This is a genomic window from Cytophaga sp. FL35, assembly GCF_014349235.1.
Taxonomy (GTDB): Bacteria; Bacteroidota; Bacteroidia; order Flavobacteriales; family Flavobacteriaceae; genus Euzebyella.
The window spans coordinates 1-115,343 of sequence record NZ_JACSOH010000006.1 but is presented as its reverse complement, the minus strand read 5'-3'; the positions used below and the strand labels follow the sequence as shown (position 1 = coordinate 115,343).

At 39.9% G+C, this 115,343-nt stretch carries 108 protein-coding genes and 1 other RNA gene (1 of these 109 running past the window's edge); 57 read left to right on the top strand and 52 right to left on the bottom strand.

Annotated features, from left to right (window positions below; all coding sequences use genetic code 11):
* Positions 1-1,687: the 5' portion of a TonB-dependent receptor domain-containing protein gene (locus tag BIZ36_RS06670; protein WP_222937288.1), read on the bottom strand. The gene continues 86 nt to the left of window position 1, outside the view; 1,687 of the gene's 1,773 nt are visible here — the first part of the coding sequence; it begins with the start codon at positions 1,685-1,687; its stop codon lies beyond the left edge, outside the window.
* A gap of 58 nt (positions 1,688-1,745) precedes the next feature.
* Positions 1,746-4,769: a tetratricopeptide repeat protein gene (locus BIZ36_RS06665; RefSeq protein ID WP_187457101.1), complete on the bottom strand. Its 3,024-nt coding sequence runs from the start codon at positions 4,767-4,769 to the stop codon at positions 1,746-1,748.
* 234 nt (positions 4,770-5,003) lie between these two features.
* Here BIZ36_RS06665 and BIZ36_RS06660 point away from each other — a divergent pair, with 234 nt between their 5' ends.
* The 4 genes from BIZ36_RS06660 to ppgK all read left to right on the top strand — a co-directional run bounded on the left by BIZ36_RS06660 (position 5,004) and on the right by ppgK (position 8,854).
* Complete coding sequence (locus tag BIZ36_RS06660; protein WP_187457100.1) at positions 5,004-5,687, top strand: cell division ATP-binding protein FtsE; 684 nt, start codon at positions 5,004-5,006, stop codon at positions 5,685-5,687.
* Positions 5,688-5,696: 9 nt separating this feature from the next.
* Entirely contained in the window at positions 5,697-6,512 is an 816-nt protein-coding gene (locus tag BIZ36_RS21110; RefSeq protein ID WP_286174635.1) for an NUDIX hydrolase, read from the top strand.
* 41 nt (positions 6,513-6,553) lie between these two features.
* Positions 6,554-8,029 carry a sulfatase gene (locus tag BIZ36_RS06650; RefSeq protein ID WP_187457099.1) on the top strand — a complete coding sequence of 492 codons (1,476 nt, stop codon included), beginning with the start codon at positions 6,554-6,556 and terminating at the stop codon, positions 8,027-8,029.
* A 75-nt stretch (positions 8,030-8,104) separates the two neighbouring features.
* On the top strand, positions 8,105-8,854 hold the full coding sequence (gene ppgK / locus BIZ36_RS06645; protein WP_187457098.1) for a polyphosphate--glucose phosphotransferase: 750 nt from the start codon (positions 8,105-8,107) through the stop codon (positions 8,852-8,854).
* Here ppgK and BIZ36_RS06640 read toward each other — a convergent pair.
* From BIZ36_RS06640 to BIZ36_RS06625, 4 genes are all read right to left on the bottom strand, one after another.
* Positions 8,851-9,750: a LolA-like protein gene (locus tag BIZ36_RS06640; protein ID WP_187457097.1), complete on the bottom strand. Its 900-nt coding sequence runs from the start codon at positions 9,748-9,750 to the stop codon at positions 8,851-8,853. The two genes, ppgK and BIZ36_RS06640, sit on opposite strands and share 4 nt — an antisense overlap.
* A gap of 40 nt (positions 9,751-9,790) precedes the next feature.
* Positions 9,791-10,579, bottom strand: a complete 789-nt coding sequence (locus BIZ36_RS06635; protein ID WP_187457096.1) for an SDR family NAD(P)-dependent oxidoreductase — start codon at positions 10,577-10,579, stop codon at positions 9,791-9,793.
* A gap of 188 nt (positions 10,580-10,767) precedes the next feature.
* Positions 10,768-12,567, bottom strand: a complete 1,800-nt coding sequence (gene typA / locus BIZ36_RS06630) for a translational GTPase TypA (protein ID WP_187457095.1) — start codon at positions 12,565-12,567, stop codon at positions 10,768-10,770.
* Positions 12,568-12,681: 114 nt separating this feature from the next.
* Positions 12,682-13,224 (bottom strand): hypothetical protein, encoded by a 543-nt coding sequence (locus BIZ36_RS06625; RefSeq protein WP_187457094.1) that lies wholly within the window; start codon positions 13,222-13,224, stop codon positions 12,682-12,684.
* Between the two features lie 139 nt (positions 13,225-13,363).
* On the opposite strand from BIZ36_RS06625, the gene kdsA reads away from it, so the two are divergent.
* From kdsA to BIZ36_RS06595, 7 genes are all read left to right on the top strand, one after another.
* The gene (kdsA, locus tag BIZ36_RS06620; protein ID WP_187457093.1) at positions 13,364-14,182 is read left to right on the top strand and encodes a 3-deoxy-8-phosphooctulonate synthase; all 819 of its coding nucleotides are present in this window, start codon (positions 13,364-13,366) and stop codon (positions 14,180-14,182) included.
* A 136-nt stretch (positions 14,183-14,318) separates the two neighbouring features.
* Positions 14,319-16,637, top strand: coding sequence for a TonB-dependent siderophore receptor (locus tag BIZ36_RS06615; RefSeq protein WP_187457092.1), 2,319 nt, complete (start codon positions 14,319-14,321; stop codon positions 16,635-16,637).
* Positions 16,638-16,703: 66 nt separating this feature from the next.
* On the top strand, positions 16,704-17,036 hold the full coding sequence (locus BIZ36_RS06610) for a DUF3325 family protein (RefSeq protein ID WP_187457091.1): 333 nt from the start codon (positions 16,704-16,706) through the stop codon (positions 17,034-17,036).
* On the top strand, positions 17,036-17,323 hold the full coding sequence (locus BIZ36_RS06605; protein ID WP_187457090.1) for a hypothetical protein: 288 nt from the start codon (positions 17,036-17,038) through the stop codon (positions 17,321-17,323). The genes BIZ36_RS06610 and BIZ36_RS06605 overlap by 1 nt, the downstream gene beginning before the upstream one ends.
* Positions 17,320-17,997, top strand: a complete 678-nt coding sequence (locus tag BIZ36_RS20735; RefSeq protein WP_222937287.1) for a PepSY-associated TM helix domain-containing protein — start codon at positions 17,320-17,322, stop codon at positions 17,995-17,997. Before BIZ36_RS06605 ends, BIZ36_RS20735 begins: the two co-directional genes overlap by 4 nt.
* Complete coding sequence (locus BIZ36_RS20730; RefSeq protein WP_222937286.1) at positions 17,994-18,866, top strand: PepSY domain-containing protein; 873 nt, start codon at positions 17,994-17,996, stop codon at positions 18,864-18,866. The genes BIZ36_RS20735 and BIZ36_RS20730 overlap by 4 nt, the downstream gene beginning before the upstream one ends.
* Before the next feature lie 121 nt (positions 18,867-18,987).
* Positions 18,988-20,973, top strand: coding sequence for a DUF3858 domain-containing protein (locus BIZ36_RS06595; RefSeq protein ID WP_187457089.1), 1,986 nt, complete (start codon positions 18,988-18,990; stop codon positions 20,971-20,973).
* A 4-nt stretch (positions 20,974-20,977) separates the two neighbouring features.
* Here BIZ36_RS06595 and BIZ36_RS06590 read toward each other — a convergent pair whose 3' ends face one another.
* Both BIZ36_RS06590 and BIZ36_RS06585 read right to left on the bottom strand, forming a co-directional pair.
* Positions 20,978-21,934, bottom strand: a complete 957-nt coding sequence (locus BIZ36_RS06590) for a bifunctional helix-turn-helix transcriptional regulator/GNAT family N-acetyltransferase (protein WP_187457088.1) — start codon at positions 21,932-21,934, stop codon at positions 20,978-20,980.
* A gap of 76 nt (positions 21,935-22,010) precedes the next feature.
* Positions 22,011-22,994, bottom strand: coding sequence for a serine/threonine dehydratase (locus BIZ36_RS06585; protein WP_187457087.1), 984 nt, complete (start codon positions 22,992-22,994; stop codon positions 22,011-22,013).
* A 348-nt stretch (positions 22,995-23,342) separates the two neighbouring features.
* On the opposite strand from BIZ36_RS06585, the gene BIZ36_RS06580 reads away from it, so the two are divergent.
* Positions 23,343-24,947, top strand: a complete 1,605-nt coding sequence (locus tag BIZ36_RS06580) for a sulfatase family protein (RefSeq protein WP_187457086.1) — start codon at positions 23,343-23,345, stop codon at positions 24,945-24,947.
* Between the two features lie 31 nt (positions 24,948-24,978).
* Here the strand turns inward: BIZ36_RS06580 and BIZ36_RS06575 are convergent, their stop codons facing one another.
* Positions 24,979-25,350: a DUF1801 domain-containing protein gene (locus tag BIZ36_RS06575; protein WP_187457085.1), complete on the bottom strand. Its 372-nt coding sequence runs from the start codon at positions 25,348-25,350 to the stop codon at positions 24,979-24,981.
* 85 nt (positions 25,351-25,435) lie between these two features.
* Here BIZ36_RS06575 and BIZ36_RS06570 point away from each other — a divergent pair, with 85 nt between their 5' ends.
* Positions 25,436-26,353 carry a phospholipase A gene (locus BIZ36_RS06570; protein ID WP_286174634.1) on the top strand — a complete coding sequence of 306 codons (918 nt, stop codon included), beginning with the start codon at positions 25,436-25,438 and terminating at the stop codon, positions 26,351-26,353.
* Between the two features lie 41 nt (positions 26,354-26,394).
* On the opposite strand, the gene BIZ36_RS06565 is transcribed toward BIZ36_RS06570, so the two are convergent.
* Entirely contained in the window at positions 26,395-26,661 is a 267-nt protein-coding gene (locus BIZ36_RS06565) for a hypothetical protein (protein WP_187457084.1), read from the bottom strand.
* A gap of 126 nt (positions 26,662-26,787) precedes the next feature.
* Between BIZ36_RS06565 and BIZ36_RS06560 the strand changes: the two genes are divergently transcribed.
* A complete protein-coding gene (locus BIZ36_RS06560; RefSeq protein ID WP_187457083.1) occupies positions 26,788-28,236 on the top strand; it encodes a sulfatase in 1,449 nt (482 codons plus the stop codon).
* 299 nt (positions 28,237-28,535) lie between these two features.
* Here the strand turns inward: BIZ36_RS06560 and BIZ36_RS06555 are convergent, their stop codons facing one another.
* Positions 28,536-29,741 carry an NAD(P)-dependent oxidoreductase gene (locus tag BIZ36_RS06555; RefSeq protein WP_187457082.1) on the bottom strand — a complete coding sequence of 402 codons (1,206 nt, stop codon included), beginning with the start codon at positions 29,739-29,741 and terminating at the stop codon, positions 28,536-28,538.
* 455 nt (positions 29,742-30,196) lie between these two features.
* Between BIZ36_RS06555 and ssrA the strand changes: the two genes are divergently transcribed.
* Both ssrA and BIZ36_RS06545 read left to right on the top strand, forming a co-directional pair.
* Positions 30,197-30,595: a transfer-messenger RNA gene (gene ssrA, locus BIZ36_RS06550) on the top strand.
* 361 nt (positions 30,596-30,956) lie between these two features.
* Positions 30,957-31,199 carry a DUF2188 domain-containing protein gene (locus BIZ36_RS06545; RefSeq protein ID WP_222937285.1) on the top strand — a complete coding sequence of 81 codons (243 nt, stop codon included), beginning with the start codon at positions 30,957-30,959 and terminating at the stop codon, positions 31,197-31,199.
* Positions 31,200-31,475: 276 nt separating this feature from the next.
* On the opposite strand, the gene BIZ36_RS06540 is transcribed toward BIZ36_RS06545, so the two are convergent.
* Entirely contained in the window at positions 31,476-34,829 is a 3,354-nt protein-coding gene (locus BIZ36_RS06540) for an apiosidase-like domain-containing protein (protein ID WP_187457081.1), read from the bottom strand.
* Between the two features lie 360 nt (positions 34,830-35,189).
* Between BIZ36_RS06540 and BIZ36_RS06535 the strand changes: the two genes are divergently transcribed.
* Positions 35,190-35,627, top strand: a complete 438-nt coding sequence (locus BIZ36_RS06535) for a BLUF domain-containing protein (RefSeq protein WP_187457080.1) — start codon at positions 35,190-35,192, stop codon at positions 35,625-35,627.
* A gap of 190 nt (positions 35,628-35,817) precedes the next feature.
* Here the strand turns inward: BIZ36_RS06535 and BIZ36_RS06530 are convergent, their stop codons facing one another.
* The 5 genes from BIZ36_RS06530 to BIZ36_RS06510 all read right to left on the bottom strand — a co-directional run bounded on the left by BIZ36_RS06530 (position 35,818) and on the right by BIZ36_RS06510 (position 42,808).
* The gene (locus BIZ36_RS06530; protein ID WP_187457079.1) at positions 35,818-36,276 is read right to left on the bottom strand and encodes an L-rhamnose mutarotase; all 459 of its coding nucleotides are present in this window, start codon (positions 36,274-36,276) and stop codon (positions 35,818-35,820) included.
* Between the two features lie 144 nt (positions 36,277-36,420).
* Complete coding sequence (locus BIZ36_RS06525; protein ID WP_286174633.1) at positions 36,421-37,872, bottom strand: TolC family protein; 1,452 nt, start codon at positions 37,870-37,872, stop codon at positions 36,421-36,423.
* Positions 37,862-41,107: an efflux RND transporter permease subunit gene (locus tag BIZ36_RS06520; RefSeq protein WP_187457078.1), complete on the bottom strand. Its 3,246-nt coding sequence runs from the start codon at positions 41,105-41,107 to the stop codon at positions 37,862-37,864. Before BIZ36_RS06520 ends, BIZ36_RS06525 begins: the two co-directional genes overlap by 11 nt.
* A gap of 21 nt (positions 41,108-41,128) precedes the next feature.
* Entirely contained in the window at positions 41,129-42,211 is a 1,083-nt protein-coding gene (locus tag BIZ36_RS06515) for an efflux RND transporter periplasmic adaptor subunit (RefSeq protein ID WP_187457077.1), read from the bottom strand.
* Positions 42,212-42,355: 144 nt separating this feature from the next.
* Positions 42,356-42,808, bottom strand: a complete 453-nt coding sequence (locus BIZ36_RS06510) for a hypothetical protein (protein WP_187457076.1) — start codon at positions 42,806-42,808, stop codon at positions 42,356-42,358.
* Positions 42,809-43,069: 261 nt separating this feature from the next.
* On the opposite strand from BIZ36_RS06510, the gene BIZ36_RS06505 reads away from it, so the two are divergent.
* Genes BIZ36_RS06505 through BIZ36_RS06495 form a run of 3 tightly spaced genes read left to right on the top strand, consistent with a single transcriptional unit; the run spans position 43,070 to position 48,815 of the window.
* A complete protein-coding gene (locus tag BIZ36_RS06505) occupies positions 43,070-44,473 on the top strand; it encodes an efflux transporter outer membrane subunit (protein WP_187457075.1) in 1,404 nt (467 codons plus the stop codon).
* A gap of 14 nt (positions 44,474-44,487) precedes the next feature.
* On the top strand, positions 44,488-45,678 hold the full coding sequence (locus BIZ36_RS06500; protein ID WP_187457074.1) for an efflux RND transporter periplasmic adaptor subunit: 1,191 nt from the start codon (positions 44,488-44,490) through the stop codon (positions 45,676-45,678).
* 11 nt (positions 45,679-45,689) lie between these two features.
* On the top strand, positions 45,690-48,815 hold the full coding sequence (locus tag BIZ36_RS06495; RefSeq protein ID WP_187457073.1) for an efflux RND transporter permease subunit: 3,126 nt from the start codon (positions 45,690-45,692) through the stop codon (positions 48,813-48,815).
* A 61-nt stretch (positions 48,816-48,876) separates the two neighbouring features.
* Here the strand turns inward: BIZ36_RS06495 and BIZ36_RS06490 are convergent, their stop codons facing one another.
* Both BIZ36_RS06490 and BIZ36_RS06485 read right to left on the bottom strand, forming a co-directional pair.
* Positions 48,877-49,563 carry a head GIN domain-containing protein gene (locus tag BIZ36_RS06490; RefSeq protein ID WP_187457072.1) on the bottom strand — a complete coding sequence of 229 codons (687 nt, stop codon included), beginning with the start codon at positions 49,561-49,563 and terminating at the stop codon, positions 48,877-48,879.
* Positions 49,564-49,600: 37 nt separating this feature from the next.
* Positions 49,601-49,807, bottom strand: coding sequence for a hypothetical protein (locus BIZ36_RS06485; RefSeq protein ID WP_187457071.1), 207 nt, complete (start codon positions 49,805-49,807; stop codon positions 49,601-49,603).
* A gap of 301 nt (positions 49,808-50,108) precedes the next feature.
* On the opposite strand from BIZ36_RS06485, the gene BIZ36_RS06480 reads away from it, so the two are divergent.
* On the top strand, positions 50,109-50,543 hold the full coding sequence (locus tag BIZ36_RS06480; protein ID WP_187457070.1) for a hemerythrin domain-containing protein: 435 nt from the start codon (positions 50,109-50,111) through the stop codon (positions 50,541-50,543).
* Positions 50,544-50,561: 18 nt separating this feature from the next.
* Complete coding sequence (locus tag BIZ36_RS06475) at positions 50,562-51,653, top strand: DNA topoisomerase IB (protein ID WP_187457069.1); 1,092 nt, start codon at positions 50,562-50,564, stop codon at positions 51,651-51,653.
* On the opposite strand, the gene BIZ36_RS06470 is transcribed toward BIZ36_RS06475, so the two are convergent.
* Positions 51,654-51,866: a hypervirulence associated TUDOR domain-containing protein gene (locus BIZ36_RS06470; protein WP_187457068.1), complete on the bottom strand. Its 213-nt coding sequence runs from the start codon at positions 51,864-51,866 to the stop codon at positions 51,654-51,656.
* 228 nt (positions 51,867-52,094) lie between these two features.
* Here BIZ36_RS06470 and BIZ36_RS06465 point away from each other — a divergent pair, with 228 nt between their 5' ends.
* From BIZ36_RS06465 to BIZ36_RS06450, 4 genes are all read left to right on the top strand, one after another.
* Positions 52,095-52,544: a ferritin-like domain-containing protein gene (locus tag BIZ36_RS06465; protein ID WP_187457067.1), complete on the top strand. Its 450-nt coding sequence runs from the start codon at positions 52,095-52,097 to the stop codon at positions 52,542-52,544.
* Between the two features lie 273 nt (positions 52,545-52,817).
* Positions 52,818-52,979: a DUF1328 domain-containing protein gene (locus tag BIZ36_RS06460; protein ID WP_187457066.1), complete on the top strand. Its 162-nt coding sequence runs from the start codon at positions 52,818-52,820 to the stop codon at positions 52,977-52,979.
* Positions 52,980-53,032: 53 nt separating this feature from the next.
* Complete coding sequence (locus BIZ36_RS06455; protein WP_121849922.1) at positions 53,033-53,224, top strand: hypothetical protein; 192 nt, start codon at positions 53,033-53,035, stop codon at positions 53,222-53,224.
* Positions 53,225-53,307: 83 nt separating this feature from the next.
* Complete coding sequence (locus tag BIZ36_RS06450) at positions 53,308-53,628, top strand: hypothetical protein (RefSeq protein WP_187457065.1); 321 nt, start codon at positions 53,308-53,310, stop codon at positions 53,626-53,628.
* A gap of 78 nt (positions 53,629-53,706) precedes the next feature.
* Here BIZ36_RS06450 and BIZ36_RS06445 read toward each other — a convergent pair whose 3' ends face one another.
* Positions 53,707-53,946: a DUF7218 family protein gene (locus BIZ36_RS06445; protein WP_187457064.1), complete on the bottom strand. Its 240-nt coding sequence runs from the start codon at positions 53,944-53,946 to the stop codon at positions 53,707-53,709.
* Positions 53,947-54,197: 251 nt separating this feature from the next.
* On the opposite strand from BIZ36_RS06445, the gene BIZ36_RS06440 reads away from it, so the two are divergent.
* The 4 genes from BIZ36_RS06440 to BIZ36_RS06425 all read left to right on the top strand — a co-directional run bounded on the left by BIZ36_RS06440 (position 54,198) and on the right by BIZ36_RS06425 (position 59,231).
* Complete coding sequence (locus BIZ36_RS06440) at positions 54,198-54,749, top strand: helix-turn-helix domain-containing protein (protein ID WP_187457063.1); 552 nt, start codon at positions 54,198-54,200, stop codon at positions 54,747-54,749.
* 15 nt (positions 54,750-54,764) lie between these two features.
* Positions 54,765-55,211, top strand: coding sequence for a response regulator (locus BIZ36_RS06435; RefSeq protein WP_187457062.1), 447 nt, complete (start codon positions 54,765-54,767; stop codon positions 55,209-55,211).
* A gap of 9 nt (positions 55,212-55,220) precedes the next feature.
* The gene (locus BIZ36_RS06430; protein WP_187457061.1) at positions 55,221-57,830 is read left to right on the top strand and encodes an ATP-binding protein; all 2,610 of its coding nucleotides are present in this window, start codon (positions 55,221-55,223) and stop codon (positions 57,828-57,830) included.
* A gap of 369 nt (positions 57,831-58,199) precedes the next feature.
* Positions 58,200-59,231, top strand: coding sequence for a helix-turn-helix domain-containing protein (locus tag BIZ36_RS06425; RefSeq protein WP_187457060.1), 1,032 nt, complete (start codon positions 58,200-58,202; stop codon positions 59,229-59,231).
* A 51-nt stretch (positions 59,232-59,282) separates the two neighbouring features.
* On the opposite strand, the gene BIZ36_RS06420 is transcribed toward BIZ36_RS06425, so the two are convergent.
* Positions 59,283-60,857, bottom strand: coding sequence for a hypothetical protein (locus BIZ36_RS06420; RefSeq protein WP_187457059.1), 1,575 nt, complete (start codon positions 60,855-60,857; stop codon positions 59,283-59,285).
* Positions 60,858-61,063: 206 nt separating this feature from the next.
* On the opposite strand from BIZ36_RS06420, the gene BIZ36_RS06415 reads away from it, so the two are divergent.
* Together BIZ36_RS06415 and BIZ36_RS06410 are read left to right on the top strand one after the other, a co-directional pair.
* Complete coding sequence (locus BIZ36_RS06415; RefSeq protein WP_187457058.1) at positions 61,064-61,642, top strand: hypothetical protein; 579 nt, start codon at positions 61,064-61,066, stop codon at positions 61,640-61,642.
* A gap of 279 nt (positions 61,643-61,921) precedes the next feature.
* Positions 61,922-62,194: a hypothetical protein gene (locus BIZ36_RS06410; protein ID WP_187457057.1), complete on the top strand. Its 273-nt coding sequence runs from the start codon at positions 61,922-61,924 to the stop codon at positions 62,192-62,194.
* A 10-nt stretch (positions 62,195-62,204) separates the two neighbouring features.
* Here the strand turns inward: BIZ36_RS06410 and BIZ36_RS06405 are convergent, their stop codons facing one another.
* The 3 genes from BIZ36_RS06405 to BIZ36_RS06395 all read right to left on the bottom strand — a co-directional run bounded on the left by BIZ36_RS06405 (position 62,205) and on the right by BIZ36_RS06395 (position 66,948).
* On the bottom strand, positions 62,205-63,728 hold the full coding sequence (locus BIZ36_RS06405; protein WP_187457056.1) for a GH3 family acyl-acid amido synthetase: 1,524 nt from the start codon (positions 63,726-63,728) through the stop codon (positions 62,205-62,207).
* A 76-nt stretch (positions 63,729-63,804) separates the two neighbouring features.
* A complete protein-coding gene (locus BIZ36_RS06400; RefSeq protein WP_187457055.1) occupies positions 63,805-65,370 on the bottom strand; it encodes a sulfatase in 1,566 nt (521 codons plus the stop codon).
* 3 nt (positions 65,371-65,373) lie between these two features.
* On the bottom strand, positions 65,374-66,948 hold the full coding sequence (locus BIZ36_RS06395) for a sulfatase family protein (RefSeq protein WP_187457054.1): 1,575 nt from the start codon (positions 66,946-66,948) through the stop codon (positions 65,374-65,376).
* Positions 66,949-67,074: 126 nt separating this feature from the next.
* Here BIZ36_RS06395 and BIZ36_RS06390 point away from each other — a divergent pair, with 126 nt between their 5' ends.
* On the top strand, positions 67,075-68,469 hold the full coding sequence (locus BIZ36_RS06390) for an exonuclease domain-containing protein (protein WP_187457053.1): 1,395 nt from the start codon (positions 67,075-67,077) through the stop codon (positions 68,467-68,469).
* A gap of 455 nt (positions 68,470-68,924) precedes the next feature.
* Here the strand turns inward: BIZ36_RS06390 and BIZ36_RS06385 are convergent, their stop codons facing one another.
* The 5 genes from BIZ36_RS06385 to BIZ36_RS06365 all read right to left on the bottom strand — a co-directional run bounded on the left by BIZ36_RS06385 (position 68,925) and on the right by BIZ36_RS06365 (position 74,990).
* Positions 68,925-70,334 (bottom strand): MBL fold metallo-hydrolase, encoded by a 1,410-nt coding sequence (locus BIZ36_RS06385; protein WP_187457052.1) that lies wholly within the window; start codon positions 70,332-70,334, stop codon positions 68,925-68,927.
* Between the two features lie 109 nt (positions 70,335-70,443).
* A complete protein-coding gene (locus BIZ36_RS06380) occupies positions 70,444-72,171 on the bottom strand; it encodes a SulP family inorganic anion transporter (protein WP_187457051.1) in 1,728 nt (575 codons plus the stop codon).
* A gap of 59 nt (positions 72,172-72,230) precedes the next feature.
* Positions 72,231-72,863: a Crp/Fnr family transcriptional regulator gene (locus BIZ36_RS06375; RefSeq protein ID WP_187457050.1), complete on the bottom strand. Its 633-nt coding sequence runs from the start codon at positions 72,861-72,863 to the stop codon at positions 72,231-72,233.
* Between the two features lie 6 nt (positions 72,864-72,869).
* Positions 72,870-73,646: an aldose epimerase family protein gene (locus BIZ36_RS06370; RefSeq protein WP_187457049.1), complete on the bottom strand. Its 777-nt coding sequence runs from the start codon at positions 73,644-73,646 to the stop codon at positions 72,870-72,872.
* 102 nt (positions 73,647-73,748) lie between these two features.
* Positions 73,749-74,990, bottom strand: a complete 1,242-nt coding sequence (locus BIZ36_RS06365; RefSeq protein WP_187457048.1) for an ABC transporter permease — start codon at positions 74,988-74,990, stop codon at positions 73,749-73,751.
* A gap of 3 nt (positions 74,991-74,993) precedes the next feature.
* Here BIZ36_RS06365 and BIZ36_RS06360 point away from each other — a divergent pair, with 3 nt between their 5' ends.
* Complete coding sequence (locus BIZ36_RS06360; protein ID WP_187457047.1) at positions 74,994-76,241, top strand: exo-beta-N-acetylmuramidase NamZ family protein; 1,248 nt, start codon at positions 74,994-74,996, stop codon at positions 76,239-76,241.
* Here the strand turns inward: BIZ36_RS06360 and BIZ36_RS06355 are convergent.
* On the bottom strand, positions 76,238-76,675 hold the full coding sequence (locus tag BIZ36_RS06355) for a BLUF domain-containing protein (RefSeq protein WP_187457046.1): 438 nt from the start codon (positions 76,673-76,675) through the stop codon (positions 76,238-76,240). The genes BIZ36_RS06360 and BIZ36_RS06355 overlap by 4 nt on opposite strands.
* Positions 76,676-76,738: 63 nt before the next feature.
* A complete protein-coding gene (locus BIZ36_RS06350) occupies positions 76,739-77,584 on the bottom strand; it encodes a sterol desaturase family protein (RefSeq protein ID WP_187457045.1) in 846 nt (281 codons plus the stop codon).
* 132 nt (positions 77,585-77,716) lie between these two features.
* On the opposite strand from BIZ36_RS06350, the gene BIZ36_RS06345 reads away from it, so the two are divergent.
* Positions 77,717-78,043 carry a DMT family transporter gene (locus BIZ36_RS06345; protein WP_187457044.1) on the top strand — a complete coding sequence of 109 codons (327 nt, stop codon included), beginning with the start codon at positions 77,717-77,719 and terminating at the stop codon, positions 78,041-78,043.
* A gap of 6 nt (positions 78,044-78,049) precedes the next feature.
* Here BIZ36_RS06345 and BIZ36_RS06340 read toward each other — a convergent pair whose 3' ends face one another.
* Both BIZ36_RS06340 and BIZ36_RS06335 read right to left on the bottom strand, forming a co-directional pair.
* Positions 78,050-78,532 carry a GyrI-like domain-containing protein gene (locus tag BIZ36_RS06340; protein ID WP_187457043.1) on the bottom strand — a complete coding sequence of 161 codons (483 nt, stop codon included), beginning with the start codon at positions 78,530-78,532 and terminating at the stop codon, positions 78,050-78,052.
* Positions 78,533-78,538: 6 nt separating this feature from the next.
* A complete protein-coding gene (locus BIZ36_RS06335; RefSeq protein ID WP_187457042.1) occupies positions 78,539-79,036 on the bottom strand; it encodes a YkgJ family cysteine cluster protein in 498 nt (165 codons plus the stop codon).
* A gap of 72 nt (positions 79,037-79,108) precedes the next feature.
* On the opposite strand from BIZ36_RS06335, the gene BIZ36_RS06330 reads away from it, so the two are divergent.
* Together BIZ36_RS06330 and BIZ36_RS06325 are read left to right on the top strand one after the other, a co-directional pair.
* On the top strand, positions 79,109-79,831 hold the full coding sequence (locus BIZ36_RS06330) for a class I SAM-dependent methyltransferase (RefSeq protein ID WP_187457041.1): 723 nt from the start codon (positions 79,109-79,111) through the stop codon (positions 79,829-79,831).
* 35 nt (positions 79,832-79,866) lie between these two features.
* Entirely contained in the window at positions 79,867-80,799 is a 933-nt protein-coding gene (locus tag BIZ36_RS06325; protein WP_187457040.1) for a hypothetical protein, read from the top strand.
* Positions 80,800-80,802: 3 nt separating this feature from the next.
* Here BIZ36_RS06325 and BIZ36_RS06320 read toward each other — a convergent pair whose 3' ends face one another.
* On the bottom strand, positions 80,803-81,381 hold the full coding sequence (locus tag BIZ36_RS06320; protein ID WP_222937293.1) for a 7-carboxy-7-deazaguanine synthase QueE: 579 nt from the start codon (positions 81,379-81,381) through the stop codon (positions 80,803-80,805).
* A 208-nt stretch (positions 81,382-81,589) separates the two neighbouring features.
* On the opposite strand from BIZ36_RS06320, the gene BIZ36_RS06315 reads away from it, so the two are divergent.
* Genes BIZ36_RS06315 through BIZ36_RS06305 form a run of 3 tightly spaced genes read left to right on the top strand, consistent with a single transcriptional unit; the run spans position 81,590 to position 84,579 of the window.
* Positions 81,590-83,092 (top strand): helicase HerA-like domain-containing protein, encoded by a 1,503-nt coding sequence (locus tag BIZ36_RS06315; protein ID WP_187457039.1) that lies wholly within the window; start codon positions 81,590-81,592, stop codon positions 83,090-83,092.
* Between the two features lie 37 nt (positions 83,093-83,129).
* Entirely contained in the window at positions 83,130-83,678 is a 549-nt protein-coding gene (locus tag BIZ36_RS06310) for a hypothetical protein (RefSeq protein WP_187457038.1), read from the top strand.
* A gap of 52 nt (positions 83,679-83,730) precedes the next feature.
* A complete protein-coding gene (locus tag BIZ36_RS06305; protein ID WP_187457037.1) occupies positions 83,731-84,579 on the top strand; it encodes an alpha/beta fold hydrolase in 849 nt (282 codons plus the stop codon).
* On the opposite strand, the gene BIZ36_RS06300 is transcribed toward BIZ36_RS06305, so the two are convergent.
* Positions 84,576-84,938: a winged helix-turn-helix transcriptional regulator gene (locus BIZ36_RS06300; protein ID WP_187457036.1), complete on the bottom strand. Its 363-nt coding sequence runs from the start codon at positions 84,936-84,938 to the stop codon at positions 84,576-84,578. The genes BIZ36_RS06305 and BIZ36_RS06300 overlap by 4 nt on opposite strands.
* Positions 84,939-85,054: 116 nt before the next feature.
* Between BIZ36_RS06300 and BIZ36_RS06295 the strand changes: the two genes are divergently transcribed.
* From BIZ36_RS06295 to BIZ36_RS06260, 8 genes are all read left to right on the top strand, one after another.
* Positions 85,055-85,924 (top strand): SDR family oxidoreductase, encoded by an 870-nt coding sequence (locus tag BIZ36_RS06295; protein WP_187457035.1) that lies wholly within the window; start codon positions 85,055-85,057, stop codon positions 85,922-85,924.
* Positions 85,925-85,981: 57 nt separating this feature from the next.
* On the top strand, positions 85,982-86,818 hold the full coding sequence (ygiD, locus tag BIZ36_RS06290; protein ID WP_187457034.1) for a 4,5-DOPA-extradiol-dioxygenase: 837 nt from the start codon (positions 85,982-85,984) through the stop codon (positions 86,816-86,818).
* A gap of 47 nt (positions 86,819-86,865) precedes the next feature.
* On the top strand, positions 86,866-87,381 hold the full coding sequence (locus tag BIZ36_RS06285; RefSeq protein WP_187457033.1) for a GNAT family N-acetyltransferase: 516 nt from the start codon (positions 86,866-86,868) through the stop codon (positions 87,379-87,381).
* 66 nt (positions 87,382-87,447) lie between these two features.
* The gene (locus BIZ36_RS06280) at positions 87,448-88,005 is read left to right on the top strand and encodes a TetR/AcrR family transcriptional regulator (RefSeq protein ID WP_187457032.1); all 558 of its coding nucleotides are present in this window, start codon (positions 87,448-87,450) and stop codon (positions 88,003-88,005) included.
* Between the two features lie 55 nt (positions 88,006-88,060).
* Positions 88,061-88,924, top strand: a complete 864-nt coding sequence (locus BIZ36_RS06275; RefSeq protein ID WP_187457031.1) for an SDR family oxidoreductase — start codon at positions 88,061-88,063, stop codon at positions 88,922-88,924.
* Positions 88,924-89,277: a DoxX family protein gene (locus BIZ36_RS06270; RefSeq protein ID WP_187457030.1), complete on the top strand. Its 354-nt coding sequence runs from the start codon at positions 88,924-88,926 to the stop codon at positions 89,275-89,277. The genes BIZ36_RS06275 and BIZ36_RS06270 overlap by 1 nt, the downstream gene beginning before the upstream one ends.
* Before the next feature lie 73 nt (positions 89,278-89,350).
* Positions 89,351-90,139, top strand: a complete 789-nt coding sequence (locus BIZ36_RS06265; protein ID WP_187457029.1) for a polysaccharide deacetylase family protein — start codon at positions 89,351-89,353, stop codon at positions 90,137-90,139.
* 2 nt (positions 90,140-90,141) lie between these two features.
* Complete coding sequence (locus BIZ36_RS06260) at positions 90,142-90,567, top strand: VOC family protein (protein WP_187457028.1); 426 nt, start codon at positions 90,142-90,144, stop codon at positions 90,565-90,567.
* A 1-nt stretch (position 90,568) separates the two neighbouring features.
* Here the strand turns inward: BIZ36_RS06260 and BIZ36_RS06255 are convergent, their stop codons facing one another.
* From BIZ36_RS06255 to BIZ36_RS06240, 4 genes are all read right to left on the bottom strand, one after another.
* Positions 90,569-91,540 carry an aldo/keto reductase gene (locus tag BIZ36_RS06255; protein WP_187457027.1) on the bottom strand — a complete coding sequence of 324 codons (972 nt, stop codon included), beginning with the start codon at positions 91,538-91,540 and terminating at the stop codon, positions 90,569-90,571.
* A 126-nt stretch (positions 91,541-91,666) separates the two neighbouring features.
* Positions 91,667-93,088, bottom strand: a complete 1,422-nt coding sequence (locus BIZ36_RS06250) for a Gfo/Idh/MocA family protein (protein WP_187457026.1) — start codon at positions 93,086-93,088, stop codon at positions 91,667-91,669.
* 19 nt (positions 93,089-93,107) lie between these two features.
* The gene (locus BIZ36_RS06245; RefSeq protein WP_187457025.1) at positions 93,108-93,866 is read right to left on the bottom strand and encodes a 3-keto-disaccharide hydrolase; all 759 of its coding nucleotides are present in this window, start codon (positions 93,864-93,866) and stop codon (positions 93,108-93,110) included.
* A gap of 269 nt (positions 93,867-94,135) precedes the next feature.
* Positions 94,136-95,440, bottom strand: coding sequence for an MFS transporter (locus tag BIZ36_RS06240; RefSeq protein WP_187457024.1), 1,305 nt, complete (start codon positions 95,438-95,440; stop codon positions 94,136-94,138).
* 126 nt (positions 95,441-95,566) lie between these two features.
* Between BIZ36_RS06240 and BIZ36_RS06235 the strand changes: the two genes are divergently transcribed.
* The gene (locus BIZ36_RS06235) at positions 95,567-95,719 is read left to right on the top strand and encodes a hypothetical protein (protein WP_187457023.1); all 153 of its coding nucleotides are present in this window, start codon (positions 95,567-95,569) and stop codon (positions 95,717-95,719) included.
* Between the two features lie 27 nt (positions 95,720-95,746).
* Here the strand turns inward: BIZ36_RS06235 and folD are convergent, their stop codons facing one another.
* The 3 genes from folD to BIZ36_RS06220 all read right to left on the bottom strand — a co-directional run bounded on the left by folD (position 95,747) and on the right by BIZ36_RS06220 (position 99,570).
* On the bottom strand, positions 95,747-96,631 hold the full coding sequence (gene folD, locus BIZ36_RS06230; protein ID WP_187457022.1) for a bifunctional methylenetetrahydrofolate dehydrogenase/methenyltetrahydrofolate cyclohydrolase FolD: 885 nt from the start codon (positions 96,629-96,631) through the stop codon (positions 95,747-95,749).
* Positions 96,632-96,667: 36 nt separating this feature from the next.
* The gene (gene ffh / locus BIZ36_RS06225; RefSeq protein WP_187457021.1) at positions 96,668-98,005 is read right to left on the bottom strand and encodes a signal recognition particle protein; all 1,338 of its coding nucleotides are present in this window, start codon (positions 98,003-98,005) and stop codon (positions 96,668-96,670) included.
* A gap of 182 nt (positions 98,006-98,187) precedes the next feature.
* Positions 98,188-99,570 (bottom strand): hypothetical protein, encoded by a 1,383-nt coding sequence (locus tag BIZ36_RS06220; protein ID WP_187457020.1) that lies wholly within the window; start codon positions 99,568-99,570, stop codon positions 98,188-98,190.
* A gap of 105 nt (positions 99,571-99,675) precedes the next feature.
* On the opposite strand from BIZ36_RS06220, the gene BIZ36_RS06215 reads away from it, so the two are divergent.
* From BIZ36_RS06215 to BIZ36_RS06190, 6 genes are all read left to right on the top strand, one after another.
* Positions 99,676-100,188, top strand: a complete 513-nt coding sequence (locus tag BIZ36_RS06215) for an RNA polymerase sigma factor (protein ID WP_187457019.1) — start codon at positions 99,676-99,678, stop codon at positions 100,186-100,188.
* A 67-nt stretch (positions 100,189-100,255) separates the two neighbouring features.
* Positions 100,256-101,158, top strand: coding sequence for a FecR family protein (locus BIZ36_RS06210; protein WP_187457018.1), 903 nt, complete (start codon positions 100,256-100,258; stop codon positions 101,156-101,158).
* Entirely contained in the window at positions 101,148-103,661 is a 2,514-nt protein-coding gene (locus tag BIZ36_RS06205) for a TonB-dependent receptor (protein ID WP_187457017.1), read from the top strand. Before BIZ36_RS06210 ends, BIZ36_RS06205 begins: the two co-directional genes overlap by 11 nt.
* Positions 103,662-103,722: 61 nt before the next feature.
* Positions 103,723-104,346: a class I SAM-dependent methyltransferase gene (locus BIZ36_RS06200; RefSeq protein WP_187457016.1), complete on the top strand. Its 624-nt coding sequence runs from the start codon at positions 103,723-103,725 to the stop codon at positions 104,344-104,346.
* 65 nt (positions 104,347-104,411) lie between these two features.
* On the top strand, positions 104,412-104,975 hold the full coding sequence (locus tag BIZ36_RS06195; protein WP_187457015.1) for a TetR/AcrR family transcriptional regulator: 564 nt from the start codon (positions 104,412-104,414) through the stop codon (positions 104,973-104,975).
* A gap of 61 nt (positions 104,976-105,036) precedes the next feature.
* Positions 105,037-105,606, top strand: a complete 570-nt coding sequence (locus tag BIZ36_RS06190) for a carboxymuconolactone decarboxylase family protein (protein ID WP_187457014.1) — start codon at positions 105,037-105,039, stop codon at positions 105,604-105,606.
* Between the two features lie 83 nt (positions 105,607-105,689).
* On the opposite strand, the gene BIZ36_RS06185 is transcribed toward BIZ36_RS06190, so the two are convergent.
* The 3 genes from BIZ36_RS06185 to BIZ36_RS06175 all read right to left on the bottom strand — a co-directional run bounded on the left by BIZ36_RS06185 (position 105,690) and on the right by BIZ36_RS06175 (position 107,450).
* The gene (locus BIZ36_RS06185; protein WP_187457013.1) at positions 105,690-106,145 is read right to left on the bottom strand and encodes a DoxX family protein; all 456 of its coding nucleotides are present in this window, start codon (positions 106,143-106,145) and stop codon (positions 105,690-105,692) included.
* A 62-nt stretch (positions 106,146-106,207) separates the two neighbouring features.
* The gene (locus BIZ36_RS06180; protein WP_187457012.1) at positions 106,208-106,774 is read right to left on the bottom strand and encodes a Crp/Fnr family transcriptional regulator; all 567 of its coding nucleotides are present in this window, start codon (positions 106,772-106,774) and stop codon (positions 106,208-106,210) included.
* A gap of 85 nt (positions 106,775-106,859) precedes the next feature.
* A complete protein-coding gene (locus BIZ36_RS06175) occupies positions 106,860-107,450 on the bottom strand; it encodes a hypothetical protein (RefSeq protein WP_187457011.1) in 591 nt (196 codons plus the stop codon).
* A gap of 334 nt (positions 107,451-107,784) precedes the next feature.
* On the opposite strand from BIZ36_RS06175, the gene BIZ36_RS06170 reads away from it, so the two are divergent.
* Both BIZ36_RS06170 and BIZ36_RS06165 read left to right on the top strand, forming a co-directional pair.
* Positions 107,785-108,660, top strand: coding sequence for a helix-turn-helix domain-containing protein (locus BIZ36_RS06170; protein ID WP_187457010.1), 876 nt, complete (start codon positions 107,785-107,787; stop codon positions 108,658-108,660).
* A gap of 151 nt (positions 108,661-108,811) precedes the next feature.
* Positions 108,812-109,468, top strand: a complete 657-nt coding sequence (locus BIZ36_RS06165) for a hypothetical protein (protein ID WP_187457009.1) — start codon at positions 108,812-108,814, stop codon at positions 109,466-109,468.
* A gap of 70 nt (positions 109,469-109,538) precedes the next feature.
* Here BIZ36_RS06165 and BIZ36_RS06160 read toward each other — a convergent pair whose 3' ends face one another.
* From BIZ36_RS06160 to BIZ36_RS06135, 6 genes are all read right to left on the bottom strand, one after another.
* Entirely contained in the window at positions 109,539-109,985 is a 447-nt protein-coding gene (locus BIZ36_RS06160; protein WP_187457008.1) for a GNAT family N-acetyltransferase, read from the bottom strand.
* Positions 109,986-110,095: 110 nt separating this feature from the next.
* The gene (locus BIZ36_RS06155) at positions 110,096-110,818 is read right to left on the bottom strand and encodes a DUF6090 family protein (RefSeq protein WP_187457007.1); all 723 of its coding nucleotides are present in this window, start codon (positions 110,816-110,818) and stop codon (positions 110,096-110,098) included.
* Positions 110,819-110,994: 176 nt separating this feature from the next.
* A complete protein-coding gene (locus BIZ36_RS06150; RefSeq protein WP_187457006.1) occupies positions 110,995-112,227 on the bottom strand; it encodes an adenylate/guanylate cyclase domain-containing protein in 1,233 nt (410 codons plus the stop codon).
* Between the two features lie 219 nt (positions 112,228-112,446).
* Positions 112,447-113,184, bottom strand: coding sequence for a hypothetical protein (locus tag BIZ36_RS06145; protein ID WP_187457005.1), 738 nt, complete (start codon positions 113,182-113,184; stop codon positions 112,447-112,449).
* Positions 113,185-113,408: 224 nt separating this feature from the next.
* Positions 113,409-113,849: a hypothetical protein gene (locus BIZ36_RS06140; RefSeq protein WP_187457004.1), complete on the bottom strand. Its 441-nt coding sequence runs from the start codon at positions 113,847-113,849 to the stop codon at positions 113,409-113,411.
* Positions 113,850-114,172: 323 nt separating this feature from the next.
* Positions 114,173-115,288 carry a Fic family protein gene (locus BIZ36_RS06135; RefSeq protein WP_187457003.1) on the bottom strand — a complete coding sequence of 372 codons (1,116 nt, stop codon included), beginning with the start codon at positions 115,286-115,288 and terminating at the stop codon, positions 114,173-114,175.
* Positions 115,289-115,343: the final 55 nt, after the last annotated feature.

Genomic DNA, 115,343 nt, shown 5'->3' with positions numbered 1-115,343 from the left:
CTATGTTGGCGGCTTTTAAGAAGAAAGACCACTGATCGGTCCACCTATAACCAATATGCGCATTGGCATCAAAAAAAGAATCCAGTTCCACTATTTCCGAAGTAAACGAAGAAGGAATCCCTGAAGAATTGGCAACGGAGGCTAGGTCCTCTCTACTTCCAACATAAAATAGGTTGGCGCCAGCAAACCATTTTTCACCAATTTGATAATCCATAAACAAGGAGCCGGTCAATTCTGGAAGGTTCCAAGCCGGGTTGTCAGTTTCGGTACTATAATTAAAATATTCTGCATTTACCCCCAAAGTAAAATTTCTGTTCACATCCACATTCAACTCGCCAAAAACACCAATGGTCTTTACATCGTCATAAAAAACATGGAAAGAATTGCCATAATAATAGCCCTTTTCATCCGTACGAACGGTATTCTGTGGATTTAGCATGTAGAGCGGTTTTCTATTTTCTGCTGTATAGGAAGCTTTTACGTTATAGCTTAAATTAGGAAGAAGTTGCCCCTTTAATCCTAAATACCCGTCATATTGTTTATCCGTTGGCTGAATTGTAAGGGTCGGGGATACGTAGGGATTATCACCTACCAGTCCATAATAGGAGTTTTGGTTTAGTTCTCCTTCAACCCCACCATACACAATGGCCAATTCATCCAATAAGTTATAGGAAGCCGTTACCGCAGGATATATATAAAAATTGCTATCACTGTTCTCCAAATCCAGACCGTACACCAATTTTACTCCCAAGTTTAGGACCAAACCATCAGCCAACATCCTTAGGTTAGGATTTAGACCTACCTGCAAATTACTATAATTGATACCCGGTTCGTTATTCTCGTTGTTAAGGCTGGAATTTTCAAATGTACCGTTCACAAAATCTACCTTGGCCCTAATTCCAAGTTCTTCTTCCGCTACGGGAAACGCCAAACCTGCATCTAAAACAGCCCTGTTTTCTCCAGATTTAACAGCGTCCCAAAAACGTCTATAGTGCAATTTGGCATCTTCAAAATAGGCATCTTCCATAGAAATTTTACCAGTAATGCCCGCGGTGTAATAATTTTGCCTTTCATCAATGGAATTTACCTCTGTTTCAGTAAACGCGCCATTTTCAATGCCGTACCAATTATATAATTGATGCTGGGAATCAAAATCTACTCCCCAGTTAAAATCACGATCTCTTTTACTATAACTTGCATCCAATTTGGTATTGGAAAATATGTTGTCCAACGCCGTACCTTCTATGTCTCCACGAGAAGAATTATGGTCCAAACCTATGGTATATCCAGATTCTCGATCAATGGTCCTACTGGTATAAAACTTACCCATTACATTAGCAGGATTACCACCTCCTGCAGATGCATAAGAGTTATAAAGTACCGGTGGAGGGGTTTTCTTCACTGCATTTGCTTTCCCTTTAGCCGGGGTAAACGTAGAAGCTACAGGAACTGAAAAAATACTATATTCTATTTTCTTTTTTTGTAAAACGATAGAATCGTTCAAGTTTGGCACCGACTTTATTTTAAAAGCGTCTGAAATGGTAGGGGTATACGCCTTGGTTACGGTTACTGTTTCCGTACCAATATCATCCGTTTCTTCCTCTTCTTGAGCGGAAACTATCTGTAAGGCACCTAAAAAAAGTAGTATTAATAAACCAAAGGGCTGACGCATTTTATATTCTCTCATTAATGTTCTCTTTTCAATTTTCATATCCGATACTAAACTCACCGTTGTAATTTTTCTATTACTGCCCATCTGTTCTTACGGATGAATTACTTTGTGCCTCCTTGGCCTTGATGATAGATAGTTCTCCTTTTGCTTCGGTTACCACTTCCGGAAATTGGCTAAAGTTCGTGATTACGCTATCCAGAATATAAGTGGCTTGATAAGCATCTCCCAAAGCGTAAAAGTTTTTGGCCATAATAATCAACCCTTTTCCGCCCCATTCCTTGTAACTTGAATAATCCTTGGCCAACTTCTGAACCGAAATATTGGAAGCTTCATAGTCCTGATCCTGATTCTTGAAATAGGCATCATAATACAATGCCTCCGCAGCGGTAGCGCCTGTAGCAATGGTTAGCACGGTTGCATAAGCTGATTTGGCTTTGGCCTCATTTCCTGTTGCAATCGCCGAGCGGGCAATCATTAGGTGCGCATCACTCTTTATCCTATTGTCTATACTTGGTGTTGCCAGTACTTTCTCTGCATATTGAAGTGTTTTATTATAATCTTTTTGCCCATAATAGCCCTTCATCAGGTTAGATTGCGCAAAGGTTCGGTTTTGCTGAATATCTGCCTGTGCCTCCAAACGCTGTAAATAAGGTAAAGCCGTAGCATAATCTTGTTTACCGATCAATATCTCGCAGACCCTTGTTAAGGACTGTTCTGCATATTCACTACCAGATTTATCGGCCACAAATTGATAGTATGGTAACGCTTTCTCCTTTTCTCCTTTGGCAAAATAAAGTTGTGCCAAATTAAAATTCGCCTTTACCGAGTTAAGTCCGTTAGGAAACTGTTCTATATATTTTTCATATCCTTTAATGGCCGCATCCTTCTTTCCTTCTAGATTCTGTTTATCGGCCGATTCAAATGTTGCATTGTCCAACTCAGAGTCCGTAACTTCAATGAAATCAATTCCCTTAACCCATTGTGCATACTCGTCAACCCTGCCCATATCCACATAGATCAACTTAGCGGTAGAAACCGCCTGAATAGCTTCTTGGGTATTGGGGAAATTATGAACTACAGACTTGAACTTGCTCAATGCCTGATCATTTCTATTGGCATTGTAGTGTACCAAACCTTGTCTCATCATCGCCTGTGGCACCAAAGAACTTCCCTTGAATTCATTGATCATACGGTCATAGGTCTGTAACCCCTGTTGCTCCTGCCCCGCAGAAACCAAAGTATTAGCCAACTCAAAAAGGGCATCGTCCTTTAGTGTAGACCGTGAATATTTTGATACAAAGGAGCGCAGTTCCTCTATTTTGGAGTCCCTTTTGTCCACAAAACCGTAACTGATAGCCTTTTGGTATGCCGCGTAATCCTTTTCCGGCCCGGTAAGGGCGAGTGCTTTGTTGTAGGTTTCTATGGCAGGCCAATATTTACTGGTCACAAAATAACTATCCCCAAGTCTTAGGTACCCATCATATAACTTTTGGGTATTGCTTGTATTTTGACTAGTGAAATCCGAAAAACTACCAATAGCATTCCCATAGTCCTTAAGTTTAAAATAAGTGTATGCCAGATTGTAACTCAAATCCTTGAACTCTTCCGTATTTTGAGCCGAAGGATTGGATTTAAAATCCAAATAATCACTTAGGGCAGCGTTGTAATTGTTCAAAAGATATTCTGCCTCAGCCTTCCAATAATTGGCCTTGGCCTTGAAAAGTGAATTTTCGGCATTGTCCAAGGACTTTTGAAAGTTTTGAGCCGCAGCAGCATATTCATCGTTCATGAATAATTCCAGCCCTCTATAATAGGCTACTTTTTGATAGGTCTCCTTACTTGCGTAGTTTTTATTTTTCTCCAACAATGCCATGGCACCTTCAAAGTTTTTTGAAGTAATGTATGAGTCCACCAATAGATTTTGCATTTCTTCTGTATGGCTATCATTTGGATATTTTGACAAGTAGTCCGTGATTACCTGTGGAACCGGTTCATAAGCATTGCCCACTTCGTAGCTTAAACGCGCATAGTTTAAATTGGCGTCCTTCTGTATTTCCGGAGAGAAATCCATCTGCGAAGCATTTCTAAAGGCATTCAAAGCTTCTTGTTTTTTATCGAGCTTTAGATAACACTCCGCCAAATGGTAGTAGGCGTTTTGTGACACACTATTGGTACCGTCAATTATTTTATTGAACTGTTGAATGGCATTGGCATAATCGCCCTGTTTGTAATATGAATACCCTAGGAGATAAAAATCAGTATTATTCCACTTGCCCTTTTTTCCTTTATAATCTTCCAAGTAAGGAATGGCATTGGCATACTGGCCTAAATTAAAGTAACTCTCCCCAATTATTTTGGAAAGTTCAGATTTCTCGTTGCGGTCTCCTTTCGCAAGTTGTCTTTTGGCCAAAGCAATGGCTTCTTCAAACTTACCAAGTTTAAAATTCATATCCGCTTGGTAGTAGTCCATCTTCTCTTCTAGGATTTCAGGATCTTTAATTTCATCGAACCTTTGATTGGCCGTTTCATAATCGTCTTGCTGATATGCGATGTAACCTTGATAATATTTTGCCTGCGAGCCGTACACCTGCGAGTTTTCTACTTTTTGCAAGTAACGCTCCGCTTCCTTTTGTTTTCCGCTGGAAAAAAGGGAATATCCATAATTAAAATTAAACTTGTCCATTTCCTTTCTGGAAAGCGCTCCTTGGTCTACCTTGTTGTACCATTTAAGGGCATATGGATATTTTCCTGTTTCAAAATAATATTCCGCAACATCTGCAAAAGCTGAATTTCTTTTGGTTGAGGTTGGGTATTTCTCCACAAAATCTTCCATTAACCTATCAGCACCTAATTGGTTTAAGCGTACCGCTGCATTGGCTTCGTAATATGCACTATTGGCCTTGGTTTCCAAGTCATTGGTAGACTCTTTTACTCTTGAAAAAATAGATTGGGCCGCTTGGTACTGCTCATTGTGGTACAGTGCCAGCGCATCTTGATATTCCTTTTGATCGTGTGTATAGATTTTTGTCTCTTGAGCAGAGCATAGAAAAACAGCTCCCAAGAAAACGGGAACCATAGCGGTGATTCTTTTCAGCATAGTGTTCAACTAACCTTATTATTAATTTTAATAACGTCGAATATTGTACCAAAGTATATTTGGTCCATTAAATAAAACCTAACAAAAGAAAAAGTTTTTTAGAAGACTCCCTATGGGTTTAACATTCACTTATTACTTTTATATCAACAAAAACAGTTGGCCCGGGTTTCTAAATAAAAGTCAAAGTAACTTAGATCAACTACCTAACTTAAAGTAAAACATTGCGCCCCAACTATGTCGGAAACTATTTTAGAGCTAAAAGACGCCTCTATTTTTCAAAAAGACAGCCTTGTACTAAATGAGGTGAACCTAGATGTTCAAAAAGGTGAATTCGTATACCTTATTGGAAAGACCGGAAGCGGCAAAAGTAGTTTTATGAAAACCCTGTATGGAGATTTACCCTTAAAAAAAGGAACGGGTAGTATTGTGGGTTTCGACTTGAAAAAACTCAGGGAAAAAGAAATTCCTTATTTGAGAAGGAAAATTGGAATTGTCTTTCAGGATTTTAAGTTATTGCCGGATAGAAACATTAACAATAATCTGTTTTTTGTTTTAAAAGCCACTGGATGGAAGGACAGGCCAAAGATGCAGCAAAAAATTGAAGACGTCTTGGGTAAAGTGGGAATGAAAACAAAAGGTTTTAAATTTCCACATGAACTATCCGGAGGGGAACAGCAACGGATAGCCATTGCCCGCGCCCTCCTCAACGACCCCGAGCTTATTCTTGCAGATGAACCAACGGGCAACCTTGACCCCCAGACCAGCGTTGAAGTAATGAAAGTGCTGCAGGAAATTCATAAGGCCGGTAGATCCATTTTAATGGCTACCCATGACTATGCCCTCATCCTTAAATATCCGTCCAAAACCCTCAAATGCGACGGAAACAAAATTTTTGAAGTAGTACAGAGAGCCGTATAAAAATCCAAAATGATTCTAAAAAAACGCACCTATACCACGGACAAAAAGGTACATCCATTTATTGGCGCACTCCTTTTTGTTATTTCCATAGTGCTTATCCTCATTACGGGACCTTTAGGTTTCATTTATGGTATTCTTCATTCGCTTTTTAAACAGGGTTTTAAAGGTACCGGGGAATTCTTTCTTAAAATAGCCATTTCAGTGGACCAACTGGGCAACGTGCTCATGCAACACCTGCTCAATTTACTTTGGATGAAACCCGGAGGGTATAAATTTGGGAATAGGGATGAAACCATTTCCAGTGCCCTGGGACGAAACAAAAAATTAGAAACCCTTACTTGGCAGGGACGCTTCATTGATAAAATATTGGACATCATTGACCCCAACCATAGCCTGAACTCCATAGACTATTACATTGAACCTACCGCCAATATCATTGACAAACTGGCTTGGATACATATTGTGGACGGAAAGATTCTGGTGACCAGAAATTTGGGTCGTGGTAAATTTTATATTCCGGAAGGAAACAGAAAAAAGGGGGAATCCGATGCACAAACCCTACATAGGGAAATTCAAGAAGTGCTCAACGTTGACATTGAACTCCCAACGATGAATTTTGTGGGTATTTTTGAAGCACAGGCAGACGGGTATAAACCCGGAATACTGGTTAGAATGACGTGCTATGCCGCCAATTATTTAGGAGACCTAAAACCTCATGACAAAATTGAGGAAATAGCATGGTTGGGATATGAGGATCGCGAAAAGGTTTCAGAGGTGGACACCCTCATTTTTGATGTCCTACAAGAAAACGGTGACCTTATTTAAATATCCTTTTTAGTATCTTTTGGCTTTCAACCCAAAAGACCATGCACAATAACCGTTCAATAATCCTAACACTCCTTTTTCTCGTTTTTTGGTTGCCTTGCCAATCACAAGAAAAACCCAACATACTTTTTATAGCCGTAGACGATTTAAGAAATGAACTGGGAGTACATGAAGGCTCACAGGCCATTACCCCAAATTTGGATGCTTTAGCCAATACTGGTTCGCTATTTACCCATCATTATGTACAGGTACCTACCTGTGGCGCATCAAGACATTCCATTTTAACCGGTAGGAGGCCCTATAAAAAAATACATTTGAGCAATAGGGCAATTGAAAAGGAAATTTCGGATAAACCAGAAAGCGATGTTCCGGAAAGTTTTATCCATCAATTAAAGACTTCCGGTTATCATACAGTTGGCATTGGTAAAATAGCTCACTCGGCAGATGGATATTTATACGAATATGAAGAAAAACCTTCCTCCAAAAGAGAGCTTCCCCATAGTTGGTCCGAAATGCATTTCAACGCCGGAAAATGGTCCACCGGGTGGAACGCCTTTTTTGCGTACGCCAATGGCGAAAATAGACAGAGCCTAAAGAAACAAGTAAAACCCTACGAAGCTGGAAATACAGATGATGAGGGGTATCCAGATGGCCTCACGGCCAACCTCGCAGTTTCAAAATTAAAGGAACTAAAGAACTCCAAACAGCCCTTCTTCTTAGGGGTTGGCTTTTTCAAGCCCCACCTACCCTTTAATGCGCCCAAAAAGTATTGGGACCTTTATGACAGGGACAAAATTAAAGTATCTGACAATCCACACTTGCTAAAAAACGTGGATTTGGCAAGTTACAACAACAACGGAGAATTTAACCAATATGCCTTGGGAGAGGAAAAAGCAAATTTGGAAGAGCCCGTTTCCGAAACCTATGCTAAAAAACTCAGGCACGCGTACCTAGCCGCAGTAAGCTATACGGATGCACAAATAGGAAAGTTATTGAAGGAATTAAAAGCATCCGGTTTGGACAAGAATACGGTTATCATCATTTGGGGCGATCACGGTTGGCACTTGGGAGACCAACGCATGTGGGGAAAACATACCCTTTTTGAAAATGCCCTAAAAAGCACTCTGATTATTAAAGAGCCTTCAATAGAAAACCAACCCAAAAGAATCGACCAAATAGTTGAAAGTGTTGACCTTTACCCCACCATCCTTGAAATGGCTCAATTGAAGCCAAAAACAACCTTGGATGGCATAAGTTTGATGGCTCTGCTCAGGGGCGAAAATAACTCGGACAAACCCTATGCCTATAGCTATTTTAAAAATGGAATTACCCTTAGAACCCCAAAATATAGATTGACCAAATATTATAGGGAACAGAAACCGGTAATTGAATTATACGATCACACCCAAAGCCAAAATGAAAGCACCAATATTGCCAAGGAAAATCATAAAATAGTGGATAGGTTGATGCCTATTTTATCACAGGGAAATACGGGTTTGTACGATAACACCAATTAGACAGCCATTGACTCCAAAAGGTTCTTTTCTATCAAAAGTTTTTGTTAATTTGCCATCCAAATAGAATTAAGCATAATGGAAATATTAGGAATTGATGTAGGTGGTTCAGGAATAAAAGGCGGTATGGTCAATATAGAAACCGGCGAAATGACAACTGAACGCTTCCGTATTCCTACGCCCCCATCGCGCACTCCTGAGGCAATGGCAGATGTCATTGCTCAAATTACGGCACACTTTAATTACAAAGGAAAAGTGGGCTGTGGGTTCCCAACCATAATCAAGAAAGGAATATGCAAGTCTCCCGGTAATTTAGACCCAAGCTGGTTAGGTGTCAATGTAGAAAAATTATTTGAGGAGCGCACAGGTCTGGATTTTACGGTGGTAAACGATGCCGATATTGCTGGTTATGCCTGTATGACCTACGGAATTGGTAAAGGAGAAGAAGGTTTGGTAATTATGATAACCATTGGAACGGGCCTTGGTAGTGGTGCTTTTCTTGATGGAAGGTTGATTCCCAATTTTGAGTTGGGTCAAATACCCTATAAATCCTATAAGAAAATTGAAACTTGGGCCGCAGGTTCCGCAAAGGACAGGGAAGGATTGTCCTATAAGAAATGGGGCAAAAGGTTTAATAAGTTCTTGAAATATGTAGAATTACTGGTTGCCCCAGACCTTATTTTATTGGGAGGCGGTGCATCCAAGGATTTTGATGAATTTAAAAAGTATATTAAGATAGAAACCCCGGTAAGACCTGCACAGCTTCAAAACCATGCAGGTATTATTGGAGCCGCTGCCGCAGCCATGCACAATATCCCTATAGATTAAAGGCTTTTGGCATCTTCTGGGATTTCAAAATAATCTTCGGGAAGCGTAGCATCAAAATGCATTTCACTTATATCAATTTTAGTAATGTATTCCCCAGGAAGTCCATCTTTTGTCCAATGGGTCTTAAATCCGCTGGGCAGTAAAATTCCTTCTACATTTACCAACTTTTCTACTTCCATAAATTTTTCCGGATTGTGCCCTCCATCCTTAAAATATTCAGGATAGGAAACAATGTACCTCACTGCTGTAATTAAATGACTTTCCGCATCAAAATGCAGTATATAGTAATCATCGGGAGCATCACCGGTACCGGCGTCAAAGGTAACCTTCACAACATCATTGGTCTTTCCTTGGTATTGCGCCTGTGAAAGTAAATCTAGATTCACGCCCTCACCATCCAAAATAAACGGGTGGCCCATTAAGTATAAAGGTGTTAACGCCCAAAATTTGGTATCATAGGCAAAAGCGGTGCTATCTTTCGCTTTTACCCAGGCCTTTTCCCCTGTCCAACCAAAACGTGCTGTAGAATCCTCAACACTCGTGTGCTTGGCCCTGTTTCTCCATACATCAATAGTTTGATAGCTGTCTCTTACGGGCTTATCATCCAATGGCTGATAATTGAACCTCATGGAGAGAGCTCCGTTGGAAAACCATCTTTTTAATCCCCCATGGGCTTCCATTGCCTGCCAAACAACCTTTCCTGCCGCTGTTGAAGACAATCGGGCTTTTGCTTTACCAACCCTATTATCAATCCATTTATCTGGAACCGAACCCACTTCTTTATCTTCTTGCACCTGAGTTGTGGTACTGTTAGTATCGGGTTTTTTCTTTTCGGAATTACAACCTGCAAAAATTAAAAAGCCAAGCACAGGTAAGGCCCATAGTGTGTTTTTCAAAGTGATTTTATTCAAAAGGTTAAGGCCCCAAAAAAGTGAACTACATGGATTTATGCTCTAAACTTGCCTCTCGCCTTTCATCATAGCTCTCGGCAATTTTGGCATCCAACTTTTCGGGGCTTTCAAAATTTAATTTACTCTCTTGTAGTCGTTCTTCCCCGCCAAAAATTACATGAAGTTTTTTATTGATCAGTCCTTCTATCGATTTTTCGGCAACATGCTCTGGAGTGTCCATATTTTGCGCCTTGGAAGTAGTCATCATATCCGTATCCGTAGCTGCGGGATACACACAAGTAACCGAAATATGATCAGGCTCCAATTCCCTTCTAATAGCATCCGAGAATTGTCTTACCGCTGCCTTTGTACTTGCATAAACAGAGTAGAAGGGCATTCCTATAAGCCCCAATCCAGAAGATACATTCAAAATAGCCGCATCATCGGACCTCTTCAAAATAGGAATACAGTATTTGGTTATCACTACCACTGCCGTAAGGTTGACGGCTATTTGATCGTAGATATCTTCATCGGATTGCTCATCCAAGGGTCCTGCAGAAACAACTCCCGCATTATTGATCAAAACATCCAAGGAACCCCATTCATCCTCAACCTTGGACGATATTTCCCTAAGGGCGTTGATATCCCCAACATCGCCCCTAACGAATAAAAAATTTACCGATTCAAATTCTTCGCGAAGTGCCTTGAGACTATCCTTATCTCTACCTATGACGGCAATATCCTGAACCCCATGTTTTACGAGTTCGGTAATCATACATTTTCCTATTCCCCTAGACCCTCCGGTAATGAGAACTTTTTTTCCTTTAAGCTGCATATTAATTAATTTGAGTTAAGTTGACAGCTTTAAGGTAGATATAATCTGGAGCAAGAAGAACTAAATAAATCTTACTGTTTTAAGAATTATCAAAGTGCAAAAATTCACACTTTGATTTTGAATTATTAGTAAGGATTTAACGATTTTTTAAAAAAGAAAAAGCCCCGATAAAATCAGGGCTATCCTCTTTAAGCAATTTTATTCCGTTTCCGGTCAACCTCCTTTAAAAACACCTTTCTCAATCTTAGGTGATTAGGGGTTACCTCCACATATTCATCTTTTTGTATGTATTCCAAAGCCTCTTCCAAGGAGAACTTGATCGCAGGTACAATCTTCGCCTTATCATCAGCTCCTGCTGAACGCACGTTAGAAAGCTTTTTGGTCTTTGTAACATTCACCGTCATATCATCTTGGCGCGAGTTTTCTCCAATTACCTGACCTTCATAGATATTTTCTCCCGGATCGATAAAGAACTTACCACGTTCCTGAAGCTTATCTATGGAATAAGGAATAGCCGTACCTGTTTCCATAGATACCAATGAGCCATTGATTCTTCCTGCAATATCTCCTTTTAAAGGTTGATACTCAATAAATCTATGGGACATAATAGCTTCCCCTGCCGTTGCCGTTAGCAATTGGTTTCTTAGACCTATGATACCTCTGGAAGGAATAATAAACTCACAGATCATACGGGTACCCTTGGTTTCCATACTAACCATTTCTCCTTTACGGATAGATACCATTTCCACCGCCTTACCGGAAACTTCTTCAGGTAAGTCAATGGTCAATTGCTCTACAGGCTCACACTTAACACCATCAACCTCCTTGATAATAACCTGTGGTTGACCGATCTGAAGCTCGTAGCCTTCTCTCCGCATGGTTTCGATCAACACGGAAAGATGAAGCACCCCACGACCAAATACCAAAAATTTATCGGCACTATCCGTTTCTTTCACTCGTAACGCCAAGTTCTTTTCCAACTCTTTCTCCAAACGTTCCTTAATGTGTCTTGAGGTTACGAACTTACCGTCCTTACCAAAAAATGGACTGTCATTGATGGTAAACAACATACTCATGGTAGGCTCATCAATGGCTATGGTCTGTAGTTGCTCGGGGTTTTCAATATCGGCAACGGTATCGCCAATTTCAAAACCGTCCATACCAACAATAGCACAAATATCCCCTACTTCAACGGTCTCCACTTTCTTTCTACCTAATCCTTCAAAAACAAAAAGTTCTTTAATCCTGGACTTTACAATAGACCCGTTTCTCTTTATCAAAGATACCTGCTGACCTTCCTTAAGGCTACCTCTTTGCAATCTACCAATGGCAATCCTTCCAGTAAAGGAAGAAAAGTCAAGTGAGGTAATCAACAATTGCGTATTACCCTCGGTAGGTTTAAAGGTTGGAATATGCTCGATGACCATATCCAGCAAAGGTTCAATATTCTTCGTTTCTTTTTTCCAATCCTCACTCATCCAGTTGTTTTTGGCAGAACCATAGACCACTGGAAAATCCAACTGCCATTCTTCGGCACCCAACTCGAACATTAGATCAAAAACCTTTTCGTGAACCTCCTCGGGCGTACAGTTTTCTTTGTCCACCTTATTGATGACCACACAAGGCTTAAGACCTAAATCTATGGCCTTTTGCAGCACAAAACGCGTTTGGGGCATAGGACCTTCAAAAGCATCTACCAACAATAATACGCCATCGGCCATATTAAGTACACGCTCCACCTCTCCACCAAAATCGGCGTGACCGGGAGTATCGATGATGTTAATCTTTGTATCCTTGTAAACTACGGAAACGTTCTTTGAAGTAATGGTAATACCTCGTTCCCTTTCCAAATCATTGTTATCAAGGATCAGGTCTCCAGTATTTTCGTTTTCACGGAACAACTGGCAGTGGTACATAATTTTGTCTACCAGGGTGGTTTTACCGTGGTCAACGTGCGCGATAATCGCAATATTCTTTGTTGTAGACATAATAAAAAATTAAAAGGGTACAGCCCTCTTTTGAGCGCGCAAAGATACTGCTAATTTTCTAGTCTTCAACGAAGTTGATGTTATTTTTATGTGATTGATTTTGAGAGAGTTATTTTATCGAATCTTTTTAACCACCCAACCCAATTTTGTATCTATCAAGACCGCAGGGCCAAAATCGGATTCGGTAATACCTACACCGGGACCAAAAGACACGTTCCAATAAAAGCCTTTAGGCCTAGTTCGCTGAATTCCGTAATTGAGCGCCCCAATGTAGGAAACCGGGGTATCGTGCTCTATATTCCCCAATATGGGGGCTGCAATAATTGCTTGGTTTAAAAAAGAGACGTAATTACCGCTATTACCCCTTATATTCTTTCCTTTACCTATCCTCCTTCTCATATTGGTATAATATCTATACTCCGCCCCCAATGCGGGAAATATTTCAAAATTATCTGTACTTCCATAAACTCGCTCGGACAAGGGAACCAAAATTGCTTCAAAATTTAGCGTAGATCGTTTACCTAAACCCAGCTCATAGGAAGCCCCCGGAGCCACTATATTTAACCTGAATAACCCCCTTTCTACCAGTTTATCGGTCTGGGCCTTAGAAGTAAAAAAAGCACTTACAAAAAGTGCCAGCAGTATTGTTTTTTTCATGAAGTGAAGATATATAATTTCCAACATGGCAATATCAATTATTGCACCAATCGCTTTCGCTTATTAGAAATAATTTCATTCCATCTTTATACCTATCAAATAGCTCTTTTAAATAGTATCTTTGTACAAATTTTAAGCTATGCAACTTCAAAATATTCCTCAAATAAAACACGCCAATAGCGATAATTTTTTTCTTTTATCGGGCCCCTGCGCCATTGAAGGAGAGGAAATGGCCTTACGTATTGCCGAAAAAATTGTTACGGTAACCGATAAGCTTAGAATACCCTATGTTTTTAAGGGAAGTTTCAAAAAGGCAAACCGAAGCAGAGTAGATTCCTTTACGGGAATTGGAGACGAAAAAGCATTAAAAATTTTAAAAAAGGTATCCGAAACGTTTGAGGTGCCTACTGTAACGGATATACATGAAATTTCCGATGCTTCCATGGCCGCGGAATACGTAGATGTTTTACAGATTCCCGCATTTTTGGTACGACAAACGGATTTGGTGATAGCCGCTGCCGAAACCGGAAAGGTAGTCAATCTAAAAAAAGGACAGTTCATGTCTCCGGAAAGCATGAAACACGCCGTAACCAAAGTAACCGATTCCGGAAACGAAAATGTTTGGATTACCGATCGTGGCACCATGTTTGGCTATCAAGATATGATTGTTGACTTTAGGGGCATACCCACCATGAAACAATATGCTCCAGTAGTTTTGGACGTTACGCACTCCTTACAGCAACCGAACCAGACTTCGGGCGTCACCGGCGGTAGGCCAGCCTTGATAGGCACCATGGCCCGGGCAGGTATTGCTGCCGGAGTAGACGGTATTTTTATGGAGACCCACTTTGACCCTGCCAATGCTAAAAGTGATGGTGCTAATATGCTTGACCTTAGCCTTCTAGAAAAGGTTTTAACCGATTTAACAGCCATTAGGGCCACCGTTAATTCCCTTTAGAAATCAGCAACATGCTAGAAATCAATCTGTTTTAACTTTTTATTTATAATTATTCTAAATAATTTTTTATAATTCGATTTAGAACATACATTTGCATTGTTATTTAGATTTAAACCAAATAAATATAATGCAATTGATGAAAAACATCCTTCTACCCTTTTTCCTTCTAGCTGCTTTTAGCTATGCGCAAGAAAATACCATTCAAGGTCATGTTATTGACCAAGACAACCAGCCAATTCCCTATGCCACGGTATTGATACAAAATACTACGATTGGGACGACCACGAAAGAAAACGGCGCATACAACCTTGCCACTGGTAATAAGAAATCAATCACTTTAATCTTTTCTTCCATTGGTTATACTACCGAAAGTAAGTCGATAACCCTAAACCCCAGCGGTATCACCCAAATACCCGATGTAGTACTTACCGAAAAGCAAGAACAACTGAACGAAGTCATCGTGGAAGGCCACCAAGACAAGTTTTTAGAGCGCGAACCTTCACAATCCCTTCGGTTAAAAACTGAATTAGTCAAACTACCACAAAACATCCAAGTCATTGGAAAAAATCTATTACAGGACCAACAAGTGACCACAATTATGGACGGACTTACTCGTAACGTGAGCGGTGTGACCATGCTAGAACATTGGGGAAATTTTGCCAGAATCAACATGCGTGGTTTTCGTTTACCTGCCTTTAGAAACGGCGTAAACGTTCAGGATTCATGGGGTCCGCTAGCGGAAGACATGAATACGGTTGAAAGAATAGAATTTGTAAAAGGTCCGGCAGGATTTATGATGGCCGCCGGTGAGCCTGGGGGTTTTTACAACGTAGTGACCAAGAAACCTACCGAAGAATTTATAGTGAATGCCTCGGTTTCTGCAGGTAGTTTCGATTTCTATCGAAGTACTGTCGATGTGGGCGGAAAGCTCACGGACAATGGCAAACTTCTAGGTAGGTTCAATGCCATGTATCAAACCTCGGACAGCCACCGCGGAAACGAGGATGCCGCCAGATATGGCATTGCACCCTCCCTGACCTATAAATTTTCCGATAAGACTTCCATAACTACGGAAGCCAATTTGCAGCAAGCCGAGTCGTACCTAGGTTCTGCCTACGTTTTTGCACCCGCAAGTGCCGGTTACGCCAGCCTTCCAAGGGACTTTAAATTCACCAATAACGATTACCCGGTTACGGATATCCAAGAAGTTACTTTTTTCACCAATGTTGACCATGAATTTTCAGATAAATGGAGCGTTCACGGACAACTGGCGTATTTAAGGTATGATCAAACCGGAAATTCCACCTGGCTCATTTCCATGGCCGAAAATGGAGATGCCGTTCGCTACACATCACAATGGGATGCCCTCTCTAGGGGTAAATATGCCCAACTGTACGTAAATGGGGAGTTCAACACCTTTGGAGTCAACCATAAAATAATGGGGGGTTTTGATTACAGCGATAAACGGTATTGGGCAGATTGGAATGCGCTTTCCATTGTAGACACCACGGTTCCGTTCAATGTTTTTAATCCGGTTTATACGGATAGTCCGGACACTAACTTTGACAGAAGTGTTCCAGTGCAAGAAAGAAACGGTGGAAATCCCTATGGCTCAAGTATCCTAAGGTCCTACTATGCACAGGATGAGCTCGGCTTCTTAGACCAAAAGATTCGATTGACCCTTGCTGGCAGGTACTCGAACCTATTTTCGCTTGGCCAAACGGAGACGGACAATGTGGTAACCCCGAGAGTAGGTTTAAGTGCCGATATTATCCCCAACCTGACCGTATTTGCACTTTACGATGAATCATTCCTTCCCCAGAGCGGTTTTAGCTCAGATGGTGAAATTTTAAACGACCCCGTAAACGGAAAAGACGTTGAAGGAGGAATAAAGGGGAATTTCTTTGACGGACGCTTGCAAGCCTCCTTGGGAGTTTACAAAATCAACAAGAACAAGATATTGGTAAGCGACCCCGCTTTCCCCAATGAAAATTTCAGCATTTATTCCGGCGAAATTGAATCCAAAGGAATTGAATTTGATATGCAAGGTGAAATCACTCCGGGATTAAACCTCATCTTGAATTATGCCAATACCAATGTGGAGGACAAATCTGGAAACCTGGTAGCCGGTCACGCCAAACACGTAAGCAATGGCTGGTTGAACTACGCCTTTGCGCCAGAAACCCAATTGAACGGTTTTGGCATTTCTTTGGGCTACCAATACCAAGTTGACCGAAGTACTTGGGCCTGGGCAGCCGATAACCAATCAGATTTACCTAACTATTTTCGAATGGATGGAGCCCTTTCATGGCACAATAATAAGTTCCGTGTACAAATAAACGTAAACAATATACTTGACGAATACCTCTATGCTGGGGCCAACTACGGAAGTTATATCTACTGGCAATCAGAACCGGGGATTAACGGTAGAGTGACCGTAGCTTATTCTTTTTAATCCTAATCTTAGTTAGTTACTTCCCCAGAAGAAAAATTTCTGGGGAAGGCTAACCATTACTATTTTATGTGGACCATATCAACCCTTCTCATTTTTATAGGTTTTTACCTAAACTATGTGACCTCGGCAAAAACAAGTAAGAACAACTCCGAATTGATTCAAAAATATGTGGGTAGACATCGGGTATCTCTCAAATGTATGGGCTTGTTCGTACTTCTTTTGGCCCTTATCATCTGTACACAGCAGTTAGGTTGGGCCTCCGGAATTTTCATCTTTATCATCCTCTTAATGACCGTTGCCAGCTCGATTATCCTTCTTGCTCCTCTAGAAATACTGCGCCCGTTGCCTCTTTTACTTGGTCTGACCTTGCTTATAATAACTGAAAACCTGTTTCTATAATGCCGGCCAACCCTAAATACCTCAATCCAAAATTCAGCCATCGATTGGCAACAATTACTGCCGCTATTTTTGGAGGATTATTGGTCACCCTTAGCTTTCATTTTGCCCTAGCGGTCTGGTTTGACCAAGTAACCGTAATCATCACTAGCACTTTTACAGCCTTTATTCTATGGGTAGTTCTGATGATGTTGGCCTTTATGGCTAAAAATGGACTAAAAATTTGGGGCATATACATCTTAGCAACCCTCATATTTTCGCTAATCACCTACTTAGGACTTCCCTCATGAAACGTAGAATTTATAACATCCTTTTCCACACCCACACCGTTAGCGGAATTATCATTAGCGTAGCCCTTTATGTAATTTTCTTTGCCGGTTCTTTTTCTTTTTTTAGAGATGAAATTGCCATGTGGGAAAGAGGTCACCATGCGGAGAGTCAAGAACAAATTCCTGAAGATATCGATAGTTACCTTAGGCATATATCGTTAGATAATGAACTCCAAGGCCGAGAAATCGAAATTTCAAGATATTACAACGAGCGAAATATCAACGTCCATTTAACAGCCTCAAAAGATTCCTTGGCTCCGCAACAGGCTCAAGAAAGAAAGAATTTTTACCTTGACATCAAAGATTTATCACAGTCCACCTACGCCACCAATTATGGCTTGGGCGAGTTTCTCTACAGATTACACTTTCTAGACCAGATTCCCTACCCATATGGCAGGTATCTATCCGGCTTTGTAGCCCTCTTTTTTCTATTTGCCCTACTTACCGGCCTATGGATCCATTGGGACAAAATAGTAAGCAATTTTTATGTTTTTAGGCCCTGGGCAAAACTTAAAACGCTATGGACCGATGCCCATACCGCTTTAGGACTCATAGGATTTCCCTTTCAATTTATTTATGCAGTCACCGGGGCCTTTTTTCTATTAAAGGGTATTCTCATGCTACCCCGGTTATGACCCTTTATAGGGGCGATCAGAACGCCCTTTTTGAAGATTTGGAATATACCCATCCGAAGTTTGACTACAGCTACCAACCGCTAGAAAATGAACCTACGGTTAATCAATTTATTAATAAAACACTTGAAGATTGGGAAAATTTTCATCTTGGGGAAGTACATATCTTTAATTATAATGATTCCAATATGCATGTAGCATTGAGTGGTCATCTTAATTACGCTACCAAGTTCAATGGCACCGGTTACCGAATTTACCGAATAAGGGATCAAAAACTGATTGATGAACGCATTCCCTTAGAAAACAACCGCTATTTGGATGGGGTCAAAAACGTATTGTTTCGGTTGCACTTAGGCGATTACGGCGGAATTGGTCTCCGGATTGTTTCTTTTTGGCTGGGACTTATTTCTTGTATCGTTATTCTTTCAGGAATCATGATTTGGATGGTGGCCCGAAATAAAAATCATATTTCCGAGAAAAAAATGAGATTCAACAATCAGGTAGCCAATGTTTATATGGCCATTTGTTTGAGCATGCTTCCGGTTACAGCAGTAAGCTTTTGTGCGGTAAAAATTTGGGGCGCGGAAAAAGGGTTTATTTACAAAGTCTATTTCTTAAGTTGGTTGGTAGCGAGTCTGTTCTTCACCCTTAAAAAGAACATCAACTTTACCAATAAATACTGTCTCATTTCCGGGGGAATCTTAAGCATACTGGTGCCTTTCTGCAATGGCTTTGCAACCGGACTCTGGCCTTGGTTTAGCTACCAGAAAGGTCTTACCGAGGTACTTTTTATAGATTTACTGTTCTTACTTATTGGAGGCATTTGTATTTGGGCAGTTTATATTAAAGGAAAACCTAAGCTATCTCATTAAATAACATCAATCATAACTTTCGTGCTGAGTTGGCAACATCCTACCCCTATTTTCTTCCGATGAACGAATTTGTTTAGCCCCCTTTATTCTTTAAGTTAGATTGGAGACCTAAAGACACTCCATGGTACAGTTAAGAATTTTTAGCTTCCTCTTCTTACTCATCTCCTTCAACGCTTTTTCTCAAACCGATGAATTTGGTAAACTCACTCAAGCAGAGAGAAACCTAAAAATCTACGAAAAAGACTCCAGCGCCTTTGCGGTGGTATTATATGAAAAGGGCGACAATTATTTTAAGGTTGTTGACAACTATATTAGATTGATAAAGGAGTACCATGTTAAAATAAAAATTTTAGATAAAAGGGGATTTGACCAAGGGACTATTTCCATTCCCTTGTACAAAGGGAAAACCTCCGAAGAAAAAATAGAGAAAATTAAAGCGGTTACCCACCTAAACGGAATAAAATACCCCGTAAGGGCATCAGAATTTTTCAAAAACGATTTAAATGAGCATTGGAAAGAACAGACATTTACCTTCCCTAAGTTAGAAGAAGGCTGTATCCTAGAGTATTCCTATCAAATTATCTCTCCGTTTTTCTTCAACCTCACAGGCTGGGATTTTCAGTCTGATATTCCAAAAATACACAGTGAATACAACGCCCAGATACCTGGCAATTATGTCTACAACAGAACCCTTATTGGGAACTTAACTTTGGACATAAATGATGCGAGCATCAAGAAAAACTGCTTTGAAGTCCCCGGTTACTCCCAAATTGCAGATTGCGAGGTGCTCAAATATTCCATGAAAGACGTTCCTGCATTTAAAAGCGAAAAGGAGTTCATGCTATCTGAAAGAAATTATAAAGCACGCTTAGATTTTGAATTGGCCAAACACAACAGGTTTGATGGTGTTATAGATAAATACACACAGTCTTGGGAAGATGTGGATAAAGAGTTTAAAAGCGACAAGGATATAGGACGCCAATTGACCAAAAACAATTTTTTTGAAAAACATGTTCCCGAAGCACTATTCTTAGAGCAAGACTCGTTGACAAAGGCCCTAAACATCTATAAATTTGTACGGTCCCATTATACATGGAACGGTAAGTACGGAGTATACGGAAAGGCTAGGGTAAAGGATGCCTTTGAGAAACGTTCCGGAAGCGCCAGTGAAATTAATATGACCTTGATCAACCTATTAAACTCGGCAGGCCTACCAACCAATCTTATGCTATTATCTACCCGAGAATCTGGACTCCCCAAGCAGACCCACCCAGTAATGTCAGATTTCAATTATTGCTTGGCTTACTTAAAAATAGACGATCAAGTGTTTCTATTGGACGCCACGGATAAATTCATGCCTTTTGGCAAGCTCCCATTTAAAACCTTAAATCATTATGGCAGGGTCATGGATTTTAAAAATGACAGCTACTGGGCAAAAATTTTGCCTGACAGCAACAATGTTTTACAGATCAGGGCTAGCGTAAATCTAGATATGCAGAATAATCTCCTTACTGGAATCATGGATAAGACAGCTCATGGTTATTTTGCCTTGAATACGTATAAAAAATTAGCGGACACCAATGAACCGGCGTATTTAAACTATATGGAAAAAGATGCCTTAGGCGATTTAGAAATTACCGAATATGAACTGAATAAAGACCTGAGCACCGCAAACAAAATTATGGAGCGTATCCATTTTCAAACTGAAGGTGATTTAAATTCCGATATGCTATACCTCAACCCATTTCATAGTGCCTTTTTCAAGGAAAACCCTTTTTCACTTGCAGAACGAAATTATCCTATAGATTTTGGATATATTCGGACCTATAAATACAACTGGGCTCTTAACATCCCGGAGGGTTACGAAGTAGTGGATTTACCAAAAAAGAATCGGGTAACCGTTGGCGAAAGCGATTTAATACTGGATTTCACCCCTTTGAAGTCACCCACACAGATTGGAATTAATTTTACCCTTTTAGTGCGCAATAGCCTTTTGTCTCCCAAGGACTATAAAGCCATAAAAGATCTTTTTGGCAAAGCCATTGATATTCAAAGCAATTCATTGGTTGTACTTAAAAAGACCACCATAAGTAATACTGGTCAGTAAGGAATTAATCTAGAATCTTTTCCATCTGAATATTGCTTCGGGAATAAGGAGTTGGCCTATGCGCCACTTTTTTAAAGCCAAGTTTTTGGTACAAACTGATGGCCGGTTTTAACACTGTGTTGCTTTCCAAATATACCTTTTTGGCTCCCAGTTCCTTTGCTTCCTCCAAAACGGATTTCCCTAATAAATATCCGATACTCTTTCCTTGAGCCTTGGGGCTTACTCCCATTTTCGCCAATTCGTAATCGTAATCGGGGTCGTTCATTTTTATCAGGGCACACACTCCCAAAGGTTCACCGTCGTAAAGGGCCACGATAATCTTACCTCCAGGGTTTAAGATATATTCTTCTGGATGCTCCAAAGCTTTGTAATCTTCCTTTTCCATCACGAAATACTTCGAGATCCATTCTTCATTAAGACTCTTAAAAATTTCTTTATAAGCACTGCTATATGGTACAATTTTTACCTTTTTTGCTTCCCTGATTTTGCGTTGCTCTTTTACCCGTTCAAAAAGTGACTTTTGTTCAAAAAGAAACTCCCATTCTGCCAAAGCCTCCCAGAGATTATGGTTTGCCTGAGATAGCAACTCGTCCACTGCGGCATCCACATCCTTGCATTGTACATCAATAATATGCTGGGCATTCTTTTCCCCCTTATCGGTCAAACGAACCGTATTTCTCCGTTTATCTTCCTTACTAACTTGTTTTTCCAACAGGCCTTTTTTCAACATCTCTTTCGCCATTTTGGTAACAGACGGCTGTGAGTGCGAAATCTTTTCTGCAATTTCCGTTATGGTCATTGGCCCATCTTGCGACAAAACGAACAACACCGGAAACCAATTGGGCGAAACATCCAATTGGTACATCCCATAAATTTTTCCAGCATCATCGGTCATTTGAGCCGATAACATGCGTAATCTACTTCCCAAGGCAATCTTACCTGTTCTATCAAAAAAATTCATAAATAGGTATTTATATAACTGGTTATGCAAATTTAGCATTTTATGGTTAAATGCCTCATTAGAGAATAAAAATTAATTAAAGTATGGGTACTTCCATCAGAAAATCGTCCTTCCAAATAGCTTTTTGTGTGGCATTATCGATATTGCCCCCGGTTAAAACCATCATGACCCGCTTTTTTGATTTTTGGGTCTTCAACCAATGAAATACCCCTTCCATGGTCATAGCGCTGGTGGGTTCCAAATGTAGTTTTAGCAAATGGGTTAGCCATTGGGTCCAATAGACGATTCGGTCCTCGGTAATTTCATACATCCCATCCAAGTGTTTCAAATGTTCGAAAGTAATGTCGCCTACAGACATGGTCATTACGCCATCTGCCAACGTCTTAGGTTTCGAGGCAAGCCGCTGAATGGAGTTTTTTCGGAGAGACTCTGCAGCATCATTGGCATTGAGGGGCTCTACCCCATAAACCTTACTTTTAGGAGATAGCCCCTTGGTGGCCACCAAAGTTCCGGATACGAGTCCCCCACCGCCACAAGGGGCAAAAACCGCATCGATTTCAGGCACTTCTTGCAGAGCCTCATACATGGCCGTACCTTGACCTGCGATTACTTGCTCATGATTAAAAGGCGGAATCCAATAGGTGCCCACCTCTTCCGAAGCCTTTTTTACTTTTGCATCGGCCAAATCTCTAGTTTCGCACAGAACCACCTCCGCACCGTACGATTTGGTAGCCTCAATCTTCACCTTACTGGAATAGTCGGGCATATAGATTGTTGCAGGAATATGGTACCGACTAGCCGCCCAAGCAATGGCCTGCGCATGGTTACCACTACTGTTAGCCACGATTTTCTTCGGCTTTTGGCCCGTTTCAATCAACCATGAAATGGTATTACAGCCTCCCCTAGCCTTAAAGGCCCCTATTTTCTGAAGACATTCGGCCTTAAAAAATATTTCGTGCCCCAGCCATTTATTCAATAATTGAGAACTAAGAACGGGTGTTCTTTTTACTTGTCCTTCTATTCGACCACAGGCTTTTTCAATATCAATTAGGCTGATCATAGGTAGGAATTTAAAAACATGCAAATTAGCATTTTTAAAACGGTACTCAGTCTTTACCCATGTGAAATATCGCCCCCTTCTTTTGTTCACTTACGATTATTGATACAATCCGGTCAAACCTGGACTTGTTTGATTTGTTTGCATCTTCAGATTTCCAAAAATTCCTATACTTGAAGCATTATAGACCCAGAAAAAGATTTAAAAATAAAATCGGCCATGTGCCGATATGCCCTTCCCAAGAACAACTGCTTAAAAAAGTCCTTACATAGGACTTTTTTAGTTTCCACCAGACAGCAACTGATATTAATTTGATAACTTGCCGTTACCAATTACCAAACCACACCACCAATGAATCTGAAGTATCTTACTTTGGCCTTGTTACCAATTATATTTGCCTCCTGTAGGGAAGAATCCAAAATCCTTCAATCCACAAAAAAGCCAAATATTGTTTTTATCATGTCTGATGACCATGCTTATCAAGCCATCAGTGCCTATGATGGCAAGTTGATTCAAACGCCCAATATTGATAGAATCGCCAAGGAGGGAATGCTCTTTAACAATGCCACTGTTACGAATTCCATATGTGCTCCCTCTAGGGCCGTTATTCTTACCGGAAAGCATTCGCACCTCAACGGTAAAATAGACAATCGAATGCCGTTCGACACGACCAATGTTACTTTTCCGCAACTGTTGCAAAAAGCGGGATATCAAACGGCCATGTTCGGAAAGCTTCATTTTGGCAATAATCCCAAAGGCTTTGATGAGTTCAAGATTTTACCGGGACAAGGGGATTATTACAACCCTAAGTTTATTACCCAAAGCGGAGATACCACCATTACGGGATATGTTACGGATATCATTACCGACTTGACTATCGACTGGATGGAAAAAAGAAGGGATACCGCTAAACCCTTTTTGCTGATGTACCTTCATAAGGCGCCACACCGTAGTTGGATGCCTGCCGAACGTCATTTTCCCGAATTCACTAAAAATACCTATCCCCTACCTGAAACACTTTTTGACGATTATAAATCAAGGGACGCCGCTGCCCCATCCGCAGAAATGGGTATACTCAAACACATGCAGGTTTCGTACGATCTTAAAGTACCGGATAGCATTGCCAACACTTTGGACATAAAAAACTGGAACCAGATAGGCAATCGCATCGGAAGGTTAAATGCTGACCAACGTGCCGCTTGGGATGCGGTGTACAATCCGATTGCAGAAAATTTTGCGGAACAATTCCCAAACATGAACGACAGTATTTTGACGGTCTGGAAATACCAACGCTACATGCAAGACTACTTGGGAACCATTGCTGCGGTTGATGAAAACGTGGGTCGCTTATTGAATTATTTAGACGAAAAGGACCTGTCTGAAAACACTTTAGTGGTCTACACTTCCGATCAAGGGTTTTATTTGGGTGAACACGGTTGGTTCGATAAGCGGTTTATGTACAACGAATCTTTTAAAACGCCGCTATTGATCAAGTGGCCCCATGTAATTACACCCAATACAACCGAAGAAGAAATGGTACAAAACCTTGATTTTGCCCAGACTTTCTTGGAAGTCGCCGGAGTGAACCCTCCGTCCGATATGCAGGGCGAAAGCCTGGTACCCCTTTTAAAGGGCAAAAAAGAAGCTTGGGATAGAGACGCCGTGTATTACCACTACTATGAATATCCTGGGGAACATGCGGTGAAAAGACATTATGGCATTTCTACCAAAGAATTCAAGCTCATTCATTTTTATCATGATGTTGACGAATGGGAATTGTATGACCGACTTAACGACCCAAACGAAATCCGAAACGTTTATGAAGCGCCCGAATATGCCGAAACGGTAAAGGCAATGAAGAAAAAATTAGAGGAGGTAAGAAAAAAATATAAAGATTCTGATGAGCTGAGCAACGGGTATATTGAACTTTACAAAGAAAATGGTTGGATTAAGTAAGTACCCATCTACAAAGAAAATAGCAGGGATATCACGATTTTTTATAAAATCCGTTTCCTCTAAGTTCATAGGCTTCGGAGATTACCTCTTGAAGTACCTGATCGTCAATTTCTTCTAAGGAGGTATAGCGTAACGATTTGACCACCTTTCGTTTTTCGGTGTTCATTTTATCTACATGCTTGGTCAAATGGGCGGAGTTCCAAAAGGCGATATCTACGAATTTTTTTTTGTGGGATGCGTTCAAATAACAAATGGGACTTTTACCCACATAAAAACAAGGAATACGCCATTTGTATTTCATCTCTACTTCTGGTATCACCCGTTGAATGGTCATCTGTAAATGAAGTAAGATACCTTTGTACGGTTCGGGTTGGTTGAGGATATATACTTCAGCTGGGTTCATTTTCCTACTAAAATTATGATAAACAAAGGCCTAAGAGGCATTGCGCGGTATCAAATATATACTTTTGCCAAAAAATTGCCTCTCCATGATTAAAATAAAGAGTAGTCCGCCCCTTTGCAAAATGGTATTACTATCCATACTGATAGTAGTTCAATTAGGTTTTGCCCAAGACAATGTGGACCAAGATTGGATTTTCAAGAACAGTAAAACCCTTTCCGAACTTTGGGAGTTGGATGAGGAACACCATAGAGGTACCTTTTTGATCACGTCCTACAAGCCCATTTATTTTACGCTCGCTAAATTTTCTACGGATACCAATAAATTTCCAAGTAGCGAAGAACGGAACAACGTGCTGCCGGAACCTGTAGACCTCAATGTGGTGGAATCCAAATTTCAACTGAGTATGAAAACCAAGGTTTTCTATAAGGTTTTATGGGGAAAGGCCGATGTTTGGGCAGCGTACTCACAACGTGCCTACTGGCAAATTTACAACAAAGAACTTTCAAGACCTTTTAGGGAAACCAATTACGAACCGGAAATCATCCTAAATTTTCCCATGAATTTTGATGTTTTAGGATTTAAAGGAAGAATGTTGGGTGCGGCTTTTATTCATGAATCCAATGGGCGTTCAGACCCACTTTCCAGAAGTTGGAACCGACTGGCTTTTCACGCCGGTTTTGACCGCGGACCTTTACAAATTATGCTTAAAAATTGGGTTCGTCTCGGTGGTAGCAACGATGACAACCCACATATATCCGACTATATAGGCCGAGGCGAGGCTAAGGTTACCTACGATTGGGGCCGGCAGCGCTTTTACGCCATTGCCCGGCATTCCCTAAAATTCGGAGATAAAAGCAGAGGAAGTATACAGTTGAATTACACCTTCCCCATCATTAAAAATTTTAGTGGACATATTCAGGTTTTTGATGGTTACGGGGAAAGTATGATCGATTATAACCATAGACAGACCACTTTTGGATTGGGAGTAAGTTTAATCAATTAACGAAATGAAGAATTGGTAGAATAGTTACTTGTTCAATAGAACTACATTCTACTAAAGTCTAAAATGGACTTTGGAAAATCAGCTTGCAGTAATTGATAAAAAGTAGTCGGGGTGTTTTCGGATAAACTGATGTTTTTACCTACGACATCAATATCGAATTGGAAGCAAGAAAAATCATAACAGCGATCAGGGTCTACTCGGCTAATTAAAAACTTGATTATTTTTGGCCTTAACTGGTACTCTAATTCAACGCAATATCTTTTAAGCAAAGGGTCTCCGTTGATATTGATAAGCCAATTAAAAGTCATCGAGGGAATTTTTAAAAGCAGGACAATATAAAAACTATTTACAATTTATTTACATTAAATATACTTTATTTTAAACCACAGACCGATTAAACCATACATTACCAACCGACAACCCCACCAAAAAAAATGAAACCAAACCTACTAACTCTATTAGTAATCGCATTACATCTCTTCAGTTGCCAAGAGCAGTCTGAAGAAAAAATTAAAAGACCCAATGTTCTCTTCATCATTGCCGATGATTTAACTACCACGGCCCTTTCTTGCTATGGCAACGAACTTGATATCAGTCCGAATATCGACGAATTGGCTGCTGAAAGTGTGCTTTTTTCAAAGGCATATAGCCAGTATCCTGTTTGCGGGCCGTCAAGAGCTTCCATGCTTTCCGGCTACTACCCTAATGCAACTACTACCTATGGCTATGTGAGCGGCAGGGAACATATAGGTCCTGAAAGAAAGATGCTTCCCCAACTTTTTAAGGAGAGCGGTTATGTTTCTGCCAGGGTGAGCAAAATTTACCATATGGGCGTTCCCGGGGATATTGAAAAAGGGAGCGATGGCAAGGATGACCCTGCTTCTTGGACAGAAAAATACAACAGCCAAGGTCCGGAATGGCTCGCCAAGGGAGCGGGTGAACTGGTTCAGGGAAACCCTGATGGAAGTTTGCCCATAAAAGGGGGCAATGTCATGACCATTGTAAAAGCGGAGGGCGACGATTTAGTGCATTCCGATGGAAAAACAGCTCAAAAAGCAGTGGAACTTTTAAAAAAATATAAGGACACCAGTTTCTTTTTGGCCGTAGGATTCGTACGGCCCCACGTACCCTTTGTGGCGCCTAAGAATTATTTTGAGCCCTATCCACATGAGGAAATGACACTTCCTAAAAAAGTGAAAGGAGATTGGGACGATATTCCCGAAAGGGGCATCAATTATGTAACTTCGGTTAACGGACAAATGAACCTAGAGCAGCAAAAAAAGGCCTTGGCCGCCTATTATTCCTCGGTTTCTTATATGGATGCCCAAGTTGGAAAAGTTTTGGAAGCCCTAAGAACCGAAGGTTTGGAAGAGAATACCATTGTGGTCTTTACCTCCGATCATGGTTTTCATTTGGACGAGCACGATTTTTGGATGAAAGTTAGCCTTCATGAAGAATCGGTACAGGTGCCCTTATTGATTAAAGCACCAGGGAAGAAACCCGCCGTTTGCCATTCGTTCACGGAACTGATCGACCTCTACCCCACCCTCGCCGATTGGGCCGGAATTCCGTATTCGCAACACCTGCAGGGAAAATCGCTGGTCAACATATTAGATAATCCCTCTAGCAAAGTGCGGGACATCGCTTTTTCCGTTTCCCAAGGGGGGAAATCGTTTTTATTAAGAAATAAGGATTGGGCCTTTATTCAGTATGATGAGGATGCCGCTTCAGGTTTGGAACTTTATGATATGAATAAAGACCCTCAGCAATACACCAATTTGGCTAATAATCCAACCTATGCGGACACAGTTGCCTTTTTTCAAGAAAAGCTCAAACAGAAATTAACGGAGGTGAGAACCAATGATTTGGGGATCAAGTATTAGTTGTTGGTTGTTGGTTGTTGGTTGTTGGTTGTTGGTTGTTGGTTGTTGGTAAAATATGAAAAACGACATTAGACGTAGGACGTAGGATAATATACATTTTTAGGAATAGAATTCCCCCCTAGAGGGGGGGAGTAAGGGGGGTGTTGTTCAAGATATCTTACTTTCTTTTTTATTTTGCATTACCCAAAAAACGAACCAAAAAACGATAGGCTGATTGATGCTTTTTTGAAATCTACACTTTTTCATATCCGCAGCGCCTGGACTGCTTTTTCCAAGGCAAAATGACGAATATCTTCCACTTATTCCTTACCGTCTACAAAATCTTGTAAATAGGAATACCGAGGTGTCAACTTACCATTTTGTGTCATGCGGGCCCGTTCTAAAATCCCATTTTTATCACCATTAAAGAACGCGGGAATTACATTTTTTAGAAAAGCTTCCCCAAATCCTTCGCTGGCATCCCTTGGTAATTCGCAGGGTAGGTTGTCTACCGCCATAACGGCGATGGCATTTTCGTTTTTAAAATCGGTTTCCTTTTCAGAAATAGGGTCGTAACCGTAAATGGGGTCGGCGATCGTAGAGGGTTTAATGGTGGTAGCGACCGGCCCGTCTATATCACAGCTTACATCGGCCACCACCTTAATTTTAAAGTTAGGGTGTTTGGCATCTTCGCGGGTATAGAGATAGGGAGCTCCTTGTCCGTAAAAATGACCAGCAATATAGAAATCGGTTACCTCGGCAAAGCGAAAGAAATTGCTTTTATATTCTTCCGGGTGGGCAAAAAAATCGGCTTTGTTGCCGCGCACTCCATCTTTGCGTTTGTTGTATTCGGAAGCATCGATTTGGCAATACACCGGCTCGTTAAATTCTTCTTTTAGGTATTCCGCCACGTTCACTTTTTTGAGGCCCATTGCATCGAGCATTTCCTTTGAGCCGTTGCCTACCCTGCCCTTTCCTGTCAATAAAATTTTGATGTTGGGAAGCTTTATTTTTTGTAATTCTGCGATCAAGGCCTGCTGATTCTCCAGGTTCTCCGCCTTGGGCAGTTCAAAGGTTCCGTATTTGAGTCCGAATGCCCGAAAACCATTATAAGCGCCCACAATACCCGCGTACCTACCGAAGGCCACCAAACGCTGTTCCTTTTCATTGGTGATGACTTCATGATCGTATAGTTCTATGTTCTTTTCCAAAATGGCCCTTAATAAATCTCTATTGTAAGGTTGTTTTTTAATGGTATGGGAAAAGAAAAAGTATTTTTTATTAGGAATCAGGTTTTCAATGGGCACTTCTTTTACCCCTAGAAGTACATCACATTCATTCATTTTAGAGGCCACTTCTAGCCCCGCCTTTTCATACACCTCATCGGAATAGGCCCTAATTGGTGAGGGCTCTACCATAATTTCGGCCTTTGGATATTTGGAGACGACTTTTTGACATGCCGTTGGTGATAGCACTACGCGCCTATCTGGCGGATTTTTTCGTTCTTTTATGATTCCGAATTTCATGAGTTACTTAGTTGTTGGTTGTTGGTTGTTGGTTGTTGGTTGTTGGTTGTTGGTTGTTGGTTGTTGGTTGTTGGTTGTTGGTTATTTTTTAAATTTAACCATTTTCAGCAGCATTTGACTTTTAACGACCGAAACACTGTTTTTAACATTCAATGCCTGGCTGGTTTCAAATGTAACGGAAGCGCATTCACTGTCAAAACTTTTTTTGGAATACTTTTTGGGGTATATTTGCCGCCCCGTTTATATTAGGAACGGGATTTGCGTTAGGGATAGAGGCAGGTACCCCGCCGGAACGTGCCATTGGGCACGGGCAGGCGTGTACGGCCGATAGCCCGGCCACTGGAACCATAGTTACAGGGGCAACGCCCACACTTTTAACGGGTTGGGCGCAACGGGATAGTTCTTTGAAAATAAAATGAGGTATTTGGGCAGATTGAAATTTGCCATCTCATTATGGGGCCGACTGGTTTTGACAGCGAGACCAATGGCAATGTAAGCATGCCGAGCGCTGGGGTACAGCTCGCTAATATCATACTTCACACTTTTAATTGGCGAATCTAATTACGCTCTTGCCGCGTAACCCGAATTATAGTAAGGTTATGCCTCGTTCCCGCAAGGCGGGAAAGCGAGATGTCTCTAAACAGCCCTTGTTGACGGCGGTTTATTAAGAGGCACCATAAAAGTCAACACAAGGGCCGCGTAGCTTTGGCGGGGCCTCTAAAACCTTAAGAAGCTAAGTGTGAGTTAGGTCGTTTCCGGCCGGGCGTACATCGAAAACGAAGCGGAAACTAAGCATGTAGAAAGCTTTGACGTTGCTTGTTTGGACGAGGGTTCGAATCCCTCCGGCTCCACAAATAAAGCCACCTTTTAGGTGGCTTTTTAGTTTCACTTGCTGGATTTAAAGGCCTTTAAGCCTGCTCCCCCTTCCCTAAAAGGGTTTAAAATTAAAGACCTGATTTAAGTGGTGTTTAAAATAGAATTTACAATCACAATGAAGCCAAGCTTTGTATTTTGTAATATCATAAAAGGTGCTAGTGCCTTTCCAAAGATTCATATTTTTAAAGGGCGGTAATTCTGGAACCTGTTGAACCTCGTATCAAGTAATTCTTTATATAATCACGTAAGAATTGAGTAGTGTTCATTCTAAGAGATTTAAAAATTAAATAAATAAGATGGCAACCGGTAAATCTTGGTTACGGACACTTATAGAAGTTTTTGAAGTCTTTTTTTAACAACCTCCAAAAAAGTAAAAGAGGTCGAACTTGGCACCAACATGTAGTACCTTACGAAGAAGCTTGGGCAGTACGGCGTGAAGGTAATGAGCGTATAACCAGTAAACACAGAAAACAGAGCACAGCAATCCGAAAGGCCAAAAGTTTAGCCAAAAAGTACAAGTCGGACGTTATTATACACCGTGAAAATGGCGGTATTCGAGACCGGATAAGCTATGGAGATTGAGTACTATTCACAATCACGATAACTTCTATAATTTTTTCTTCAGCAGAGCAAGAGTGCAGCAACCTATAATTTATCCATATGATTTAATCGATATCAGCCGCTCATATTCTAGTTTTATAAAAATGTGGACCATCTGTATAAATCTAAATTCTAAAAATTTATTTTAATAAAAAGCAAACGCCATAGCGTATGCCCCTTTTGCTCTACCGGTAAACAAAACATCCCGATGACGTTACCATCGGGATGTTATTCGAATAATTTCCGATTAAAATACTGCTATTTCTTCACCACTTTAAAGGCCTGTTCCAATCCGTTTTTCAAAACTTTTACGGTATAAATTCCATCGGGTAGAGCGGAGAAATCGAGCTCAGGCTGTTCTGCATCTGTTACTACGTTCATTAGGACTCGACCTGAAAAATCACTTACCAAAATTTCCTTTTCCCCCGTGGGGATATTGTTCAGCCGAACCCTACCTACCGTAGGGTTGGGATATACGAAGCCAGAAAGGACCTCTTCGGTCTCAGAATTTTGATCGTTTTCTGCATTTATACTGTCAAGGCCCGTTTTGGCAGTTAAATTAACAGTTTCTTCAATTGCGCTACCCTCTTCAAAAAGCTCTCGTACCTGTCCTTTTGTAAGTGCCTCCTTGAAAAGTTTTACATCGTCTATACCCCCCTCAAAGTACTCATTGCTCCAACCAGACCAACCGATATAGCCCATTTCACGATTTGATACTTGTCCGGTATGTGCCTCACGGCCCACTTCCGTTCCATTGATGAACCAAGTCATGGCACTGCCGTCATAGGAAACCGCAATATGCTGCCAGGTGTTGGCCGTTATTGTACCGTGTGCCAACAGTTTTCTACCTTCATTGGTTTGCAATGCAAAAGCAAGGGATCCTTCATAAACAAAGGTCATAAAGCCACCGCTAGTATGGGTTCCAGCGATACCCTGATAATCGCCTGATACGTTTTCGGGATGAATCCACGCCGCGATTGTAAACTGGCTATCAATTGAACTGTCAATATCCGGCAAGGTGACAAAATCCTTTTCTCTTGATAAAGACAAGCCTTTGCCTATTTTTCCATTTATCGCATGTTCCTTAAAATTGATACCACCCACCAAAAAACCATGATATTGGTTTCCACTCAAATCGGTAGCTCTCGTGCCTATCGCATCATCCAAAGACCAGTGACCGGCGAGACCCTCAGAGACGGGATTTTCACCTAGTTCCGTTAATTTCTGCTCACCAAAAATCTCAATGGCATTAACAACGGGATGTCTGGTACCGCCATCCGCAGCCAACGCAGAAAAATCAATGTTCAAAGAACCATCTTTGACGATAACAGTGTACGTCTTTGCCAGTATAGACTCCGCTCCTACTTCATCGAAAATATCAAGGTCGTCTTCCACCAATCGATCTTCCATACGCACATCAAAAACACGATTCCCTGAGGTACCACGGCCACCATCTGTGGCCCCAAACCATAGCTCAGCGAAATGCAACCTCACCGTATACTCCCCATTATCCAAGGGAATATCGTAACCCATCTCTTGACTACGGCTGTAGCGAAATGTTCTAAAAGGGTCTTCCAGACCCGTCTGGGGCCTATCTAAAGTGCTTCCCGTATCGTAATAATTATCCGCAAAAAAAACATTTCCCTCGTGGTAAACTTCCGTCCCTCCGGCATTGATACGAAGTACAAAACTTTCCGGCTCTTCCTGCTGCGGAGTCTCCACAACCGGTTCCTCTTTTTCCATAGCTTCTGAAAGAATTCTATACGCCCAATTCTTTGTCCGGTCGTTGTTAGGCACGCTAGGTGTTTTTAACGTACCGCTATCGTCAGTTGTAATTTCACCGGCATCGATCCAAATACCATTGGTCACATCCCACCATTGAAATTGATAGGTTTCCGAACGCTTTAGATTGGTAAGCCTAGGTAAAGTCTCAGGGCTTGACCGTAAATCCGCGGTAAAAAAGCCAAGGGCAAAGTCCGCCTTTTCATCCATGGCAAGTGTGTGCCTAAAATCTTGACTATCGCTCAGGTTCTTATTAGCTGCAGGGATTAATTTTTTATAATCGTGTCCTGAATCCAATATAAACTTTTTAAGATGGCCCATAGACTGTGATTCAAATGACTTCAAGGCATTTCGTTGTGGGTCGTTATTTGGTACGATTGTTCCTCCATTCTCAGAACTCCTAGAAGTAGAAGCTGCCGCTCCGGCGTACCAAGCATCACCCCAGGCATGTCCCGCAAGTCCACCACTCAAAACAGAACCGTACATTTGCATCTGTGCCATGGTGGTATCGTCAAGGCCTTTTTCTATTTCATTCTGTGAGTGCAGACCCCAACCGGGATAAAAAGGTTCTAAATTTAGTGCAGGTTTTGCGGGCTGATCAAGGTAGATATCCTTTAACCAGCGGTGCATATCCTCATCCCTTTCGGCATTACTTACATTCTGCACATCCAGAGCGTTCGGTAAATCTTTATCCCAATTGCGAAGGGTGGTATTGAAGGACATTGCGGTTCTTGGTTGGCCATATGGCATCTTATTACCTAATTGCTTGCTAAGTTTCAAGTGGGCATCCCGCACAAGTTCAAGCCATCCCGGATACACATTTCCGGAATTCGTATCATGGTGTACCCAACTAAATATCATATTATAGCAGCCATAACGTGCCCATAAATATCTAATGTAATTGTAAAAGGCATTCTTTTCTTCCTGAGCGCGGAACGGCCAACGCTCATGCCTTCTTACGGATTCGAAGAGGGTAACAAAACCTTGATCGGACAAAAATTGCATACGTTCATCCACGGCCTGCCAGTATTCAGGTACAATTCTTCGGTAATCCACTTCCAGACTAGCATCCGTAACAGGTTGCCCGGACTTTTTCATTTCAAATGGAGTGGCCCCGTTGGGTGCCACTTTTTTGCCCCACGTGGCGCTCGACCATAAACCCGTACTAGTACCCCTCCGGTCTAAATTTCTTCCCTGCTGCATAAGATAGGTATCATCAGGAAAACTGGCGATAACATTCAGCCCATTAAAGCCCTGACGCTTTCGCTCAGCGATATAATCTTTGAAGGAGATACCAGATATGCTATTTGCCATATCGAAACCGAAAACAGCGGTCAATGCGGACCATGATGTATCCGCCGTATAAAAAAATGGAGTGCCGTCGGCATATTCAAGCGTCCTGTTATTGGAAGCTACCCTTATAAAACCACGATTATTGGGATTGTTTTGAACCTCTGCAGGATCTGCAACAAAAGAACCTGTCTTGCCTACGAAGCCACGATCTTCATTGGTAATCGTGCTATCAATTACCCTCCAGGTCCATTCTCCCGGTGAAGTAGCTACCAAACGGACTCGAAAAATATTATCCCCATCCCAAAATACTGGTACACGATAGGTCTCCTGCGGCTGTCCCGATTTTTTTAATTCTACCCATACATCCACATCGGTATACGGATTATTATAGGTGTTCTCGCTATTGAACGTAACTTCAACCACCTCCATTACACGGGCTCGCTCGTTACTTACCTGACCGGAAAGATTAATAGCCTTGAAGGAACATAGCACTACACATACAATACGTATGTAGACATTAGATAATAAATTTGTCATGATCGGGGGAATTTTAAGATTTTGGGGTTATTCTTTTTTAGCAGTATTTTTTACAAAAATATACGTACGCTTTAAATATCTATGATGGATTTCCAATTAGTTTAAATCTTACAAAAAGATACAAAATCAACTACAAAAGCTAACGAACACTATTTAGGATTCAAAAATCATCTAAAACTTAGAAAATCATTTTCCATTGAAAGGTTATGGTATATGGGAAAAGTTCCATTATAATTATTAAAAGTAGATAATTGATTTAAAAAGTGTTTAAACAACAAGTTCACTAGACCAAGGAAAAATACAATCCACCCATATCCACTAAATTACTACCTTAGCCAGTAACTCCTTATCCCCTGCAAGATGTACACCTTAACCTATGAATCACAGGCAGTTCCCGAGCTTACAAATAACGATATTGAAAAAATTCTAATCACCGCCCAAAACTTTAACTCCCAAAATGGAATTACAGGCTGTCTTATTTTTTACATGGGGAAGTTCATCCAAATTTTAGAGGGGCCCAAGGAAACCGTATTGGAGCTTTACAAAAACATTGAAAAAGACAAGAGACACTCAAAAATTGAAATGTTTTCTGAAGATGATATTACCGAACGTAATTTTCCCGATTGGGGTATGGCCTACTATCCCATTGATGAAAAAGCAATGGGTTATGCCGAATTTGAACAATTTAAAAGAAACCTGATTCTATTGGCCGATTTGAGTAAACCTACCAATGTAACGGCCATCTTATTTTGGAAGAAAATGAAACTTTTACTTTCATTACCTCCCAAAAAAGTTTAATTACAAATCACTAACATTCAGAACGTTGAGTTTTTGAGTTAATTCTATCTTTTATTGAACAAATGACCATGGTGAAATACCGAGAGCTTTGTCTTATCATAAGTAGGTAAATTGTTTGTGGGGAACAATTTAAATATTGGAAGAGGATGGTGTGGGGCCATCCTCTTTTTTTCTTTATAACAGTAGTCTACTAAGAGTCCAATTTAAAAATCCGTTTCATCTGCACCCATTTTTCACTTGAGGAAGCATTTGGGTCAGAAGCTTGGTACTTGCTCATAAACTCTTCCCATTCGGCCTGACGAGGTAACCCCGCCAATTTTCCCATTTGTTTCTCAAAATCAAAATCTGCCGGTACAGTCAATATCATAACTAATAGAGTGCCATGTCGATATATTTCTGAATCGATGACCCCTACTTTCTTCAATCCAGCGGTGATTTCTTTCCAAATATTCTCAGAGAGATGCCATTTCTCATATTCGGCAATAAGTTCAGGGTCATCTTTTAGTTGTAAAGTTTGACAATACCTTTTTACAGTTGCGGATTGGGCCTTTTGAACATAGCCATACGAATCTCCAGAATCTTGCCCCCAAGTTACATATGGAATTAAACTCGTTAAAAATATGGCCCGTAGTAAATTTTTAAGTTGCATTGATATGAAATTTAAGTTGATAATTGATTTTACAAATTAGTCGATTTCGGTCAAACGGCACCAATCATATTTTAAATAGGTGTCATGAAACAAAAAAATCCGGTTTGCACAACAAACCGGATTTTAAAATAACCCTCAATAAAACTAATTCCAACCGCCGCCGAGAGCTTTGTATAAATTTACCCTAGCAATCAGTTGTTCTTTCTTGGTTTCTACCAATTCCATCTTAGAATCCAAAGCTTCCCGTTGCGCCAATAAAACTTCTATATACTCTGCCCGAGCCGACCTAAATAGCCGGGTTGAGTAATCAATGGTTTCGTTAAGCGCATCCACTTGTTTGGATTTCAAATCATAACTTTTCTTCAAATTGTCTTGTTTAGACAGTTGGTTGACCACCTCAACATAACCCTGCAGAACGGCCTTTTCATATTCAAAAACGGCCTGAACCTGTCGTTCGCTGGCGTTATTGTAATGAGCTTTGATTGCCCTACGGTTAATCAATGGGCCGACAACATCGCCTACTACCGAATATATCAACGATTCGGGGGTAGAGTTCAGAAATTGGGTATCGAACGCTTGAAGTCCTACCCCTGCATTCAGTTCAAGAGAGGGAAAGAAATTTGCCCTCGCCTCTTTTATACTCAATTCGGCAGCGGCAAGTTCGTATTCGGCTTTTTTAATATCAGGCCTATTTTGAAGTAGTTGCGAAGGTACACCGGCATATGATGTATCGATTTGCCTTTGCAGCAAATCACTTGAATTACGCTGAATGGGCTCTGGTATTCTACCTACCAATAAATTGATTTCATTCTCGACCTCTATAATGCGCTGTTTGACTTCAAACCGATGGCTTCGGTTCTTAAGAACCTCCGCTTCAAATCGGCGTACGGCCAATTCGGTGGTTCGGGCCGCTTGCTTTTGAAGTCGCACCATCCTTAGAGCATTATCTTGAATTTCTAAGTTCTGGTCGATAAGGTCCAATTGATTGTCTAAGGCCAATAATTCAAAATAACTTTCCGCTATCTCTGAAATCAATTGGGTGACCATAAAGTTTTTACCTTCAACGGTTGCCAAATATTCGAATACCGCAGCCTTTTTTGCGTTGCGAAGTTTTTTCCAGATATCCAGTTCCCAAGTGGCAAAAAGACCTACTGAATAATCGGTCAAGGGTTCAGGAAATTCTTCACCCTCCCTAATATCCAAATTCTTCTCGACCGCTCCAGAGCGGGTAAATTCTCCCACTTTTTCAACTTCGGCCCCAGCCCTAACGCCAACAAACGGTAGGTACTCACCTTTTCTCTCTGAAATCTCATTATTGGCAATATTGATTTGGCGCATCATTATGTTCAATTCCTGGTTTTTGGCCAATGCACTATCTATCAATGAAATCAGTTGAGGATCTGAAAAATAGTCGCGCCATTCTAATTGGGCACTGTTGACAGTATCGCTTTCCAACTCGGTAAAGCTTTCCGGCAACTGCACCTTACTTTCGGCCAAGGGTTTACTAGGTACACACGAAAAAATCATTAAGAGAGAACAAGTACCCCCTAAAATGTATTTCGCCATACGGGTGTTATCGGTTAAATTAATTTTCATCGTCTTTTCTTTTGGTTAATTTTTTCAAGAGTTTCTTCATTTCCCTAAGGGCAGCTTTGGTCTTGCTCTCCGATTCGCTCAACCTGATAAATTCTTCGGATACCGGCTCGTTCGACTCACCTTTGATTAGGCTACGACCGTCTGCCATTTTAGCGAAAATGTAGTACAGGCCTGGTATGACAAGAACCCCAAATAAAGTCCCCATCAACATTCCACCCATGGCCGAACCTCCAATGGTACGGTTACCAATGGCACCTGCGCCATGAGCTATTACCAAAGGAATAAGTCCCGCGATAAATGCAAAAGATGTCATAAGAATAGGCCTGAACCGTACTTTGGCACCTTCGATGGCGGCCTCAAGAATAGTGCTGCCTTGTCTTCTTTTCTGAACGGCGAACTCTACGATTAACACGGCATTTTTACCGAGAAGACCTACCAACATGATAAGACCTATCTGGGCATATACATCATTGGCCAGCCCCATCCCCTTAAGCATTACGAAGGATCCAAAAATACCTACGGGGAGAGAAAGCAAAATTGCGAATGGCAATAGGAAACTCTCGTATTGTGCGGCGAGCACGAAATAAACGAATATCAATACCACAATAAATACGTACAGCGATTCATTCCCACGTTTGGCCTCGTCATACGACAAACCTTCCCAATCTACATCATACCCTCGTGGAAGGGTTTTTTCTGCCACTTCGTTAATGGCCTGAATAGCATCACCACTTGTGAAACCCTTAGCTGGTAGCCCCCTAATAGATGCGGAATTATAAAGGTTGTAACGGGTAATCTCGTTAGGGCCCAAACGCTTTTCCATAGTCATGAAAGCGGAATAAGGCACCATTTCTCCTTCTTCGTTCTTCACGAACAATTTCTCCAGATCGGATGGTAAGGCCCTATACTCTGGCGCGGCTTGGGTGTATACTTTAAAGAATCTACCAAAGCGGATGAATCCCTGCTCGTAAGTACTACCGATCAATATATTGAGGTTTTCCATGGCCTTGTCAATACTGACACCCTTCTGCATGGCAATCTTATTATTGATTTTCAATTCGTATTGCGGATAATTGGCCGAGTAGAAGGTAAACAAACCCGTGATTTCCTCACGTTTTGAAAGCTCATCCATAAAATCGTTGTTGATGCGCTCAAATTCGTGATAATCGGTTCCGTCGGTTTTATCCAACAAACGAAGGGAAAAACCTCCTGAAGAACCAAAACCAGGTACTGCAGGCGGTTCAAAATATTCGATAACGGCACCAAGGTCTTTAGTTTCCTCTTCCAATTCTTCCATGATTTCATGTACGGAATGATGCCTTTCGGACCAAGGTTTCAGGTTGATCAAACAAGTACCGGCATTGGAACCACGACCTTCGGTCATAATCTCATATCCAGCCAAAGAGGATACCGATTCAACCCCTTCTGTCTCCTCGCATATTTGTTGCAACTTTCGGGCAACATCATTGGTACGTTCCAGCGTTGATCCTGGAGGTGTTTGGATAATGGCGTAAATCATACCTTGATCCTCATTGGGTATAAATCCGGCAGGCAAGGTTTCGTTTGTAAAAACAATACCGGCACAAAAAGCGATAAGTATTCCAAAAGTCAAAAGACGTCGGGCAACGATTCGGTCAAGCACTCTACCGTATCTTCCCGTCAACTTTTCAAAACCCCGGTTAAACCAATCGATGAATTTATCCAATGGGGACTTCTTTCTCTCTTTTCCATGGTTATTCTTCAAAATCATGGCACACAGAACCGGCGTTAATGTAAGGGCTACGACCGCAGATATCACAATAGAACCTGCCATCGTGATGGAGAATTGACGGTAGAAAACCCCCACAGGACCGGTCATGAACGCAATTGGAATGAAAACCGAAACCATCACCAAGGTAATGGCGATAATTGCCCCACCAATTTCATTGACAACCACTTTAACGGCATCGAAGGGGCCAATATGTTTTTCTTCCATTTTGGCATGCACTGCCTCTACCACTACGATGGCATCATCGACCACAATACCGATGGCCAATACCAATGCAAAGAGGGTAATCAAATTGATGGAGAGCCCGAAAATCTGCATGACAAAAAAGGCGCCTATCAACGATACGGGTACCGCAATAATCGGTATTAAAGTGGAACGCCAATCACCTAGGAATAGGAACACCACAATAGCCACCAAAATAAAGGCATCCCTCAGAGTGTGAAGTACTTGTTCAATGGAAGCATCCAAGAAATTCGATACGTCATAGCTGATTTTATAATCAAGACCAGAGGGAAGGTCTTCTTCCAGCTCCGCTAATTTATCCTTCACCGCATCGATGACATCACTCGCATTACTGCCAAAAGTTTGTTTTAATACTATCGAAGCCGATGGCTTACCATCTAAGTTCGAATAAATATCAAAGAACTCACTACCCAGCTCCACCTCGGCCAAATCTCCAAGTTTTAATAACTCTCCATCTTTATTGGCCTTAATGATGATATCTTTATACTGTTGGGGCTTATCGTACCTATCTTGGTACATTAACACATACTCAAGCGATTGGGAAGTTTTACCTGAACTTTGGCCAATTCTACCGGGCCTAGCCAGAATACTTTGTTCCTCCATAGCCTCTAATATCTCTTCTGCCGAAACATTATAAGCCCTCATACGGTCCGGTTTTAACCAAACTCGCATCGCGTATTTACGGCTACCCAATATCTGCGCGCTGGCGATTCCGTTGATTCTCTGAATTTCAGGAATCATTTTGGTGTAGGCGTAATTGTAAAGAAAAAGCTCGTGGTCATCGGCATTGTCGCTGTACAGGTTTACGTACATGAGCATACTCGGCTGTACCGGGGTGATAATGACCCCTTCACGCTGAACCAATTCAGGTAAAAGTGGCATTACTTGATCCACCCTTGTTTTGACCCTGACGACCGCTTGGTTGGGATCCGTACCAGGTTCAAAAATAATGCGCAAGGTACCCTCCCCTGCACTGGTGGCATCTGAGGCAATATACCTCATTCCTTGAACACCGTTAATGGCCGTTTCAAGTGGGATAAGGGTCGATTTAACCAAAACGTCTGCACTCGACCCCGGATAGGCAATGAAGATATTGACCGTGGTAGGCGCAATTTCGGGGAACTGTGAAATAGGCAGTTGCTTAATGGAAAGCAACCCCACAAATACTATTATTACCGATATGACAATAGCCAAGACCGGTCTCTTGATAAACTTACTGAACATAATATCTTGAATTAATTCTTATTATTCGGCGTATACGGCCAACTTGGGAATAACTTCATTTGGCTCTGCAAATTCAGTTTGGATCTTTTCCTGGTTTTTGACCATTCGTATACCGTCCAGTAATATTTTATCTTCGGGTTTTAGCCCGTTGCTTATAACGAACAAGTGAGGAAGTTCAGCAGCGACCGAAACCTCGGTCTGCTGTACCACATTGTCTTCATCGATGACGAAGACATATTTTTTATCGAGAATTTCAAAAGTGGCTTTCTGAGGAATAATGAGTGCATCCTTAAAGGGAATAGTCATAAGAATGCTTCCCGTTTCGCCATGACGCAGTATTTTATCAGGATTAGGAAAAGTGGCCCTAAAAGCAATATTTCCCGTTTCATTATTAAATTCACCCTCAATGGTCTGAACAATACCTTTTTGGTTAAAAGGCTTGTTGTTTGCAAGCAAAAGACCGACCGATTTCTTCTCGTCTTTTTCTTTACTCATAATATAATCTAGATACTCTGCTTCCGGTACATTAAAGTAAACCCACATTTGCGAGTTATCGGAAAGCGTGGTCAAAAGCTCGCCTTCATCTAAAAGACTACCCTCCCTCACATGAAGATGGTCCATAATACCATCAAAAGGAGCCCTCACATCGGTAAAACCCAAGTGGGTCTTGGCAAGGCTAACTTCAGCCTTGGCCTTTTCTAAAGTAGCTTTGGCCATTGAAAGCTCATTGGTTGAAACTACATTGCCGTCTGCCAAAAGCTGAGTGTTATTAAGTTCAATTTCTGCAATTTTTGCTTCGGCCTCCGCTTTCTGCAAATCGGCCTGGTAAACATTGGGCATTATATTGAACATCTTTTGCCCTTTTTGAACATATTGACCTTCATCTACATGAATTTCTTTGAGGTACCCTTTTTCAAGCGCCCTCAACTCAATATGCCGAATTGAATGTATTTGAGCCACATAATCTTTGGTGATAGAAGTGTCTTTCTGAATTGGGCTGGTTACTAAAAACCTGGTTTCGTGATGTTTGGCCTCTTCTTTTGATTTACAGCCGATTTGTGCCAAGAGTGCGCACAAAATGATGAATACAGGTATATTCTTCATAGTTTAAACGTTATTAATGTTAGTTTGTGTGAATTAATGTGATGAGCACCAATGGCTAAGCCTAGGAGCTTATCAGTATTTTAGCGTATTGTGGAAAAACTTAGGCACCGTGTGGAGTGGAGCCGAAAGTGTTTAGAAATGGTATTAAATTCTAAACACCTGAAACCTTTTGTAAAGGTCTACAGAGGGCACAAGGGTAGGCTGTACCCCGTAATCGTTTAGCTCTTTCTGACCGTTAAGGTAGAGCTGAACGCAAATTTGTGCATAGATAAAAGCAGCCGAAAAGACATTCAGACCATCTTTCGAATCTTGAACTTTAGATTCTTCTTCCTCAATTTCTTCTTCAACATCTGAAACTTCGGCGAAAAACTTGGTCCAAGGTGATTCTTGATTGACTGCCCTTACTTCTTGATGTATTTGAAGTTCTTGGTTTGATGTTATAAGAACTTCACAAACATTATCAGGCAATACAACAAATGATGAGGCCTGGGCTTGCGAGAAAAAACCCAGGAAGATAAAAAAGGTAAGAACCAAATGTTTATTAAAAACTCCTCTCATTTGGGTGCCAAAAGTAGAGTACGGTCGAATTGTGTACAACGTATTGGTGTTAAATTTAGTTAAAGCCCTATTTCGAATCTTTAACCGGTGCTGTAGTCTAGACCAAATGTATTCGGGATATACACCAATATGGATTTTAACAGTTGAAATTCTCAAGATAATATTATGGTTTTTATGGACTCCCCAAATCAATCAAGTCAACCTTTAAGTTTTTATTAATACTTAATTAACACGAAATCAGCTATTTTAGAAGGTATTGAATTGACCTGTTCAGCCTACCAAACCTAAAAGCCAAAGAAAATGTACCATTCCCTCCATTACAAATATTACCATAAGTTAATGATGAGAGGGGCTAAGGCAGCTTTGCTGTTTTTATTGGTAGGATGCGCGCCCAAGATTTCCAATGTTGATTTACCTATTAAAGACGTTATGCCCTTCTCCGAGAACGGGCAAGAAGTTATTCCTGACAAATGGTGGACGGTTTTTGAAGATGATCAACTCAATAGTGCAATCGACAGCGCCTTGACATCAAACTTTAATCTCGCGGCCACATGGCAGCAATTTGTAGCTGCCAAAGCTACAGTCATTAGAGAGGCTGCCGATAAATGGCCACAAGTAGATGCATCTGCGCAAACGGCCATTAACCTTCCCGAACCTGATTTTGTCGGAGGTGAAAACACGCAATTGGGGTTGTCGGCCAGTTATGAGGTCGATTTATGGGGCCGGATTCGAACAGCGGTGCAAGCCGAAAAATTTCGCGCCAAGGCCAGCCTTTTCGATTACAAATCGGCAGCCATTTCTTTATCTGCCGAAATTGCCTCTACTTGGTACGAACTTCAAGCTGCCAAAAAACAGCTACAAATAACCCAAAGTCAGATTGCCACCAATGAAGACATCATTCGGTTGATTCGGTCTCGATTTGTCGGTGGTCAGATTAGGGCCGTTGATATTCTTAGGCAAGCACAGTTATTGGAAAGCACCAAAGAACAGCAGATTATATTTGAAACCAATATCAGTTTGCTTGAAAACCAACTATCGGTATTATTGGGTCGGCAGCCACAGGACGATAATTTATTTACCGCCACGGAGCTTCCTGAAATAAACGAACTTCCGCAAACAGGTTTGCCTTTAGAGTTGGTCAGAAGAAGGCCCGATATTCAGCAGGCATATACCCAACTTTTGGCCGCGGATCGTGATATGGCGTCAGCTGTACGAAATAAGTACCCAAGATTATCGGTCGGTGCTCGAGGGCAGTTACGTTCCAATAATTTTGACAATCTTTTCGACAACTGGGCCTACTCGTTGGCCGGAAATATTCTAGCCCCTTTATTGTATGGGCGTCGGCTGAATGCCGAAGTCAAACGAACCGAAGCCATTAAGCAACAACGACTTTATGAATATGGACAAACCACGTTGATTGCCTTTCAGGAGGTTGAAAATGGTATGGTTCAAGATATTAGACAAGAAGAACGGGTCGAAAACATCACGAGACAACTACAATTGGCCGAAAAAAGCAATAAGCAACTAAGGGTTGAATTTTTAAATGGCTTTAGTCCCTACCTCGATGTTTTGCTAGGGCTCGATCAAGAACAACAATTGCGAAGAGATCTGGTCAATGCACAATTAAGAAGGGTCCAAATTAGAATCGGGCTCTATCGGGCCCTTGCCGGAGGCTTCGAAACGGAAAGAGAACTGAACAACTAAGAACGGAACACAAAATGAGCAATAAAAAAATTCTATATATCTGTCTGGCAATTCTCGGAGGGGGAATTTTACTTACCACCTTGATCTTTTTCACCGAGCCGGAAGCTGAACGCGAAGGCGCTTCGGTAGAAACCGCTATGTTGGTAGATGTGATGGAAGTACAAAAGGGGACTTTTGAACCAGTAATTGTTGCTACCGGAACAGTACAACCGGTAGAAGATGTTACTTTAAGTCCGCTAGTCTCCGGACAAATCACTCGCAGAGATCCTGCCTTTACCCCCGGCGGATACGTCAAAAAAGGACAAGTTCTTATGCAGATAGACCCCTCTGATTACGAAAATACCTTAGAACTAAGAAAAAGTGAATACATGCAGGCCCAAACTTCGTTGACCACCGAAATGGGACGACAGCAGATAGCCGAGCAAGACCTTCAACTGATATCGAACGATTCTCTTTTTGGATCGAGTCCTTTATCTGAAGAAGAAAGGCAATTGGTGCTTAGAAAGCCCCAGCTCAATGCGGTAAAGGCCACTATCGCGGCTGCAAAAGCAGCAAAGGAACAAGCCGAACTTAATTTGGGAAGAACCACGATCAGGGCTCCTTTCGATGCCCATATTCTTACCCAAAACGTTACAAACGGTTCCCAAGTGGCACCCGGAGATGATTTGGGGCGTATAGTTGGAACGGACTTTTATTGGGTAACGGCGGCCATACCGGTCAACAAATTGCAATGGCTGCAATTTTCAGATGGTGATTCAAATTCCGGTGCCCCGGTAAAAATATTGAATCCCACGGGATGGAGTCCGGGCTCTGAAAGACAAGGATATCTTGATAGGCAAATTGGTGCTCTGGATGGCCAGACCCGCCTAGCACGTGTTCTGGTGAAAGTTCCAGACCCGTTGGCCACACTTCCAAAAAACGACACCCTTCCCAAAATGATGATCGGAACCTTTGTTGAAGTTAATATCCAGGCCAAACCCATTGAGAACGTAGTCAGGCTCAGTCGGGACTTTATCAGAAACAACCAGACCGTATGGGTAATGAAAGATGATAAACTGGAAATAAGGGAAGTTGAAATTATACTTAACGATGATGAGTACGCTTACATCAGCAAAGGACTTCAAGATGGCGATAGTGTAGTTATAACAGATTTGAGTACGGTAACCAGCGGTATAGGATTGCGTACGGAAGGTGCATCGGACTAAAAAAAAAGAAAATGGAAAAGGAAGAAAAGAAGACCAGAAAAGAGGGGGCCATTGCCTACATGGCAAAAAATTCCATTGCCACCAATTTGCTCATGATCATTCTTTTGGGAGGTGGTCTGTTTACTATGTATACGATTCAAAAGGAGGTTTTTCCGGAATTTCAATTGGATTTTGTGGAAGTTTCCGTGGTTTATCCCGGTGCCAGTCCCGCAGAAGTGGAACAAGGGGTGCTTCAACCGGTAGAAGAGGCCGTAAGGGGCGTGCAAGGAATCAAAGAAGTGGTTTCCGAAGCCAGTGAGGGTTCCGCAGAAATAAGTATAGAATTGGTTGCAGGAACGGAACGTATGAAGGCCTTTCAAGATATTGACCAGGCCATTAACCGCATACGGACTTTTCCTGATGATATTGAGCGACCTGAAGTTCGTTTACAATCCAGACAACGGGATGTTTTGCAAATTGGTCTTTTTGGTGAGGCAGATATATGGACACTAAGGCAATTAGCAGAAAGACTCCGTAATATTCTTTTGAACAATCCACAGATTACGCAAGTTGAATTGGGGAACGTACCCGATTACGAGACCCATATTGAAATTCCACGGCGTAATCTCCAGAAATATAATCTTACCCTTGGGCAAGTGGCGGATATTATTAGACAAAGCAGCAACGATGTACCGGCCGGGGCCGTACAAACGCGTAGCGGTGAGATTTTACTTAGGATGCAGGAACGTAAACAATGGGCCAAGGAGTATGGTAACATCACTATTGTTTCCTCGGATACGGGAGCCAAAGTAGCTCTTAAGGAAATTGCTACCATTACCGATGGATTCGAGGAAGTAGGTTTCCACGGACAATTTAACCAAGAGAATTATGTGGAACTTAGAATATTTAGAATTGGAGACCAGTCCCCGCTTGAAATAGCGGATGCCGTAGATGAAATTCTAGCAGATTTTCAACTCCCCCCCGGCGTAAAATATAGGACTGACAGCAATCGCGCAGCAGATTACAGGGAAAGACTTTCCTTATTGACCGAAAATGGGGTGTTGGCAATCATTATTGTTTTGATAATCCTTACCCTCTTTCTGGAGTACCGACTCGCCTTTTGGGTTATGATGGGTATGACGGTTTCCTTTATTGGCGGAATGATTTTGCTACCACTCATTGGCATAAGTGTGAATATGATTTCTATGTTCGGGTTTTTGGTGGTTTTGGGTATTGTGGTAGATGATGCTATTGTGGTAGGTGAAAATGTTTACGAATACCGCCAAAAGGGTCTCAGCCCTATGAAAGCCGCTATTGAAGGTACTAAAGATGTGGCTTCCCCAGTGGTTTTCAGTATTGTTACCACCATCATTGCTTTCGTTCCCCTACTTTTTATGCCCGGGGAAACTGGAAAGTTCTGGCAACCGTTACCGGCAGTAGTAATAGTGATTTTAGGTGTTAGCCTATTGGAGGCCCTTTTTATTCTTCCCTCTCACTTGGCGCATTTAAAAAAAGAAGAAAACAAGAATACATGGGTCAAGAAATTGGAGGGTTGGCAGCGTTCTTTCGCCGGTACCTTTGACCGTTTCGTTGAAAATAAATACCGCCCATTTTTAGACTTTTGTCTCCAATACCGCTACATAACCCTTAGTGCAGCTGTAGCCCTTTTATTGGTGGTTGGTGGTTTTGGTTATAGCGGACATATGGGCCTCATCATGATGCCAGAGGTTGCAGCAGACGAAATTGAGGCCGGGGTACGGCTGCCTGTAGGTACAACACCCGATCAGGCCGCAAAGGTTGCGCATGATATTTCTCAAGCAACGCAACGGATGTTTGAAGAGCATAATCTATATGAAGTGGCCGAAGGCATGAAAACCAATGTTCGAGGTCAAAATTTTATCGATGTGGAAATTGTTATGCTGCCACCCGATCAGAGGGATATAACGGCCCGCGAAGTTATTGCCCTATGGAGGGACAATATTGGCGATATTGAGGGTGTAGACCAAATAACCTTTGAGGCCGAAAGAGGCCCGGGAGGAGCCAGACAGGCCATTAGTGTAGACTTAAGCCATTCTGATATCGATGTATTGGAAAAAGCCAGTGCGGCTTTTGTTGAACGTATGAAAAGTTTTAGCAATACCCGTGACGTAACCGACAATTACAACAAGGGTAAGTTGCAATATGATTTTAAACTTTTGCCCCAAGGGCGAAATTTAGGATTAACCTCGGACGAAGTAGGAAGACAGGTCAGGGATGCTTTTTTTGGGGCATTGGCCATGAGGCAATTGCGCGGCATGAACGAAATAGAAGTTCGCGTTAAATTGCCACAGGAGGAAAGAAAGGATATTAACAACCTGGAAAATTTCTTAATCAGGACACCAAATGGAATTGAGGTACCCCTTTTAGACGTTGTGGAAATTGAACAACGGGAAGCTTTTACCAGTATCAACCGTAGAGACGGAAGAAGGGTGGTTAACGTGGGTATGGATGTGGAACCTGCCAATACCGTGGGCAGGGTCATCTCATCCGTTCAAGAAGAGACTTTACCACAGTTAAGGGCAGATTTCCCAGGGCTTACATGGAGTTTTGAGGGTAGCCAAGCAGATATGCGCGAAAGTACCAATACCCTAAAGGCAGGATTTACCATTGCCATGCTTCTTATTTATGCCCTCTTGGCCATTGCCTTTAGTAGCTATATTCAACCCTTGATCGTAATGACCGCTATTCCTTTTGGGATTGTAGGGGCCGTTATTGGCCATATTCTTTTGGGATACGATTTATCTTTGGTAAGTCTAATGGGGGTTATCGCACTTTCTGGGGTAGTCGTGAACGACTCCCTGATTATGATCGATTACGCCAACAAGCGAAGAAAAGAAGGTTTTGCCATTTATAAATCCATTCATGAAGCCGGTCTACGAAGATTCAGGCCCATTATGCTTACCACAATGACCACTTTTGGTGGTCTCGCGCCTATCATTTTAGAAACATCAAGTCAAGCGTTCCATCTTATTCCCATGGCTATTTCGTTAGGTTTTGGTATTGTTTTCGCAACTGCCATTATCCTAGTAATCGTACCCTGTCTCTATTTAAGTTTAGAAGATGTAAGGTTGATGGCCAAAAAGGGTGAAACCGTTCAGCAAGTAGATGTAATGGGCTAGCGTAACATACGGGCATAAAAAAACCGGCTTAAAGCCGGCTTTCCTATTTAGTGGTACCATATTAATTATTCACGACAATTGACCCACCAAAAGTCTTGTCTTGTTCTATTTGCTCCGGGTTACCAAAAATTTCAATGGTACCGCCCGCGGTTACGTTCGCCTCAACGAACTCTTTTGAATTAACGAAAGCTTTTCCACCTGCAAAAACGGTAACCTCTGTCTGATTCGAAGCCAAATCCTTCGCGTGGTATTCACCTCCAGAGCGTACACTGGCCTCTTGATTAGGTGCCTCACCGCTAAGCCAAATTTTTCCTCCGGTAATGGCTTTAACGTCCAAATTACGGGTGTTTACAGAAGCTTTTACTTGCCCTCCTTCTTGCGTTCTAATAGAAATATACCTATTTGCCAATTCACTTTGAGAAACTACCTCAGCTCCTTCATTGGCATCTATTAAGGCCAATTCTTCTGTATAATGTAATTCTACATTGGTTTCATTTCCATCTAGAAAATCCTTCACTTCCATTCTTATTTTAAGAAGTCCATCGTCATTTGATATTTTTACATCATCTGCATCATCGCCTGTAATTATGGCTTTATTTTCAGTAGATTTCACTAAGGTTACATTAATTCTGTCATAGACCTTTAACTCCATAAATTTGTCCAAATCGATAGTGGTCTTTTGACCGAAGGCCAAAGTACCTGATAGCACAATAATTAAAAAGGCTGTTACAATATTTTTAGTGTTCATATAATTTCTGTTTAAATGTTCTTTAATAACCAATAGGTTAGGCTTGAGGAGAGCCAAAAATCAATGCCGAAACAATAATTCCTATTACTAGAAGAACCAAAAAGGCCGCTATGATATAGGTGCCGGTTTTAGTCTTTGTATTCTTCTGGAATATGTATTGGTCGTGCTTTTCCTCTTCCTCTTTTATAAAGTCGGTTTTTTCCGTTCCTTGTTTCATTGCTGTCTGTTCTTTATACGTTTCCATGCCGCAAATTATGCCTTTCAACACAGGTGAATTGTTGCAATTAAAATAATTAGTGGTGTTTTTGATTTTATGTTGAAGCCGCAAAAGCAGCCCTACACTATATTTTATTTTACAGTCAATCAATAACTTGATAGAGCAAAAACATCTAGGCCTATCAGCCTACTTTTGGAGTGTTGATACAAAACAGTTATACGCTTAGTCGTAGTAAAAATAGTTTGGTTGGTTGTTAGAGAATGGTTTCGGCGTACTTCAATTGTCGAAGCCATTTTCAGTATCAAGTCGTATTTAAAAATTTAGCGCCATGAACATTTTCGAAGCCTTAAGACAAGACCATGACATTCAGAGAAAATTACTGGATCAACTTGTAGACACTTCCGGTGATACTTCTGCAAGAGACGAAATTTTCAAGAAACTTAAAACTGAATTAGAAATTCATGCCGACGCGGAAGAGCGCTATTTTTATAAACCGCTAATTGATGTGGATAGAACCCAGGATTTGGCGAGACATGGCATAGCCGAACATCATGAAATTGATGAACTGATAGAACAGTTAGAAGAAACGGAATATTCTTCATCTGCCTGGTTAAAAATTGCCAAAGATCTTCAAGAAAAGGTAGAACACCATTTAGAAGACGAAGAGCATCAATTCTTTCAAATTGCAGGAAAGGTCTTTTCCGATGGAAACAAGACCGCGCTGGCAAATGATTACAACAAACATATGGAAGAAAACCGTTAATTTCTTCTTGAAACGAAAATGGCCGTAAAAACTCTAGATACCAAGCTGATAAAGCAGTTGATAGATTCCCCCAAAACGGCTATTGAACATATTAACTTGGTTTATGTTACGGAAGAACATCTTTCCATAGTCCGTAAAAAAAATAAAGATAATTTTATTTATCTATCTCCTAAAGGTCGCCTTACCGAAGAACAGCACATAGAACGAATAAATAGTCTAGTGATTCCACCTGCTTGGGAAGAAGTAAGAATCACGCATTTAGAAAATGGCCATCTGCAAGCCATAGGTAAGGATGAAAAAAAACGAAAACAGTATAGGTACCATAGTCTTTGGACAAAGGTTAGAAATCAAACCAAATTCTACCGAATGTCCTTTTTTGGTAAAGTACTCCCCAAAATAAGAAAACAGGTAGAAAAAGATATGGAGCTGAGGGGATGGCCACGAAGAAAAGTGCTGGCCCTGGTGGTCAAATTAATGGAAGAGACCCATATTCGTATAGGAAATGAGCAATATGCCCGAAGAAATAAATCGTACGGACTTACTACCCTAAGAAAAAAACATGTGGATGCCTATAGAGATAAATTACGCTTTCATTTTACAGGTAAAAAAGGTAAAGAGCATAAAATTACCTTACGGAACAAAAAATTGATAAAGCTAGTAAACCGATGCGAGGAAATACCCGGTTGGGAACTTTTTAAATTTTATGACAAAAATGGGGAGAAACAGGTCATTGATAGTGAAATGGTCAATGATTATATTAAAGAAATCAGTGGTTATTCATTTACAGCCAAGGATTTTAGGACTTGGGCCGCTACCGTAGTATTTTTTGATAGTCTTTTAGAGCTACCTCCCGCAGAAGAAGAAAAACAATTACATAAAAATGTGCTGGCCGGTTTTGATGCTGCTGCTAAAGCCTTAGGGAATACACGAAATGTATGTAGAAAGTATTATGTGCACCCTTTGTTGGTAAAGGAATATGAAGAAGGCAGTTTGGACCGAACCTTCGAACAAGCTAACAAGTTTAGGAACAGCCGGCATTTTACCTCCTCAGAAAAAGCCATCCTCAAAAGAATTGAAAAATTCAATCCTCTCGAGGAGTGTGTTTCTTGATCAATCTACACGTTCTACTTCACTTTCGCTTTTAAGAACATGGTCACCATCCTCTTGTTCTATATATAAAGCCTTGTTGCCCTCTTCTCCCTTTCTGGTTACTTCATTACCCTTTATTTTTTTAGTGACTTCCTTGGTATAGGTCTCTTTCACTTTTCCCTGAGCACTACCATTACCCCATTCCCATTTGACATTCGTTCCTTTTTGTATCATTACTTATTATTTTAATTATTTAGATGAATTTCACTAATTACCAGTATAAACAAGAATCCTATAGCATTGAATACGAGCTCTTTTAACCCTACAGTCTTTCCCATCAATTCTTTTAGTTTTTGAACAAAGGCCCGCTCATGCTTATAAGTAATTTTAGGTAAGTTTTGGATGATAAGTGGCAAACATCCTTTAAATAAAGAAAGTTGTCACTAATTAAAATGATGAATTATGAGTACATATACAGAAAAAGTAGGAAGTCAATTAAATAATATTTTGGAACGCACTTATGATGCTGAAAAAGGATATCTAAAAGCAGCGGAAAATGTTGCCGATTCAAATCTTAAGAACTATTTTAAAAAAAAGGCTCAAGAACGCTATGACTTTGGTCACGCCTTAAAATCGGAAATAAAGCAATATAATCAAGACGTGGACAAGGGAGATAGCTTTGCAAGTAAGGCCCATCGTTCATGGATGGATGTAAAAGAATGGTTTTCCGCGGATAGCGAAGAAGCAATGTTGGAAGAAGCCATTAAAGGTGAAAAGGCGGCCATTGAACAATATGAGGAAGTGTTGGATGAAACCAATCTCCCTCCAAGTACAGAAACCTTACTTACCCAGCAAAAAAATAAGATTGTGGGAGGGTTGGAGCACATTAAAAAGCTTGAAGACTTAGCTTAATACCCCCTAATTAGAACCATTAAAAGACGCCTCTTTGGCGTCTTTTTTTATTCTAGCTATTAAAACCACGAAGAAATTATTATGGCTTGAAATCCGATTCTCTTCAATACTTATTCCAACGTGAAAAATTGAATTTTCAAACTTTAGATGAATCAATTTTGAAATGGATTAGGTCAATTGGAACTAATTGATTTTCGGAATTTTACATCATACCAATAAGGACAATCCTTATGAGGTATACGAGAAAACATATTAACCCTAAAACAATAAATTATGTTACGTTGGACAGTTATATTCGTCATATTGGCTATAGTAGCCGCAGTATTTGGATTTGGTGGAATTGCAGCAGGTGCAGCAAGTATTGCTAAAATCTTATTCTTTATCTTTTTAGTACTATTCGTTATTTCCCTTTTTATGGGCAGAAAAAGTATTTAGACTACAAAGACTTTCCAATAAATAAATTACAATTAATTTTAAATTTTCAGAAAATGAGAAAATCAGTATACTATTTTATGACCCTTTGCGCATTAGTCTTTTCTTTAAGCGCCTTCAATAGTTGTAGAGAAGAAAAATCCACCGGTGAAAAGATTGAAGACACTATGGATGAAGTTGGAGATGATATTGAAGAAGGAGCAGAAGATGTTCAAGATGAAGTAGAAGACGCCGTAGACGACAATTAAAAAACTCTTTTTGAAGAGAACATATATGAACGGGTCTTCTCAGATGGGAAGGCCCGTTTTGCATAAAAACTAAAAACAAGATTATGGAAGAGTACGCAAAACATGAGCAAGACCTCATAAGGAAATATGAAGCTAAAGGCTATTCAAAAAACTTTAGATATGCTAAAGGAAAATTGATTGAGACGGAGAGTAAGAAAGAGTTCGGTCCAAAGCAAATCACGGTAATTGAAGAACACAGATACGAAGGTATGAGCAATCCTTCTGATATGTCCATTCTATATGTTATTGAGACATCGGACAATGATAAAGGAATCTTCCTAATGGCCTATGGTCCCAATGCGGATACGGAAACTGCGGAATTTTTTAAAGAGATACCACAGGAGAATTTCGTAGAAAATGAATAATTTCAGCACCCTACCCTAACTAAAAAATGCGACCGTTTTCACGGTCGCATTTTTTTAATTCCATTCTTCTGCTAGAGTTTAATTATTTCTAAGCGCCTTTTTCAATTCAGATTTGTCCATTTTTGACCTGCCTTCTATGTCTACTTTTTTAGCTTGCTCGTACAGTTCTTGTTTGGTGCGTTCATCATAGGGTTTAGCCTTCCCTCCCTTTTTTCCAGAGTCATCTGTATTTGCAATACGTGCGGCCTTTTCTTGACTATAGCCTTTGTCCCTCAGAGCTTCGTATTGTTCTTCGTTCTTTATGCTGGGTCTGTCCATTTTTTCAATTAAAATTAAATGGAAATACCTCCCACCTAGCATCTTATTACAAATAAAATTGTCTTTAAAACGATTAATGCATTGGATATCAATATAGCTTATCAAGGTATTTAAATTTTATTTCCTTTTCCATGACAAATTTGACTAGAATCCCTATTGAAAGAGGGTAAACAATTGACCAAAAACGTTAAATTTAACACTGGTATTATAACTATCTTTGACCCCTTGGGTCATTGACCGAAGCTTGAACAATGAAATTTAGATTGAATTACAACCCAAAGGAGTTGAGCCAAAAAGTTATGTCTAAAGAGCTTAACAAATTAGGGATATCCCATTCTTTTACAGAAAATGGATTACTTGTCCTTACAGACAATATTTCTAAAAAATTAAAAGAAGATGTGGACGATGTAATTGCAAACTATGGAATACAACTTACGGAAGCAGGAAAAAATAATATTGTGGGGGATATAAAAAAAGCGATAGATGAGCTTATTTATTCCCAGAATATGCGAAAGAAAACGGTATCTGCTTACTTGACAGAACGCTTGGGATACACTTATTCTTATCTCTCTAACCTGTTTTCTGAAGAAACGTATACCTCAATCGAGAATTTCATTATATTGCGCAAAATAGAGTACGCCAAAAAGCTTATTTTACAAGGCGATATGAGCTTGACAGAGATTGCCCATCAATTAGATTATAGTAGTGTGGCCCATTTATCAGGGCAGTTTAAAAAAGTAACAGGTTTAACGCCAACAACTTTTTTACGCATACTTGAAAGAAGAAAAACCGAGAACACTTAATTAAAGATTACCCAAATGAGTACTAAACCCATGAAGGTTGTGCTTGTAGACGACGATGAAGACGACAGAATGTTTTTCGCCGATGCGTTACAGGAAATTGAATTGAAAACTGATTTGCAAGAATTCCATAACGGACAGGAATTATTGGATTTTTTGACCGGGGACTGTGAAGAATTTCCCCAGTTGATTTTTCTAGATTTGAACATGCCCGTGATGGACGGTTTTGAATGTCTAAAAAAAATAAGGAGCAATCCGGAACTGGAAGATTTGGTAGTTGCCATATATTCCACTTCATCATCGGAAAGGGATATTGAGGAGACCTTTGTGAACGGGGCCAATATCTATATCAACAAACCCAACAAGTTTGAAGAGCTAAAAAAGACCATTGCACAAGTGGTTAAAAGAAATTGGCAATACGAGGAAAACGAATTGGACAAGGGTAATTTCCTCTTTAGAATATAACGTTGAACAATGGCGGATTTAGGCAACGTTGGTAAATCCAAAACGGGCATTATGCCTTACTTACTTCTGTTGCTTTTAGCCGTCATTGTCATTTTTTACATCTCCTACACTTCATTTCAACAAAATACCGCTCTACGCAAGTCTACGGAGCTTGTTTCCCATACCCAGAATACCATTAATGAAATTAACATGTTGTTTGCCAACTATTCCAGTTCGCAAGCAGATGGGGTGCAATTTCTAATAACCAATGACAGTACCCTACTACCCTCAATTAAAGAATATGATGGATTGGCGGACACCGGTCTTAAAAAACTTAGGCTTTTATTAAGCGACAATAAAGACCAGGTCAGGAGACTTCAAAAAGTCCCCACCTTTAGCGAAAAACTTTTCAAAGAACTTGGTACCTTAAATACGGAGAACGCTCGGCTTATCTTACAATCCAGAGCACTACGTAACAAGGTACTCCTTATAGAAAATCAATTGGATAGCCTTACTGCCATTCAAGAAGCTATGATCGATGAGGAAAGAAGGTTACTAAAAGAGCGTAGAAAAGAGTATGAGTCCAATGTAACTTTGACGCCTACCCACATTTTATACTCTGCCTTATTTGCCTTAGGAATTCTCATGTTCTCCTTCACCAAAATAAACATGGACCGTAAGCAGATGGACACCACTGGTGCCTTTTTGCGCAACATTTTGGACAATACCGATAATATTGTAAACTTCTTTCAACCTATTAGGGATAGCTCCAATAATATAGTAGACTTTACCATAGGATATTCCAATGCCCAAGGAAGAAAAGATATAGAGTTTATACCCGATGATGCCATAGGCAGAAAACTTTCTGAAGTTTTCCCCTTTTTAGAACAACACGAGCATGTCTCCTTTTTGGCTGAAGCCATTAAACAAAATAAAGCACTTGAAAAGGAGGCAGAGTATACTATAAATGGCAAAAAAGTATGGTTTCACACCATTGCTTCCCCTTTGGAAAATGGTGTAAGCACTACCGTAAGGAACACCACGCTTGAAAGGGAGGCCGAGAATAAACTTTTGGCATTGAACGAACAGCTGGAAGAACGTAACCGTGCACTTATGCAGACTTCGGGCTTTTTACAAAATCTTCTTTCATCCTTCCAATATATTGTTAGTTATTTTAAGGCCATTAGAAATGAGGCCGGTGAAATTGTAGACTTTAAGATTCTCTATACCAACGAAAAGATTATCGACCTCATGGGAAGGCCTTCCGTTGAAATTGAAGGCAAGCTCATATCTGAGGAATATCCTTTTCTATTTAAGAATGGGGATTTCGAGCTCTATAAAAAAGTAATTGAAACCGGAGAACCGGAAGAGGTGGAGAGAGAATACAAACTGCCCAAGGGAGAATTTCTTTTCTGTAATGAAATAGCGGTCCTTGATGATGGTGTCACCATTCTTTCACAAGATATCACCCAAAGAAAAGTAGCTGAGGAAGAGCTTAAGCGTTCAAAGGATGCATTAGAGGTACAGAACACCATTTTAAATGATGCCGAAAGAATAGCGGGAATAGGTAGCTACAATCTCAATTTAGATAATGGCACCATGGAGTATTCCGATAATGCATTTCGATTGTTTGGCTTTAAACCAGGGGAATTTGAACCTTCTTTTGAACGCTTTTTGTCATTTTTAAGCCCAAAGGAGGCCAAACGACTAAAGGCTAAAAACATCAAGGCATTAAAAGAAAAGTCAAGAACGCGAAGCAAATACAAAATAAAGACCCAAGACGGCAAAACCAAGTACATGTCTTCTATGGCCCATTTTATTGAAAAAGATGGGCAATCTTTCATGGTAGGCGTTATTAGTGATATAACCGCTAAAACTGAAAGTGAACAAAACCTTAAACTAAAGAACAGAGCGCTAAAAAGAACCAATGCAGAGTTGGAATCCTTTAACCGTGTTGCCAGCCATGACCTTCAGGAACCTTTAAGAAAAATCCAAATGTTCATTAGTAGGTTATCGGATTTTGACCGCGAGAACCTTTCAGAGCGAGGACAACGTTATCTAGATAAAATTGAGGATTCTGCCAACCGTATGCAATTACTCATTAGAAACTTATTGTCCTACTCTAGGATAACAGACACTGAAGTTAGCACACCTATTAAAGTAAATCTAAACGGTGTTTTTGAAAAGGTCTTGGATGATTTTTCTGAACGGATCAAGGAAACGGAAGCAACTATAAATGTTCCGGATTTACCCTTGGTCAACGGTACCGGATTTCAATTAGAACAGCTTTTCAGTAATTTAATTAGCAATGCCTTAAAATATAAAAAACACGACCAGGCACCAGTTATAGAAATTACTCATGAACTAATAGAGGCCAAAAAAATAGATTCCGACACGAACTTACCTAAAGGAAAATATCTTCTAATATCCATAAAAGATAATGGCATTGGTTTTGAACAAGAGCTTAGCAAGAAGATATTTGAACTTTTTGAAAGACTCCATGAAAAGCATGCTTTTTCCGGTACGGGTCTTGGATTGGCCATTTGCAAGAAAATTGTAGAGAACCATCGTGGTCATATCCAAGCTAAAAGCCAACCCGGAAAAGGTACCACGTTTGAAGTTTTCCTACCCTTTGACTAGATGCTAACGACACCGTCACCCTCTTTAAAAAAAAGTATCACCCTTCTACTTCACTTTATTGGCCTACCGTAATCTTATCCCTACAAATTGACGGTTTGTCGGAGATTTTACAAAATTATATAACAGTATCCCAAAATTCTGTAAGACACTAAATATTTGATTGGCTCATATTTGTATCAAATCATCAGGGGCATGTCTTTACTAAGGTTTTTCGGTTTAGTACCGAAGCAAAATAACGGAGAGCTATACACTCAAAACGAAATCGTTATCGACAACTTTATCCTGGGCTCCACAGGTAATCAACCCACCTGTGAGCAATACCCAACAAGAGACTAATTTCCTATTAACATTAAAAATAACAACGCAGCCATGAGAACATTATCACTACACACATTATCATTAGAAAAAACGTTAAACGCTATTAATTTAGCTTTGGGAGGTTCCGTTACCGAATCCGGTAGCGAAAGAATTCTCGAATTTGATAACGAATACGGCACTGGTACCATCAAAGGAATTACCCTAGAAGGTGGATTATCATATTTACAATATGACGTTTGCTTCACAGACGATTTTAAGATAAGCAATGACCCTACCCCTTCAATGCCCTTGTACTTTATGTACTGTCTTAAAGGTCATTTATACCAAAGATTTCAAGATTTTAGGGATAAATTATTGTTAGATGAGTTCCAAACAGCCATTATGGGTGGGACCAATCATGTAAATGAACTTATTTTTCCCAGCAACCAAAGGGTAAAGTTGTGTATTATTAGAGCGGTAGATACTAGCACAGATTTGGATAGCAATCTACCTTCTAGCCTCAAAAAGACCATGATGGAACTTTTCTCGCATGGTAAGGAACAAGACACTCCCGTAAGATACTTTGGAACATACAACTTAAGAATTGGTGAGCAGTTGGCTCAATTGGAAAAAATTAAGCAAGAAGGTCTGGTAAAAAAATTACTTATTGAAGGAATTTTGAACCTTACCTTGGCTATGGAAATACAACATTTACGGTCCGATTTGGAAAATGAGCAGAATCCTACCGGTTCCTTAACCCAGTACGAACTTAAATGTATTAAGGAAGTTTCTAGAAAAATAGAGGAACACCCAGAAATTCAGTATTCCATTAAGTCCCTGTGTTTGGATTGTGGTCTTTCTGCAAGTAAGCTTCAAGAAGGTTTCAAATTGTTACACGGTAAAACCGTTTCGGATTTCATTAGAAATGAAAGGTTGAATACGGCAGAACGACTTATTTCCACTACGGATATGAATATTAGCGAAATAGTTTATACTGTTGGTCTTTCCAGCAGAAGCTATTTCTCCAAAATTTTTAAAAGAAGGTACAACTGTAGTCCAAAAATGTACCAAGACAATAAAAAATCCTTGGCTGCTACAGCATAAGGAGTCTCACTGCTATGAGAAAGAAAAGAGCTCCGTTACACGGAGCTTTTTTTATTCAGCATCTTCCTTTTTACCCCTTCCCAGCATAGTATTGACCATACCATCCTGTACATTTATCCAGAGATAATTGAAAAAGGATTTGGTAGGATCACGTTGGACCTCAATAGACCCATACCTAAATCCTTGTGCGTCACTCTTGGAACCGTCATTGACAAAAAGATTACCCAGAAAGGTCAGAAACTTATTCACGCCCAATCTGTCCTTTTTGAGAACCGCAAATTCAAAATCATCATATTTCATTTTAATATCACCCGTGGAAGAATGACCATCTGCGCTAATGGTGAAATATAGCCTGTCTATAGTTCCTTGGGCTTTGGCCCTCAAACTACTTTCCAAAAAGCTGTTCAGGGTATTGGATTTAAAATCTTTTACAATTCCCGAGGCCAAAAAAGCATCATTTTTATTAGTAACATCAAATTGCCAATTAAGCTCTATAGGTGCATGCCCCATTAACAAGGCCTTTGCATTAATATCAGTTACACCATCATACTTTACTTTATTGTTTACTTGGGCAATGGTAGCATTCAAATCATGAAAACTCACCATACCAGGTGGGACACCTTCCTTAATTTTCTCTGAATAAGTGAGATTTCCCTGTTCAATTTCCACCTTTGGCACATGTAGATAAAGAGGTAATTCCCTAAGCATTTGACTATATAGTTTCTTTTGGCTTACATCATCCTTTACCAACTTATCCCTATATATTTCGGCAATAGGATTTATAATTTTTCCATTACCTGTAGTGACGGATAACGAGTCTCCTATAAAAGAGACTTCAATAGAATCTAATTGGATTTCTGGAATCTTTAGATTTACATAATCCCTTTCTACAGGAATAAACTCAGATAATTTTTGCCTATCATATTTTGAAGCCAATGTTAAATCCTCTACCCTTACATTTCCATCGTGAAACTTTAATTCCTTGACCGTTAATTTTTCATATGCACCTAAATCCACAAAGACTTCCCTTATATCCAAATCGTAGGAGCCATAAGTTACCGGTATCCTTTTCTTAATTTGTTCCGGGCTAGTTTGAATATGGTTGGCCTCAAAGTTAATGCTGGCAGCCTTCAATGTTGTACTATCGTTTTTATGAACTGTAAGAACACCTTCTACCACTTTCAATTTTTCAACTTCAATAGTTTTCAGAAGACTTACCACCCCTTGTCGTTCCTTCTTTTTTTGAGGATAATCTTTTGAAATATAATAGTTGACCTCAGGTTTATCTACATCTAGTTGTGAAACCACAATGTTGTCCTTTAAAAAGAATGGGCCGTACTCTAAATCAATAAGGGATATGGAATTCAATTGAATTGTGGTGTGTAGTTTTAAGGAGTCTCGATCCTTAATAGCCATTTCAACATTAGTTATAGTAATACTTCCGTTTAGAATATTGGTTTGTATATGATCATATTCTAAGTTGATATGGGTAGGTATTTTACGTTGAAGAAAGTCAGCTACCCAATCCTCTGCTCTTACATGAACATAACCTAAAGCCAAAAGAGTTAAAGAAACCAATCCGGCAAGCACGTATAACGCTATTTTCTTAGTTAGAGAGCTAGGCATATTATTATTTGAACGGAATATATTTTCCAATTATCAATTACTTCCTTTAAAACCGGAATTCAGTACTTTTTCCATTATTTAATTGACCTTAAAACAGAAACACTCTATAAGTCATCAAGATTTTTCTATATTGAGATTATTCAAAAATCACTAATTATTATCACTTGTAAGCTCAACTTATGCGCTTCATAAGCTTTTTTATATATATGACCCTGATTTCACTTAATGCCCAACATAAAGCTCCTGAGTCTATTAAAGAAGAAGCAATAACAGCGTTATCGCACTATCCAGAACTAACGGAAACTCCAGTCACTTTTAAATTCAAAAAGAACATTAAAAAATCGACTATGAGAGCACAGCCCGTTTTTTGGAGTCTGTTCAAAGGTAGGAGAAAGAGAAAATATGTAGTATTGATTAGTGAACGGGTCAAAATTTCGGATAGTGTTTACCTCACCAAAGACATACCTAAAAATATCATGGTTGGCTGGTTAGGGCATGAGCTTGGCCACATTATGGATTATAAGAATAGAAGCAGTTTAAATCTCATATGGTTTGGAATCAAGTACACCCTTTCAGGAGCATACCTGAAAGAAGCGGAAAGGGCTGCGGATACGTATGCTGTTAGCCATGGCATGGCAGAATATATCCTAGAAACCAAAAGTTTTATATTGGATAATGCCGAAATTGAAGAAAAATATAAAAACCGTATAAAAAAATACTATCTGTCCCCTAAAGAAATTATGATGTTGGTGGAGGAAAAAGAAGAAGTCGAGAGTGATAATTAAAATTCCAGTTTAAAATTCTTCTCTTCCCTTTAATACTATCCTACTTTTTAACCTTTTTTATTGAATAAACTCTAAGGAAAATATCAAAATTCAACAACAATATATTTTTTAACGAAAACGTTATAGTAAAAATCTATATCAGATGGAAAAAAGTTCACTTCATTTCAAATAATGACGTATTTTCTTACGTTTACTAAAGAAAAATAAATATATTTGATTCCCCCCCAGTAGTAAAATATATAGACATATTAACCCCATTTCTAAATGATGTCTAGTTTTATGAGATTAAAAGACCAAATCTTGGCCAAATTAAAAGAGTGCCAAAAAGACTATTACAGTAGAAAAAATGCTGTTGAAGCCTATCAGATTTTAACCAATAACGTTCCGGATATTGATTTTAATTCTGAAAAGACCCTACAGACATTTGAGAGAAACCTAGAAGAATTGAAACACGCTATGACCTTGGTGGACAAAGACCTGTTTGCCAAGACCTTTGCCAGTGCCTGCCTTAATATTTCTTTAGCCATAAGGTTATCCAGTACCAAATATTAGTTGTAGAACTTTACACCTGTTGTTGAATAAACTCTTCCCATTCCGCAAACTTGTCCTCGCCCATCACACGTTCCATTTTCACTTGCCCGCCTTTCTTCTTATTCCTTCCGTTCCAGTCGTAAAACAAATCAGGGTCAACAGTGGTGACTTTAACTCCTTTCAAAGCTTTGGAACGAGCAACTTTGTAATTTTTATTGGCACTTTTCAAGTAGTTGTCCAAGGAGGTCGCTAGTTTTTCATTATCCACATGGTCCTCAGTTCCCAAATACCAGCAATGATAAAAGTCGTCCTCTATTCTATTGGCACAAAGCGTGTATTCGGGAATTTTCATTGAAAATTCATCTTCCAAAAATTGAACGGCATCATCCAATTTATTTACCGATAATTGGGAACCTACCGTATTGAGGAAGAATTTAGTGCGACCGGTAATCTTTATTTCGGCCCGTTCTACATCCGTAAATTCTATGGTATCTCCAATGATATATCTCCATGCACCGGAAACCGTTGAAATAATCAGTACATAATCCGTCCCTTTCTCTACTTTGTCCAGTGTAATACTCGGAGCGTCCTTCACCAGAGACCCATCTTGGTTGATGTATTCTGGTTGAAACGGTACAAATTCGAAATAAATACCTCCATCCGTAACCAATTGCATGGCATCTGTTTCCGGCCTTGCCTGAAAAGCTACAAAACCCTCGGAAGCCAAATACGTATCAATAACTGTAATTGACTTCCCCAACAACGCATTAAAACTCTTTTTATAGGGTCCAAAAGCCACTCCTCCAGAGGTGTAAACCTGTAAATTGGGCCATATTTCATGAATGTTATTTAGTCCATGATAATCAATCACCTTTTGTAACATGAGCTCCATCCAAGAAGGAATGCCACTTAGGGCACCAATATCCCAATCTGCCGCTTGTTCTGCAATCTTTTGAACTCTTTGGTCCCAATCATCAATTTCTGCAATTTCTTCGCCCGGCTTGTAGTACCCTCTGAACCAACTAGGAATATTACTGGCACTAATACCACTTATTTCTCCTTCTTTATGACCATCAACTTGTTGCAAATCTGTGGAGCTACCCAACATGAGAATTCCTTTTTCAAAAAAATCTGCTGGTAAGTCAAAATTGCTTAAAGCATATACTTGCTGAATTCCTGCCTCTCTAATGGCAGCGATCATTTCATCCGTTACGGGAATACGTTTGCTAGTCTTACCTGTTGTTCCTGAACTAAGAGCAAAATAATCTGGCTCTCCAGGCCAAGTGACATCCTTTCTACCTTCGTGTAAAAGATGCCACCACTCATCGTTCATTTTATTATAGTCATGGAAAGGCACCGTTTGGGAAAATCCCACCTCTGGCTGTTGGGCCTTGAGTATATCCTCAAAGCGATAATTTTTACCAAAGGCCGTATCCTTTGCCGTTGTAAGAAGTTTTTTCAGTACCTCTTTTTGTTCTTCTACCGGAATCTTCTCGCCAGATAACTTATCGCGAACGTCTATAAATCCTTTAATGATATTTCCTATGATGGGCATGGCTGTTTTTTGCTAAAATTAAAACAGAAGCTGTTGCCTTAGGTGCTTCAAAAAAAAGGAGTTTAGCTCATTATAATTATTCTGTGCTTTCTGGCTGCACTTCTGTGAACAGTTCTGCTGGATAGGGAACTTGATTGCCGCTTATCTTGTAGGTGGGCAACTGCGCGTAAACATCCTTAAGGTGTTTCGTAAGATTCTTGGCCAATTCTGCCGCCTTATCCTCCTCTTTTTCAATAAGATTATTAGTTTCACCAATGTCTTCCTTAAGATTAAAAAGCTCCATCTTTTGGTTTAAATGATAGTAAATTAGCTTCCAATCTCCTTTTCTTATAGTACTAGCCGCTCCAATTCCGGGTCCTGATGGCCCCCATTCATTGGGGTAATGCCAATACAGAGACCTTACCCCATCATATTCCTTTTCGCCCTTCAGAACTGGCACAAAACTTTGTCCGTCTACCTTTTGTATGGTATTTAAACTATCAACTCCTGCCATTTCCAGTATGGAGGGATAAAAATCCTCAATAATTACCTGATAACCGGATTGCGTTCCCGGTTCAATTTTACCTGGCCACTTGGCCAACATGGGTTCTCTAATTCCTCCTTCCCTCATAGATCCTTTTCCACTTGAAAGCGGCAAGTTATGGGTATGTGGTTCTCCTCCACCTCGGGCATGGGCACTGAGCCCTCCATTGTCAGACATAAATAGAATCACCGTATTATCGGCTACTTTCTTGTCTTCTAAATATTGCATGATATCACCGAGGCTTTTGTCCATACCCTCCACCAAAGAAGCATATTTGGCTTCCGTAGAATCCAACCCCTTTTCCAGATATTTTTGGAAAAAACGCTTATCGGCCATAATGGGCGTATGAACCGCATAGTGGGACATGTACAGAAAAAAGGGTTGTTGGGAAGTTACGGCGGTATCCAAAGCACTAAGCGCTTCTTGAGTTAGGGCCTCGGTTAAAAAAATATCCTTGCCATGATATTTTTCCAATCCCGGTACGGCCCACACTTCCTTGCCCTCCTTTCCATTTCCAAAATTCTCTTCCCCTAAATAGCTTTCCGGCGCCCCAGCTGCATGCCCTGCTATATTTACTTGAAAACCCAAGTTAATGGGATTTTCCCCAGGAGTTCCTATAGCGCCCAAATGGGCCTTTCCTGCATGTACCGTATAATACCCTATATCACTAAGTGCTTGTGCCAAGGGCATGGCATGAACACTTTTTGGGTCTCCGTCAACTGGACTTAGGCCATTAACGTTCCAATCAGGAAATTGTAGGGAATCGTGGTCTTTCTCCATTGGTTGTAGCGAATCTTTCAGCAGTGTCCAATTCGTAACTCTATGGCGAGCAGCATTCATTCCCGTCATTAAACTCACCCTACTTGGGGAGCAGACCGGGGTGGCATAGGCTTGGGTAAACTTCATTCCCTGAGCAGCCAATTTCTCCATGTATGGGGTATGGAATTTTTTATTTTGGGCAGTCAGCTCCGTATGAAAAGGAACGGAGGTATCCTGCCAACCCATATCATCCACCAAAAAAACAACAATGTTTGGAGGTAGTTCTTCTACCTCATCGGATTCACAACCAAGAAAGAAAAAACAACTTACCAAACAAAAAATATAAATGCTTCTTTTCATTTTCTATTTATTGAGAACAGTTTCTAACTGATGCCATTGTTTGCCCGCTAAATTAAGTGGACTATTTTTTTGTTTAGGCCCCGGAGTGCTCCTTCCATTATTAATGTAACTCAACAGCAAACCTTTAAGTTCATTGACTTTCTGGGGATGTTCTTCAAATATGTTATGTTTTTCAGAAGGGTCTTTGGATAAATCGTATAATTGATTTTTGGGCATTCCCTCAATTTCTTTTGAGCCGGGCCTTGGACTGCTCCATCCACCTGAACCTGGGCATAGGATTAGCTTATAGTTCCCTTTCCTTATAGCGAAACTCCCATTTATAGAATGATGAATAGTAGCCTCACGAGCAAACTCTTTGTTTCCGATGAAAATGGGTAGCATGGAAAAACTGTCTTCCGCTTCGTTCGCATATAAATCCAACCCTGCAATATCGGCACAGGTGGCCATAAAATCCGTAGTACAAATAATTTCATCAGATATACTTCCCGGTTTTATCATAGCCGGCCATTGAACAACAAATGGAACGCGGTGACCTCCCTCATAAATATCAGCTTTGTGTCCCCGGTACGGTCCACTAGGATGATGCCCTTTTTCTGCAAGCAACTCAAAATTTGCTTGCGGAGAACATCCATTATCACTGGTAAAAACAATCATGGTATTATCGGTCAATCCCTCCTTCTTCAGAACCTCCAATAATTGTCCCATGTAATCATCTACCTGCATTACAAAATCTGCATACGGATTCAAATCGCTTTTGCCCAACCATTCTTCTGTAGGTAGAATTGGAGTATGTGGTGAAGGCAATGCCAAGTAAAGAAAGAAAGGTTTATTTTCCTTGCCCCTTTCTGTTACGTACTCCATTGATTTTCTAAAAAAATGTGGGGTTACATCTTCATGAACAAAATCTGCCGCCGTGGGGCCCTCGCGCCACCAGGTATATTTTCCCTTATCAACGGTAACTGTATCCACTTTGGCAGTGGCCATCCCATTTTCAACGTAGACATAAGGTGCCATATCCAGGGAGCCTGAATGGCCGTAGGAGTAGTCAAAACCCAACTCTTTTGGTCCATTGTTTATCGGTTTTGTAAAATCCAAGTTCTCAAAATCCGTGGCATTCCAACCCTCTCCGGTAGCATCCATAGCGGTCTTTTGGGCCCAATCCCAACCTAAATGCCATTTGCCAATAAAAGCCGTATGGTAATCTGCCTTTTTAAGCAAAGAGGCCACTGTACTTCTATCATTGGGTATCAACGCTTTGGATTTTCCAGTTAGAACCCCACTTTTTAAAGGACTTCGCCAATTGTATCTACCCGTTAAGATTCCATATCTTGTTGGGGTGCATACGGCAGAAGAAGTATGTGCATCCGTAAATTTTATTCCAGATACAGCCATTTTATCAATGTTAGGGGTGGCAATTTTACCTTCTGGATTAAATGTTTTAATATCACCATACCCTAAATCATCTGCCAACACATATATAATGTTGGGCAACGGTTTTTTCTTTGGGATGGGTGTCTTTTCTTCCTTACAATTGAATAACAAAAAGGAAAGAACGAGTAAAACAGGTAGTTTGGTCATGTTCTTTTGGTTAAAATAGCTTGGTGCCTAAAAATAAGCAATCAACCTTATACTACCTTGTACAATTTGTATTTTTGCACTAGGATTACCCCCTTCAATTTTTAATTAAAAATAGGCTCTCAATAATTGTACTGCATTGTAGATATAGAAACCACGGGCAATAGTATAAAAGGCAATAAGATTACCGAAATATCTATTTTTAAATATGATGGGTATGAAATTGTAGACGAATATACCACATTGGTCAATCCACATTGTGAGATACCCTATTTTATTACCCGACTCACGGGAATTGACAATGATATGCTCCGTGATGCACCTACCATTGAGGAAATTGCCCAAAATATACTGGACATTACCAAAGACACCATTTTTGTTGCGCATAGCGTAAATTTTGATTATAACATTATTAAAAATGAACTGAAGGAAATTGGATATGAGTTTACCCGAAAAAAACTTTGTACGGTTAGACTTTCCAGAAAGCTTCTTCCGGGATATCACTCCTATAGTTTGGGTAAATTATGCTCTTCTTTGAACATTCCTTTAACCGATAGGCACCGCGCACGTGGTGATGCGCATGCCACTACACTACTATTTCAAAAATTATTACGGACCCCCAATGCCAATCAGGTTTTTAAATCGTTTCTTAATGCCCGTTCACAGGAAGCGACGCTTCCTTCTGCATTACCTAAAGAGGTATTTGAAAGGATACCCACCAAACCAGGGATTTATTATTTCAAGGATAGAAAAGGAAAGATCATTTATGTAGGTAAAGCCATTAATCTCAAAAAAAGGGTACTGGGTCATTTCTATGATAAATCTACCAAGGAAGTACAACTTTGTAAAGATACGGCGGATATAGATTTTGAATTATCTGGAAGTGAATTGTTGGCACTTCTTATGGAATCGTCGGCCATAAAAAATATATACCCCCTATACAACCGGGCACAAAAAAGAAAAATTCAGCCCTATGGTATCTTTTCCTATGAAGACCGAAATGGTATAAAACACTTGGCATTCAATAAGCTTAAATCTGCTCCAAATGCTATTTACACGCTCTATAGCCCAACGGCATGCCGTCTGTTTCTAGAAGAAATCTGTAAAGAATTTAAACTTTGCCCCAAATATTGCCATCTTCAAGAAAATGTTTCTACCTGCTCCCACTACAGGCTTAATAACTGCGATGGTATTTGTACCGGAACTGAAAGTGCGCAAAGCTATAATCAAAAGGTAACGGCAGCCATGGAGCATGTTAACTCCCAGAGGGCAAATTTTATTATAAAGGAAAAGGGAAGGGATGCTAATGAGGAAGCGCTTATATTAGTCAAGAATAACGCCTATGCGGGTTACGGCTTTATTGATAAGGAAATGGTCATCAACTCTTTTGAAGACCTGGAAGCTTTTGTGGAATTACAGCCCAATACGTTGGAAACAGAAAGTATTATTAGGTCTTACATCATGAAGCAACAAGGTACAATTATTCCTATGGAATTGTTGCTCGCTGATTCTGTCCGGAAATAATCAATTAAAGACTTTCATCTTTTTTGTTCATTTTCCTGTACATTCTAATAACGAGGAACATCCAGACCATAAAGATGACCAATACCAAAACAGAGTATAGTACGTAGTAGTCCATTGTTTCCTTTTCATTAACAATTGTAGAAATTTAATCTTGGCGCCTTTATTTATTACTTAGGAGGTCAACTTGTTTAAAAGACTTTTATTTGTCAAACCACCATTAAACCTGTGATATTTTCCTACTTAAATTACACAATAAATCCTTAAAAACTTAACTTTTAGTTGTGTTTTCATTAACATTTACGAAATTCTTAATAAAGGGGATGTTTGTGTGCTCCATTCACACCAAAAATTAACTTAAATCAGTTTTTTTTACAATTCAAAACAATTAGTTATGAGATGGTTATAACAAAAAAAGCCGTGACAAGGGCCACGGCTTCATTATTCAAGTAAATTTTTTATAAAGTACTAGGACAAACATAGTCTGTAACTTCAGCTCCTGCATTTTTAAGAGCTCCAAAACCACCATCCACGTCAATAAGGTTATGGATTCCCCTACTTTTTAAAATAGAAGCAGCAATTACAGAGCGGTAGCCACCGGCACAATGCACAAGGAATTCATCTGTTTCAGGAAATTCTGAGAGGTGCTTATTAATGAAATCTAGCGGGGTATTTTCCGCATCAATAACATGCTCAGACTGGAATTCACTAGGTTTTCTCACATCAAAAACCGGAATGGATTCCTCATCAATTTTGGTAGTAGCTTCATCGGCCGTAATAGATTCAATAGAATCAATAGCCTTCCCTGAGTTCTTCCAAGCTTCAAATCCTCCTTTTAAATATCCAATAGTACCATCAAAACCAACCCTTGATAATCGAGTCACGGCCTCTTCTTCCTTTCCTTCTGGGCAAACCAGTAAAATTGGCTGTTGAGTATCTGCAATTAAAGCACCTACCCAAGGAGCAAAGTCTCCATTGAGACCTATAAAAATGGAACGCGGCACATGACCATTTACAAAATCTTTTTGGTGCCTGACATCCAGAACTACTGCACCAGTCTCATTGGCCGCTGTTTCAAACTCCTCTGGACTTAAAGCCGTGGTACCTCTGGTAAGTACTTCTCCAATATCTTCATAACCCTCTTTGTTCATTTTTACGTTGAGCGGAAAATACTTGGGTGGCGGTAGCAGCCCATCTGTCACCTCTTTTATAAATTCTTCCTTGCTCATATCTTTACGTAGGGCGTAATTGACTTTCTTTTGATTTCCCAGAGAATCAACCGTTTCTTTCATCATGTTTTTTCCGCAAGCGGAGCCAGCTCCATGTGCAGGATATACAATTACATCATCAGAAAGTGGCATAATTTTGTTTCTTAGGCTTTCATAAAGCAAACCTGCCAATTGCTCTTGGGTCATATCTGCCGCCTTTTGGGCCAAATCCGGTCTCCCTACATCTCCCAGAAAAAGCGTATCCCCAGAAAAAATGGCGTGGTCCTTACCCGATTCGTCTTTAAGAAGGTAGGTTGTACTTTCCATAGTGTGCCCTGGTGTATGAAGCACATGAATTCTTACATCTCCCAATTGAAAAGAATCTCCATCTTTGGCTATAATGGCATCAAAGGAAGGATTGGCGTTAGGGCCATAAATGATAGGAGCACCCGTTTCTTTAGAAAGGGTCACATGACCACTTACAAAATCCGCATGAAAATGAGTCTCAAATATGTACTTAATTTGAGAACCGGCATCTTGGGCCCGTTTGATGTAAGGTTCCACTTCCCTAAGAGGGTCTATGATTGCCACCTCCCCTTTACTCTCAATATAATATGCCCCTTGCGCTAAACAACCTGTATAAATCTGTTCTATTTTCATTTTATGATTTTTGACCAATCGTCCTCTTAAAAAACCGAAACTTTAATAAAGACGTTTGATATTGAAATACAAAAATACCTTAAACCCAAGGATTACATTGTAACATTGGTTACCGTCTTCTTAGGTTCTGGTAAGCGACCTTTTCACTTAATGCAGAAGGAACGGTAGTATCATCAAAATAAGCAACTGCCTCCTTTGTCTGTACAAATAGATGTTTTTTAGACAAAACGTCTATTAAACCACTACTAAAAATAATATCCCGTGTAGGACCTATAGCCCCGGCTATGTAGAATTGCAAGTTTTTGTCGTGTAGGTCCTCTATTATCCGTATAAGCATTTGAGCTGCACTGGAATCTATATAATTAATAGCTTCCGCATTTAGGATAATTCCCTTCAATCCCTCTCCTTTTGCCGCGATGTACTTATAAAGAAGTTTTTTGAAGTAGTTTTTATTTCCAAAATACAGTTGGGAATCAAACCTTACTACCAACAAATCGTTTCTAACATCGATGTCCTCACCAAATCGGTCAATATTCTTATAATAATCAGAGCCTTCAATCTTCCCGAGAACTGCAAAATGCGGTTTCGAACTTTTGTACACCATTAGCAAAAGAGAAAGTAGTACCCCAAGAAGAATTCCTTGCGTAATCCCAATAAATAGGGTAGCCAGAAAAGTAAGGATTAAAATGGCCAATTCATCTTTTCTGTAAGCCCATAAACTTTTTGGATATTCCAAATCTACCAAGCCCACTACAGAAACCATAATAATACTTGCCAATACAGCATTGGGAAGGTAATAGAACAAAGGCGTAAGAAACAACAAGGTGATTACTATCATTAAGGAGCTGAACAAAAGGGACAAGGAAGTTTTTGCACCTACCGAACCATTAATTGCCGAACGGGAGAAACTACCAGTTACCGGGTAGGACTGAAATAAAGAACCCAAAAGATTGGAAGACCCAATGGCAATAAGTTCTTGATTAGCGTCTACTGTTTCCTCCCCATTCTTCTCCTCTAAGGATTTTCCAATGGAAATGGCCTCTAAATAACCAATTAAAGCCAAGGTAAGGGCAATAGGAGCCAATTTTATAACACTTGGAGCATCAAATTGAGGTAATTGAAAATGTGGAAGCCCCGTAGGAATTAAACCAACTATTTTAACCCCGTAGGATTGAAGCCCCAACGCATACACCATAAGAATGGCAACTACGACCACAACCAAAACTCCAGGAAATCGTGGTCTCCATCTTTTAAAAATTACAATGGCAATAATTCCGATAAGGCCAATCGTAAAGTCCAAAAGATTCGTCTCGGGAATTTTCACCATCGCATTGTATAACATTTCATGAAACAGGCCACTTCGCTCCACCGAAGTACCTAACAAATGCTTTAACTGACTAAAAATTATAATAAGGGCTGCCGCAGATGTAAAACCACTTATGACAGGTTTTGAAAGAAAGTTAACCAAAAAGCCCATCCGCAGAACTCCAAGAACAATTTGGATGGCCCCTACCATAAATGCCAGTAGAAGGGCCATGACCACGTAATTCTCTCCTCCGGAAGTAACAAAAGGTGCCAACGCAGCTGCCACTAAAAGTGAGTCCATAGCAACGGGACCGACAGCCATTTGTCTAGAGGTGCCCAAAAGTGCGTACACTACCACAGGTACAAGGGAGGCGTACAGTCCATAAACCGGGGGAAGCCCGGCTATCATGGCGTAAGCCATACCCTGCGGAATCAAGATGATTCCAACAGTTAGGCCTGCAATCACATCCTTACTTAACCATTTACGGTCATAGGTTGGCATCCATTGAATAAATGGTAAGAATCTCCGCATGCTATAAAGCTAAACATTTAATGGATTGATGCAGAAATTGGCGTTTGGAAAAACATCCATTATAGGTCAACTACCGTAATTTCATGCCGGTGCATCTTGATTTTCCCTTCCTTTTCCAATTTTTTAAGTAATCTAGAAATAACCACCCTAGAAGTATTTAAATCATAGGCAATTTCTTGATGGGTAGTATGTATACTTTCATTCTGATTTACTTTGGCCTTATCCCTTAGGTGCTTGAGTAAACGTTCGTCCATTCGTAAAAAGGCAAGGGTGTCCACCGTTTCCAGAAGCTCCATCATACGGGTGTGATAACTATCTAAAATAAACTGACGCCATGATTGGTATTTGGCCATCCAAAGCTCCATTTGCTGCACGGGAATCATCAGTAGTTCCGTATCGCTTTCAGCAATTGCCCTTATTTCACTCTTGTGGGTACCCATGCAGCAAGATAGTGTCATAGCACAGGTATCTCCCCTTTCTAGGAAGTAAAGCAACAGTTCATCCCCATCTTCATCTTCCCTCAAAATCTTGATGGCCCCTTCTAAAAGTAAAGGCATGTGTGTAATATTTTGGCCAATATCCATAATTACAGCACCTTGCGGAATACTTTTCTGCAATCCTACTTTGCCAATTTCCTTAAAAAGCTCCTCTTCGAACAGATAGCCGTAAAACTGTTGTAACTTTTCTTTCATCCTTTCCTAGCTAACGGAAATTTTAACTTTAAAAACCTGGTCTTCGTTTCCTAAAAATTGAAAACCATCATTTAAATTTCTCTGTTCCACATCATACGGATAGAAGGTAATAGGCTCCAAACAGATCATATTTTCGACTTCTGTCCACAACATAAAATTTTGGAATCCCACTGTTTCAATGGTCACTTCTTTATCATCCTTTAGAACGATTTTTTCGCAATCAGGCACCTTGTACGCCCGGCTACCGACCGCTAGTACTTCCTTAAGGGAAATTTCCCTATTGCCGGACAAAATAGTGGGGTTTTCACTATAAAGTTTGAACGCCGGATGATAGCCCAACATAAATGGCATATCCCTCTCTCCGGATACGACGAACGAAATCTCCAATCCGGCCTCCGTTAAGAGAAATTGCTTTTTAAAAAGAAAACCATAAGTGTAAAAGAGGAATTGTTTATTACTTTTTTCAGGGAATTTGCTGTTGCGAACCGGACTTCTCTCCTTGTATTCTTTTTTAAAAACGGCACTTAGGGCAGAACTACTTTCCAATTCATAGTCCAGCTCCCTCAATATACCGTGCTGATCCATGATAGCAATATCCCTAGGGGTCTGTACTTGAAAGTGGGCTTCTGAAGTAGGACCAATAATTGGGAACATTTCCGTATCCGAGCTTCTCCAACCGGGACTACCTTTTTGATGAATGACCTCATGCCCATCAACTTGATATCCTACCAGTTCCCCTTTATCTATTTTTACCGTTTGATTTCCGTTCTGTAAAATCACCATAACCAACTTAAATTTATTATTCGCACATCACAAAGTTTCGTAATTGTACACAATTCCAAAAAATTTGAACATCAGCATACAACGTTTCCCTTAGTAAAATACCTACTCGAACTGAATTGCCTTAACGGGTGTTATTTTAGTAATAATGTATGAGGGTATCAATAACATTAAAAGGCATAGTATTAAAACACCAACGTTCAATAAAATCACTGTTAGAACATCTATGTGTACGGGAATATAATCTATATAATATTCTTGTGGATTGGGAAATTTCAATACCTTAAATTTATGCTGAACGTAAATTGCTCCTAACCCTAAGAGGTTGCCCCAAAAGAGTCCTATACCAATTAGGTACGCCGCATTGTACAAGAAAACCTTTCGTATGCTCCAATTGGCAGACCCCAACGCCTTTAAAATACCGATCATGGGCGTTCTTTCCAAAATAAGAACCAAAAGGGCCGTAATCATATTAAATCCACTTACAATGATAACTATCCCTAAAATGAGGAAAATATTAAAATCGAATAATCCGATCCACTCAAAAATCTTGTAATATTTATCTACTATGGTCTGGGTATCCAATGTGGACAAGGTCTTTCCATAAATTTCGTTGCTTTTTTCCTGTAGCTGATCAAAATCATCCAAGAAGACTTCAAAGTTTCCAATTTGGTCCTCCCTCCACTTATTCATTCGCTGAATGTGACGGATATCGGTAAATACGTATACCCCATCAAACTCTTCAAAACCACTGTCGTACAACCCCGTAATGGTAAATTTTCGTTGGTTGGGCAATTGGGAAACATCGTCATCTTTAAGAAAAAAGGCGTAAAAACTATCTCCTGTGGTCAATTTAAGCCGGTTGGCCATTAGGCTGCTCATTAACACTTGCGAATTGAGCTTTCCCGCAAAATCCGGAAGTACGCCCTCCACTAGGTATTCTTCAAAACCAGACCAATTGTAATCTTTTCCCACCCCTTTTGCCAAGATACCTTCAAAGGTTTCTTGGGTACGGATAATGCCACCCTTACTGGCTACGGCCTGCACATGGGTAACTCCCTCAACATCCTTAAAACTGGGATAAAAATCCTGATTTAGGTCAACGGGAACTACCGAAACATCCGAGGCATTATTATCGTAGTTAGAAATTTGAATATGTCCGATAAAGGCAGCAACTTTTTCACGTATTTTGTACTTGAGTCCAACGCCGGAAGCAATGGCCACTAACATCATGATCATACCAAGTGCAATAGCGGTAATCGCTATTTTTATTATAGGAGCGGAAATACTAATTTTGTGCGCCGCTCCCTTGATCAGCCTCTTGGCCAAAAAATATTCAAAATTCAAATTATGGCATTTTTTTCCTCCTTCAAAAGTACATTTTTCATTTGGTTTTTGGTGCTTTCCTCTTGTGGCAACAATGATAAAGTGCATCATACCGAAGGTGCTACCTCAGTACAAGCCAAGGATAGTGTAATTACGCTTCCGGTCACCGTGGGTGCCAATAGGACAAAATTGTACCTTGAGGAATTAAAGGATAAAAAGGTGGGAGTTGTTGCGAACCAGACAAGCGTTATTTTTAAAGATAGCGAAAAAGAACCCTCCTACGTTCATTTGGTAGATTCCCTATTGTCCCTGAATGTACAAGTACAAAAAGTTTTTGCTCCGGAACATGGTTTTAGGGGTGCTGCCGATGCCGGTGAAAAAGTACAGGATGGTACGGACCCAAAAACGGGTTTACCGCTCATATCCCTCTATGGCAAAAACAGAAAACCCTCTACTGATCAATTAAAGGATTTGGATGTTGTGATTTTTGATATTCAAGATGTGGGCGTACGCTTTTATACCTATATAGCCACCTTACAGTTGGTTATGGAGGCTTGTGCAGAGAGTAAAAAACCTATCATTGTATTGGACAGACCCAACCCAAACGGCCATTATGTAGATGGGCCTACTATGGAAAAAAAACATAAGGGATTCCTAGGCTTGCAGGAAATACCATTAGTTTACGGTATGACCATAGGAGAATATGCCACTATGATTAATGAGGAAGGTTGGTTAGAAGGCGGCAAGAAGGCCAACCTAAAAGTGATACCGCTAGAAAACTGGACATATGAAACCGAATATTCACTCCCTATAAGACCTTCCCCTAATTTACCTAATGACAAGTCCATTAACCTATATCCTAGCTTAGGGCTTTTTGAGGGCACCAATGTTAATGCGGGCAGGGGAACGGAATTTCAGTTCCAGCGCTATGGGGCTTCCTTTTTAGATAGCACCCAGTACAGCTTCAGTTATGTGCCCATGCCTAATTTTGGCTCAAAGCACCCTAAAGAGGAGGGCAAAAAATGTTTTGGAAAAGATTTGTCCCAGATTCCAAGAAAAAACGAAGTTTCATTGCATTGGGTAATAGATGCCTACATGAACTCGGAAGACAAATCCAACATTTTCATTACATCGGGTTTCACCAAACATGCGGGTACGGAAATTCTTCAGAAACAAATTGAAGATGGGATGACCGAGGCAGAAATAAAGGAAACATGGCAGCCCCAATTAGAAGCCTTCAAGAAAATAAGGGCCAAGTATCTAATTTACTAATTGATTTTCAAATTCAGTATTATCTTTCGAACGTTGATCCAGAAAAGGTTGACCGTAGTGGATAGTCTTTCTGAAAAATCGGCCAATAAGAGAAGGTTTTTTTCAAAGTTGGCGATATCCGCTCTGCTTAGGCCGTGGAGATGCGGGTCAAAATAGGCCATGTTCCAATCTGAAAAGCTTCGCTCTTCATCCATTTCCTCACTTACCAATCTAACATTGGAATGTCGGGCATCTTTAGAAATGATTTGAAACAATTTGTTCACTTCCTCCCTATCGCCCTCTAAAATCTGCACAAAAGCTCCATTGTGATATACAAGGCAACCTGTTATATTCTGTACTTTGTTATGATCTCGCGCCTGCTCAAGAATCCTATCAATGCCCAGCTTATCAAAGGACACGCATGCGTTTGATTCATACGTTAACTTGTAAATCATTGAGCAAATATAGAATAGTTTACTTTTTGAACAATTTTTAAGGGCTTTTCATTCGATAAAAAGTTAAACACTTTCAACTTTTTCTATACCAGTGGGCTTTCTATACGTATGAAACGGTTGTTTTAAAAGCCCTTTGATGCTTGAATTTTCAACTTCATCCGGAAAGGTATCCACTCCATAGATAATCGCATCCCTATCATATTGCATATAAGTACCGAAAATACGGTCCCAAATGGAGAAAATATTTCCGTAATTACTATCTGTATAGGGCAATTTATAGTGGTGGTGCACCTTGTGCATATCCGGTGAAACAAATACGTAACTTATCATTTTGTCCACTTTTTTAGGGAGTTTAATATTGGCGTGACCAAATTGCGATGCCACTAAGGACAAGGATTGATATAACATTACAATTCCAATGGGTGTACCCACCAAAAAAACACCGAATAAAGTAAACATAAAACGGATGACGCTCTCTAAGGGGTGATGCCTGTTAGCGGTAGTAGTATCCACATTATGGTCTGTATGATGCACTAAATGAATCATCCAAAGTGGTTTTACCCTGTGTTCCGTTAAATGGGCCAGGTAAGCACCTATAAAATCGAGAAGCAATACCCCTAGTAGCACGTAAACCCAAAGCGGCATTTGTGGTAGCCAGTTGATGATGCCAAAATCATTGTCAATAGTCCAATCGGCCGTTTTTAATAATAGAAATGCCAATGCAAAATTGACAATGATGGTGGTGAGCGTAAAGAAGAAATTGGGTAGTGCATGGTTCCATTTTTTATAGGAAAACCTAACCAAAGGTACCGCACCTTCCAAAACCCAAAAAAAAGTAATGCCCCCTACTAGAATTAGAGATCGGTGCAAGGACGGAATGGTCTCAAAATAGTTGATTAGCGCTTCCATTTGTTTAAAAACGATTTATAAATTCAATTACTTCCTTTTAAATATACAAAACCTAACCCAATAATTTAGGTGGTTACCATTGCATCAAAAATTGGACTAGTTTTGCAGATAGCCCTAATTTAAAACCGAAATATGAAATGGATATTGCTAATAATTGCCGGACTTTTTGAAGTAGCCTTCGCCGCCTGTTTGGGAAAAGCAAAAGAGGAATCTGGTGCTATCGCCAATTATTGGTACTTGGGATTCTTGGTGTGCCTCACCATTAGCATGGTACTCTTGGTAAAAGTCACCCAAGTTTTACCTATTGGAACAGCGTATGCCGTATGGACAGGAATTGGGGCAGTGGGCACTGTTTTGGTAGGCATTTTTGTTTTTAAGGAGCCTGCCTCCTTTTGGAGACTTTTCTTTTTAACCACCCTAATCACCTCAATTGTAGGTCTTAAATTGGTATCCCATTAAGACACTCTATTCTTTAATTTCCTTAATGGGAATCCAAACTTCCTCTTCAGAATCAGGATGGTTATTCTTGTATTTTTCCCCGAGAAGTTCAAAATGTGGTCGATTATCCAATTCATAACCAGAATTTGGCAACCAACCGTTGAATATGGCATTCATAGTTTCTGGAAACCCAGAAGGCGGTCCTTTATGAATAAAAACAGCGTACTCCCCAGCTGGTAAAATCATTGTTTCAAAATCATCGTTCTCAAATTCGCTCACCTCAACAGCCGCCCATTTCACAAATTCCTTTGCAGGTGAAAAAACTGATTCCCGTTTGGATTTGGGATACACTTGCAGCGAATATAGGGAAGTACCTATCCTATTCTTCACCAAACGTTTTTTTGGCATAAAACCGCTCCAAAGTTCAAAAGTCCTATTGTTCTGCAAACTCATGCTCAGGAAATGGCCAACCAATTTTTTCTCAGTCAAAAATTCAATTCTAGGTTGCATAGCCAACTATTTTTGGGGTAATCGTTCTTTCATAGCTTCCACAATATTAAATGCCGCCGGACAAATTGCTACATTTTTCATGGTAAGATGGGCAATTTGTTGAAATTTTTTCCTGTCCGTATGGGGAAATTCCCGGCAAGCTTTTGGCCGCACATTGTAGATAGAACAATAATTATCGGCACCTAAAAAAGGACAAGGAAGTTGTTGCAGCACATAGTCATTATCCTCATCAATCTTTAAATAGCTATCGATAAAGACTTGAGGCTTTTGCTTAAAGGATTTTGCAATTCTTTCTATATCAGCATTGGTAAAAAGGGGTCCGGTTGTCTTGCAGCAATTGGCACAATCTAAACAATCCGTTCGCTCAAACTCCGCTTCATGAAGTTCCTGCATTACGTAATCAAGATTTTTAGGAGGTCGCTTTTTAAGTTTGGCAAAAAACTTTCTGTTTTCTACTTTCTTTTCCCTTGCTTTTTGAGGAAGTTGCTCCAAAATTTTCTCCATCTACCTAAAAATTAAGACAAAACTAAACAAGAAATATTTAAATAGTCCATTTTTGCATTTGAAACGGCAGATATGGCTAAAGATATACTTGGACAAGCACTTCTTGATTATCAGAACGGAAATTATTCTGAGGATATCACTACCTACTCTCCTACTTTGGACGAGGAAGATGTAATGCCACTTCCCTATTTATTCAGAGATTATTCCCAGATGCCTCCATTGGAGAAGAAAGCCCTTCAACTTTGCAAAGGAAAAGTTCTGGATGTTGGCTCGGGATCGGGAAGCCATAGTTTGTATCTGCAGGAAAAAAAGGTAGACGTAACCGCACTGGACAATTCTGCAGGAGCGATTGAAACCTGCCGGATACGGGGAGTTGAAAAAACCGTTCTCCAACCCATTTTAGAGTATTCTAGGGAAACGTATGACACCCTTTTAATTCTAATGAACGGAATTGGCCTAGCAGGCCGAGCTGCCAATTTAAATACGTTTTTAAAGCACCTTACATCGTTATTAAAACCCAATGGTCAAATTTTATTGGATTCTAGCGATATCATTTATATGTTCGAAGAAGATGAAGATGGCGGTGTTTGGGTGCCCAATACCGGTAACTATTACGGAGAGGTAGATTTTCAAATGACCTACAAAGAACAGAAAGGGGAGACTTTTAATTGGCTCTATCTAGATTATAAAAGCCTTGAAAATGCCGCAGAACTGGCGGGCTTACGCTGTGAGATGGTTTTGGAGGGGGAACATTATGATTATCTGGCACGATTATGGAAGGATTCCCCCAAATGACCGTCTAACCTAAGGTGGGCTTAATGACAAAATGTATGAAAAATTCATTCTTAGTTCTTCTCAGTATGGTATTCTGCCTTATACAAGGCTGTTCGGATAATTCCTTGGACGTAACCAATGACCCATCGGAACCTAAAGTGGTGGACAAGACAGCAAACTTGCAAAGCACGGGAGATTCCGCCAATGATATTTTGAGTAATTCGTCCTTTTCCAAATTAAAAGTTGAAATAGCCTATGTAGAAGGGTTTGGTCCTACCCAAGAGGCCATAGACGGATTCATTTCCTATCTCAAAGAGCGTACGTTCAAGGAAGAAATAGAAGTGGAGTATGCGTCACTGAGCTCACCAGATGAAGAAAGCCTTACTCTTGAGGAAATTATAGAATTGGAAAACCAAAACAGAACGGTTTACAATGACGGTAACACCTTAGGGATATATATTTATTTTTCAGATGCCCCTGCAGAGGGGGATGACTTGGACGAAGGATTGGTCACGTTGGGAGCCGTTTACAGAAATACTTCCATGATCATACACGAAGCCACAGTGAGAAGATTGGCCGATCAAAGCTTCTTTATCTCTGATGCCGATGTAGAACTCACTACTTTGAACCATGAATTTGGACATCTATTTGGACTGGTTAATTTAGGCTCGGATATGGTAAACGACCATGAAGACGTAAAACTCGATGAAAATGGAGAACCAGAAATAGATAGAAACGGGAATCCTGTGGGTAACAACCATTGTTCCGTTGAAGGTTGTCTTATGCGCGCCGAACTTCAATTTGGAAGGCCAACGAGCAAAGGAAATTTACTTGTGCCAGAGCATATTTTAGATCAAGAAGTTACATGTAGGCTTAACGGAAATACGGTAATGCATTTACTGGAAAGCAAATATGCCAAAGGAATTATAGCCGCTCCAGAGCTCGATAACCAATGTCTTTTGGATTTGGCCAATAACGGCGGTAGGTAAACCCTATGGAATATTTAGATATTTATGGGTCTGCAAAGAAACCTTCCATTTAGGGTTGGCCATCACATAATCCACAATCAAAGGCACTACTTTATCCCGTACGCTCCATTCTGGCTGTAAGTAAAGTATACAGTCCCCATTCACTTTAGCCGCCTGTTCTTCGGCAAAAATTAAATCGTGCTTGTTATAGACAATCACCTTTAACTCATGCGCCACATCGTAAATACGTTCCTCCGGTAATTTATTTTTTTTGGGAGAAAGACAGATCCAGTCCCAAGTACCGGTTAAGGGGTAAGCGCCTGAAGTTTCTATGTGTGTATTGAGTTTTTTTTCCTTTAGAGCACTGGTAAGCGGATCCATGTTCCAAGTCAAAGGCTCCCCTCCGGTTACGACGATGGTATTGGAATATTTGGCGGCATTCTCCACAATGTCATTAATTGCCGTTGGGGGGTGCGTACCTGCATTCCAACTTTCCTTTACATCACACCAATGACACCCCACATCACAGCCTCCTACCCTTATAAAATAAGCAGCCGTACCTTTATGATATCCCTCACCTTGAATAGTGTAAAACTCCTCCATTAAAGGCAACATTAGACCTTTATCAACTTCCTTTAAAACTTCCTCTTCAACCATTTGGCAAAGATAGTGCTTGTTGGCAGCAAAACCCAAAAAATAGAATTTGCAATTGCCTGCATCTCAATAAATGCGCAAACGCAACTGCCAATTTGTAATTTCACTTCAGCCAAAAGAAGCAAAATTCCCTTATTTTTACCCAAAATTCTATCTCATGGCCACCAACGAAGATTTTTTGAACCATATAGTAAAAGGATATACTACCAAAGGGGAACATATAGTATTGGGTGCTGCCATGCTTAATGGAGAGGCGGTTACCAATGCGCATGTGAAAGTACCCCTAAAAACTATGAACCGTCATGGTTTGATTGCTGGCGCCACAGGTACAGGTAAGACCAAGACACTTCAAGTTTTAGCGGAGAACCTTTCTGAGAAAGGGATACCGGTCCTATTAATGGACCTTAAGGGAGATTTAAGTGGTATTGCCCAAGCTAGTGCCGGTCATCCCAAGATAGACGAACGCCATGCCAAAATAGGATTGCCTTTTGAGCCTAAATCCTTTCCAGTAGAGATTCTTTCACTCTCTGAACAGGATGGTGTCAAGTTAAGAGCTACCGTTTCTGAATTTGGCCCAGTTTTACTCTCGAGAATACTTGACCTGACCGTGACACAGGAAGGCATAGTGGCCGTAGTTTTTAAATATTGTGATGATAACAAGTTGCCTTTATTAGACCTTAAGGATTTTAAAAAGGTACTCCAATATGCCACGGGTGAAGGAAAAGCGGAGTTTGCTAAAGATTACGGAAGAATTTCAAGCAGTTCTACCGGAGCCATCCTTAGAAAAATTATTGAACTGGAACAACAAGGGGCTGAACTTTTTTTTGGGGAAAAATCTTTTGAAGTGGATGATCTTACCCGCGTAGATCAAAACGGCAAGGGCTACATTAATATTATCCGTCTGACGGATATACAGGACAGGCCCAAACTGTTTTCTACATTTATGTTAAGCTTGTTGGCAGAAATATATGGTACTTTTCCGGAACAAGGGGATAGTGATAGACCTGAGCTTATTCTTTTTATAGACGAGGCACATCTCATTTTCAATGAAGCTTCCAAAGCGCTTTTGGAGCAGATCGAAAGCATTGTGAAATTGATTCGTTCAAAGGGTATCGGACTTTATTTTGTAACCCAAAACCCAACCGATGTACCGGATGCGGTACTTTCCCAATTGGGCCTAAAGGTACAACATGCCCTTAGGGCGTTTACTGCAAAAGACAGAAAAGCTATAAAGTTGACCGCGGAAAACTATCCGGACTCGGAATATTATGACACCAAGGATGTACTAACTTCATTAGGCATTGGAGAAGCCTTGGTGAGTGCCTTGGATGAAAAAGGTAGGCCTACTCCACTCGCTGCCACCTTGCTAAGAGCCCCCATGAGCCGAATGGATGTTCTAACAGAAACGGAACTGAAAGACTTGATTTCCTCCTCAAAATTGGTGAAAAAATATGGGGAAGTCATAGACCGTGAGAGTGCCTACGAAATCTTGAACGAGAAAATTGAAAAGGCCGAAGCTGAGGCAGAAAAGGAAAAAGACAAACCAAGGACACGAGCTAGAAAAAGCTCTTACACCAGACAAAACCCCGTCATCAAGGTGTTGACCAGTGCCACATTCATTAGAGGGGTATTGGGAGTACTAAAAAAGGTTATCAGGTAAGAAATTTTGGTTCGAAAAACATTTATATAAGTTATATATGAGATATATTATTTTGATCAGTGCTCTGGTTATAGGACTTTCAAGCTGCCAAACTGAAAAGGACACTACTTTTTTGGTATCTAAGGATGCCGTGGGTAAACTTGAACGTATTAGCCTAGCAAGGGATATAGAAATTATCTACGAAAATGACTCCATCGTTAAAGATTCTACGGTCATTAATACCTCTAACAATAGCAAAAAAATAAAGGTTTTTGAAAAAGGTGGAAAGCATCTGTTGACTCTTACCCCTAGTTCTGATAGCATCCCTACCATTGAGAATATACGGATTGAGGACAAACGCTATGTTACGGAAAAGGGAATAGGATTATTGAGCACTTTTAAGGATATAAAGGACAACTACACAATTAAAAAAGTGATTACCTCCATGAACAACGTGGTTATTTTACTAAAAGATAGCGATGTTTATTTTACTATTAGCAAAGAGGAACTTCCGTCGAGTTTACGATATGCTTCGAGCGTCAACATTGAGGCGGTTCAAATACCAGATGATGCCAAAATCAAGTATATGATGGTAGCTTGGGAGTAATAAGGATCTATTATAAAATCCGTCAAAACGAAGCAAAAGAAACCTTACCCTCTTGAACAAGCTTATTCCAAAAATTTACGGTCAATATTTTAATTTTTTGGCACTTTTTTCAAAACGAAGGGCAGCCCTGGCCACCTTTGAGGTTTTTAGCAAAGTGCGCAAGGGCCGGGTGCTTCCTCAACAGGAAACCTATTTAGAGGATGCCAAAGATCAAGTTTTAGAAATTGAAAACCAATCTATTCAGACTTACCGATGGCCAGGAAAAAGAGAGACCGTGGTTTTAGTACATGGTTGGGAGAGCAACACTTTTAGATGGCGTAACCTTATTGCCAAATTGCGTGAGGAAGATTTTAATGTGGTGGCCTTTGATGCTCCTGCCCATGGAAATTCTTCCGGTTCCAACCTACATTTACCCTTGTACACCCACTGTATTCAAGCCATGGTTGAAGAATACCGGCCTGTCCATGTGGTAGCGCATTCCTTTGGGGGTATGGCATTACTTTTCAATGAATATCAGCAATCTAATGACACCATTGAAAAAATAGTCACTATTGGATCACCTTCAGAATTTCGGGAATTACTTAGCCATTATCAAAAATTGGTAGGGTTTAACAATCGGGTGTTATCCGCTTTTGAAGATTACATAAAAGAACGCTTTGGTATGGAAGTGGATGATTTTTCTTCATCCAAATTTGTAACCAACAATTCCAAAAAAGGATTGTTGCTACATGACAGATTAGATGTCTTGGCCCCCTTTCATGCTTCGGAAAAAGTTCATGCCCATTGGAAAGGTAGTCGGTTTATAAAAACCAAGGGGTTGGGGCATTCCATGCATCAGCCTCACATAAATGAATATATTGTCCATTTTTTGGAAGATAAGCCTATCATTGAAAAGCACTAACCAACCTCTACTACGCTCTCTCTATGCTCCAGGCCCCATTCTATCATGGAGTCCATAACAGCGAGTATTTTTTTTCCGCTCTCCGTTAGGTGATATTCGATACGGACCGGGGTTGTGTTAAAAACTTTCCGTTCTACCACGCCGTTCAGCTCCAACTCTTTTAATTCCTTACTTAGCATTCTGGGGGTAATCTTTCCTATATTTTCCTGCAAGTCCTTAAAGCGATGAATTCCATATAAAAGCGAAGCAATAATGGGCATTTTCCACTTTCCACTAATTACATTTAGCGTATCGTTTACCGCCAAGACGTATTGCCTAGGGCATTTCTTCACTTCTAACAATTCTTTTAAATCACTCATTTACAGATATTAAAAATAAAACTATACAAAAGTATACTCATACTTTATAGTAATTAACTATACTTTGTATACCAAAAATAATAATTTTGTTCCATATAAATTAAATATTTGTAATTATGGTACTAGTAACCGGGTCTACAGGATCTTTTGGCTCCTTAGTGATTGAGCATTTAATAACCAAAGGAATCCATAAAAATGATATTGCCGCCTTGGTGCGTGATGAAGAAAAAGCATCCAAGGTGTTACCCAAAGGCATACAGTTTAGAAAAGGTAACTACGACAACTACCGTACCTTGGTAGAAGCTTTTAAAGATGTAGACCAACTCATGTTTGTTTCCGGTAGCGAAATTGCAACAAGGGAGGCACAACATAAAAATGTGGTCAATGCTGCAAAAGAGGCTGGCGTGGGACACGTGGTATACACCTCTTTTATGAGGAATAATGAGATTAAAAACTCCGGGATAGCATTCTTACAGAACACGCATATTAAAACAGAAAATTGGATCAAGGAAAGTGGCATTACTTACACCATAATGCAGAATGCCTTATATGCCGATATGCTTCCGATGTTCATAGGGGAAAAAGCGATTGAAAACGGCATGATTATTCAACCAGCACATGATGGTAAGATAAGTGCATTACTGCGTACCGAAATGGCAGAAGCTGCCGCCGAAGTCCTTGTAACCAATGGCCATGAGAATGCTACTTATTTATTGTCCAATCCCGATGTAGTATCGTATAATTATATAGCGCGAATACTAACTGACATCACCGGGAAGGAAATTAAATATCAATCCCCCGAGGTAGCCGATTTTGAAAAAGCATTGAAAGACCAAAATGTTCCAGATGAATACGTTGGGCTTTTCGTAGGATTCTCCATAGCCCAAGCTCAAGGGGAGTTAGCACTTCAAGACCCCAGTCTTGAACAACTTTTAGGTCGTAAACCTATAACTATCAGGGAAACTTTGACAAAGATATATGGGTAAATGAAGCGAAAAGCTTTTATTAGAGCATTGGGATTATCCATTTTAAGTACACCAAGCATGACAACATTGAAGGAACTGGAAAAATTTTCCAGTAATTTAAAAAACACTTCCCCCATGCCCACTTTATTTTTGGGCCATGGTTCGCCCATGAACGGGATTGAGGACAATGAGTTTGTAAGGGAGTTTAAAAAACTGGGGCAACAGCTCGATAAACCCAATGCCATTATAGTTGTATCTGCACACTGGGAGACTTTTGGCACAAAAGTAACCGCAATGGAAAACCCTCCAACCATTCATGATTTTGGTGGTTTTCCCAAAGAACTTTATGAGGTACAGTATCCTGCTCCAGGAAACCCGAAATTGGCGAAGGATATTTCGCAAATGCTACATCCAAATTATGAAGTAACCTTAGACCATCGTTGGGGACTTGACCACGGTTCCTGGACGGTAGTCAAGCACATTTTCCCTAATGCAGATGTACCCATTATTCAACTAAGCCTCAATAAATCCTATACACCTAAGGATCATTATCAATTGGCACAACAACTACAAAAGTTGAGAAGCAAAGGAGTATTGATTGTTGGCAGTGGTAATATGGTCCATAATCTTAGACTGGTGGCTTGGAACAAAATTTCGGAGAATTATGGGTACGATTGGGCCTTTGAGGCCAAGAATAAAATGAATCAGTGGATTTTAGATGGCAATTTTGAGCAACTAATAAATTATAGGAGCCAAGGTAAAGCCTTTGATTTGGCGATACCTACACCAGAACATTTCCTCCCCCTACTCTATACCATTGGACTCAAAAATGAGAAGGATGAAGTTTCCTTGTTTAATGATGTACCCTTGGCAGGATCCCTAAGCATGACTTCTGTGAAGCTCTCAAATGCTTAAATGTTAGTCCATAAAAAAGTATCTTGCGAGCGTTTAAACTTTGATGCATGGTTAAAATTGTGGAGGCTGCCATTCAGGACTGTAAAGAATTAATAGCATTGGGGAAAAGCACCTTTGTAAATTCCCATGGGCATAGCGCCGCATCCAAAGATATTCAAGAATATATAGATGCTAATTTCACGGAGGCTAAATTACTTCCAGAAATATTGAACAAAAATTGTATTTATTCACTTATTTATCTGGATGATTCTTTAGCGGGATACTCTAAAATCACCCTCAATTCAACCCATCCGCAGATAACTTCTTCACAGGCAACTAAATTGGACCGGCTTTATCTGGACCAAAATTTTTACGGTAAAGACCTCGGTAAACAATTGATGCACTACAACTTGCAACTATCCCAAGAAAAGCAACAATTGGGGATGTGGCTTTATGTTTGGAAGGAAAACCAACGGGCCGTCAACTTTTATCAAAAAATGAATTTTAAGATTGTAGGTGAAGGTGATTTTAAAATAACGGACACCCATAGCAATCCTAATTTTATAATGTACAGGGAATACTAAATGCTTAAAAAAGTATAAACTGGTTATAATTTTTGGAATATACATTCCATTTTTTACATTTGTATCGTGAACAAAAAAGATAGCATATTACGAGCTGCACTAAAACTACTGACCTCAAACGGGCTACACGCCACCCCAATGTCCGCAATTGCTAAAGAGGCAGGCACTGGTATGGGCACTATTTATAATTATTACCCTAACAAAGAGGTTCTAATCAATGCGGTTTATGTAGATATCAAACAGCAAGAAGAGGCCCTTTTTGAGCATTTTAATTCTAAACTACCTACCAAGACCCAGTTTGAGGCGTATTTTGGGAACACTGTAGATTTCTTTCTCAAAAACCCATTGTACTTTAAGTTTATGGAGCAACTACACGCATCACCAATTATTACTAATGATAGTAGAGCCGCGGGGAGAAAGGCAGTTGAAAGCGTAGTACAGCTAATTGATTCGGGCAAAAACGATAGAATTATAAAGAACATCGATACCAATGAAATTTTGCAATTTGTAGGGGGAGCAATTTTATCCTACTTACGCTGGTATTTATCCGAGAATAACAATCAAGGAAATTCCCGCTCCTTGAAAAATTTAACAAACATGGTTTGGGACGCCATTAAAGAATAATAATAAAAAAATTTATTTCAACATTGGAATGAACATTCACTCTAAAACCTTCAATATGAAAAAGAACATCTTAATTACCGGAACCTCTACAGGAGTTGGTTACGAAGCCGCCCTATTATTCGCAAAAAATGATTTTAAGGTGTATGCCACCATGCGAAACCTTGACAAATCAACCCCGTTAAAAGAAGCTATCTCAGCAGATAACTTAGATATTGAATTACTTCCCCTTGATGTTTCCGACAATGAATCCATTCTTAAGGCAGTAAATACCATCCTCGAAAAAGACGGCAAAATAGATTACTTACTTAATAATGCCGGAGCAGGATTTGCTAAAACCCTGGAGCAATCAACCTTGGAAGAAATTGATTGGGTGACCGATGTGAACTACACCGGAGTTGTACGTACAACCAAGGCGGTACTACCTCATATGAGGGAGGCACGGTCTGGCCATATCATTAATGTTACATCGGTAGGCGGACTTATCGGACAGCCTTTCAACGAGGCATATTGCGCCGCAAAGTTTGCCGTTGAAGGTTTTACCGAGGCACTTGCCACTTACGTATCAAAAGCATTTAATGTAAAATTTAGTATGGTTGAACCAGGCGGTATTTCTACGGAATTTATGACCAACGCTGTATCAAAAACAGCTAATGATAAAGGCGAGTTTGCTACGGGAGAGTATGCGCCCATCTTTCAAAAATATTTAGAAGGTGCTCAAAATCGTGCCGAAGCAGGTGAAGCATCTCCTTACCAAACCGGAAAGGAAGTTGCAGAAATCATATTAGACCTAGCTCTTTCGGAAAACCCTCCATTGCGTATCAGAACGTCGAAATGGGCTGAAGATTTCACCCAGTTAAAAACCCAAGCTGATCCCGATGGAAGCAAGGTAATAGCACAAATTCAAGCAACCATTAACTAATGTGCAATCTAGCTTACTGGACAACCACAGGTCTCCTTTCCCTATTCTTGGTACTTAGCTCATACTCCTATGTATTTAGCCCTAGTACCATTGGAGGTATTAGAGACCTTGGGTTTCCCGATCACTTTAGGTGGCAACTGGCTATTTTAAAGCTCGCGGCAGCGCTCATCATTCTTTTGCCAAGTTTACCATGGACCCTCAAGGAATGGAGCTACGCCGGAATAAGTTTCTTTTTAATCACCGCTCTAGTGGCGCATGTTGCGCACAAAGACTCTATTATCATATCCATCATTTTGGTTCTACTGCTCCTTACAAATATGGCTTCTTATGCATTGGCAAAAGTGCTTCTTTAAACCATAATGCAGCTTGCGTAATTTCTGTTTACGCAAGCTGCATTATTTTTATATTTAAAGTCAAGCTAACAATATGCATTTCAAACCAATTTTCTTTCTATTACTCTTTGGTTATTTGACCTCCTTCGGGCAAATTTTGAAAAAAGAAATTCCTGATAAAATGGTGGTGCTTACGTTTGATGACGCCCCGGCCAGCCACTATTCCTATGTAGCCCCCTTGCTCAAAGAATACGGATTTGGCGCCACTTTCTTTGTTTGTGAATTCCCACCAAATTATAAGGATACTACCCTTTATATGAATTGGCGCCAAATGAAGGAGTTGCACCAAATGGGGTTTGAGATTGCCAATCATACGAGGACACATGCCAACGTTGCTAAACTGTCTAAAGACTCCTTTTTTGAAGAGCTTAGCTATATTGAAAATACATGTGATAGCCTACAAATAAATACTCCCTTGAATTTTGCGTATCCGGGTTACGGACTTGATGATGAAGTTTTAAACCACTTGGCAGAAAAGAACTATCGTTTTGCACGGGCCGGTGGTAAACGAACTTACAACCCGTTGGAAGACCACCCTTATCTTATTCCCAGTTGGGCACCGGATGCCACAAATGAGGAAGAAATTATGGAGGCTATAAAAAGTGCTAAAAACGGTCATATAACCGTGCTCACATTTCATGGTGTTCCCGATTTGGAACATCCTTGGGTAACCGTACCAGAAGAGCTTTTCAAAAAGTATATGGATTTTCTAAAGGAAAAAGAATACCAAGTAATTTCTCTAAGAAAGCTAGAAACTTATATTGACGTTCAGGAAGCCCACCAAAAACTAAAACCCGATTTTTCCAAACGTCTAAAAAATTAAACATGCAGCAAATTTCTCCTTTTCATATTGCCATACCAGTTCATAACCTCAAAGAATGCCGGGAATTCTATGGTCAAATACTCAACTGTAAGGAAGGCCGAAGCAGCGAGCTTTGGGTAGATTTCAATCTCTTTGGTCACCAATTGGTCATCCATTACAAACCAAAATCAGCATCTGAAAAGTTACACCACAATCCCGTCGATGGACATGATGTGCCGGTACCCCACTATGGCGTAGTACTACCATGGGAAGAATTTGAAAATTTTGCGGATAACCTCAAACAAAAAAAGGTTCAATTTGTCATTGAACCCTATATACGTTTTAAAGGGCAACCGGGTGAACAGGCCACCATGTTCTTTTTAGATCCGGCCGGGAACGCCCTGGAATTCAAGGCGTTTAAAAATATCGGCCAGCTTTTTGCCAAATAGTTTATTGAGACCAAGAGGTTGGCACTCTGTCCCAACGGTGCTTCTTTAATTCTTGAACCAATTCTGAGGGTAACGGAGTACCGTCACTGGTAGCGGTATTGGCCAAAACATTCCGCTGTTTACGCATTCCCGGAATGGTAGTACTCACGGTTTTGTTCTCCAAGATAAAACGCAAGGCCATTTCCGCCATGGTCATTCCTTCTGGAATAATCGGTTTTAGGGCATCGGCATGTTCCACACTACTATTTAAATTTTCAGGAACAAAATAGGTGCCTCTCCAATCCCCTTCGGGAAAAACGGTATCCTTCGTAAGATTTCCTGTAAGTGTCCCCTCATCAAAAGGCACCCGTGCGATTACGGCAATGTCCTTTTCCTCACAAAGTGGAAAAAGTCTATCCTCAGGATTTTGGTCAAAAATATTATAGATGACCTGAACGGCATCAATGAGGCCGGTTTCCAAAGCTTTTATTCCGTTTTCTGGCTCCCAGCGGTTCACACTGATTCCCATAGCGGCAATTTTACCGTCCTTTTTTAAATCCTCAACAGCCCGTTGCCATTCTTCTCGATGGGACCAACCGTCGTCCCATGTATGAAATTGTATCAAATCGATTCGCTCCATCCCTAGATTGACCAGGGTCTTTTCTGTATACTCTACAATATGGTTGACCGGATACGAATCTTCATAGGTATATTCCGGTTTTGCCGGCCACTGAAAATTTTTGGGCGGTATTTTACTAGCCGTATATATTTTCTCCTTCGAATGTCTTCTCACCAACTGTCCCAGAAGCTCTTCGCTATGTCCTTCACCATACCCCCAGGCCGTGTCAAAAAAATTAACTCCATTTTCTACGGCTAGGTCCAATGATTTTGCGGATTGAATATCGTCCGATTCTTTCCAGCCTGCCATACCCCACATACCGTAGCCAATTTCACTTACTTGCCAGTCGGTTCTCCCAAACCTTCTATATTTCATAATCGTGTTTTTTAAAGTTGAATATTGTTTGAGGCGGAGCAAAAAAGAACCCGCATCTTATTGAAGTGGTAATTTACAAATGAAATTGACCAATTTAAGATGCGGGCCCTAAAAATTGAAATCCGTTTAGAAATCTCTATACTCGTCGCCTAAATATTGATTAGCTTCCTCTTCGGAAAATTTAGCCGCTTCGGCATCCCAATGCAAAGTCTGGTTCGGGAATCTACCCGCAATCACACCTAACAGAATGGTTTCCGTTAAACGGGAAGCATAGGAGAACGGAGCCGATGTTTCACCTTTTCCTAAACAGGCATCTACAAATTGGTGGTAGTGCTTAGGACCTTCAGACTCATAATTTCTCACTGGCTCACCCAATCCAAATTTTTGAGAGACCTCAGCGATCTCATCTGAAATATCAACATATTTGCCTCGAACAATTTTCTTAGGTAATTGCATGAAATGAGGAAGTAATAAACGTCCCTTTTTACCAATGAACATAGCGCCTTGGTCCGGTAATTGACCCTCACCGGCCACACCGGCATCCAAAGAAATTTTGTCCTCGACACTATCGGATTTTTGTTTTTTTCCTGCAGTTGGCTTTGCACCTGGTAGAATCAAATCTTCGTGGGCAGGGGGCATTCCGGGACCGTCATACCAAATCCATTTCAGATTTTTGGTGGTATACTCGGTTCCAGGAAATTCATAAGTAACCGTATTGTTCTCTGGGTAACCAAAACCATTTGGTTCCCTACATTCATTTTTGATGGTCAAAGGCACATCTAGGTTCAATGCATTATAAGGGGTATCAAAAATATGAACGCCCATATCGCCCAATGTTCCACATCCGTAATCTAAAAGTTTACGCCAGTTGCCCGGGTGGTAATAGCCTTCTTTATAAGGACGTTTTTTAGAAGTACCTAACCAAAGGTTCCAATCCAGTTGTGGTGGTACCGGGTCTTCACCTTCGGGCTCAGGACCATTGTAGCCCCAAGATTTTGGAGACCAAGCATGTACCGTATGCACCTTACCGATGATTCCGGATTGAATCAAATGTGTGGCCAATCTATAATCGTAGAAAGAATGTACCTGAATACCCATTTGGGTAACCAAATTCTTCTCTTTGGCCAGTTGGTTCATTTTTCGGGATTCTTCCACGTAATGGGTCAAAGGTTTTTGACAATAAACGGGTTTGTCCATTTCCATGGCCATAATCGAAGCTGGTGCATGTGTATGGTCGGGTGTCGATACGATAACGGCATCAATCTGCTCGCCCATTTCTTCCAGCATGGTTCTATAATCGAAAAACACACGGGCCCCAGGGTGTAATTTGTGGGCTTTGGCCAGGTTAATGGAATCCACATCGCATAGTGCCACAACATCAACTGATTTGTGGGACGATATGGCCTCTAGGTCGGCAGCTCCCATATTACCCACACCAATATGTGCCGTTCTCAATTTTTTGTTGGGGCCAAGCGCCCACGTCGCATTAGGTAACAGCGCAAATGACGATACCGCCGCCGCACTTTTTAAAAATTCTCTTTTGTTCATTAGAGTAGTTTAGTATGGTTTATAATTTTCTTAGCTTGATATTTTTTAACCAAAGCGGACTGTCGTGATCCTGAAATCCGATATAGCCCGACTTAAAAGTACCGTATTTTGGTGAATCTTTCCATTTGCCCTCACTTTTACGCTTCTCCCAATCTTCGCTCCATGGCACAAAAGACAGTAATTTTTTTCCGTTGAGCCAGTGCTCCACTTTTTCAGGCGTAAAAATGACCCTAGAAGTATTCCACTCCCCTGCCGGTTTGGTTATTTTTTGGGAAACGTCAGGCACATGCATCGCATAATCCGCTCCCGTTTTTTGCCATTCTTCCAATTTCGCATTATTGATAGCCTCCCAGCCCAAATCATCCAACATTTGATATTCGGGAGAAATTTCGGGCATTCCCCAGTTACCTTCCTTTACGTGATATAACATCCCACTATTTCCTCCTTCGGGTATTTTCCACTCCCAAGCAAGCTCAAAATTATCAAACTCCTCCGCCGCATAAATAATATCATTACCTCCTTTTCTATTGGCCTCGGTCCTTTTTTCGGTATCAAAGGTTAACACACCATCTTCAATTACCCATTGTGGGGGTAAGTCCTCACCGTTATAGGAACGCCACCCGTCTGTTGTTGTTCCGTCAAATAAATAAACCCACTCATCTTCAGAAGTGTTGGTTTCTTCTTGCGCCACCTCATTAGTGGACGTTTCATTTTTTTTCTCTGTTTTACAGGAAAAAAGAAGAACGGAAATTGACAAAATGGTACAAATTTTCTTCATGGTCATTTAGTTAATTTAGATTTTATGATAAATTATTTGAAAGTATATTTTTACTTTTAAGGTAATGTGTACGAACACTTTTTGGCTTCAAAAAACACAAATTCTTCAATTGAAGGAATTTACACAATAGACAGTTAGAAAATAAAAGGACTAAAATAAATAGATTTTTAATCTTACCCCACGTTAATTTTTGCTCTTTCTCCTACAATATTGTCAACAGGCCAACAAAATGCTCACCATATCCTTATGATTTTCTAAAGATAAGAGGTTTACTGCGGATTATCGGCTTTAACGGAACCGATTGCCAAAAATAAAAGGAATGCCAGACCAAAATATCCCATAAGTCTATAGGAGCCAAAGGTGCTAAAACAGAAACTGAAAATGGAAGGCGCCAAAGCACTCCCCAAAATAAGAAAGGACATTACCTTACCCGTAATTGCCCCTAAATGGGTGCGACCGTAAAAGCGAGGCCACACAATGGCGTTCAATACGGCGAAAAATCCTCCCAGGATTCCGAACCCGCCAATTAGCAGGGGTACACCAAAGGCGGTGGACAAGAACAAAAAACCAACGGAGGCCATTATGCCTCCTAGAATCATTAGATATAAGTACAGCTTTAATTGAAGGTAATCGCTTAAAAAGTTAAAAATAGAAGAAATGGTTACGGCGACCACCGATGCCGGCAAGAATATGGAAATTGCATCCTCTTTAGGAAAGCCTTCACTTGCAAAAACGGACACCACATGGAAGGTTAGACCAGTTATAAAAAAGCTATTAAAGGCTAAAATAAGGGCGTACATCCAGAAAGCACGGGTACCTTGCGCCTCTTTTACTGTATATTGATGAGCCAGAGGCACATGCTTTTTTTCTTCTCCCGAATCCACATTGGAACCATCTGGAGATAGACCGTGCTCCTCTGGATTGTTCTTATAAAACTGTAAGGCAACCAAACTGAAGACCAAAAGACCTGCTGCCAAAAACTGCCACGCCATTTGCCAGCTAAACCCTTCAATTAGTGCATTTACCCATAAGGGAGATGACGAGAATCCAAAAGAAATGGCAACACTGCTAATGGCGTTTACCTTTCCCCTATTCTTATCGAACCAAATCATGATTACATTTCTAGAGGCCATTGTCAATACCCCTTGGCCTGAAAACCTTAGGATAAAAAAGAGTACGGTCATTAACAAAAAAGGAATCCACCAAGTGTTCAAACTAAGCAAAGACTTTAAAAATTCACTCATCTGAACAGACCATGAACACAGCATCAATGCTACGGAAAGGGTCAAAGCGGCAAAAAAGGCTACGTAGCGCGCTCCGTACACATCAAACCATTTTCCGGCCCTTCCAATTACCAAGGAGCTACAAATGGTACCTATCATATAGGCATTGCTAAACTGGTTTCGAGTAAGGCCCAAGGCCTCTTTCACTGGGTCCGTAAATACAGAAACACCAATGGTCTGCCCCGGAATGCTACAATAAATTCCAAAAGTGCCTACTATGAGAATGACATATCCGTAGAAAAAAGGACTTTTAGCAGGGTCTATGAGCGAAAAACGATTGGTGGCAGCCATAATAAGAAAGGCGCAAAGTACGCCAAATTAAATCAGAATGTGGGTTAAGAAATAGTTGTCTGCTTTTGTAATACGGAAAAGGACTTTTGTGCGTTAATAGAACAGTGTATTTATAAAGCAATCGTCATGAGAAAAATTTTAGCAGTGAGCTTCATCCTTTTTGCCATAATTGCCATGGGAAGTTGCAGTATTGATGATAGCAATGATATTGAGATTATTAAACCTGGGGATACGGTCATTACCGGAAACGGAATGGCCCACCAAGTTAAACTTCAATAAAAAAGGGAGCTCACGCTCCCTTTTTTTCTATGCTTTCTTATTGTGCCTTGCCCTAGCCAACAAAGTGTTTTTTAACAACATGGCAATGGTCATTGGTCCAACCCCACCAGGAACTGGGGTAATAAAGGATGCTTTCTTTTCAACATTTTCAAAATCGACATCCCCAGTAATATAATATCCTCTTTTTTGGGTTTCGTCCGGTACACGGGTAATTCCCACATCAATAATGACCGCACCTTCCTTTACCATACTTTCCTTCAGGAATTTAGGCACTCCCAAAGCGGAAACAACGATATCTGCCTGCTTGGTCAATTCTTCGATATTTCTGGTACGACTATGGGTCAAGGTTACCGTACTATTGGCCGCCTCTCCCTTTTGACTCATTAAAATACTGATAGGTCTTCCAACAATATGGCTTCGGCCGATGACTACCACGTTTTTACCTTCGGTATCTACCTTATAGCGCTTTAAAAGCTCCATGATACCAAAGGGCGTAGCAGGAATAAACGATTCCATATCCAAGGCCATTTTACCGAAGTTTACCGGGTGAAAACCATCCACATCCTTTTCAGGATCTACGGCCATCAATACTTTTTCTTCATTGATATGCTTTGGTAAGGGAAGCTGAACAATATAGCCATCAATATCCGGATTGGCATTTAACTCCTTCACTTTTTCCAGCAACTCTTCTTCGGTAGTTTCCTCCGGGAGGTGAATTAAAGTGGATTCAAAACCTATCTTTTCACAGGAGCGAACTTTACTTCCTACATAGGTTAGGCTGGCACCGTCATTACCAACCAAAACGGCCGCAAGGTGTGGCACTTTTTCGCCACGCTCCTTCATTTGGGCCACTTCAACAGCTATTTCTTCTTTGATATCATTTGATACCTTCTTGCCATCTAAGATTTTCATAGTATTCTTTGGTGATTAATTCTTTAGGGCAGGTCCTTAATTTCTTCCTAGGGCCCCACCCATCATTTGCATCATTTTCTTACCGCCGCCTCCTTGCATCATTTTCATCATTTTGCTCATTTGGTCAAATTGCTTCAACAACTGGTTGACCTCTTGAACTTGCCTTCCGCTTCCTTTGGCAATACGTTTTTTACGGCTATGATTCAATTTTGAAGGATTGGCCCTTTCATCTGGGGTCATGGAGTGAATGATCGCTTCAATATGCTTAAAGGCATCATCATCAATATCAATACCCTTGAGTGCTTTGCCCATACCGGGAATCATGCCCATTAAGTCTTTCATGTTCCCCATCTTCTTTATCTGCTGAATCTGGGAAAGGAAATCATCAAAGCCAAACTTGTTCTTGGCAATTTTCTTCTGGATTTTGCGAGCCTCTTCTTCATCAAACTGCTCTTGGGCGCGTTCCACAAGGGAAACCACATCACCCATACCCAAAATACGATCGGCCATACGGGAAGGATAGAAAACATCTATCGCCTCCATTTTCTCACCGGTACCAATAAATTTTATGGGTTTATCTACTACAGACTTAATGGATATGGCGGCACCCCCACGGGTATCACCATCCAATTTGGTAAGGATAACCCCATCAAAATTCAATACATCGTTAAAGGCCTTGGCCGTATTTACCGCATCTTGACCCGTCATGGAATCGACTACAAAAAGAGTTTCCTGCGGTTGTATAGCCGAATGGATATTGGAAATTTCGGTCATCATGGCCTCATCAACCGCTAAACGACCCGCGGTATCAATGATTACCACATTAAAACCTTCTGCTTTCGCTTTAGCTATACCAGCTTTTGCAATGGCAACGGGATCATTGTTCTCCCTATCGGAATAGACCTCCACGCCAATTTGCTCCCCAACCACATGTAATTGGTCAATAGCCGCTGGACGGTACACATCACAAGCGACCAATAAGGGCTTTTTAGTCTTTTTGGTCTTAAGGTAATTGGCCAACTTACCGGAAAAGGTAGTCTTACCCGAACCTTGAAGTCCAGACATCAAGATTACCGAAGGCGTACCCGAAAGGTTGATTCCCTCACTTTCGCCTCCCATCAACTGCGTAAGCTCGTCCTTTACAATCTTCACCATCAACTGGCCCGGTTGTAAAGTGGTCAATACATCTTGACCCAAGGCTTTTTCTTTTACCCTATTGGTAAATTCTTTGGCAATCTTAAAATTAACATCCGCATCCAACAGGGCTCTACGCACCTCTTTGGTTGTTTCGGCAACATTTATTTCAGTGATTTGCCCGTGCCCACGGAGGGTGTGCAAGGCCTTATCGAGTTTTTCGCTTAAATTATCGAACATGTTTCATGTACATTTTTGAAGAATGGCAAATTTAATAATTAGAAAGGGAATGAGAGGGTTTTTGCGTTAAAAATAAGCCCGTAACACCCTGTAAGCTTTTACCATTAAATAAAAAAGCACCTATCCTTAGATAGGCGCTTTTCGTTTGTGGGGCAACTTCCAGAATCAACATCTGGAATCTCTTACTCTTCACAGTTTTTGTGAAGCACTATAATTTCTTCTCCGCGGCTTAGTTTATAGCTGTCCAGCCCACACTCTAAAACTTTCCACTCGCCAATATAATTGGCCAATGTTTTACTGAGTTGGCTAATGACCACCACATTACCGGTAACGGACCAACTACCTTCGTCCACCACGGTTCCATTAGCATTCTCCACGTAGAGACCTCCTTCTGTGGTAAAGTTTAACGCCAGTTCTTCAAAAAACGTATTATTTTCATTTAAAATGGTCCATTTACAATCACTAAGACCTTGCATTATTTGTTCCTCTGAACAAGTATCTGGCCGGTACTCACAGTCCTTTTCCAAGGTTAACTTATTCTCTTCCTCTACATTTTTCAATCTAATTTTTCCTGGTATTATTTCATAAACCCACCAAGCTCCATTATAATCGGATTTATCATCAAAATAAACGGAAAGTTGCGCCCTTCCTTCTATCATTTCCACAGCCCATTCTCCTTCAATTTCGTATCCATAAGCAGCTTGAGTAAGTACCTTCCCATCCTGCAAAAAGGTAAAGTGATGGCTTTCTACGTATTGGGTAGCTTCTGAATTGGAGGTGGTATATCTAGACACGGCCCAAGGACAAATAAGTAGCAGCTCCTCAAGGTGTGCTTGGGTAAAATCATCATCATTATGATCTATATCATCATCTTCATCACAAAGACCACGCCCTTGTTCTATCGCATTGGCCAATTCGCTATTGGAATTTACTGAAATACTGGTGCTATCGGCATAATGTAACTGTATTGGAAATTCAATACTTAAAAGATCATTTTCGGTCAATCCTGCAATGAATCGGCGGAACTCTACATCTGCATTAACTTCAACCGTATTGGTCAATTGAAAATTGGGATTGTAAGTAAATAGCGTTAGTGGATAGGCAATATCCACGCATTCCAAATCCTCATCGGCACCGCCCTCCAGACATTGTTCGGCCAACGAATTTAACTCGTCTCCGTCTTCAATGGTTAACTGCGTATAATCTGCCATTGTAAGAGTAACAGGAAAAATCAATTGCCTAACAAAATCCTTGTCCTCCAAGAGGTCCAAGGCTTCTTCTACCGTTTTTAAATCCTCATAAGAATTAACGGTTATCTTTTCCTCCCCAATCCTAATTTCATAGGGAAAGTTGACATCAAAACAACTGGCACCATCAATAATATTGTCGTAGGAACCATCATTGGCTACCATATTCTTCAATAGGCTTACCACGTCATTTTCCATTGTCAATGTCAATTCCTGATCAATACTTTCCTCTAGGGGCTCCTCCTCTTGGCAGGAGACCAAAAACATCGTCATACCCAGTAGGAAGGCCATGAGCGATAAGTTTACAATTCTTTTCATCTTGATTTGGATTTCTTTATTTACTAAATGAAACAACGTTTAAATAAAATACCCTACTTGAGCAATTTGCAAAAATTAAAATATCTTTGATCAAAACCACCTACCTTGGATACTGAAAAAACCGATAACGTTTGTAATGAGCAGGTGTATAGCGATATCTTTAAAGCTAATTCCAAAACGATCTACAACTATATATATTATAAGTTTGGAAATGAGGAAAAAGCCTATGATGCCGTACAAGAGGCTTTTGTAAAACTATGGGAAAATTGTGGAAAGGTTTCACCTACTAGGGCCAAATCTTTTGTTTACACTGTTGCCAAAAACCTTTATCTGAATGTAATCAAGGCCGAGAAGGTACGGTTGAAATACGCGGAGAAATCTTTAAAGACCACCCATGAGACCCCCGAATTTCTTTTAGAGGAAGAAGAGTTCGGGAAAAAACTGCAGCGTGCCCTTGACGACCTACCGGAAAACCAACGCACTACTTTTTTGCTCAACCGCATAGATGGTAAAAAATATGCCGAAATTGCCGAAATGGAGGGCGTTAGTATTAAAGCAATAGAAAAAAGGATGCACTTGGCCTTAAAATCGCTGCGAGAAAAAATTGATGGTATTTAAACACTAAAAAACCTTAGGTAGGGTTTTTATATAGTTAATTGTTATACAGCATATAAGCTACCCCCAGATGCAAGAAAATTATTTAGCAAAATGGTTGAACGGTGAGCTCACCGAGGCAGAACTTCTAGAATTCAAAAAATCTAGTGAGTACGAAACCTATCTGCGTATTGCCGAAACCTCCCAACAGCTGGAAGCGCCCATATACGATGAGGAGAAAGCTTTTGAAGCCTTAAAGAACAGACAGCTTCTAGAAGAGCCCAAGGTGGTAAAACTTCAGCCATTTAAATCTTTTCTTCGCGTAGCGGCGGTAGCTGCCTTAATTATGATAGGCGCATTTTTCTATTTACAGACCCTAGACGAAAGTATATCCACGGGAGTTGCCGAAAACAAGGAAATAAAACTTCCGGACAATTCGGTAGTCAGCCTAAATGCCGATTCCCAAATTACTTATGACGAGGGAAACTGGCAAGAAGAAAGAGATTTGAAACTAAACGGTGAAGCATTCTTTAAGGTTGCCAAAGGCGAACGCTTTACCGTGCATACGGAGCAAGGTAAGGTCTCTGTTTTGGGAACCCAATTTAATGTAAAACAACGTTCCAAACTATTTATAGTCGATTGTTTTGAAGGTTTGGTACAAGTAGATTTTGATGGCAAAACCAAAAAACTGTCCAAAGGTATGTCCTTATCCTTAATTGATGGCCAGCTTTTGGAATCAGATAACCTAGAACATCTAAAACCGGCATGGCTTGCAAAAGAAAGCAGCTTTAAAAGTGTACCGCTTAAATACGTTTTTGAAGAATTTGGGCGCCAGTATAACATGGAAGTAACTACTAAAAATGTAGATACACAAAAATTGTTCACCGGTACATTTAGCAATACCCATAAAGAACTTGCCTTAAAAAGCATAAGCGTACCTTCACAAATAAAGTTTAAATTAGAGGGCGGCAAAGTGCTCTTCTATGGCGAATAAAATTTGGTTATCCTTTCTTTTTTGCCTCAGCTTTCTTTTATCCCCCATTATTTCTGCACAAGAAGGTGAACAGCGTTTATTGTTACGTAATTTCTTGCTAGAGTTGGAAAACAAGCATAATGTAAAGTTCTCCTATGCAGATGAGCAACTAGACCAAATTTCCATTGGTATTCCACCAACCCAAGAGTTAAGTTCCGTTTTAAAATTTATTGAAGAGGAAACTCAGCTCCTTATTGAAAAATTGAGCGAGCGGTATTACGCCATTGCATTTAATGACCGTTTACAGATTTGTGCTACGGTACTAGATAATTTTGAGCGCAATACGGTCATGGGTGCTACGATAGAGGTGCTGGGAGGTTCTAAAAATTTGATTACCGATGAAAACGGATTCTTTTCTATAACGGATGTTCCCAAAGATGCCGCTTTGCGCATCTCCTATTTGGGTTATCGCAACCTGATAGTAAAAGCATCCGAACTAACCGGAAAACAGCCTTGCAAAACCCTATTATTAGCGCAGTTTTATCAACAGTTGGAAGAGGTAACGGTCTACGAATTCTTGACCAAAGGTCTGGTAAAGCAAGAGGATGGCAGCATACGTATGAACAGCGAGGAATTTGGAGTGCTACCGGGCCTACTAGAACCCGATGTGCTACAAACGGTACAAGCACTTCCGGGAATTGAAAGTGTTGACGAAACCGTATCGGACATCAATATTAGAGGCGGCAGCAATGACCAAAACCTCATTTTGTGGGACGGAATAAAAATGTACCAGTCCGGTCATTTTTTCGGGCTAATATCGGCATTTAACCCCTATTTGACTGATAAGGTCTCACTTATTAAAAACGGTACCAGTAGCACTTATGGAGATGGAGTAAGTGGTATTGTAGATATCCAGACCAATAACAGTCTATCCGAAGATTTTTATGGTGGAGCCGGATTCAATTTAATCGGGGCCGATACGTACGGGCATTTACCCTTGACCAAAAAATTAGGGTTTCAGTTTTCTGCCCGCAGGTCCCTAACGGATGTGGTCAACACCCCTACCTACGAAAAGTTCTTTACTCGGGTTTTTGACGAGAACGAAGTGTCACAAGATGGAAATTTTTATTTCTATGACGTTACCGGAAAATTACTGTATGACCTAACCCAGGACCAAAAATTACGCTTCAGTTTCATAAATATTCACAATACGTTGGACTACTCAGAAACCGAAATGGAATCTGGAGATACCACCCAAAGTTCATTGGACCAATCCAACTATTCCGTTGGATTGCATTTAGAAAGCGGATGGACAGACCAATTTTCATCCCACCTCAATGCCTATTTCACCAATTATGAACTGGGAGCCAGAAATACAACCTCTAACGGATTGCAGGTACTTTTCCAGAAAAACGAGGTACAGGAACTAAGTGCCAAGCTTCATACAAAATTCCAAACCAGCGAATTCTTTCAATGGCATAACGGATATCAATTTACCGAAACGGCCATTGGCAACCAGACAGATGTTTCCCAACCTCCCTTTGCAAGCAATGAACGCAATGTAGTACGGACACATGCTCTTTTCACAGAGGTGGTATGGGAACCGGAAAATGAGAAAATGTTCTTACGGGGCGGATTAAGGTTCAATTTATTAGAGAACCCAAACAGTTTTAAGGAAAGTATCATAGAGCCACGTTTGAGTTTTAACTATGACCTAGGAAAGGATTTTAACCTTCAGGTATTGGGAGAATTCAAAAGTCAGGCCACCAACCAGATACTGGATTTAGAGCAAAACTTTTTAGGCATTGAAAAACGAAGATGGATCGTTTCTGATGGAGAAACCCTTCCCGTAACCAAAAGTAAACAAGCTTCCGTAGGGCTCAATTATGATACCAAAAACCTCTACATGGGACTGGAAGGGTTTTATAAACTAGTAGATGGAATCAGCACTGCTACTCAAGGTTTTCAAAATCAAAATCAATTTAATGGGGAAATTGGAGAGTATGAGGTCAAGGGAGTGGAATTTTTGGTAAATGCCAAAACGGATATTTTCAGCCTTTGGGCCAGCTATACCTACAACCTCAATAATTATACGTTTGGAACTTATATTCCTCCCACCTTCCCCAATAATTTGGATATAAGACATACGGCAAGCCTTGCAGGCACATATACCGTTAACCAATTGAAGTTAGGTATTGGCCTAAACTACCGTAGTGGAAGGCCTTTTACACAACCTGATCCCGAAAACCCCGTGGACACCACTTTTTTCCCGACGAGAATAAATTATAACGTACCCAACAGCAGTAGATTACGGGAATATCTTAGGGCCGATGCCTCGGCAATTTATAATTTTCAACTTACTAAGGGCGTAAAAGCATCAGCAGGGGTATCCGTACTCAATTTTACAAGCAGGAAAAACATTTTAAACACGTATTATCAGTTAAACACCGAAGATGAGATTGAAGCTGTTACCACCACATCTTTGGGTATAACACCTAATGCCAGCTTTAGGGTGAGGTTTTGACAGGTTTTGTTTTGCTAAAAAAGAAAGGGTACGTAACTTCCATAACTCTAAAATTCTTTAGATGAGCGACCCATGGTTAAAACGGTGGAATGACCGTTACAGTGAAAAAGAATACGCTTTTGGCACCCAGCCCAATGTTTTCCTGGAGGAGCAATTAAAGCACCTTTCTCCGGGAAAAATTCTTTTTGGAGCCGAGGGCGAAGGCCGAAATGCCGTATTTGCAGCTCGAAACGGCTGGAATGTCCATGCTTTTGATATTAGTGTGGAGGGCAAAAAGAAAGCGTTACAACTGGCCAATACCAACAACGTAGATTTAATATATCAACTAGGTCAACTACCGGACCTCGACTATGATCAAGGACATTTTGATGTCGTAGCCCTCATCTATGCCCATTTTCCCATAGAAATTAGAAGTGATTACCATCAGCTTTTGGCCCAACTAGTAAAACCGGGAGGTCATGTAATTCTGGAAGCCTTTGGCAAAAACCACTTGAAGTATCGCGAAGCCAATCCACGAATTGGTGGTCCCCGGGATTTAGATACCCTCATATCCATTAGTGAGCTGGAGCGGGATTTTAAAGACTTTCAACCCATAATTCTTGAAAAAAAAGAAGTTCAATTACAAGAAGGAATTTATCACAACGGTACCGGTTGGGCTGTTCGCTTCGTAGGCAAAAAACACTAAGAAAAAGTTAATCATTTTTTTATTTCTAAACGATTGTTTAGTTTTGTCGCATATTTGTTACTTGAATGGCAAGAAAGAAAGCATATATAGAATCTGAAGTAATCGAAAAAGCCATGAACCTTTTCTGGAGAAATGGTTATGAGACAACGTCTATGCAAATGCTTGAGAAAGAAATGGGCATCAATAAATTTTCTATTTATGCCAGTTTTGGAAGCAAGAATGGGGTCTTTCTTCAGAGTTTGGAATGTTATAAGGCTAAACTGAACGGATTGTTGACTAAACTAAAGGAATCCGAAAAAGGAGTAACGTCCATCAAAACTTATTTTTATGATTTTCTTGAATTCTCGAAAAACAACGAATTTGGTAAGGGTTGCTTGATTACGAATACCGCCAATGAAATTGGGGAAGATGCCGACGCGGAAATCAAGAAGGTTTTGACCGATTTCACAAATGAGGTGAGAGATATCTTTAAAGAAAGTTTACAAATAGAAAGTTCTTTGTCCAACACTAGTTTGAACCAAAAGGCCGACTATCTAATTATTGCTATGTTCGGACTGGCATCGGCTTCGAGAATGTTTCGACCCGCACAACTAAAGAGCTATATTGAAAATACATTTGACAACCTCTAAAAAAATTTAAAACCAAACTAAACGATTGTTTAGATATTATTAATCTTTTAAATATTATTATATGAGCACTACACACACCCAAGAAAAATTACATATTCACACCATCGAATCTGCACCTGCAGATAGCAAGCCTTTATTGGAAAAATCTCAAAACGCTTACGGATATGTGCCTAATTTGCATGGGGTACTGGCAGAGGCCCCAGGCCTATTGAATGCCTACCAAAACATTCATGAGCTTTTTGTCGACTCTTCTTTTAACAACGATGAGCTTACCGTAGTATGGCAAACCATTAACGTGGAACATGAATGCCATTACTGCGTGCCCGCCCATACCGGTATCGCCAAAGCGATGAAAGTAGATGACGCCATTATTGAGGCACTTAGAAACGAAACAGCATTACCGACCGACAAATTGGAAGCACTAAGGGAAACTACCCTTGAAATTGTTCGAAAACGAGGCTATGTGGAATCAGATACCCTTGAACGTTTTTACAACGCTGGTTATACCCAAAGACAGCTATTGGAAATCATTCTAGGGTTATCACAAAAGGTTATTAGCAACTATGTCAACCATATTGCAGAAACCCCATTGGACAAACCATTTCAAAAATTTGAGTGGAGCAAAAAATAAGCGCCGCATGATAGAACAAAAAGCATTGGCCAACGACCGATGCTTTTTGTTTTTATGTTAGTCTCGATTTTTAGAGACTTTCTTTAATTTTTGCCTATCGCACTCAAATAGGTCCAAACTATAAAAAGTATTTGTAGGGGAATACGAAACCAAAGATAGGCAAGACCATTTCCGTCAAAGGTTCCCTTTTGGTAATTCACGTTATGCAAAGCGGCATAGATATTCGCCGGCAACATCAACAGCAGAAAAATAATCAATGCCCAACCTGTCAGAGTTTTCAGCTTAGGAAGCAACAAACCTATTGCCAATAGAATTTCAAAAACTCCGGTCAGGTGAACAAAAATTTCTTTAAGGGGAATGAATTTAGGTACCATCATGGTCATGCCCTTGGTAAATACAAAATGTCCAATAGCAGTGAATACGAGCATTACGGACATGGCGATTCTTGCCGATAGCTCAAAATCATATTCTTTTTTGAATATTTTATTGAACAAAACGGCGATTGCAAAGCTTACTAAAAGTACAATGAGTGGTTTCATAGTTTCTTAATTGTTTGAAATGCAAAGGTTTTAAAAGAAACTATCAAAAAAATGAACCTAGGTTAAGTAATCCGTTTTCGTATTCTACTCAATGCTTGAGGCGTCACCCCTATATAAGAGGCTATAAATTTTAAGGGAATTTGTTGCAATAGTTTTGGCCTGTCTCTAAACAGGCTCAAATAACGTTCTTCCGCTGTTTGGTTCAATAAAGAAATCTCTCTTTTTGATTTTATTAAAAACATGCTTTCGGCCATTTTACGGCCAATAATATTTCCATTTGCGGTTTTTTTATAGACCTCATCCAGGTCATTTTTTGAAATTCTCCATAACAAGGTCTCTGTCAAGGTTTCGATTTGATATTCTGAAGGCAAACGAGATAAAAAGGAGTCATATCCTGTTACAAATTCATTTTCAAACAAAAAACCGAACGTTAGATCGGACTCCTCTCCGGGAATATAGAATCGCACCACACCTTTAGCAATAAAGGATACATAATTTTCGACCCCTCCTTTTTGTAAGATGACCGAATTCTTTTCAAATCCCACTTCTTTTAGTTTTGACTTAAAAAATCTCCAATCATCATCATCCATTGGAGAAATGCCGTCCAAAAACCTCTTTAATTGATCCATTTATGATTACTTGATATCTATACTGTAGTTTGAAGCTGCCATTTTTAAAAGGATACAAAAGAAATTATGCCTGGGGCTGAATTTATTACGGTTTTGAATACTCGATCAGTTCCTCTACGTAATGAAAATAGCCTTGATCTTGAGTGAGCTTAATAAAGTTTTTTACCGATGGAGCGTACAACCATACCTCCTTTTCATCTGCACTGTAACCACGGGAATTAGAAGTTGTACCGGTATATTCAATGGTGTAGGCCATAAATGTACCTGCTTCTACTGTTTCCTCTTGGAAAGAAAGAACGGTGGCCGTTTGGCTTTGGTTTCCAGTAGTACCGTCTTGGCTGGTCCAATTATTTTCATATTTCCATTTTTTACCCACTTCCAAAGGCCAATCGTATTTGGGTGTTTCGCTTTCCTCAGGTTTAGCAATTTCAGTAACCGGAATGGTATCCTTACCAATGGTCATCCCTAATTCACCGTCAAATTTTACTATTTTTCTAGTGTCCGTTCCATCGGAGCGCACCTCCCCTTCCGTAGTAACTCCTTTATACTTCCAGACCCATTTTTCACCCTCGACATAGTCAGCTACCGTAGGTTGGTGGGTTATACTTGTTTTAGTCCCATCATTACAGGCGCTAAGTATGACCAAAGCAACTAGTAAAATAAATCGGTTTTTCATTTTGTTCAATGTTTTATATAAAACCCATTAGACTACCCGTAACAACATATGTTACAGATTTAAGGATTTAATTAGCTGAATTCTAGACTCTAGTAGAAATAACTACCTCATGTAACGTAATCCCTGTTTAGACAGTGAGCCTCACAAATTGTGTACTTTTTAAAATAAAATTTAAAGCAGTATACTTAGCGGGCACTTTATATTTTGCTCTTCAAATCATGGAACCGTTGATTTGTATCGATACGGTGCTAAAGGTTTTGTATTACATTGTGCTTTAAAGGATTACTTCTTACCTTATACCTCCGTATACTGATTGAAGAATAAAATTTTCATAATGATCAATACTTATGAGGCAGGGAAAACAAATCCGGATATTTTTAAGCAGCTCTCTGTAAGAGATTTACTTTTCGTGTATTACAAATGTCCGCAGATAGATAGACTGGTGCACTTATATAACGATTATAACTTTATTGCCTTTTCGCTGGAAGGGGAAAGGATATTGCATCAAGGTGGCGATTCATGGCAAGTTACCCCCCAAACTTCCTATTTTCAGCGTAAATCTGCCTTTATTCAAGAATTGCCAGAGGCGCAGAACTGGCAAGTACTAGCCTTTCATGTACCTGATGAATTTCTGATTGAATTCGCCAATGAGTTTATGGATAGTTTACCAATAGACCATTTACCGGAATCAAGTAGTGAGATGTTCATAAAAATAGAATTGAACGAAGTTACAAGGACTTTCTTCCATAGTTTAATACCCTATTTTGCCCAGAAAATACCTCCTTCAGAAAAGCTTTTAGAATTAAAATTCAAAGAACTGTTTCTAAGTATCTTGTCCAACCCACTGAACAAGCAATTGCTTGCCTATATTCTTCGTTTAAACGATGAGACCAAACCTCCTATATGGCAAGTCATGGAAAAAAACTATGCGTACGATTTAAGCCTGAACGAATATGCACGTATATCAAGCCGCAGTCTAGCTGCGTTCAAAAGGGACTTTTTGGATTATTATCAAACTACTCCGGGAAAGTGGTTGACCGATAAACGCCTTAAGCATGCCACTATGTTATTGAAAACAACAAAGCAAAATGTGTCGGATATAGTGTTTCATTCTGGTTTTAAAAACGTATCTCATTTTAGTAGAATTTTCAAGCAAAAATTCGGACAATCTCCTCTACAATACAGAAAGAACTTAACGGCTACCGAATAACAAGGCTTTTAATAATTTCAATTTTAAAAGAAGAAAAAAAATTGAGCTTTTAAGAAAAACATGCTTTGCGGCGTCCTAATACCTTTGTTTCAAATTAAAGTCCAACAATCTAAAGGGTAACAAACTTAGATTACAATTAAAACAGATTCAAATGGTAAAGACGTACAAGAATATTGGGTATATAATGGCAATTTTGGTTCCATTGAGCATTGTGGCCTTCTATAAAACTTACTTTGGTCAATTTCCAGAATTTGAGGAAGGTGTATCCGCATTATCCCATAGCACAACTTCTGTATTTGATCATGTTCACGTATTTTTTGCTTTTTTGTGGATTTTGCTACTTATAGTTCAACCCATTTTAATCGGATGTGGAAAAACAAATCTCCATAAAATAATCGGGAAGATATCCTATGTTGCCTTTCCCCTCTTGGTACTTTCTTCCTTGCCGCTTATTTATAGAATTTTACATGCCGATCACGCAATGCTCGCCTATCTTCCTATTTCTGATATTGTGTTGCTAGTGCTATTTTACTCCTTGGCCATTTACAACAAGAAGAATACTGCTAAACACATGCGCTATATGATTGGAACCGCAGCCGTTTTCCTTGGCCCTATTTTTGGGAGGTTGGGTCCATACGTATATCACCTTCACCCAAAAATTATGAATAACATTAAGTTCGTAATCATCTATATCCTATTCTTGGGGCTTATCTATTTAGATAGGAAATATGGCAGGGATTTTAAACCCTACCTCGTAATTGTGGTAGCCATGGTGCTCAAACAAATCTTATTCAATGCGCTCCTTTAATGCTGAATTGCAGGCTCCCCAATCGAGTAAACTCTGATTCCTAATTTATACAATCCGTCCTAGGCGTTCCTCAACTATTGTATACGTTTGGGTTGTGCTTTTCCATATACAATTCAGGTTTGGGAATCTCGGTAAACCCAAACTTTCTATAAAGCCATTCGGCCGTATCAGTGAGCAAAATCCAACGCCTTAACCCTTGAAGATGTGGATGCTCCATTATTTCGGTCATCAGCCACTTGCTCAGTCCCTTTCCCCTATGCTCTTTAAGGATATAAACGTCGCCTAAATAGGCGATGGTTGAATAGTCTGAAATTACACGCGCAAAGCCTATTTGCTCGCTTTTGAAATAAATTCCAAAATTTAATGAGTTGTCTATGGAGGTTTTCACCGTATTAAGGGGGATGCCTTTTGCCCAATCGGTTTCGTTAGACAAAAACTTATGAATGCTTGAAACATCTAACCTATCCTTGTCCGTAGAAATGGTATAGTCTTCCCTATGTGATTCTTTAATGATCATTCATATTGTTTAGGGCTATAGGTCGTGTAAGATTCAAAATTATTACTATTACTAATGGTGAATGCTTGGCATAGAATCATATACGTCTAAAGTCAGCCTTGGTTATTCTTTTACAAAGATTGGTATTCAATATCTATTAGCTCGATTAATTCTGTGATATGTTTTTTTAATAAAACCGATTGCCTTGTATAATAATTAAGTTGTCTCGATGAAATATAAATATCAGCCAATATCCGCTTATCAGTAATTGTAATTGGTGAGCCAAAATCACTATATTTTATTTCATAAGCATATTTATTTGTTAACGCTATTGAACGATTCAATACATCTTCGCCAATAGCTATGATATTTTGAACTTCCAACTCATAGATATTTTGCATTGAATTGAATAGCTTACGATTGCTTATTATGTTTGATTTTCCTTCTGATATCATAGAATTATAAGTTCCGATTTTCGGTCGAAATTTTCTATCTGTAAAGAATATATATTCTAATTCAGATACTCCTTCCACTTTTGGAAGCTCTCCTATAATTTCCTCGAATATCAAGTCAATAGTTGAATCTTGAGACATTAATTGAGCTATTCGCCATTTATGATCATTAATTATTTGACTCAAGAATAATGTGTCTTGTACTAAATCGCTCTTTATTTCTTTTAGATAGACTTTTTCTGTATCACGTATTTTTTTTAGTTCATTAGAATTATTGATACTTAGCGCAATTAAAATTCCAATAACGACGAGTACAATTTCACCAGTAGCATAAAGAAAGTAATTAAGGATTTTTTTATCCTTAATCATATTATGTCTAATTTTTCTAAAGAATTTTGCCATTGGTTAATGTATGATATAAATGAAGCACAACGCAGGGCTATATGTAGTCGTGCGATTGGATTTTAGTTTGATGTACAGACAAGGTACGGAAAAAAGAAAGATAGCTGTGACTTTACCATAGAGTCTTAAATCACGCTTTTTTAACTCTCCAAGGCTTTGGGCATGGATTGCCTTTCTTAACCATATTTTATAAAATACATTTCCAATTCTCCTTTCCCTTTAGCGTGAATTTTCTTTCTGGTTTCACAAGTAATTTTATTTTTAACGAGCTGGTAAGTTGTTTCCGATATATTTATTTTACCGGGCTCACCAAGTGATTCCATCCTACTGGCTGTATTAACCGTATCTCCAAAGAGGTCATAGTTAAATTTCTTCTTTCCGACTACGCCAGCCACTATTGGACCGGAATGTATTCCCACCCGCATCTTCCATTTTAGGTTGTGTTTTTTGTTTCTCTCATCCAAATAGCACAGCATCTGTTGTGCAGCATTAATACATTTAAGGGCATGATTGTCCGTCGCTTCTTCGAGGCCGCATGCAGCCATATAGGCATCGCCGATGGTTTCAATTTTTTCTACTCCCGCCTCCTCGACAATCTCATCGAATCGGCCAAAAATATCATTGAGTTCATTGACCAAAGTAATGGCCGGTATGCTGGCCACCAACTCCGTAAAGTCTTTAAAATCGGTAAACAATATTGTTACATTTTTGTGCCTTTTGGGTACTGTTTTACCGGTTTCCTTCAAATCTTTTGCCACCTTTACCGGAAGAATATTATGCAGAAGATCGTCTGATCTTTTTTGTTCGACCCTCAATGACTTTTCTGACCTATCGATCAACACAGACAAAGTCCACGCGATTGTAAGACAAAAAAGCCCCGTGGTGCCTATATTGAACATTTGCAGGAGATACGGATCAAGCACATCATAACGAGGATTGAATTCGGATTGAAAAGCAATCGAAAAAATTAAAGTCAAAACCCCTAGCATGCTGAAACCGACAGCTATTTTCTTGGCACTTTTTGGGAAGGTCATGTATGGAGTAATGATGACGATGAAACAAATGACCCAAACCCCAGAGGAGAAACCCAACAAATACAGAAATAGAAGAATACCAATATAGGATGTAGCCGTAAACCAAGTGGCAGCTAACACGCGCCAACCTTTACCATTAAACAGTAGAACCAACGAAAACATCAACGCCAACAATCCATTGCTTCCATAAAGTATGGGGGCATCTGTAACGTAAAAAGCAGTAATCATCCAAAGCAGCATGAACAAGATGCCAAGCATAGAAGCGATATTTGTAATGCGCAGGTACCTATTCTCTGTTATAGAGAAGTCCTTTTTAGCACCAATATCCACTATTCTTTGAAAAATAGAAGTACTGCTTTTGTCACTATTGAACATTCTGTTATTGGTTGTTTTCTACAAAGTAGGTAACACTTTTATATTATCCAAAACCTTCTGTATCAGGGTTTAGACTCGTGGTTGAGCGAAATACTCCAAAATCGCTAAAACAGGCTATGGTTATTTTATTGCTAAGATTTCCCAATGCTGACCGATATGTCGCAAAATTGGCCTAAAAAGTTACTTTTTTACCAAGATCCATTTTACAACAAGTATAATTTACTCATAAATCACTTCTATTGTAGGGCACCTTTTTGGTAAATAAATTTTCTTTTCAGTTTCAATAAAGTCAATAAATTTTTCGGAGTAAACTAATTTCCCCTCATAATCAGTTATAAATACCTCAGCAATTAAACCCATAGGTGTCTTTTCATTTAATATCCATTTTTCATATTGATATCGGGACCTAAATAGAGGTAGTTTAAATTTTGATGACTTATCAATAATTAGGTGATAAGTTCCAATTTTTTTTCTTTTCCTTTTTCTTTCTTTGGGATTTTTCAAATAGAACTTATAATGTAAAAAGGATTCATTATTAATCGTTGTATCTTTCAGTTTAACAAAATCAAAATCTTCTTTTTTTAAGCGCTGTAGTTCTAATGAACTTGCCAACCTCGTAATTCCTTTGCAATCCATATTGATCATATCAGCATCATTCAATTCTGATTTTAATGCTATTGCTCTTGAAAATAACCCCCTTTTTTGATCTTCAAGAACTATTTTGTAGTTTAAACTATCTTCCTCAGTTATTACCCCAAAGTATTCATTCTGTTCTGAGTTTATTAAATAATAACCTTTTGCAAACTCTTCAGTGACCTTATGGTCTTTATTTTTAATCTTCCTTGGTTTTTTGTAGTATACCATAGCATGATATTCCATTATATAATCAAACTCGTACAGTTTTTGTGAATGCCCAACGACAAATGTTAAACTAAATAGTAAAATCAGAATTTTCATCAACAACGTTTTGCTATGTAGGTTTGAGGGAAGTATGAGGATAGATTTTCGGTTTTCATTTAAAGGTAAGCAAACAGAAAGAATACAGGTAAAGGGAAAATTAGAAAAAGACACTTATTTTAACTGGAAAAAACACCTTTCAAAAAGCTTTCCAGATTCAATATCAAAACAAAGCAAATGGCGAAATTTACTTTAAACAACTTGTATTTTACCCAAGTTTTTTTTTAGACACTGGATTTATTTTTCCTGTTCACTAGTCCGAAAATAATATTAATTGGAAAGAGGAGTTGTCCGACAATCATAAATAAAATAATCGAAGTGATAATTAAAGTTAAGTTATTATTAAACTCATGTTCCGTAATTTCAATCCGATAAAATTTGCTCAAGATCCAGACAATTAAAGTTCCGCCAATAGTCAGGCCAATATGAGTCAAATTCAGCCATTTGGATAGTTTTCTGTTCGCTTTTTGCATAATCCAATATACCATACCAATTATTCCAAAAAGTATTGAAATTAAAGTTGCCAAATGTAAGTAGCCAATAAGGTAATAGGTATCATAAACATTGATATCCAGTAATGCGTCTCCCTTTAAAATCCCTATCAGCATTATCATTGGAATCGAGATTAAAAATATCAAATGAGGTTTTCTAATTAGTATGTTCATTATTCAACTTATTACCCAACACAGGACTATGTTCTGTCGGGCGTTGGAATTTTAGAATGTCGTACCGAAAGGTACGTAAAAAAGAAAAATACAAGGGAGCACACCAGATTGCTTATCGCGGTTGAATATGGACAGTATTCCTCAATAGCACCTAAATAGCAGCAAGGGTGAAACCGTGAAGCAATTTGGGTTCACCTTTTGGTGACCGAGGGAAGCGACCGATGAATACCTTTGAAAAAAAATAAAAATATTATGAATAATTGTGCATCATCGGTTGGGCTAAACTGCGTTTTAATGCAGTTTAGGTTTTGTTGTAGATGTTTTTATACCCTCACTAATTTCAATAATGGCTCAAAAGCGTATAGAGCTGGTCTTCTTCCAGAGGCTTCCTCTAGAGTTCTGATAAGTTCTTTTTCCAATAACATTCTAGTGAACCTTGCTGCTGTGGGGCCTGGAATGCCACTCTTTGATGTAAATCGATTATTTCTAAATATTGGATTTGCGAAAATATAGTCTAGAGCATTAACGCTCCATTTAGAAGACAAAGTATCAGAAAAGATATGCTTCATTTCTTCATATAAGTTTTTAATGTTTTCGGCTATTTCTAGGTTTCTGATCGCTTGTTTTTCTACTGCATTCAAAAAGAATACACACCATTTTTCCCAATCATTATTTTCTGAAACATTCCTCATTGTGTCAATATATTCGTCTTTGTTTTCTTCCATGTATCCACTTATATAAAAATGAGGTTCAGAAATAGTTTTTGTAGACCAAAGTAGTAGGGTAATTAGCATTCTTCCTATTCTTCCATTACCGTCTTGAAGAGGGTGTAACGCTTCAAACTCTAAATGCATCAAAGCGGTCTTAATTAATATAGGATCATCACTATTGTTTATATAATCAAATAATTTTTCCAAACCATCATTGAGCTTTTCGGGACTTATAGGTACAAATAAAACTTTCTGTTTTATTTTGTCAGCTAAGTAATTCTGTTCAATTTTAAATTGACCGGGTGATTTTTGTGCTCCTCTTCCAAATGAAAGTAATTGTTGATGTATCGTTTTCACTAAATGTTGTGACAGAGGATACCCATCTTTCATCGCTTTCTGAGCATTTATTAAAGCTCTTTGGTATAAAATTGTTTCAAAAATATCAGACCTAACATTCTTAGCTTCCTCTGTATCATTCTCGCTATCAGCTTCAAACTTAAGTATTTCATCCATCGTGCTTATGGTACCTTCCATTCGTGATGAAATTACTGCTTCTTGATTTCTTAACGGAGCTAACAAGATTTCACTATTATGCATATTTTTTAGCATTTGGTCATATCTAGCTAAGGCATCAGTGGCTTTAATTAGAGGGTTTACTATTTGGCCAAAGTCAAGTTTTGAAGGAGGAAATTTTTCGTAATGATATTGTACAGCATTATTAAAATCCACAATTCATTATTTTAATTAGATGTAAAAATAATGCAAAATATGATTAACAATGAAT

Bases quoted from the DNA above. Each gene is read 5' to 3' on its own strand.
- BIZ36_RS06665 (WP_187457101.1), bottom strand. From the start codon at position 4,769: ATGCTGAAAAGAATCACCGCTATGGTTCCCGTTTTCTTGGGAGCTGTT.
- BIZ36_RS06660 (WP_187457100.1), top strand. From the start codon at position 5,004: ATGTCGGAAACTATTTTAGAGCTAAAAGACGCCTCTATTTTTCAAAAA.
- BIZ36_RS21110 (WP_286174635.1), top strand. From the start codon at position 5,697: ATGATTCTAAAAAAACGCACCTATACCACGGACAAAAAGGTACATCCA.
- BIZ36_RS06650 (WP_187457099.1), top strand. From the start codon at position 6,554: ATGCACAATAACCGTTCAATAATCCTAACACTCCTTTTTCTCGTTTTT.
- ppgK (WP_187457098.1), top strand. From the start codon at position 8,105: ATGGAAATATTAGGAATTGATGTAGGTGGTTCAGGAATAAAAGGCGGT.
- BIZ36_RS06635 (WP_187457096.1), bottom strand. From the start codon at position 10,579: ATGCAGCTTAAAGGAAAAAAAGTTCTCATTACCGGAGGGTCTAGGGGA.
- typA (WP_187457095.1), bottom strand. From the start codon at position 12,567: ATGTCTACAACAAAGAATATTGCGATTATCGCGCACGTTGACCACGGT.
- BIZ36_RS06625 (WP_187457094.1), bottom strand. From the start codon at position 13,224: ATGAAAAAAACAATACTGCTGGCACTTTTTGTAAGTGCTTTTTTTACT.
- kdsA (WP_187457093.1), top strand. From the start codon at position 13,364: ATGCAACTTCAAAATATTCCTCAAATAAAACACGCCAATAGCGATAAT.
- BIZ36_RS06615 (WP_187457092.1), top strand. From the start codon at position 14,319: ATGAAAAACATCCTTCTACCCTTTTTCCTTCTAGCTGCTTTTAGCTAT.
- BIZ36_RS06610 (WP_187457091.1), top strand. From the start codon at position 16,704: ATGTGGACCATATCAACCCTTCTCATTTTTATAGGTTTTTACCTAAAC.
- BIZ36_RS06605 (WP_187457090.1), top strand. From the start codon at position 17,036: ATGCCGGCCAACCCTAAATACCTCAATCCAAAATTCAGCCATCGATTG.
- BIZ36_RS20735 (WP_222937287.1), top strand. From the start codon at position 17,320: ATGAAACGTAGAATTTATAACATCCTTTTCCACACCCACACCGTTAGC.
- BIZ36_RS20730 (WP_222937286.1), top strand. From the start codon at position 17,994: ATGACCCTTTATAGGGGCGATCAGAACGCCCTTTTTGAAGATTTGGAA.
- BIZ36_RS06595 (WP_187457089.1), top strand. From the start codon at position 18,988: ATGGTACAGTTAAGAATTTTTAGCTTCCTCTTCTTACTCATCTCCTTC.
- BIZ36_RS06590 (WP_187457088.1), bottom strand. From the start codon at position 21,934: ATGAATTTTTTTGATAGAACAGGTAAGATTGCCTTGGGAAGTAGATTA.
- BIZ36_RS06585 (WP_187457087.1), bottom strand. From the start codon at position 22,994: ATGATCAGCCTAATTGATATTGAAAAAGCCTGTGGTCGAATAGAAGGA.
- BIZ36_RS06580 (WP_187457086.1), top strand. From the start codon at position 23,343: ATGAATCTGAAGTATCTTACTTTGGCCTTGTTACCAATTATATTTGCC.
- BIZ36_RS06575 (WP_187457085.1), bottom strand. From the start codon at position 25,350: ATGAACCCAGCTGAAGTATATATCCTCAACCAACCCGAACCGTACAAA.
- BIZ36_RS06570 (WP_286174634.1), top strand. From the start codon at position 25,436: ATGATTAAAATAAAGAGTAGTCCGCCCCTTTGCAAAATGGTATTACTA.
- BIZ36_RS06565 (WP_187457084.1), bottom strand. From the start codon at position 26,661: ATGACTTTTAATTGGCTTATCAATATCAACGGAGACCCTTTGCTTAAA.
- BIZ36_RS06560 (WP_187457083.1), top strand. From the start codon at position 26,788: ATGAAACCAAACCTACTAACTCTATTAGTAATCGCATTACATCTCTTC.
- BIZ36_RS06555 (WP_187457082.1), bottom strand. From the start codon at position 29,741: ATGAAATTCGGAATCATAAAAGAACGAAAAAATCCGCCAGATAGGCGC.
- BIZ36_RS06540 (WP_187457081.1), bottom strand. From the start codon at position 34,829: ATGACAAATTTATTATCTAATGTCTACATACGTATTGTATGTGTAGTG.
- BIZ36_RS06535 (WP_187457080.1), top strand. From the start codon at position 35,190: ATGTACACCTTAACCTATGAATCACAGGCAGTTCCCGAGCTTACAAAT.
- BIZ36_RS06530 (WP_187457079.1), bottom strand. From the start codon at position 36,276: ATGCAACTTAAAAATTTACTACGGGCCATATTTTTAACGAGTTTAATT.
- BIZ36_RS06525 (WP_286174633.1), bottom strand. From the start codon at position 37,872: ATGAAAATTAATTTAACCGATAACACCCGTATGGCGAAATACATTTTA.
- BIZ36_RS06520 (WP_187457078.1), bottom strand. From the start codon at position 41,107: ATGTTCAGTAAGTTTATCAAGAGACCGGTCTTGGCTATTGTCATATCG.
- BIZ36_RS06515 (WP_187457077.1), bottom strand. From the start codon at position 42,211: ATGAAGAATATACCTGTATTCATCATTTTGTGCGCACTCTTGGCACAA.
- BIZ36_RS06505 (WP_187457075.1), top strand. From the start codon at position 43,070: ATGTACCATTCCCTCCATTACAAATATTACCATAAGTTAATGATGAGA.
- BIZ36_RS06500 (WP_187457074.1), top strand. From the start codon at position 44,488: ATGAGCAATAAAAAAATTCTATATATCTGTCTGGCAATTCTCGGAGGG.
- BIZ36_RS06495 (WP_187457073.1), top strand. From the start codon at position 45,690: ATGGAAAAGGAAGAAAAGAAGACCAGAAAAGAGGGGGCCATTGCCTAC.
- BIZ36_RS06490 (WP_187457072.1), bottom strand. From the start codon at position 49,563: ATGAACACTAAAAATATTGTAACAGCCTTTTTAATTATTGTGCTATCA.
- BIZ36_RS06485 (WP_187457071.1), bottom strand. From the start codon at position 49,807: ATGGAAACGTATAAAGAACAGACAGCAATGAAACAAGGAACGGAAAAA.
- BIZ36_RS06480 (WP_187457070.1), top strand. From the start codon at position 50,109: ATGAACATTTTCGAAGCCTTAAGACAAGACCATGACATTCAGAGAAAA.
- BIZ36_RS06475 (WP_187457069.1), top strand. From the start codon at position 50,562: ATGGCCGTAAAAACTCTAGATACCAAGCTGATAAAGCAGTTGATAGAT.
- BIZ36_RS06470 (WP_187457068.1), bottom strand. From the start codon at position 51,866: ATGATACAAAAAGGAACGAATGTCAAATGGGAATGGGGTAATGGTAGT.
- BIZ36_RS06465 (WP_187457067.1), top strand. From the start codon at position 52,095: ATGAGTACATATACAGAAAAAGTAGGAAGTCAATTAAATAATATTTTG.
- BIZ36_RS06460 (WP_187457066.1), top strand. From the start codon at position 52,818: ATGTTACGTTGGACAGTTATATTCGTCATATTGGCTATAGTAGCCGCA.
- BIZ36_RS06455 (WP_121849922.1), top strand. From the start codon at position 53,033: ATGAGAAAATCAGTATACTATTTTATGACCCTTTGCGCATTAGTCTTT.
- BIZ36_RS06450 (WP_187457065.1), top strand. From the start codon at position 53,308: ATGGAAGAGTACGCAAAACATGAGCAAGACCTCATAAGGAAATATGAA.
- BIZ36_RS06445 (WP_187457064.1), bottom strand. From the start codon at position 53,946: ATGGACAGACCCAGCATAAAGAACGAAGAACAATACGAAGCTCTGAGG.
- BIZ36_RS06440 (WP_187457063.1), top strand. From the start codon at position 54,198: ATGAAATTTAGATTGAATTACAACCCAAAGGAGTTGAGCCAAAAAGTT.
- BIZ36_RS06435 (WP_187457062.1), top strand. From the start codon at position 54,765: ATGAGTACTAAACCCATGAAGGTTGTGCTTGTAGACGACGATGAAGAC.
- BIZ36_RS06430 (WP_187457061.1), top strand. From the start codon at position 55,221: ATGGCGGATTTAGGCAACGTTGGTAAATCCAAAACGGGCATTATGCCT.
- BIZ36_RS06425 (WP_187457060.1), top strand. From the start codon at position 58,200: ATGAGAACATTATCACTACACACATTATCATTAGAAAAAACGTTAAAC.
- BIZ36_RS06420 (WP_187457059.1), bottom strand. From the start codon at position 60,857: ATGCCTAGCTCTCTAACTAAGAAAATAGCGTTATACGTGCTTGCCGGA.
- BIZ36_RS06415 (WP_187457058.1), top strand. From the start codon at position 61,064: ATGACCCTGATTTCACTTAATGCCCAACATAAAGCTCCTGAGTCTATT.
- BIZ36_RS06410 (WP_187457057.1), top strand. From the start codon at position 61,922: ATGAGATTAAAAGACCAAATCTTGGCCAAATTAAAAGAGTGCCAAAAA.
- BIZ36_RS06405 (WP_187457056.1), bottom strand. From the start codon at position 63,728: ATGCCCATCATAGGAAATATCATTAAAGGATTTATAGACGTTCGCGAT.
- BIZ36_RS06400 (WP_187457055.1), bottom strand. From the start codon at position 65,370: ATGAAAAGAAGCATTTATATTTTTTGTTTGGTAAGTTGTTTTTTCTTT.
- BIZ36_RS06395 (WP_187457054.1), bottom strand. From the start codon at position 66,948: ATGACCAAACTACCTGTTTTACTCGTTCTTTCCTTTTTGTTATTCAAT.
- BIZ36_RS06385 (WP_187457052.1), bottom strand. From the start codon at position 70,334: ATGAAAATAGAACAGATTTATACAGGTTGTTTAGCGCAAGGGGCATAT.
- BIZ36_RS06380 (WP_187457051.1), bottom strand. From the start codon at position 72,171: ATGCGGAGATTCTTACCATTTATTCAATGGATGCCAACCTATGACCGT.
- BIZ36_RS06375 (WP_187457050.1), bottom strand. From the start codon at position 72,863: ATGAAAGAAAAGTTACAACAGTTTTACGGCTATCTGTTCGAAGAGGAG.
- BIZ36_RS06370 (WP_187457049.1), bottom strand. From the start codon at position 73,646: ATGGTGATTTTACAGAACGGAAATCAAACGGTAAAAATAGATAAAGGG.
- BIZ36_RS06360 (WP_187457047.1), top strand. From the start codon at position 74,994: ATGGCATTTTTTTCCTCCTTCAAAAGTACATTTTTCATTTGGTTTTTG.
- BIZ36_RS06355 (WP_187457046.1), bottom strand. From the start codon at position 76,675: ATGATTTACAAGTTAACGTATGAATCAAACGCATGCGTGTCCTTTGAT.
- BIZ36_RS06350 (WP_187457045.1), bottom strand. From the start codon at position 77,584: ATGGAAGCGCTAATCAACTATTTTGAGACCATTCCGTCCTTGCACCGA.
- BIZ36_RS06345 (WP_187457044.1), top strand. From the start codon at position 77,717: ATGAAATGGATATTGCTAATAATTGCCGGACTTTTTGAAGTAGCCTTC.
- BIZ36_RS06340 (WP_187457043.1), bottom strand. From the start codon at position 78,532: ATGCAACCTAGAATTGAATTTTTGACTGAGAAAAAATTGGTTGGCCAT.
- BIZ36_RS06335 (WP_187457042.1), bottom strand. From the start codon at position 79,036: ATGGAGAAAATTTTGGAGCAACTTCCTCAAAAAGCAAGGGAAAAGAAA.
- BIZ36_RS06330 (WP_187457041.1), top strand. From the start codon at position 79,109: ATGGCTAAAGATATACTTGGACAAGCACTTCTTGATTATCAGAACGGA.
- BIZ36_RS06325 (WP_187457040.1), top strand. From the start codon at position 79,867: ATGAAAAATTCATTCTTAGTTCTTCTCAGTATGGTATTCTGCCTTATA.
- BIZ36_RS06320 (WP_222937293.1), bottom strand. From the start codon at position 81,381: ATGGAGGAGTTTTACACTATTCAAGGTGAGGGATATCATAAAGGTACG.
- BIZ36_RS06315 (WP_187457039.1), top strand. From the start codon at position 81,590: ATGGCCACCAACGAAGATTTTTTGAACCATATAGTAAAAGGATATACT.
- BIZ36_RS06310 (WP_187457038.1), top strand. From the start codon at position 83,130: ATGAGATATATTATTTTGATCAGTGCTCTGGTTATAGGACTTTCAAGC.
- BIZ36_RS06300 (WP_187457036.1), bottom strand. From the start codon at position 84,938: ATGAGTGATTTAAAAGAATTGTTAGAAGTGAAGAAATGCCCTAGGCAA.
- BIZ36_RS06295 (WP_187457035.1), top strand. From the start codon at position 85,055: ATGGTACTAGTAACCGGGTCTACAGGATCTTTTGGCTCCTTAGTGATT.
- ygiD (WP_187457034.1), top strand. From the start codon at position 85,982: ATGACAACATTGAAGGAACTGGAAAAATTTTCCAGTAATTTAAAAAAC.
- BIZ36_RS06285 (WP_187457033.1), top strand. From the start codon at position 86,866: ATGGTTAAAATTGTGGAGGCTGCCATTCAGGACTGTAAAGAATTAATA.
- BIZ36_RS06275 (WP_187457031.1), top strand. From the start codon at position 88,061: ATGAAAAAGAACATCTTAATTACCGGAACCTCTACAGGAGTTGGTTAC.
- BIZ36_RS06270 (WP_187457030.1), top strand. From the start codon at position 88,924: ATGTGCAATCTAGCTTACTGGACAACCACAGGTCTCCTTTCCCTATTC.
- BIZ36_RS06265 (WP_187457029.1), top strand. From the start codon at position 89,351: ATGCATTTCAAACCAATTTTCTTTCTATTACTCTTTGGTTATTTGACC.
- BIZ36_RS06260 (WP_187457028.1), top strand. From the start codon at position 90,142: ATGCAGCAAATTTCTCCTTTTCATATTGCCATACCAGTTCATAACCTC.
- BIZ36_RS06255 (WP_187457027.1), bottom strand. From the start codon at position 91,540: ATGAAATATAGAAGGTTTGGGAGAACCGACTGGCAAGTAAGTGAAATT.
- BIZ36_RS06250 (WP_187457026.1), bottom strand. From the start codon at position 93,088: ATGAACAAAAGAGAATTTTTAAAAAGTGCGGCGGCGGTATCGTCATTT.
- BIZ36_RS06245 (WP_187457025.1), bottom strand. From the start codon at position 93,866: ATGAAGAAAATTTGTACCATTTTGTCAATTTCCGTTCTTCTTTTTTCC.
- BIZ36_RS06240 (WP_187457024.1), bottom strand. From the start codon at position 95,440: ATGGCTGCCACCAATCGTTTTTCGCTCATAGACCCTGCTAAAAGTCCT.
- BIZ36_RS06235 (WP_187457023.1), top strand. From the start codon at position 95,567: ATGAGAAAAATTTTAGCAGTGAGCTTCATCCTTTTTGCCATAATTGCC.
- folD (WP_187457022.1), bottom strand. From the start codon at position 96,631: ATGAAAATCTTAGATGGCAAGAAGGTATCAAATGATATCAAAGAAGAA.
- ffh (WP_187457021.1), bottom strand. From the start codon at position 98,005: ATGTTCGATAATTTAAGCGAAAAACTCGATAAGGCCTTGCACACCCTC.
- BIZ36_RS06220 (WP_187457020.1), bottom strand. From the start codon at position 99,570: ATGAAAAGAATTGTAAACTTATCGCTCATGGCCTTCCTACTGGGTATG.
- BIZ36_RS06210 (WP_187457018.1), top strand. From the start codon at position 100,256: ATGCAAGAAAATTATTTAGCAAAATGGTTGAACGGTGAGCTCACCGAG.
- BIZ36_RS06205 (WP_187457017.1), top strand. From the start codon at position 101,148: ATGGCGAATAAAATTTGGTTATCCTTTCTTTTTTGCCTCAGCTTTCTT.
- BIZ36_RS06200 (WP_187457016.1), top strand. From the start codon at position 103,723: ATGAGCGACCCATGGTTAAAACGGTGGAATGACCGTTACAGTGAAAAA.
- BIZ36_RS06195 (WP_187457015.1), top strand. From the start codon at position 104,412: ATGGCAAGAAAGAAAGCATATATAGAATCTGAAGTAATCGAAAAAGCC.
- BIZ36_RS06190 (WP_187457014.1), top strand. From the start codon at position 105,037: ATGAGCACTACACACACCCAAGAAAAATTACATATTCACACCATCGAA.
- BIZ36_RS06185 (WP_187457013.1), bottom strand. From the start codon at position 106,145: ATGAAACCACTCATTGTACTTTTAGTAAGCTTTGCAATCGCCGTTTTG.
- BIZ36_RS06180 (WP_187457012.1), bottom strand. From the start codon at position 106,774: ATGGATCAATTAAAGAGGTTTTTGGACGGCATTTCTCCAATGGATGAT.
- BIZ36_RS06175 (WP_187457011.1), bottom strand. From the start codon at position 107,450: ATGAAAAACCGATTTATTTTACTAGTTGCTTTGGTCATACTTAGCGCC.
- BIZ36_RS06170 (WP_187457010.1), top strand. From the start codon at position 107,785: ATGATCAATACTTATGAGGCAGGGAAAACAAATCCGGATATTTTTAAG.
- BIZ36_RS06165 (WP_187457009.1), top strand. From the start codon at position 108,812: ATGGTAAAGACGTACAAGAATATTGGGTATATAATGGCAATTTTGGTT.
- BIZ36_RS06160 (WP_187457008.1), bottom strand. From the start codon at position 109,985: ATGATCATTAAAGAATCACATAGGGAAGACTATACCATTTCTACGGAC.
- BIZ36_RS06155 (WP_187457007.1), bottom strand. From the start codon at position 110,818: ATGGCAAAATTCTTTAGAAAAATTAGACATAATATGATTAAGGATAAA.
- BIZ36_RS06150 (WP_187457006.1), bottom strand. From the start codon at position 112,227: ATGTTCAATAGTGACAAAAGCAGTACTTCTATTTTTCAAAGAATAGTG.
- BIZ36_RS06145 (WP_187457005.1), bottom strand. From the start codon at position 113,184: ATGAAAATTCTGATTTTACTATTTAGTTTAACATTTGTCGTTGGGCAT.
- BIZ36_RS06140 (WP_187457004.1), bottom strand. From the start codon at position 113,849: ATGAACATACTAATTAGAAAACCTCATTTGATATTTTTAATCTCGATT.